General features: G+C 74.2%; 120 protein-coding genes (2 of these 120 running past the window's edge). 66 read left to right on the forward strand and 54 right to left on the reverse strand.

Annotated features, from left to right (window positions below; all coding sequences use genetic code 11):
• Together O2W15_RS06380 and O2W15_RS06385 are read right to left on the reverse strand one after the other, a co-directional pair.
• Positions 1–9 carry the 5' portion of a phospholipid carrier-dependent glycosyltransferase gene (locus tag O2W15_RS06380; protein WP_269178793.1) on the reverse strand. It extends 1,341 nt beyond the left edge of the window, so 9 of the gene's 1,350 nt are visible here — the first part of the coding sequence; its start codon is at positions 7–9; its stop codon lies off the left edge, out of view.
• 133 nt (positions 10–142) lie between these two features.
• Entirely contained in the window at positions 143–409 is a 267-nt protein-coding gene (locus tag O2W15_RS06385) for a hypothetical protein (protein WP_269162431.1), read from the reverse strand.
• Between the two features lie 211 nt (positions 410–620).
• Here O2W15_RS06385 and O2W15_RS06390 point away from each other — a divergent pair, with 211 nt between their 5' ends.
• The 8 genes from O2W15_RS06390 to O2W15_RS06425 all read left to right on the forward strand — a co-directional run bounded on the left by O2W15_RS06390 (position 621) and on the right by O2W15_RS06425 (position 7,256).
• On the forward strand, positions 621–1,400 hold the full coding sequence (locus O2W15_RS06390) for a polyprenol monophosphomannose synthase (protein WP_269178794.1): 780 nt from the start codon (positions 621–623) through the stop codon (positions 1,398–1,400).
• Positions 1,401–1,471: 71 nt separating this feature from the next.
• Positions 1,472–1,864: a TOBE domain-containing protein gene (locus O2W15_RS06395; protein WP_269178795.1), complete on the forward strand. Its 393-nt coding sequence runs from the start codon at positions 1,472–1,474 to the stop codon at positions 1,862–1,864.
• Positions 1,861–2,622 (forward strand): molybdate ABC transporter substrate-binding protein, encoded by a 762-nt coding sequence (gene modA, locus O2W15_RS06400; RefSeq protein ID WP_269178796.1) that lies wholly within the window; start codon positions 1,861–1,863, stop codon positions 2,620–2,622. Before O2W15_RS06395 ends, modA begins: the two co-directional genes overlap by 4 nt.
• Before the next feature lie 59 nt (positions 2,623–2,681).
• Positions 2,682–3,461: an ABC transporter permease gene (locus tag O2W15_RS06405; protein WP_269178797.1), complete on the forward strand. Its 780-nt coding sequence runs from the start codon at positions 2,682–2,684 to the stop codon at positions 3,459–3,461.
• A complete protein-coding gene (locus tag O2W15_RS06410; protein ID WP_269178798.1) occupies positions 3,458–4,504 on the forward strand; it encodes an ABC transporter ATP-binding protein in 1,047 nt (348 codons plus the stop codon). Before O2W15_RS06405 ends, O2W15_RS06410 begins: the two co-directional genes overlap by 4 nt.
• A 12-nt stretch (positions 4,505–4,516) precedes the next feature.
• Positions 4,517–5,092: a nucleotidyltransferase family protein gene (locus O2W15_RS06415; protein ID WP_269178799.1), complete on the forward strand. Its 576-nt coding sequence runs from the start codon at positions 4,517–4,519 to the stop codon at positions 5,090–5,092.
• Between the two features lie 20 nt (positions 5,093–5,112).
• Complete coding sequence (locus O2W15_RS06420; RefSeq protein WP_231558070.1) at positions 5,113–5,532, forward strand: molybdenum cofactor biosynthesis protein MoaE; 420 nt, start codon at positions 5,113–5,115, stop codon at positions 5,530–5,532.
• Positions 5,533–5,666: 134 nt separating this feature from the next.
• A complete protein-coding gene (locus tag O2W15_RS06425; protein ID WP_269178800.1) occupies positions 5,667–7,256 on the forward strand; it encodes a SpoIIE family protein phosphatase in 1,590 nt (529 codons plus the stop codon).
• A gap of 23 nt (positions 7,257–7,279) precedes the next feature.
• Here the strand turns inward: O2W15_RS06425 and O2W15_RS06430 are convergent, their stop codons facing one another.
• From O2W15_RS06430 to moaA, 3 genes are read right to left on the reverse strand one after another with little or no spacing between them, the layout of a single operon-like run.
• Positions 7,280–7,483: a hypothetical protein gene (locus O2W15_RS06430; protein ID WP_036335332.1), complete on the reverse strand. Its 204-nt coding sequence runs from the start codon at positions 7,481–7,483 to the stop codon at positions 7,280–7,282.
• A gap of 10 nt (positions 7,484–7,493) precedes the next feature.
• Positions 7,494–7,745, reverse strand: coding sequence for a MoaD/ThiS family protein (locus O2W15_RS06435; RefSeq protein WP_269162445.1), 252 nt, complete (start codon positions 7,743–7,745; stop codon positions 7,494–7,496).
• A gap of 1 nt (position 7,746) precedes the next feature.
• Positions 7,747–8,796: a GTP 3',8-cyclase MoaA gene (gene moaA, locus O2W15_RS06440; protein WP_269162446.1), complete on the reverse strand. Its 1,050-nt coding sequence runs from the start codon at positions 8,794–8,796 to the stop codon at positions 7,747–7,749.
• Between the two features lie 146 nt (positions 8,797–8,942).
• Here moaA and O2W15_RS06445 point away from each other — a divergent pair, with 146 nt between their 5' ends.
• The 4 genes from O2W15_RS06445 (at position 8,943) to O2W15_RS06460 (ending at position 13,758) form a co-directional block, all read left to right on the forward strand.
• Positions 8,943–10,181 carry an MFS transporter gene (locus O2W15_RS06445; protein ID WP_269178801.1) on the forward strand — a complete coding sequence of 413 codons (1,239 nt, stop codon included), beginning with the start codon at positions 8,943–8,945 and terminating at the stop codon, positions 10,179–10,181.
• A gap of 72 nt (positions 10,182–10,253) precedes the next feature.
• Positions 10,254–11,876, forward strand: coding sequence for a peptide chain release factor 3 (locus O2W15_RS06450; RefSeq protein ID WP_269162450.1), 1,623 nt, complete (start codon positions 10,254–10,256; stop codon positions 11,874–11,876).
• 17 nt (positions 11,877–11,893) lie between these two features.
• Entirely contained in the window at positions 11,894–12,781 is an 888-nt protein-coding gene (locus O2W15_RS06455; RefSeq protein WP_269178802.1) for a tryptophan 2,3-dioxygenase, read from the forward strand.
• A gap of 134 nt (positions 12,782–12,915) precedes the next feature.
• On the forward strand, positions 12,916–13,758 hold the full coding sequence (locus O2W15_RS06460) for an aldo/keto reductase (protein WP_269178803.1): 843 nt from the start codon (positions 12,916–12,918) through the stop codon (positions 13,756–13,758).
• A 209-nt stretch (positions 13,759–13,967) separates the two neighbouring features.
• Here the strand turns inward: O2W15_RS06460 and O2W15_RS06465 are convergent, their stop codons facing one another.
• The 3 genes from O2W15_RS06465 to O2W15_RS06475 form a co-directional block, all read right to left on the reverse strand.
• A complete protein-coding gene (locus O2W15_RS06465; protein WP_269162456.1) occupies positions 13,968–14,333 on the reverse strand; it encodes a GntR family transcriptional regulator in 366 nt (121 codons plus the stop codon).
• 23 nt (positions 14,334–14,356) lie between these two features.
• On the reverse strand, positions 14,357–15,223 hold the full coding sequence (locus O2W15_RS06470) for a hypothetical protein (protein WP_269178804.1): 867 nt from the start codon (positions 15,221–15,223) through the stop codon (positions 14,357–14,359).
• 88 nt (positions 15,224–15,311) lie between these two features.
• Positions 15,312–16,121, reverse strand: a complete 810-nt coding sequence (locus O2W15_RS06475) for a DUF3097 domain-containing protein (protein ID WP_269162459.1) — start codon at positions 16,119–16,121, stop codon at positions 15,312–15,314.
• A gap of 269 nt (positions 16,122–16,390) precedes the next feature.
• Between O2W15_RS06475 and O2W15_RS06480 the strand changes: the two genes are divergently transcribed.
• On the forward strand, positions 16,391–17,212 hold the full coding sequence (locus tag O2W15_RS06480; protein WP_269178805.1) for a PRC and DUF2382 domain-containing protein: 822 nt from the start codon (positions 16,391–16,393) through the stop codon (positions 17,210–17,212).
• Between the two features lie 93 nt (positions 17,213–17,305).
• Here the strand turns inward: O2W15_RS06480 and ppk2 are convergent, their stop codons facing one another.
• The 11 genes from ppk2 to O2W15_RS06535 all read right to left on the reverse strand — a co-directional run bounded on the left by ppk2 (position 17,306) and on the right by O2W15_RS06535 (position 29,770).
• The gene (gene ppk2 / locus O2W15_RS06485) at positions 17,306–18,295 is read right to left on the reverse strand and encodes a polyphosphate kinase 2 (protein ID WP_269162464.1); all 990 of its coding nucleotides are present in this window, start codon (positions 18,293–18,295) and stop codon (positions 17,306–17,308) included.
• A 97-nt stretch (positions 18,296–18,392) separates the two neighbouring features.
• A complete protein-coding gene (locus O2W15_RS06490; RefSeq protein ID WP_269178806.1) occupies positions 18,393–19,616 on the reverse strand; it encodes a glycosyltransferase in 1,224 nt (407 codons plus the stop codon).
• Complete coding sequence (locus tag O2W15_RS06495; RefSeq protein ID WP_269178807.1) at positions 19,606–20,532, reverse strand: lysophospholipid acyltransferase family protein; 927 nt, start codon at positions 20,530–20,532, stop codon at positions 19,606–19,608. The genes O2W15_RS06490 and O2W15_RS06495 overlap by 11 nt, the downstream gene beginning before the upstream one ends.
• The gene (locus O2W15_RS06500; RefSeq protein ID WP_269178808.1) at positions 20,529–21,293 is read right to left on the reverse strand and encodes a GNAT family N-acetyltransferase; all 765 of its coding nucleotides are present in this window, start codon (positions 21,291–21,293) and stop codon (positions 20,529–20,531) included. Before O2W15_RS06500 ends, O2W15_RS06495 begins: the two co-directional genes overlap by 4 nt.
• Before the next feature lie 149 nt (positions 21,294–21,442).
• A complete protein-coding gene (locus O2W15_RS06505; RefSeq protein WP_269162470.1) occupies positions 21,443–22,090 on the reverse strand; it encodes an FMN-dependent NADH-azoreductase in 648 nt (215 codons plus the stop codon).
• A 108-nt stretch (positions 22,091–22,198) separates the two neighbouring features.
• A complete protein-coding gene (locus tag O2W15_RS06510) occupies positions 22,199–22,585 on the reverse strand; it encodes a YchJ family protein (protein WP_269178809.1) in 387 nt (128 codons plus the stop codon).
• A gap of 23 nt (positions 22,586–22,608) precedes the next feature.
• Complete coding sequence (argG, locus tag O2W15_RS06515; RefSeq protein WP_269162473.1) at positions 22,609–24,057, reverse strand: argininosuccinate synthase; 1,449 nt, start codon at positions 24,055–24,057, stop codon at positions 22,609–22,611.
• 64 nt (positions 24,058–24,121) lie between these two features.
• On the reverse strand, positions 24,122–24,514 hold the full coding sequence (locus O2W15_RS06520) for a MerR family transcriptional regulator (RefSeq protein WP_269178810.1): 393 nt from the start codon (positions 24,512–24,514) through the stop codon (positions 24,122–24,124).
• 1 nt (position 24,515) lies between these two features.
• Positions 24,516–25,997 carry a SulP family inorganic anion transporter gene (locus tag O2W15_RS06525; protein ID WP_269178811.1) on the reverse strand — a complete coding sequence of 494 codons (1,482 nt, stop codon included), beginning with the start codon at positions 25,995–25,997 and terminating at the stop codon, positions 24,516–24,518.
• Positions 25,998–26,241: 244 nt separating this feature from the next.
• The gene (locus O2W15_RS06530; RefSeq protein ID WP_269178812.1) at positions 26,242–27,732 is read right to left on the reverse strand and encodes a SulP family inorganic anion transporter; all 1,491 of its coding nucleotides are present in this window, start codon (positions 27,730–27,732) and stop codon (positions 26,242–26,244) included.
• Positions 27,733–28,084: 352 nt separating this feature from the next.
• Positions 28,085–29,770, reverse strand: coding sequence for a ribonuclease J (locus O2W15_RS06535; protein ID WP_269178813.1), 1,686 nt, complete (start codon positions 29,768–29,770; stop codon positions 28,085–28,087).
• Between the two features lie 90 nt (positions 29,771–29,860).
• Between O2W15_RS06535 and O2W15_RS06540 the strand changes: the two genes are divergently transcribed.
• Positions 29,861–30,097: a hypothetical protein gene (locus O2W15_RS06540; protein ID WP_269162479.1), complete on the forward strand. Its 237-nt coding sequence runs from the start codon at positions 29,861–29,863 to the stop codon at positions 30,095–30,097.
• Between the two features lie 8 nt (positions 30,098–30,105).
• Here the strand turns inward: O2W15_RS06540 and O2W15_RS06545 are convergent, their stop codons facing one another.
• The gene (locus O2W15_RS06545; RefSeq protein WP_269162481.1) at positions 30,106–31,464 is read right to left on the reverse strand and encodes a glucose-6-phosphate dehydrogenase; all 1,359 of its coding nucleotides are present in this window, start codon (positions 31,462–31,464) and stop codon (positions 30,106–30,108) included.
• A gap of 161 nt (positions 31,465–31,625) precedes the next feature.
• On the opposite strand from O2W15_RS06545, the gene O2W15_RS06550 reads away from it, so the two are divergent.
• Both O2W15_RS06550 and O2W15_RS06555 read left to right on the forward strand, forming a co-directional pair.
• On the forward strand, positions 31,626–33,251 hold the full coding sequence (locus O2W15_RS06550; protein ID WP_269178814.1) for an acyl-CoA dehydrogenase family protein: 1,626 nt from the start codon (positions 31,626–31,628) through the stop codon (positions 33,249–33,251).
• A gap of 40 nt (positions 33,252–33,291) precedes the next feature.
• Positions 33,292–33,681, forward strand: a complete 390-nt coding sequence (locus O2W15_RS06555) for a hypothetical protein (RefSeq protein WP_269162485.1) — start codon at positions 33,292–33,294, stop codon at positions 33,679–33,681.
• 16 nt (positions 33,682–33,697) lie between these two features.
• On the opposite strand, the gene O2W15_RS06560 is transcribed toward O2W15_RS06555, so the two are convergent.
• Positions 33,698–34,969: a M18 family aminopeptidase gene (locus O2W15_RS06560; protein ID WP_269178815.1), complete on the reverse strand. Its 1,272-nt coding sequence runs from the start codon at positions 34,967–34,969 to the stop codon at positions 33,698–33,700.
• Between the two features lie 160 nt (positions 34,970–35,129).
• Here O2W15_RS06560 and O2W15_RS06565 point away from each other — a divergent pair, with 160 nt between their 5' ends.
• The 5 genes from O2W15_RS06565 to O2W15_RS06585 all read left to right on the forward strand — a co-directional run bounded on the left by O2W15_RS06565 (position 35,130) and on the right by O2W15_RS06585 (position 39,272).
• Positions 35,130–35,396 (forward strand): hypothetical protein, encoded by a 267-nt coding sequence (locus tag O2W15_RS06565; RefSeq protein WP_269162488.1) that lies wholly within the window; start codon positions 35,130–35,132, stop codon positions 35,394–35,396.
• 34 nt (positions 35,397–35,430) lie between these two features.
• Positions 35,431–36,321: an AAA family ATPase gene (locus tag O2W15_RS06570; RefSeq protein ID WP_269178816.1), complete on the forward strand. Its 891-nt coding sequence runs from the start codon at positions 35,431–35,433 to the stop codon at positions 36,319–36,321.
• Complete coding sequence (locus tag O2W15_RS06575) at positions 36,311–37,423, forward strand: vWA domain-containing protein (RefSeq protein WP_269168304.1); 1,113 nt, start codon at positions 36,311–36,313, stop codon at positions 37,421–37,423. Before O2W15_RS06570 ends, O2W15_RS06575 begins: the two co-directional genes overlap by 11 nt.
• Positions 37,416–38,537, forward strand: coding sequence for an XdhC family protein (locus tag O2W15_RS06580; protein WP_269162493.1), 1,122 nt, complete (start codon positions 37,416–37,418; stop codon positions 38,535–38,537). The genes O2W15_RS06575 and O2W15_RS06580 overlap by 8 nt, the downstream gene beginning before the upstream one ends.
• Before the next feature lie 123 nt (positions 38,538–38,660).
• Positions 38,661–39,272 (forward strand): molybdenum cofactor biosysynthesis protein, encoded by a 612-nt coding sequence (locus tag O2W15_RS06585; RefSeq protein WP_269178817.1) that lies wholly within the window; start codon positions 38,661–38,663, stop codon positions 39,270–39,272.
• Here O2W15_RS06585 and O2W15_RS06590 read toward each other — a convergent pair.
• The gene (locus O2W15_RS06590; protein WP_269178818.1) at positions 39,251–40,378 is read right to left on the reverse strand and encodes an NDMA-dependent alcohol dehydrogenase; all 1,128 of its coding nucleotides are present in this window, start codon (positions 40,376–40,378) and stop codon (positions 39,251–39,253) included. The two genes, O2W15_RS06585 and O2W15_RS06590, sit on opposite strands and share 22 nt — an antisense overlap.
• Positions 40,379–40,601: 223 nt before the next feature.
• On the opposite strand from O2W15_RS06590, the gene O2W15_RS06595 reads away from it, so the two are divergent.
• Positions 40,602–42,500: an L-lactate permease gene (locus O2W15_RS06595; RefSeq protein WP_269178819.1), complete on the forward strand. Its 1,899-nt coding sequence runs from the start codon at positions 40,602–40,604 to the stop codon at positions 42,498–42,500.
• A 34-nt stretch (positions 42,501–42,534) separates the two neighbouring features.
• Here the strand turns inward: O2W15_RS06595 and O2W15_RS06600 are convergent, their stop codons facing one another.
• Positions 42,535–42,930, reverse strand: a complete 396-nt coding sequence (locus tag O2W15_RS06600) for a DUF3224 domain-containing protein (protein ID WP_269178820.1) — start codon at positions 42,928–42,930, stop codon at positions 42,535–42,537.
• Between the two features lie 65 nt (positions 42,931–42,995).
• On the opposite strand from O2W15_RS06600, the gene O2W15_RS06605 reads away from it, so the two are divergent.
• The 3 genes from O2W15_RS06605 to O2W15_RS06615 all read left to right on the forward strand — a co-directional run bounded on the left by O2W15_RS06605 (position 42,996) and on the right by O2W15_RS06615 (position 46,407).
• Positions 42,996–44,399 carry a bifunctional 3-(3-hydroxy-phenyl)propionate/3-hydroxycinnamic acid hydroxylase gene (locus O2W15_RS06605; protein WP_269178821.1) on the forward strand — a complete coding sequence of 468 codons (1,404 nt, stop codon included), beginning with the start codon at positions 42,996–42,998 and terminating at the stop codon, positions 44,397–44,399.
• A 9-nt stretch (positions 44,400–44,408) separates the two neighbouring features.
• On the forward strand, positions 44,409–45,611 hold the full coding sequence (locus tag O2W15_RS06610) for a cysteine desulfurase-like protein (protein ID WP_269178822.1): 1,203 nt from the start codon (positions 44,409–44,411) through the stop codon (positions 45,609–45,611).
• 82 nt (positions 45,612–45,693) lie between these two features.
• A complete protein-coding gene (locus O2W15_RS06615; protein WP_269178823.1) occupies positions 45,694–46,407 on the forward strand; it encodes an Atu4866 domain-containing protein in 714 nt (237 codons plus the stop codon).
• 11 nt (positions 46,408–46,418) lie between these two features.
• Here the strand turns inward: O2W15_RS06615 and O2W15_RS06620 are convergent, their stop codons facing one another.
• Together O2W15_RS06620 and O2W15_RS06625 are read right to left on the reverse strand one after the other, a co-directional pair.
• Positions 46,419–47,201: a DUF389 domain-containing protein gene (locus tag O2W15_RS06620; protein ID WP_269178824.1), complete on the reverse strand. Its 783-nt coding sequence runs from the start codon at positions 47,199–47,201 to the stop codon at positions 46,419–46,421.
• Positions 47,202–47,258: 57 nt separating this feature from the next.
• Positions 47,259–47,729: an SRPBCC family protein gene (locus tag O2W15_RS06625; RefSeq protein ID WP_269178825.1), complete on the reverse strand. Its 471-nt coding sequence runs from the start codon at positions 47,727–47,729 to the stop codon at positions 47,259–47,261.
• Between the two features lie 211 nt (positions 47,730–47,940).
• Here O2W15_RS06625 and O2W15_RS06630 point away from each other — a divergent pair, with 211 nt between their 5' ends.
• Positions 47,941–48,492: a hypothetical protein gene (locus tag O2W15_RS06630; RefSeq protein ID WP_269178826.1), complete on the forward strand. Its 552-nt coding sequence runs from the start codon at positions 47,941–47,943 to the stop codon at positions 48,490–48,492.
• A gap of 54 nt (positions 48,493–48,546) precedes the next feature.
• Here the strand turns inward: O2W15_RS06630 and mftR are convergent, their stop codons facing one another.
• A complete protein-coding gene (gene mftR, locus O2W15_RS06635) occupies positions 48,547–49,149 on the reverse strand; it encodes a mycofactocin system transcriptional regulator (protein ID WP_269178827.1) in 603 nt (200 codons plus the stop codon).
• Positions 49,150–49,284: 135 nt separating this feature from the next.
• Between mftR and mftA the strand changes: the two genes are divergently transcribed.
• Genes mftA through mftC form a run of 3 tightly spaced genes read left to right on the forward strand, consistent with a single transcriptional unit; the run spans position 49,285 to position 50,952 of the window.
• Positions 49,285–49,404: a mycofactocin precursor MftA gene (mftA, locus tag O2W15_RS06640; protein ID WP_064972396.1), complete on the forward strand. Its 120-nt coding sequence runs from the start codon at positions 49,285–49,287 to the stop codon at positions 49,402–49,404.
• A gap of 10 nt (positions 49,405–49,414) precedes the next feature.
• Positions 49,415–49,726, forward strand: coding sequence for a mycofactocin biosynthesis chaperone MftB (gene mftB, locus O2W15_RS06645; protein WP_269178828.1), 312 nt, complete (start codon positions 49,415–49,417; stop codon positions 49,724–49,726).
• Positions 49,723–50,952 carry a mycofactocin radical SAM maturase gene (gene mftC, locus O2W15_RS06650; RefSeq protein WP_269178829.1) on the forward strand — a complete coding sequence of 410 codons (1,230 nt, stop codon included), beginning with the start codon at positions 49,723–49,725 and terminating at the stop codon, positions 50,950–50,952. The genes mftB and mftC overlap by 4 nt, the downstream gene beginning before the upstream one ends.
• A gap of 231 nt (positions 50,953–51,183) precedes the next feature.
• On the opposite strand, the gene O2W15_RS06655 is transcribed toward mftC, so the two are convergent.
• Positions 51,184–51,675 carry a pyridoxamine 5'-phosphate oxidase family protein gene (locus O2W15_RS06655; RefSeq protein WP_269178830.1) on the reverse strand — a complete coding sequence of 164 codons (492 nt, stop codon included), beginning with the start codon at positions 51,673–51,675 and terminating at the stop codon, positions 51,184–51,186.
• Between the two features lie 62 nt (positions 51,676–51,737).
• Here O2W15_RS06655 and mftE point away from each other — a divergent pair, with 62 nt between their 5' ends.
• The gene (gene mftE, locus O2W15_RS06660; RefSeq protein WP_269178831.1) at positions 51,738–52,442 is read left to right on the forward strand and encodes a mycofactocin biosynthesis peptidyl-dipeptidase MftE; all 705 of its coding nucleotides are present in this window, start codon (positions 51,738–51,740) and stop codon (positions 52,440–52,442) included.
• Between the two features lie 47 nt (positions 52,443–52,489).
• Here mftE and O2W15_RS06665 read toward each other — a convergent pair whose 3' ends face one another.
• Positions 52,490–53,503, reverse strand: a complete 1,014-nt coding sequence (locus O2W15_RS06665; RefSeq protein WP_269178832.1) for an iron-siderophore ABC transporter substrate-binding protein — start codon at positions 53,501–53,503, stop codon at positions 52,490–52,492.
• Positions 53,504–53,692: 189 nt separating this feature from the next.
• Between O2W15_RS06665 and O2W15_RS06670 the strand changes: the two genes are divergently transcribed.
• Complete coding sequence (locus tag O2W15_RS06670; RefSeq protein WP_269162522.1) at positions 53,693–53,944, forward strand: type B 50S ribosomal protein L31; 252 nt, start codon at positions 53,693–53,695, stop codon at positions 53,942–53,944.
• A gap of 58 nt (positions 53,945–54,002) precedes the next feature.
• On the opposite strand, the gene O2W15_RS06675 is transcribed toward O2W15_RS06670, so the two are convergent.
• A complete protein-coding gene (locus O2W15_RS06675; protein WP_269178833.1) occupies positions 54,003–54,974 on the reverse strand; it encodes a hypothetical protein in 972 nt (323 codons plus the stop codon).
• Positions 54,971–55,297 (reverse strand): PadR family transcriptional regulator, encoded by a 327-nt coding sequence (locus O2W15_RS06680; RefSeq protein WP_269178834.1) that lies wholly within the window; start codon positions 55,295–55,297, stop codon positions 54,971–54,973. The genes O2W15_RS06675 and O2W15_RS06680 overlap by 4 nt, the downstream gene beginning before the upstream one ends.
• A 138-nt stretch (positions 55,298–55,435) precedes the next feature.
• Between O2W15_RS06680 and O2W15_RS06685 the strand changes: the two genes are divergently transcribed.
• From O2W15_RS06685 to O2W15_RS06700, 4 genes are all read left to right on the forward strand, one after another.
• The gene (locus O2W15_RS06685; protein WP_269178835.1) at positions 55,436–56,914 is read left to right on the forward strand and encodes a purine-cytosine permease family protein; all 1,479 of its coding nucleotides are present in this window, start codon (positions 55,436–55,438) and stop codon (positions 56,912–56,914) included.
• A complete protein-coding gene (locus tag O2W15_RS06690) occupies positions 56,911–57,447 on the forward strand; it encodes a cysteine hydrolase family protein (protein WP_269178836.1) in 537 nt (178 codons plus the stop codon). The genes O2W15_RS06685 and O2W15_RS06690 overlap by 4 nt, the downstream gene beginning before the upstream one ends.
• Positions 57,444–58,871: a mycofactocin biosynthesis glycosyltransferase MftF gene (gene mftF / locus O2W15_RS06695; RefSeq protein WP_269178837.1), complete on the forward strand. Its 1,428-nt coding sequence runs from the start codon at positions 57,444–57,446 to the stop codon at positions 58,869–58,871. Before O2W15_RS06690 ends, mftF begins: the two co-directional genes overlap by 4 nt.
• A gap of 132 nt (positions 58,872–59,003) precedes the next feature.
• A complete protein-coding gene (locus tag O2W15_RS06700; RefSeq protein ID WP_269178838.1) occupies positions 59,004–60,326 on the forward strand; it encodes a multidrug effflux MFS transporter in 1,323 nt (440 codons plus the stop codon).
• Between the two features lie 13 nt (positions 60,327–60,339).
• On the opposite strand, the gene O2W15_RS06705 is transcribed toward O2W15_RS06700, so the two are convergent.
• Positions 60,340–61,125 carry a hypothetical protein gene (locus tag O2W15_RS06705; RefSeq protein WP_269178839.1) on the reverse strand — a complete coding sequence of 262 codons (786 nt, stop codon included), beginning with the start codon at positions 61,123–61,125 and terminating at the stop codon, positions 60,340–60,342.
• A gap of 123 nt (positions 61,126–61,248) precedes the next feature.
• Here O2W15_RS06705 and O2W15_RS06710 point away from each other — a divergent pair, with 123 nt between their 5' ends.
• On the forward strand, positions 61,249–62,466 hold the full coding sequence (locus tag O2W15_RS06710; protein ID WP_269162534.1) for an MFS transporter: 1,218 nt from the start codon (positions 61,249–61,251) through the stop codon (positions 62,464–62,466).
• Positions 62,467–62,488: 22 nt separating this feature from the next.
• Here O2W15_RS06710 and O2W15_RS06715 read toward each other — a convergent pair whose 3' ends face one another.
• A complete protein-coding gene (locus tag O2W15_RS06715) occupies positions 62,489–62,800 on the reverse strand; it encodes a hypothetical protein (RefSeq protein ID WP_269178840.1) in 312 nt (103 codons plus the stop codon).
• A gap of 166 nt (positions 62,801–62,966) precedes the next feature.
• Between O2W15_RS06715 and O2W15_RS06720 the strand changes: the two genes are divergently transcribed.
• The 4 genes from O2W15_RS06720 (at position 62,967) to O2W15_RS06735 (ending at position 68,239) form a co-directional block, all read left to right on the forward strand.
• Complete coding sequence (locus O2W15_RS06720; RefSeq protein WP_269162537.1) at positions 62,967–63,521, forward strand: (2Fe-2S)-binding protein; 555 nt, start codon at positions 62,967–62,969, stop codon at positions 63,519–63,521.
• Positions 63,518–66,013: a xanthine dehydrogenase family protein molybdopterin-binding subunit gene (locus O2W15_RS06725; RefSeq protein ID WP_269178841.1), complete on the forward strand. Its 2,496-nt coding sequence runs from the start codon at positions 63,518–63,520 to the stop codon at positions 66,011–66,013. Before O2W15_RS06720 ends, O2W15_RS06725 begins: the two co-directional genes overlap by 4 nt.
• Positions 66,010–66,867: an FAD binding domain-containing protein gene (locus O2W15_RS06730; RefSeq protein WP_269178842.1), complete on the forward strand. Its 858-nt coding sequence runs from the start codon at positions 66,010–66,012 to the stop codon at positions 66,865–66,867. The genes O2W15_RS06725 and O2W15_RS06730 overlap by 4 nt, the downstream gene beginning before the upstream one ends.
• Before the next feature lie 166 nt (positions 66,868–67,033).
• The gene (locus O2W15_RS06735) at positions 67,034–68,239 is read left to right on the forward strand and encodes an SRPBCC domain-containing protein (RefSeq protein ID WP_269178843.1); all 1,206 of its coding nucleotides are present in this window, start codon (positions 67,034–67,036) and stop codon (positions 68,237–68,239) included.
• A 34-nt stretch (positions 68,240–68,273) separates the two neighbouring features.
• Here O2W15_RS06735 and O2W15_RS06740 read toward each other — a convergent pair whose 3' ends face one another.
• The 3 genes from O2W15_RS06740 to O2W15_RS06750 are packed head-to-tail and all read right to left on the reverse strand — an operon-like array spanning position 68,274 to position 70,251.
• Positions 68,274–68,891, reverse strand: coding sequence for an alpha/beta hydrolase family protein (locus O2W15_RS06740; RefSeq protein WP_269178844.1), 618 nt, complete (start codon positions 68,889–68,891; stop codon positions 68,274–68,276).
• Positions 68,888–69,565, reverse strand: a complete 678-nt coding sequence (locus O2W15_RS06745) for an HAD family hydrolase (protein ID WP_269162546.1) — start codon at positions 69,563–69,565, stop codon at positions 68,888–68,890. Before O2W15_RS06745 ends, O2W15_RS06740 begins: the two co-directional genes overlap by 4 nt.
• Entirely contained in the window at positions 69,562–70,251 is a 690-nt protein-coding gene (locus O2W15_RS06750) for a DedA family protein (RefSeq protein WP_269162547.1), read from the reverse strand. Before O2W15_RS06750 ends, O2W15_RS06745 begins: the two co-directional genes overlap by 4 nt.
• Positions 70,252–70,323: 72 nt before the next feature.
• Here O2W15_RS06750 and O2W15_RS06755 point away from each other — a divergent pair, with 72 nt between their 5' ends.
• Complete coding sequence (locus tag O2W15_RS06755) at positions 70,324–71,616, forward strand: amidohydrolase family protein (protein ID WP_269178845.1); 1,293 nt, start codon at positions 70,324–70,326, stop codon at positions 71,614–71,616.
• Positions 71,617–71,625: 9 nt separating this feature from the next.
• Here O2W15_RS06755 and O2W15_RS06760 read toward each other — a convergent pair whose 3' ends face one another.
• The 3 genes from O2W15_RS06760 to O2W15_RS06770 all read right to left on the reverse strand — a co-directional run bounded on the left by O2W15_RS06760 (position 71,626) and on the right by O2W15_RS06770 (position 73,456).
• On the reverse strand, positions 71,626–72,012 hold the full coding sequence (locus tag O2W15_RS06760) for a cupin domain-containing protein (RefSeq protein ID WP_269162549.1): 387 nt from the start codon (positions 72,010–72,012) through the stop codon (positions 71,626–71,628).
• Positions 72,013–72,060: 48 nt separating this feature from the next.
• Complete coding sequence (locus tag O2W15_RS06765) at positions 72,061–72,528, reverse strand: hypothetical protein (RefSeq protein WP_269178846.1); 468 nt, start codon at positions 72,526–72,528, stop codon at positions 72,061–72,063.
• A gap of 124 nt (positions 72,529–72,652) precedes the next feature.
• Positions 72,653–73,456: an MBL fold metallo-hydrolase gene (locus tag O2W15_RS06770; protein ID WP_269178847.1), complete on the reverse strand. Its 804-nt coding sequence runs from the start codon at positions 73,454–73,456 to the stop codon at positions 72,653–72,655.
• Positions 73,457–73,621: 165 nt separating this feature from the next.
• On the opposite strand from O2W15_RS06770, the gene O2W15_RS06775 reads away from it, so the two are divergent.
• From O2W15_RS06775 to O2W15_RS06785, 3 genes are all read left to right on the forward strand, one after another.
• Positions 73,622–73,960, forward strand: a complete 339-nt coding sequence (locus tag O2W15_RS06775) for a UBP-type zinc finger domain-containing protein (RefSeq protein WP_269178848.1) — start codon at positions 73,622–73,624, stop codon at positions 73,958–73,960.
• 82 nt (positions 73,961–74,042) lie between these two features.
• On the forward strand, positions 74,043–75,557 hold the full coding sequence (locus O2W15_RS06780; protein ID WP_269178849.1) for a TldD/PmbA family protein: 1,515 nt from the start codon (positions 74,043–74,045) through the stop codon (positions 75,555–75,557).
• A complete protein-coding gene (locus O2W15_RS06785; protein ID WP_269178850.1) occupies positions 75,554–76,942 on the forward strand; it encodes a metallopeptidase TldD-related protein in 1,389 nt (462 codons plus the stop codon). Before O2W15_RS06780 ends, O2W15_RS06785 begins: the two co-directional genes overlap by 4 nt.
• 24 nt (positions 76,943–76,966) lie before the next feature.
• Here O2W15_RS06785 and O2W15_RS06790 read toward each other — a convergent pair whose 3' ends face one another.
• Both O2W15_RS06790 and O2W15_RS06795 read right to left on the reverse strand, forming a co-directional pair.
• A complete protein-coding gene (locus O2W15_RS06790) occupies positions 76,967–77,122 on the reverse strand; it encodes a hypothetical protein (protein ID WP_156119141.1) in 156 nt (51 codons plus the stop codon).
• A 36-nt stretch (positions 77,123–77,158) separates the two neighbouring features.
• Complete coding sequence (locus tag O2W15_RS06795) at positions 77,159–77,383, reverse strand: hypothetical protein (RefSeq protein ID WP_269162556.1); 225 nt, start codon at positions 77,381–77,383, stop codon at positions 77,159–77,161.
• Positions 77,384–77,646: 263 nt separating this feature from the next.
• On the opposite strand from O2W15_RS06795, the gene O2W15_RS06800 reads away from it, so the two are divergent.
• From O2W15_RS06800 to O2W15_RS06810, 3 genes are all read left to right on the forward strand, one after another.
• Complete coding sequence (locus O2W15_RS06800; RefSeq protein WP_036335899.1) at positions 77,647–77,952, forward strand: hypothetical protein; 306 nt, start codon at positions 77,647–77,649, stop codon at positions 77,950–77,952.
• A gap of 90 nt (positions 77,953–78,042) precedes the next feature.
• Positions 78,043–78,522, forward strand: coding sequence for a hypothetical protein (locus tag O2W15_RS06805; protein WP_269162557.1), 480 nt, complete (start codon positions 78,043–78,045; stop codon positions 78,520–78,522).
• Between the two features lie 131 nt (positions 78,523–78,653).
• Positions 78,654–79,658, forward strand: coding sequence for a C40 family peptidase (locus O2W15_RS06810; protein WP_269178851.1), 1,005 nt, complete (start codon positions 78,654–78,656; stop codon positions 79,656–79,658).
• Here O2W15_RS06810 and O2W15_RS06815 read toward each other — a convergent pair.
• Positions 79,648–80,304, reverse strand: a complete 657-nt coding sequence (locus O2W15_RS06815) for a YdeI/OmpD-associated family protein (RefSeq protein WP_269178852.1) — start codon at positions 80,302–80,304, stop codon at positions 79,648–79,650. The two genes, O2W15_RS06810 and O2W15_RS06815, sit on opposite strands and share 11 nt — an antisense overlap.
• Positions 80,305–80,435: 131 nt before the next feature.
• Between O2W15_RS06815 and O2W15_RS06820 the strand changes: the two genes are divergently transcribed.
• From O2W15_RS06820 to O2W15_RS06855, 8 genes are all read left to right on the forward strand, one after another.
• Positions 80,436–81,191 carry a histidine phosphatase family protein gene (locus O2W15_RS06820; protein WP_269162560.1) on the forward strand — a complete coding sequence of 252 codons (756 nt, stop codon included), beginning with the start codon at positions 80,436–80,438 and terminating at the stop codon, positions 81,189–81,191.
• The gene (locus O2W15_RS06825; RefSeq protein ID WP_269162561.1) at positions 81,172–82,062 is read left to right on the forward strand and encodes an NAD(P)H-hydrate dehydratase; all 891 of its coding nucleotides are present in this window, start codon (positions 81,172–81,174) and stop codon (positions 82,060–82,062) included. The genes O2W15_RS06820 and O2W15_RS06825 overlap by 20 nt, the downstream gene beginning before the upstream one ends.
• Before the next feature lie 93 nt (positions 82,063–82,155).
• Positions 82,156–82,560 (forward strand): hypothetical protein, encoded by a 405-nt coding sequence (locus O2W15_RS06830; RefSeq protein ID WP_269178853.1) that lies wholly within the window; start codon positions 82,156–82,158, stop codon positions 82,558–82,560.
• Positions 82,561–82,758 carry a helix-turn-helix transcriptional regulator gene (locus O2W15_RS06835; protein WP_269162563.1) on the forward strand — a complete coding sequence of 66 codons (198 nt, stop codon included), beginning with the start codon at positions 82,561–82,563 and terminating at the stop codon, positions 82,756–82,758.
• A gap of 31 nt (positions 82,759–82,789) precedes the next feature.
• Positions 82,790–83,113: a hypothetical protein gene (locus O2W15_RS06840; RefSeq protein ID WP_269178854.1), complete on the forward strand. Its 324-nt coding sequence runs from the start codon at positions 82,790–82,792 to the stop codon at positions 83,111–83,113.
• Between the two features lie 55 nt (positions 83,114–83,168).
• The gene (locus tag O2W15_RS06845) at positions 83,169–83,708 is read left to right on the forward strand and encodes a gamma carbonic anhydrase family protein (RefSeq protein ID WP_269162565.1); all 540 of its coding nucleotides are present in this window, start codon (positions 83,169–83,171) and stop codon (positions 83,706–83,708) included.
• 4 nt (positions 83,709–83,712) lie between these two features.
• Positions 83,713–84,210: a hypothetical protein gene (locus O2W15_RS06850; protein ID WP_269162566.1), complete on the forward strand. Its 498-nt coding sequence runs from the start codon at positions 83,713–83,715 to the stop codon at positions 84,208–84,210.
• Positions 84,207–84,878 carry a sigma factor gene (locus O2W15_RS06855; protein WP_269178855.1) on the forward strand — a complete coding sequence of 224 codons (672 nt, stop codon included), beginning with the start codon at positions 84,207–84,209 and terminating at the stop codon, positions 84,876–84,878. Before O2W15_RS06850 ends, O2W15_RS06855 begins: the two co-directional genes overlap by 4 nt.
• A 36-nt stretch (positions 84,879–84,914) precedes the next feature.
• On the opposite strand, the gene O2W15_RS06860 is transcribed toward O2W15_RS06855, so the two are convergent.
• Both O2W15_RS06860 and O2W15_RS06865 read right to left on the reverse strand, forming a co-directional pair.
• Positions 84,915–86,021 (reverse strand): fatty acid desaturase family protein, encoded by a 1,107-nt coding sequence (locus O2W15_RS06860; RefSeq protein ID WP_269178856.1) that lies wholly within the window; start codon positions 86,019–86,021, stop codon positions 84,915–84,917.
• Between the two features lie 171 nt (positions 86,022–86,192).
• Positions 86,193–86,663 carry a MarR family winged helix-turn-helix transcriptional regulator gene (locus O2W15_RS06865; RefSeq protein WP_269178857.1) on the reverse strand — a complete coding sequence of 157 codons (471 nt, stop codon included), beginning with the start codon at positions 86,661–86,663 and terminating at the stop codon, positions 86,193–86,195.
• A gap of 54 nt (positions 86,664–86,717) precedes the next feature.
• Here O2W15_RS06865 and O2W15_RS06870 point away from each other — a divergent pair, with 54 nt between their 5' ends.
• The 3 genes from O2W15_RS06870 to O2W15_RS06880 all read left to right on the forward strand — a co-directional run bounded on the left by O2W15_RS06870 (position 86,718) and on the right by O2W15_RS06880 (position 88,919).
• Entirely contained in the window at positions 86,718–87,551 is an 834-nt protein-coding gene (locus O2W15_RS06870; RefSeq protein WP_269178858.1) for an alpha/beta fold hydrolase, read from the forward strand.
• A 13-nt stretch (positions 87,552–87,564) separates the two neighbouring features.
• Positions 87,565–87,822, forward strand: a complete 258-nt coding sequence (locus O2W15_RS06875; RefSeq protein ID WP_269178859.1) for a DUF167 domain-containing protein — start codon at positions 87,565–87,567, stop codon at positions 87,820–87,822.
• Between the two features lie 68 nt (positions 87,823–87,890).
• The gene (locus O2W15_RS06880; protein ID WP_269178860.1) at positions 87,891–88,919 is read left to right on the forward strand and encodes a zinc-binding dehydrogenase; all 1,029 of its coding nucleotides are present in this window, start codon (positions 87,891–87,893) and stop codon (positions 88,917–88,919) included.
• A 4-nt stretch (positions 88,920–88,923) separates the two neighbouring features.
• Here the strand turns inward: O2W15_RS06880 and O2W15_RS06885 are convergent, their stop codons facing one another.
• Both O2W15_RS06885 and O2W15_RS06890 read right to left on the reverse strand, forming a co-directional pair.
• Entirely contained in the window at positions 88,924–89,475 is a 552-nt protein-coding gene (locus O2W15_RS06885; protein WP_269178861.1) for a hypothetical protein, read from the reverse strand.
• A complete protein-coding gene (locus tag O2W15_RS06890; RefSeq protein ID WP_269162574.1) occupies positions 89,472–90,401 on the reverse strand; it encodes a mechanosensitive ion channel family protein in 930 nt (309 codons plus the stop codon). Before O2W15_RS06890 ends, O2W15_RS06885 begins: the two co-directional genes overlap by 4 nt.
• 211 nt (positions 90,402–90,612) lie before the next feature.
• Here O2W15_RS06890 and O2W15_RS06895 point away from each other — a divergent pair, with 211 nt between their 5' ends.
• Positions 90,613–92,481 carry a BCCT family transporter gene (locus O2W15_RS06895; RefSeq protein ID WP_269178862.1) on the forward strand — a complete coding sequence of 623 codons (1,869 nt, stop codon included), beginning with the start codon at positions 90,613–90,615 and terminating at the stop codon, positions 92,479–92,481.
• A gap of 69 nt (positions 92,482–92,550) precedes the next feature.
• Here O2W15_RS06895 and O2W15_RS06900 read toward each other — a convergent pair whose 3' ends face one another.
• The 3 genes from O2W15_RS06900 to O2W15_RS06910 are packed head-to-tail and all read right to left on the reverse strand — an operon-like array spanning position 92,551 to position 95,542.
• Positions 92,551–93,381, reverse strand: a complete 831-nt coding sequence (locus O2W15_RS06900) for an ABC transporter ATP-binding protein (protein ID WP_269178863.1) — start codon at positions 93,379–93,381, stop codon at positions 92,551–92,553.
• A 2-nt stretch (positions 93,382–93,383) separates the two neighbouring features.
• Positions 93,384–94,478, reverse strand: a complete 1,095-nt coding sequence (locus tag O2W15_RS06905; RefSeq protein WP_269178864.1) for a FecCD family ABC transporter permease — start codon at positions 94,476–94,478, stop codon at positions 93,384–93,386.
• On the reverse strand, positions 94,475–95,542 hold the full coding sequence (locus O2W15_RS06910) for a FecCD family ABC transporter permease (protein ID WP_269178865.1): 1,068 nt from the start codon (positions 95,540–95,542) through the stop codon (positions 94,475–94,477). Before O2W15_RS06910 ends, O2W15_RS06905 begins: the two co-directional genes overlap by 4 nt.
• 304 nt (positions 95,543–95,846) lie before the next feature.
• Here O2W15_RS06910 and O2W15_RS06915 point away from each other — a divergent pair, with 304 nt between their 5' ends.
• Both O2W15_RS06915 and O2W15_RS06920 read left to right on the forward strand, forming a co-directional pair.
• The gene (locus O2W15_RS06915) at positions 95,847–97,016 is read left to right on the forward strand and encodes an acyl-CoA dehydrogenase family protein (protein WP_269178866.1); all 1,170 of its coding nucleotides are present in this window, start codon (positions 95,847–95,849) and stop codon (positions 97,014–97,016) included.
• 174 nt (positions 97,017–97,190) lie between these two features.
• Positions 97,191–97,460, forward strand: coding sequence for a DUF2277 domain-containing protein (locus O2W15_RS06920; RefSeq protein ID WP_269170170.1), 270 nt, complete (start codon positions 97,191–97,193; stop codon positions 97,458–97,460).
• Positions 97,461–97,523: 63 nt separating this feature from the next.
• Here the strand turns inward: O2W15_RS06920 and O2W15_RS06925 are convergent, their stop codons facing one another.
• Positions 97,524–99,602 carry a PTS mannitol transporter subunit IICBA gene (locus O2W15_RS06925; protein WP_269178867.1) on the reverse strand — a complete coding sequence of 693 codons (2,079 nt, stop codon included), beginning with the start codon at positions 99,600–99,602 and terminating at the stop codon, positions 97,524–97,526.
• Positions 99,603–99,914: 312 nt separating this feature from the next.
• On the opposite strand from O2W15_RS06925, the gene O2W15_RS06930 reads away from it, so the two are divergent.
• Entirely contained in the window at positions 99,915–100,973 is a 1,059-nt protein-coding gene (locus O2W15_RS06930; protein ID WP_269178868.1) for a zinc-dependent dehydrogenase, read from the forward strand.
• Between the two features lie 39 nt (positions 100,974–101,012).
• Here O2W15_RS06930 and ilvA read toward each other — a convergent pair whose 3' ends face one another.
• From ilvA to O2W15_RS06945, 3 genes are read right to left on the reverse strand one after another with little or no spacing between them, the layout of a single operon-like run.
• A complete protein-coding gene (gene ilvA / locus O2W15_RS06935) occupies positions 101,013–102,272 on the reverse strand; it encodes a threonine ammonia-lyase IlvA (RefSeq protein ID WP_269178869.1) in 1,260 nt (419 codons plus the stop codon).
• A gap of 38 nt (positions 102,273–102,310) precedes the next feature.
• The gene (locus O2W15_RS06940) at positions 102,311–102,517 is read right to left on the reverse strand and encodes a hypothetical protein (protein ID WP_269178870.1); all 207 of its coding nucleotides are present in this window, start codon (positions 102,515–102,517) and stop codon (positions 102,311–102,313) included.
• Entirely contained in the window at positions 102,517–102,789 is a 273-nt protein-coding gene (locus O2W15_RS06945; protein WP_269162586.1) for a DUF4190 domain-containing protein, read from the reverse strand. Before O2W15_RS06945 ends, O2W15_RS06940 begins: the two co-directional genes overlap by 1 nt.
• A 143-nt stretch (positions 102,790–102,932) precedes the next feature.
• Between O2W15_RS06945 and O2W15_RS06950 the strand changes: the two genes are divergently transcribed.
• The gene (locus O2W15_RS06950; protein ID WP_269178871.1) at positions 102,933–104,168 is read left to right on the forward strand and encodes a sensor histidine kinase; all 1,236 of its coding nucleotides are present in this window, start codon (positions 102,933–102,935) and stop codon (positions 104,166–104,168) included.
• Entirely contained in the window at positions 104,165–104,836 is a 672-nt protein-coding gene (locus tag O2W15_RS06955; RefSeq protein ID WP_269178872.1) for a response regulator, read from the forward strand. The genes O2W15_RS06950 and O2W15_RS06955 overlap by 4 nt, the downstream gene beginning before the upstream one ends.
• 7 nt (positions 104,837–104,843) lie before the next feature.
• On the opposite strand, the gene O2W15_RS06960 is transcribed toward O2W15_RS06955, so the two are convergent.
• Complete coding sequence (locus O2W15_RS06960; protein WP_269178873.1) at positions 104,844–105,764, reverse strand: SDR family NAD(P)-dependent oxidoreductase; 921 nt, start codon at positions 105,762–105,764, stop codon at positions 104,844–104,846.
• 144 nt (positions 105,765–105,908) lie between these two features.
• Here O2W15_RS06960 and O2W15_RS06965 point away from each other — a divergent pair, with 144 nt between their 5' ends.
• Positions 105,909–109,283 (forward strand): pyruvate carboxylase, encoded by a 3,375-nt coding sequence (locus O2W15_RS06965; protein WP_269178874.1) that lies wholly within the window; start codon positions 105,909–105,911, stop codon positions 109,281–109,283.
• Between the two features lie 8 nt (positions 109,284–109,291).
• Here the strand turns inward: O2W15_RS06965 and O2W15_RS06970 are convergent, their stop codons facing one another.
• Complete coding sequence (locus tag O2W15_RS06970; protein ID WP_269178875.1) at positions 109,292–110,056, reverse strand: SDR family NAD(P)-dependent oxidoreductase; 765 nt, start codon at positions 110,054–110,056, stop codon at positions 109,292–109,294.
• A 116-nt stretch (positions 110,057–110,172) separates the two neighbouring features.
• On the opposite strand from O2W15_RS06970, the gene nhaA reads away from it, so the two are divergent.
• Positions 110,173–110,822, forward strand: partial view of a Na+/H+ antiporter NhaA gene (nhaA, locus tag O2W15_RS06975; protein WP_269178876.1) — the 5' portion only. The gene runs 2,008 nt beyond the window's last position; only the first 650 of its 2,658 coding nucleotides appear in the window; the start codon lies at positions 110,173–110,175; its stop codon lies beyond the right edge, outside the window.

Consider the following 110,822-nt stretch of genomic DNA (forward strand, 5'->3'; position numbering starts at 1 on the left):
TGCCACCATCCACTGAGGGAACTCGGGCAGTCGCCCTGGAACGGAGGACGGGCGGCGCCTGGAGGCGCCGCCCGTCTTCTGTTCCGCAACCGAGGACGCGGTTGCGCTCACTGGTCGAGTGCCCCAGCGGTCAGTCGAGGACTCAGCCCTCGGTCTCGGTGCTGAACTCGGTCTCGGTCTCGGTGTCGACCTCGGTCTCGGTCTCGACGACCTCTTCCTCGGTCTCGACCTCGGTCTCGGTCGGCTCGAGGGTCTCGGTGACCTCGGTCTCCATCTCCTCGGTCTCGGTGATCTCCTCGGTCTCGGTGACCTCGACGGTGCCCTCTTCCTCGGCGCCGCAGGCGGAGGCACCGAAGATGAGCAGGCCGGAGAAGGTGGCGGCAGAGACGCCGCGGACGAGCTTGTTCATGGGGTGCTCCTGTGTTCGGGGGAAGCGGTCGGTCAAAGGCATGTCCGCATATCGCCGCCCTCACACACCGAATGGGCATAACGATCAGGTCACAGCAGGTGAACTGTCCTTCTGCACATGACTCGCACAACGATCCGGTAACGGCGAGTGTCGCCCAAATGATGTTGAAGAACGGAGTGTCCGAGAGGTCGGGACTGGTAATGCCGGGACGGTGAATCCTCGGTCCACGTGCGTCTGCATCCCCACCTACCAGGAGCGGGAGAGCCTGCCGCGCACGCTCGCCGGCGTGCTGAGCGCCGTCCCGGACGCCCACGTGCTGGTGATCGACGACAACAGCCCCGACGGCACGGGCGAGCTCGCCGATCGGCTGGCCGCCGACGACCCGCGGGTGCACGTGTTGCACCGCCCGGGCAAGGGAGGGCTGGGGCCGGCCTACATCGCCGGCTTCCGCTGGGCCCTGGCCGAGGGCTTCGACGTGGTGGCGCAGATGGACGCCGACGGGTCGCACCGCCCCGAGGACCTGCCCCGGCTGCTGGCGGCCCTGGCCGGAGCCGACGCCGTGCTGGGCTCGCGCTGGGTGCCCGGCGGGGCCGTCGCCGACTGGCCGCGCAGTCGGGAGCTGCTCAGTCGCACGGCCAACCGGTACGTGCGGGCCGCGCTGCGGCTGCCGGTGGGCGATGCCACCGGGGGCTTCCGGGCCTTCCGCCGGCACGCGCTGGAGCGGCTGGACCTGGACGCCGTCCAGAGCGAGGGCTACTGCTTCCAGATCGACATGACCCGGCAGGTGTGGACACGGGGCCTGCGGCTGGTGGAGGTGCCGATCCTCTTCGTGAACCGGGAGTTCGGCGAGAGCAAGATGAGCTCGCGGATCATCCGGGAGGCGCTGGTCCGGGTCACCGCCTGGTCGCTGACCACGCGGCGCCCCACGCCTGCGGCGGTGCGGCCGGCGGCCACGGGTGGCGAGCGGCTGGTCCACCGGGTCGCCGCCTGACCACCCCGTGGTCCGCGGTTGCGGGCCATCTGCTGGTTGTCCGTCCGCAACTGCGGAACTAGGGTGCCGGCGTGTCCACCTCCTACCGGATCGCCGAGGCCGCTGCGCTGCTCGGCGTCAGTGACGACACGGTCCGCCGTTGGATCGACGGCGATCGGCTGTCCGCCACCCGCGACGGGGGCCCGGCGCAGGTCGACGGCGCGGAGCTGGCCCGGGTCGCCGCCGAGCTGCACGAGACGCCCCCGCCCGGCGCCACCCGCTCGTCCTCGGCCCGCAACCGGCTCACCGGGATCGTCACCCGGGTCGTCCGGGACACCGTCATGGCGCAGGTGGAGATCCAGGCCGGGCCGTTCCGGCTGGTCTCGCTGATGTCCCGCGAGGCCGCCGACGAGTTGGGGCTGGAGCCCGGCGTCCGGGCGGTGGCCACGGTCAAGGCCACCCAGGTCAGCGTGGACGTGCCGTGAGGCGGCTGGTCGCCGGTGCCCTGCTGCTGGCCCTGGCTGGTTGCGGGGTCGACGACGGCGGACGGTCGATCGAGACGGACGGCGAGCTGGGCGGCACCCTCACCGTCTTCGCGGCGGCCTCGCTGACCGACGTGTTCACCGACCTCGGCGACCAGCTCACGGCCGAGCACCCGGGACTGGACGTGCAGTTCAACTTCGCCGGCAGCTCCGCGCTGGCGACCCAGGTGACCCAGGGTGCGCCGGCCGACGTCCTCGCCTCCGCCGACGAGGAGCAGCTGGCCGCCGTCGCCGACCTGGGCGCCGGTGACCCCGCCGTCTTCGCGGAGAACACGCTGGTCATCGCCGTCCCGGCGGGCAACCCGGCCGGCGTGACCGGCCTGGCCGACCTCGCCGACCCGGGCCTGACCGTCGCCCTGTGCGCCGCCGAGGTGCCGTGTGGTGCGGCCGCCGCGCGGGTGTTCGACGCCGCCGGCCTGACCCCCGCGCCGGACACCCTGGAGCAGGACGTGCGGGCGGCGCTGACCAAGGTGCAGCTCGGCGAGGTCGACGCCGCGCTGGTCTACGCGACCGACGTCGCGGCGGCCGGCTCGGCGGTGGAGGCGATCGAGGTCCCGGAGGCCGCCGACGTGGTCAACCGCTACCCGCTGATGGTGCTCGAGAGGGCACCCAACCCGCTGGCGGCGGAGGCGTTCGTCGACCTGGTGCGCTCGGACACCGGCCGCCAGGCCCTCGCCGACGCCGGCTTCCGGCTCCCGTGACCCACCCCGTGGGGCCAAAGTCGCGACTTTGGCCCCGGAAGGGGGGACGGGACGGCGGGGTGCCGGCGCCGCTGCTGGTCCCGGCGCTGCTCGGGGTGGCGTTCCTGGTGCTGCCGCTGTTCGGGCTGCTGGTGCGCGCGCCGTGGTCGGACCTCGGCCCGCAGCTGGCCCGGCCGGGTGTCGGCGAGGCGCTGCGGCTGTCGCTCGTCTCGGCCACCCTGGCCACCCTCGTCTCGCTGCTGCTCGGCGTCCCGCTGGCCTGGGTGCTGGCCCGGTCGCAGCTGCGTGGCCGGTCGGTGCTGCGCGCGCTGGTGACCGTGCCGCTGGTGCTGCCTCCGGTCGTCGGCGGGGTCGCGCTGTTCCTGGTGCTGGGCCGGCAGGGGATCATCGGTCGCTGGCTGTACGAGGCCACCGGCTTCTCGCTGCCGTTCACCACTGCCGCGGTCGTGATCGCCGAGACGTTCGTGGCGATGCCGTTCCTGGTGATCAGCGTGGAGGGCGCGCTGCGCGCCGCCGACGCCCGCTTCGAGGACGCCGCCGCCACGCTCGGCGCCGACCGGTGGACGACGTTCCGCCGGGTCACCCTGCCCCTGGTCGCACCCGGGATCGCGGCCGGCGCGGTGCTCTGCTGGGCGCGCGCACTGGGGGAGTTCGGCGCCACGATCACCTTCGCCGGCAACTTCCCGGGGACGACGCAGACCATGCCGCTGGCGGTCTACCTGACCCTGCAGCGCGACCCGGAGGCGGCGATCGTGCTGAGCCTGGTGCTGCTGGGCGTCTCCCTGGCCACCCTGCTGCTGCTGCGCGACCGCTGGCTGGGGCGAGGAACCGTCACATGAGCCTGGCCGCGCACGTCGTCGTCCGGCGCGGGACGCTGGCGCTGGACGTGGAGCTGGCCGTGGCCGACGGCGAGGTGCTCGCCGTCCTCGGGCCGAACGGTGCCGGCAAGTCCACCGTCTTGCGGGTGCTCGCCGGCCTGCTGCGCCCGGACGCCGGCCGGGTGGAGGTCGACGCCGAGGTCTGGAACTCCCCCGACGTGCACCTGCCCGCGCACGCGCGGTCGCTGGGCATGGTGTTCCAGGACCACCTGCTGTTCCCCCACCTCTCGGTCACCGAGAACGTGGCCTTCGGGCCCCGCACCCGCGGCACGCCCCGGCCGGCGGCGCGGGCCGCGGCGGAGGACTGGCTGGCGCGGGTCGGGCTGGCCGGGCTCGGCGACCGGCGTCCCGGACAGCTCTCCGGTGGGCAGGCGCAGCGCGCCGCGCTCGCCCGGGCACTGGTCGGCCGGCCGCAGTTGCTGCTGCTCGACGAGCCGCTGTCCGCGCTCGACGCCCGCACCCGGCTGACCGTGCGCGCCGAGCTGCACCGGCACCTCGGCGACTACCCCGGCAGCGCGGTGCTGGTCACCCACGACCCGGTCGACGCGATGGCGCTGGCCGACCGGGTCGTCGTCATCGAGGAGGGGCGGGTCGTGCAGGCCGGCACCCCGGCCGAGGTCGCCCGCCGGCCACGCACCGACTACGTGGCCCGGCTGGTCGGGCTCGTGCTGCTGGCCGGCCAGGGCGCCGGGACCCAGGTCGCGCTGGACGGCGGGGGTGTGGTCGCGGTCGCCGAGGACGTCGCCGGGCCGGTGTTCGTCGCCGTCCGGCCCGAGTCGGTGGCGCTCTACCTGCAGCGGCCGGTCGGCAGTCCGCGCAACGTGTGGCCGCTCCGACTGGCCGCGGCGACCCCGCACGGCTCGGTGGTGCGCTGCGACCTGGCCGGTGAGGTGCCGCTGACCGCCGACGTCACGGCGACGTCCTTCGCCGAGCTGGGGCTGGCCCCCGGCGCCGAGGTGTGGGCGTCGGTCAAGGCCAGCGAGCTCACCGTCTACCCCCGCTGAGAGAGTGGCGCCATGACGTCGGATGCGCCCGTGGCCGGGCTCGTGCTCGCCGCCGGCGGTGGCCGCCGGTACGGCATGCCGAAGGCGCTGGTCGAGTACGAGGGCAGCCTGCTGGTCGAGCGGGCGGTGCGGACGGCGGCCGCGGTCTGCGACCCGGTGCTCGTCGTCCTCGGCGCCCAGGCGGTCGACGTCTGGCGCACCGCCGACCTCACCGGTGCGACCGTGCTGGCCAACCGCGACTGGGAGACCGGCATGGCCTCGAGCCTGCGCACCGGGCTGGACGGGTTGCGCGGCTGGCCCGGCCGGGTCGACGCCGTGTTGGTGCAGCTGGTCGACATGCCGGGGATGACGCCGGCGGCGCTGGCCCGGCTGGCCCAGTACGCGGCCCCCGACGCCCTGGCCGTCGCCAGCTACGACGGCGTCCGCGGGCACCCGGTGCTGCTGGGCCGCGAGCACTGGGCCGGCGTGGCCGAGACGGCGACCGGCGACGAGGGCGCCCGCGCCTACCTGGCCGCCCACGACGTCACCGAGGTCGACTGCACCGGGCTCGCCGACCCCACCGACCTGGACGTCCCGCCGACGGCGTGATGGCGAGTACCTTCGCCGCCGTGGAGACGATCCTGGCCCGGGTGACCGAGGAGCCGCTGTCGGTCGCCGAGCACGAGGCGGCCGTCGCCGACAAGGCGGCCGGTGCGGTGGTCTCCTTCGCCGGTGTGGTCCGGGACCACGACGGTGGCCGCTCGGTCACCGAGCTGGAGTACACCGGGCACCCGACCGCGCCGGAGCTGATCGCCGAGATCGCCGCCGAGTTCGCCGCCCGGCCGGAGGTGCAGGCGGTCGCCGTCTCCCACCGGATCGGCCTGCTGGGCATCGGCGACGTCGCGCTCGCCTGCGCGGTCAGCGCCGCGCACCGCGGCCAGGCCTTCACCGCATGTGCGGAGCTCGTCGACGAGGTGAAGGCGCGGCTGCCGATCTGGAAGCGGCAGGTCTTCTCCGATGGCGAGGAGGAGTGGGTCGCCTGCCCGTGACGGGTGGGCCGCCTGTGACGTCGCTCCTTGCCCGCCGTTCACCGGCATGGCATAACTGACCGACTCGACTCCAACCCACGGGGCGAGTGCTCCTCCGGTGTACCGCAGGCGGCGGAATGACCGGGAGGTCCCACATGCCCTGGCGGGCTGGTGAACGTGTCGTCGAGGCGATGCCCTCGGGCTTCCTGTCCCTGGACGCCGACTGGCGGATCACCTACGTGAACCAGGCCGGGGTCGCGATCCTCGGCTTCTCCCGCGAGGAGCTGGTCGGCGCGGACTTCTGGGAGGTCTTCCCGGCCAACGTGGACAACGAGTTCGGCCGGGCCTACCGGCGCGCGGTCGCCACCGGTGAGCCGGTCAGCGTGGAGGGCTTCTACCCGGCGCCGCTGAACCGCTGGTTCGAGGTGCAGGCGATCCCGGCCGAGGGCGGCCTGCTCTGCTACTTCTCCGACGTCACCGACCGCCGCACCGGCCGGGAGCGGCTGGCGATGATGGCGCGGGTCAGCGCCGAGCTGGCCGGCACCCTGGACGTCGACTCCGCGGCCGCCCGCATCCCGCGGCTGATCGTCCCGGTGCTGGGCGACTGGTGCGTGCTGACCGTGCTGGACGACGACGGCCGCCCCCGGGACGTCGGCTGGTGGCACGTCGACCCGGCCCGCCGAGCCCTGGTGGAGCGCTACGCCGCCGTCCGGCTGACCTCGATGCCGGTCACCTCGCCCGTGGTGCGGGCGCTGCTCGGCGAGACCGTCGTCGCCGCCGCCGGTGACGTGGCCGCGCTGATGCCCGAGGGTGAGGCCCGGGACCTGCTGGGGCTGCTCGGCCCGCACTCCGGCGTGACGCTGCCGCTGCGCGGGCGGGGGCGGACCCTCGGCGCGCTGACGCTGTACTTCGACGGCGACCGCGTCATGGAGGAGGCCGACCTGGCCACCGCCCAGGAGGTGGCCGACCGGGCGGGCCTGGCGCTGGACAACGTGCGGCTGTTCTCCCAGCAGCGGCAGCTGGCCGAGGAGCTGCAGCGCAGCCTGCTCACCGGGGCCTTCACCCACGACCAGGCCGAGGTCGTCGTCCGCTACACCCCGGCCGCCGAGGCGGCCCGGGTGGGCGGCGACTGGTACGACGCCTTCCTGCAGCCGTGCGGGGCGACGATGCTGGTCATCGGCGACGTGGTCGGCCACGACACCGCGGCGGCCGCGGCGATGGGCCAGCTGCGTTCGCTGCTGCGCGGCATCGCGACCTACAGCGACGCCGGGCCGGGTGAGGTGCTGCGCGGCCTGGACGCGTCGATGGCCCAGCTGGACGTCGGCACCTACGCCACCGCGGCGGTGGCGCGTTTCGAGCAGACCCCCGACGAGCTGACCCGCGGGGTCACCCGGATGCGGTGGAGCAACGCCGGGCACCTGCCGCCGCTGGTGATCAACCCCGACGGCACGCTGGCCGCGCTGGCCGACTGGCGGGGCGAGCTGCTGCTCGGCGTCGACGCCGAGACCTCCCGCGGGGAGTCGGTGGTGACGCTGGACGGCGGGACGACGGTGCTGCTGTTCACCGACGGGCTCATCGAGAGCCGCGGCGGCGACCTGGACCAGGGGATGGCCCGGCTGCGGACGGCCGCCGCGGAGCTGGCCGACAGGTCACTGGACGAGCTCTGCGACGAGCTGCTCGACCGGCTCGTGCACGGCCAGCCCGAGGACGACGTCGCCCTGGTCGCCATCCGCCTGCGCGGATAGCGACCGGCTGGCCGGCCGGCGCGTCAGTGCGCGCCGGCGCCGGCCAGTCCGTCGTCGTCCCGGCCGCGGCGCTCGCGCTCGGCACGCTCCTCCTCGGCCTCGGCCTCCAGCTGGCGGGCCTCACCGTCGATGGTGGCCGCGGCGTCGCCGTGCGACTCGCCGTAGACCTGCTCGGCGCGGCCGAACAGCTCCTCGGCCTTCGCCTTGGCCTTGTCGAACACGCTCATCGGAGCCTCCTCATCCGCCGGCGAACGGGGGCAGGACGTCCACCACCGTGCCGGGCGTGAGCACCAACGCGCGGTCCCGGGTGGAGGTTCCGTCGACCAGGAAGGAGCAGGCGGTCAGGACCCGCTCCAGCCGCTCGCCGTGTGCGTCGGCGAGCTGGCCGACGAGCTCGGCCAACGTGCCGGCCTGCCGGGTCTCGGTGTCCACGCCGACCGCGGCGCGAGCGCCGGCGAAGTAGCGGACGGTGACGGTGGGTGCGCTCACCTCAGCCCCCGATCGCGGACATGGGACGGGAGGGCTGCAGGAAGCTCGGGTCGTCGATGCCGTGCCCGGGGAGCTTGGACAGCGTCGCGATCCGCCAGCGGTCGGCGATCTCGGCGTCGTCGGCCCCGCCGCGCAGCGCGCTGCGCAGGTCGGACTCCTCGCGGGCGAACAGGCAGTTGCGGATCTGCCCGTCGGCGGTGAGCCGGGTCCGGTCGCAGGCACCGCAGAACGACCGGGTCACCGAGGCGATGACGCCGACGGTCAGCCCGGTGTCGTCGACCAGCCAGCGCTCGGCCGGGGCGGCGCCCCGCTCCTCGACGTCCGGCGTCAGCGTGTGCGTGGCGGTGAGCCGGGCCAGGATGTCCTCGGCGGTCACCATCTCCCCGCGGGTCCAGGCGTGGTGGGCGTCCAGCGGCATCTGCTCGATGAAGCGCAGCTCGTAGCCGTGCTCCAGGCAGTACTCCAGCAGCGGGACGGCGTCGTCCTCGTTGATGCCGCGCATCAGGACGGCATTGACCTTGACCGGCGTCAGGCCGGCGTCCCGGGCCGCCTGCATGCCGGCGAGGACGTCGGGCAGCCGGTCGCGGTGGGTGATCTGCTTGAACCGCTCGCGGTCCAGGGTGTCCAGGCTGACGTTGATCCGGTCCAGGCCGGCGGCCGCGAGCGCCGGTGCCATCCGGGACAGCCCGATGGCGTTGGTGGTCAGGCTGACCTCCGGGCGGGGGCGCAGCGCCGTGGTCGCCGCGACGATGCCGGGCAGCCCGGGGCGCAGCAGCGGCTCACCGCCGGTGAACCGGACCTCCTGGATGCCGAGGTGCTCGACGCCGATCCGGACCAGCCGGACGACCTCGTCGTCGGTCAGCTGCTCGACCTTGGGCAGCCACTGGAGCCCCTCGGGGGGCATGCAGTAGGTGCAGCGCAGGTTGCACCGGTCGGTCAGCGAGACCCGCAGGTCGGTGGCGGTGCGCCCGTGCCGGTCGACGAGCCCGCCGCTGCCCGGGGTCACCTGCGGGCGCACCCGCGGGTCGGGGAGTGGGCTGGGAGTCGTCACGGCCCGAATGTAGTGCCGGAACGGCAGCTGGGTGCGGTCGTGGCGGACGCCGTCTCGCCCGGACGGCGGCTGCTACGTTCGCGGGGCCACCCGAGGGTCCGGCGGGAACCCCCGCACTCGCCTGTGGCCAGGAAGCGCGAGCAGCCGTGTCCCACGCCGTCTTCAGCCCCTACGCCCGGCTCTTCACCGTCCCCGGGGCCCGGGCCTTCTCCCTCGCCGGCTGGTTCGCCCGGGTGCCGATGGCCACCGTGGGCCTGGGGTCGGTGCTCCTCGTCCAGGCGGAGTCGGGCAGCTACGCCCTCGCCGGTGCCATCGCCGGCACCCTGTCGCTGGCCTTCGCCGTCGCCAGCCCGCAGTGGGCCCGGGTGATGGACCGGTACGGCCAGAGCCAGGTGCTGCGCTGGACGGCGCTGGCCTACCTCGTGCTGGGGCTGTCGTTCGTCGCGGTGGTGGTGGCCGGCGCCCCGGTCTGGACGTGGTTCGCGTTGGCCGTGCTGGCCGGGGCGAGCGGCACCAGCATCGGCTCGGTGGTCCGCAGCCGCTGGGCGCACGCGCTCGACGACCCGGCCCAGCGGCAGACCGCCTTCGCCTTCGAGTCGGTCGCCGACGAGGTCGTGTTCGTCACCGCACCCCCGCTGGTCACCTTCCTGGCCGCGCTGGTCTCCCCGCCCGCCGGGTTCCTGACCGGGCTGCTGGTCGGCGTCATCGGCGGGCTGGTGATGTCGCGGCTGGAGGCGACCGCGCCGCCGGTCACCCCCCGGGTGGCCGGGCAGCCGCACGTGCGGATCCGGGTGCTCACCGCGGGGCTCGTCGCCGTCGCCGTCACCTACCTGGCCATGGGCACGGTCTTCGGCGCGATGGACGTCGTCGTCGTCGGCTTCGCCGACGCGGAGGGCCGGCCGGCCATGGCCGGGGTGGCGCTGTCGGCGTACGCCGCGGGCAGCCTGGTCGCCGGGCTCGTCTACGGCGTCGTCCGGCTGCCGGGCGCGCTGGTCACCCGGTTCCTCGGCTGCGCGCTGCTGTTCGCCGTCGCCGCGCAGACCCTGTACCTGGTCAGCTCCCTGACGCTGCTGATCGCACTGGCCTTCCTCGCCGGCCTCACGATCGCCCCGGTGCTGGTCGCCGGGATGTCGCTGGTGGAGTCCCGGGTGCCGCGCGCGGCGCTCACCGAGAGCCTGACCTGGACGTCGACCGGCCTCACCGTCGGGGTCACCGCCGGCTCGGCGCTGGCCGGCACGGCGGTGGACCGGTGGGGCGCGGAGGGGGCGTTCGCCGTCCCGGCCCTGGGGGCGGCGCTCACCGGGGTGCTCGGGGTGGCCGCATGGGCGGTGCTCCGCCGGCCGACCGGGCTGGCCGCCGAGGTGGCCCCCGCGACGTCGCACTGACCGGCCCGCTCGGGGCCGCCGCCGTACCATCGGACAGACCGTCCGCGCCACCTGAGGAGACCCGGCACCACGATGAGCACCGTCCCGAGCACGGAGCTCCGTCCCGACGCCGCCACCGGTGAGGTGCTGGCGCAGGCCGCCCGGCGGCGGACGTTCGCGGTGATCAGCCACCCCGACGCCGGCAAGTCGACGTTGACCGAGGCCCTGGCCCTGCACGCGCGGGTGATCGGGCAGGCCGGTGCGGTGCACGGCAAGGCCGGTCGGCGGGGCACGGTGTCGGACTGGATGGACATGGAGAAGGCCCGCGGCATCTCCATCACCTCCGCCGCGCTGCAGTTCGAGTACCGGGACACCGTGGTGAACCTGCTGGACACCCCCGGGCACGCGGACTTCTCCGAGGACACCTACCGGGTGCTGACCGCCGTCGATGCGGCGGTGATGCTCATCGACGCCGCGAAGGGCCTGGAGGCCCAGACGATGAAGCTGTTCGCCGTCTGCCGGCACCGCGGCATCCCGGTGATCACGGTGGTGAACAAGTGGGACCGGCCGGGCAAGGACGCCCTGGAGCTGATGGACGAGGTCGCCGAGCGCACCGGGCTGGCGCCCACCCCGCTGACCTGGCCGGTGGGCATCTCCGGTGACTTCCGCGGGGTGCTGGACCGCCGCGACGGCACCTACCGCCGGTTCACCCGCACCGCCGGCGGAGCGACCATCGCCCCGGAGGAGACGCTCACCCCCGCCGCCGCCGAGGCCCGCGAGGGCATCGACTGGACCCGGGCGGTCGAGGAGAACGAGCTGCTGGACGCCACCGAGGCCGACCACGACCAGCAGCGGTTCCTGGACGGCGAGACGACGCCGGTCATCTTCGCCTCCGCGGTCTCCAACTTCGGCGTCGGCGCGCTGCTGGACGTGCTGGTCGACCTCGCCCCGCCGCCCGCGCCGCGACCCGACGCCGACGGTGCCCCGCGTCCCGTCGAGGCGTCGTTCAGCGCGTTCGTGTTCAAGGTGCAGTCCGGGATGGACGCCGCCCACCGCGACCGGCTGGCCTACATCCGGATCGCCTCCGGCGTCTTCGAGCGCGGCATGGTCGTCACCCACGCCACCACCGGCCGGCCGTTCGCCACCAAGTACGCCCAGCACGTGTTCGGCCGCGAGCGGGAGAGCGTCGACACGGCCTACCCCGGCGACGTCGTCGGCCTGGTCAACGCCAACGCGCTGCACGTCGGCGACACCCTCTACGCCGGCACGAAGGTCACCTTCCCGCCGCTGACCACCTTCGCGCCCGAGCACTTCGCGGTGATGCGCGGCAAGGACACCGCCAAGTTCAAGCAGTTCCGCCGCGGGGTCGGCCAGCTCGGCTCCGAGGGCGTGGCCCAGGTGCTGCGCTCGGACCGCCGCGGCGACCAGGCGCCGGTGCTCGCCGTCGTCGGCCCCATGCAGTTCGAGGTGGCCGCGCACCGGATGGCGCAGGAGTTCGGCGCGCCGGTCGAGCTGGACCACCTGCCCTACCAGGTCGCGGTGCGCACCGACGCCGCCTCCGCCCCGGCCGTGGCCGCGGCCCGCGGGGTGGAGGTCTTCGAGCGCGAGGACGGCGAGCTGCTGGCGCTGTTCATGGACAAGTGGGACCTGCGCTCGCTCCAGCAGCGCAGCCCGGAGCTGACGCTGGAGCCGATGGTGGCCGCACAGCTGAGCTGAGGCGACAGACTGTCGCGATGACCACGCGCCAGTCCCCCAGCCCCCCGGCTCCGCTGGACGCCGGCACCCGGGCCGCCCGGGCCGCCGGCAACGCCGGCGAGCCCACCGTCGAGTTCGCCGAGGCGACCCCCTACGAGCAGTACGTGGGCGTCCGCCAGCTGCAGGCGCTGGTGCGGCCGGTGACCGAGCACCCGGCCGAGCCGGCGTTCCTGGTGGTCACCCAGGTGATGGAGCTGTGGTTCACGCTGCTGCGCCGGGAGTGGGAGCTGGCCCAGCGGCAGCTGCGGGCCGACGACCTGGACGCCGCGATCGGCTCGATCCGCCGGTCGGTGCACCACCTCCGGTCGCTGGACGCCAGCTGGGGCTCGCTGCTCTGGCTCACCCCGGCGGAGTTCAACGGCTTCCGCGACCAGCTCGGCGAGGCGTCGGGCTTCCAGTCCTACGAGTACCGGCACGTGGAGTTCCTGCTCGGGCTCAAGGCGGAGTCCGTCGTCCGGCCGCACCGCGGGCTGCCGGTGGTGCACGCGGACCTGCAGCGGGCGCTGGCCGCGCCGTCCCTGGAGGACGACGTCCTGGCGTACCTGGCCCACCGCGGCCTGCCGGTGCCGGCCACCGTGCTCGAGCGGGACCGCACGGTGACCCACGAGCCCGATCCCGCCGTCACGGCGCTGTGGGCCGAGGTCTACACCGACCCGCGGCCGGGCAACGAGCTGTTCACCCTCGGCGAGGCGCTCACCGACGTCGCCGAGGTGTTCACCACCTGGCGGCAGCGGCACGTCACCGCCGTCCGCCGGGCGATGGGCGCCAAGCCCGGCAGCGGCGGTTCGGCCGGCCTCGCCTGGCTGGAGCGCAGCGCCGCCCGGGTGGTCTTCCCGGACCTGTGGGCCGCCCGCACCGTGGTCTGAGCCGCATTCCCGGTTCATCGGTGAGATCAGTCGCGGGTAGCGACCGTGAGCCCGGGTAAGGGTGTGACAGGCCGGTCGCGCCCCATGAGGTCGCGCGCCGCCACTCAGACCGTCCGACGCTTGGAGGACCCCCCATGGCCACCGTGCCCACGATCACCCTGAACAACGGCGTGCAGATCCCGCAGCTGGGCTTCGGCACGTACCAGGTCAAGCCCGAGGACACCGTCGAGGCCACCCGCACGGCCCTCGAGGTCGGCTACCGGCACATCGACACCGCCGAGATGTACGGCAACGAGGCGGAGGTCGGCGAGGCCGTGCGCCAGTCCGGCGTGCCGCGCGAGGAGGTCTTCGTGACCTCCAAGCTCAACAACGGCTTCCACGCCCGCGACGACGCCCTGAAGGCCTTCGACGGGACGATGGACGCGCTCGGCTTCGAGTACCTCGACCTGTTCCTGATCCACTGGCCGCTGCCGGGCATCGACGTCGACTACGTCGAGACCTGGAAGGCCATGGAGGAGATGTACCACTCCGGCCGGGTGAAGGCGATCGGCGTCTCCAACTTCAACGCCCACCACCTGCGCAAGCTGTTCGGTGAGAGCGAGGTCCGCCCCGTGGTGAACCAGATCGAGGTGCACCCCTACTTCGCGCAGAACGACCTGCGGGCGTTCAACGCCGACCACGAGATCCGCACCGAGGCCTGGGCGCCGATCGCGCAGGGCAAGGTCCTCGACGACCCGACCCTCATCCGGGTCGGCGAGCGGTACGGCAAGAGCCCGGCCCAGGCCGCTCTCCGCTGGGCTGTCCAGCGGGGCGACATCATCTTCCCGAAGTCGGTCACCCGCGCCCGGGTCGAGCAGAACTTCGACCTGTTCGACTTCGAGCTCACCGAGGACGACATGCGCGAGATCGATGGTCTCGACCGCGCCGACGGCCGCAACGGCCCGAACCCCGACGAGTTCAACTACATCCCCAGCTGAGGAAGGACCCCGTCCTCCTCACCCCTCGCACGCTCGGGGTGAGCCTCTGGACGGGGCCTGACCACTCAGCGGGTCGCCAGCGGCCGTCGTCCTCTCGGGGGACGGCGGCCGCTGGCCTGTCCGGGGGCAGTGCACGCCGTTCGTGCGCTGTGCACGTGCCGCAGGCCGTGCGATGCGCGCAGGACGCGGTCAGAGTGCCGTGACGAGCCTCAGCGGGGCGCAGCGGTGAGCAGCGCGGCCCGGACGACGGCGAGCACGGTGTCCCGCTCCACGCCGTCCTCCTGAGCGGTGCGGGCCAGCTCGGCCGCCAGTGCGCGCACCCGCTGTTCCCCCGGCGCGGGCGCGGCGGCCCCGCCGGTGACCACGGTGCCGGTGCGCCGGCGGCTGGCCACCAGCCCGGCGGCCTCCAGCTCGGCGTACGCCCGGGCCACCGTGCCCGTGGCCACGCCCAGGTCGGCGGCGAGAGCGCGCATGGTGGGCAACCGAGCGCCGTCGGCGAGCACCCCGCTCTGCACGTACGTCGCGATCTGGCCGCGGATCTGCTCGTAGGGCGGCGTCGGACTGACGACGTCCACCGTGATGTCCAGCCCCATGGACGTCAGACGGACGCCGGCTGGTCCGCCGGCACCCCGGGCGCGCGGACGAACCCGACGACGAGGCCGGCGAGCGCGGTCACCAGGCCCGGCAGGGCGCCGGCCCACCCGGGCAGCGGCAGTGCGCCCACGTTGGACGCCGCCATCCCGCCGACCAGCAGGAGGCCACCGGCCACCACCAGGGTCGCTGCGACGGCCGCCCGGAGCACTCGGTGCGCCGAGGCACGGCGGAGGGCGCCCTCGATCCGGTCGTCCTCGGTGGCGACGGCGGGCCGGTTGGCGACGACCCACAGCGCACCGACGGCGACCACGGCGAGCAGGAGCAGGCCGATCGCCGCCGGCCGGCCGTAGAAGACGCCGGGGAACGGGCTGGCCGTCGACCAGGCCGGGTTGCCGTAGGCCGTCGAGCTGTGGGTCACCCGCCGGCCGGTCTCGTCGGCCAGGAGGGCGCCGCCGGCGAGGACCGCTGCGGCGAGCCCGGCTGCGACGGCCGCCGTCCGCACCAGCCAGCGGGGCGCCGCGTCGAGCACACCCCGCCGCACCAGTTGCGCCCGCCGTACCTCGCCCTCCGGTCGGGGCCAGGTCAGCTCCCCGGCGGCGAGGACCAGGGTGTGCACGATGCCGAAGACGATCGGGACCAGCAGGGCCGTGACCCCCAGGCCGCCGGGGGCGGTGTTCCCCACCTCGCGAGCCGCGGTGGCCAGGGCGGCGGCGGCCCCGAGTGCCACCGCCGCGACGGAGGCCGAGCGGGCATGCCGGCGGGCGGCCGCCACCGAGGCCTCCCGGCTGGGCGGTGACCGGCGGACGATGCCCACGCCGAGCGCGACGGCGCCGGCCAGCACCAGCACGGCGAGCAGCGGTACCAACGCCACGACGGCCTCCATGAGTCATTGAATCAAGTGATTGATACAATGACGGACGGCGGCGCCGTGCACAAGCCTGCCGCCGGGGGCGTTCCGGCTACTCGGTGGTGACGAAGTCGATGAGCTCCTCGACCCGGCCGATCAGCGTGGGCTCCAGGTCGGTCCAGACACTGACCCGGGCCAGGATGCGCTGCGCCCAGACGTAGCCGGTGTCGTCCTCCCAGCCCAGCCGCTTGCAGACGCCGGTCTTCCAGTCCTCGCCCCGGGGGACCGTCGGCCAGGCCTTGATGCCGACCACCGAGGGCTTGACGGCCTGCCAGATGTCGATGAAGGGGTGCCCGACGACCAGGGCGTGGTCGCCGGTGATCTGGGCGGCGATCCGGGACTCCTTGGAGCCGGTCACCAGGTGGTCGACGAGCACGCCCAGGCGCCGTCCCGACGACGGGCGGAACTCCTTGACGATGCCCGGCAGGTCGTCGACGCCGTGCAGCGGCTCGACGACGACCCCCTCGATCCGCAGGTCGTGGCCCCAGACCTTCTCCACCAGCTCGGCGTCGTGCTTGCCCTCCACGTAGATCCGCCCCTCGCGGGCGACCCGCGCGCGGGCGCCGACCACGTAGGTCGAGCCCGACGCGCTGCGCTGCGGGCCCGAGGGCGCGTTCTGCTTCGGCCGCACCAGCACGACCGGTCGCCCGTCGACCCAGAAGCCGGGGCCCAGGGGGTAGGCCCGCACGCGGCCGTGGCGGTCCTCGAGGTGGACGACGTCCTTCTCGCACCGCACGACGGCGCCGACGAACCCGCTGCTGGGGTCCTCGACGACGACGTCCTTGAGAGCCTCCACCTGGGGTGAGGGCTTCTTCTGGGTGCGCGGGTGGACCAGGTTGTCGTAGGGCGAACGAGGAGGCACCCGTCCATGCTCGGCGCGCTCACCGCCCGATCCGGTCACGACACGCCCGGTGCGACAGGTTCGCCCAGCTCCACGGTGTGTCCGCACGGGCGGTGCGTCGCCTGCCGGAACCCGCGTCGACCTGCGCGGACGGGGCCCGTGGTCGGTGTCGGCCCGGCGACACGCTCTACCACGGCGCTGGATCGATCTCGCGATCGCCGTTTTGCAACGCGCCGTGGCGGGCAGTGCAGAGAGCGAGACAGCATCACACGAACAGAGGAGCGGAACACATGATCGGCACCGAGACCCTCGACCGCGTGATCGGCGCAGACGTCATCGACGCCGACGGCAACAAGATCGGTACGGCCTCCGAGGTGTTCCTCGACGACCAGTCGGGCGCCCCCGAGTGGGTCACCGTCAAGACCGGCATGTTCGGCACCAAGGAGTCGTTCGTCCCGATCCGGGACGCGGACCTGACCGGCGACGGCCTGCGTGTCCCCGTGAGCAAGAGCGCGGTGAAGGACGCCCCGCGCATCGACTCCGACGGCCACCTCTCCCCGGCCGAGGAGACCGAGCTGTACCGGCACTACAACATGACCGAGTCGGCCGCCGCGCCGGCCGCCGGTGCCCCCGTCGCCGACACGACGACGACCACGGCCGACACCCGGACGACGACCACGGCCGACACCAACCAGCACGGCACCGTGGGCCACGACACCTCCGGCCCCACGACCGACGACGCCATGACCCTCTCCGAGGAGCGCGTCAAGGTCGGCACCCAGCACGTCGAGACCGGCCGCGCACGGCTGCGCAAGTACGTCGTGACCGAGAACGTCACCGAGACCGTCCCCGTGTCGCACGAGGAGGTCCGGGTCGAGCGTGAGCCCATCACCGACGCCAACCGCGGCGACGCCCTGGACGGCCCGGCGATCTCCGAGGAGGAGCACGAGGTGACGCTGCACGCCGAGCGTCCCGTCGTGGAGAAGGAGGCCGTCCCGGTCGAGCGCGTGCGCCTGAACACCGAGACCGTCACCGAGCAGCAGCAGGTGAGCGAGACCGTCCGCAAGGAGCAGGTCGACACCGACGAGGTCACCGACACCAACCGTCGCTGATCCCCGCAGCACACCACGCGCCCGCCCCGGTCCGCCGGGGCGGGCGCTGTGCTGTCCGGCCACGGATGACCCCGGGGCGGCCGGGGCCCTCCGTCAGTGGGCGGTCGGGGGCAGCGGGTCGCCGGGGCGGGGCATGACCGGTGCGCCGGCCTCCTCCTCGAGCACCTCGGCCGCCGAGCCCACGATCAGCGGGTCGGGCGTGCCGACGGCGGCGAGGTCCTTGCCGGTGTAGTCGAAGCGGGCCAGCACGTGCCGCATGGCCTCCAGCCGGGCGCGCTTCTTGTCGTTGCTCTTGATCACCGTCCACGGGGCGTGGCCGGTGTCGGTGTGCAGGAACATCGCCTCCTTGGCCTCGGTGTAGGCCTCCCACTTGTCCAGCGAGGCGAGGTCGGTGGGGGAGAGCTTCCACTGCCGCACCGGGTCGATCTGCCGCACGATGAACCGGCTGCGCTGCTCGCCCCGGGTCACCGAGAACCAGAACTTGACCAGGTGGATGCCGCTCTCGACGAGCAGCTGCTCGAACTCCGGGGCCTGCCGCATGAAGCGCAAGTACTCCTCCGCGGTGCAGTAGCCCATCACCCGCTCGACGCCGGCGCGGTTGTACCAGGAGCGGTCGAACATGACGATCTCGCCGGCTGCCGGCAGGTGCTGCACGTAGCGCTGGAAGTACCACTGGGTCTTCTCGCGCTCCGACGGCTTGTCCAGGGCGATCACCGTCGACCCGCGCGGGTTGAGGTGCTCGGTGAACCGCTTGATCGTGCCGCCCTTGCCGGCGGCGTCGCGGCCCTCGAACACCAGCACCATCTTCTGGCCGGTCTCCTTCACCCAGCCCTGGAGCTTCAGCAGCTCGATCTGCAGCCGGCGCTTCTCGATCTCGTACTCGCGCCGCTCCATCCGCTCGCTGTACGGGTAGCCCTCGCGCCAGGTGTCGACCCGGTTGCCGTCGGCGTCGAACAGCTCCCGGTCGTCGTCCCAGTCCTCGTCGGAGTGCGTGTCCGGCAGGGCGTTGAGCCGCCACCGGGACAGGTCGAGGACAGGCGACGGCGTGCCCTCCGGGGCACGGTCACGCATCTGCTGGGTCACGTCGTCTCCGGTCTCCGGGTGCCAGGTGCCCGGTGCAAGGTGCCAGGTGCTCGCCCCGATCCTGCCCGGATGCGGCTCGTCCTGCCCAGCCCGGTGGTCAGGGTGCGCCGACTCGTGCGCGCACGAGCCGGAGGTGGCCGATCAGCTCGTCCCCGATCCGGCCCCAGGTCCGCTCCTCCACCGAGGGCCGGGCGCGGTCGGCGGCGGCGCGGAGCGCGGCCGGGTCGTCGCGCAGTCCGGCGACCATGGCAGCCAGCAGATGGGGGTCGTCCCCGGCCCAGAGCCAGCCGTTCTGCCCGTGCCGGACCAGGTCCAGTGGGCCGCCCGAGGCGGCCACGACCGCCGGGACACCCGCGGCCAGCGCTTCCTGCACCGCCTGGCAGAAGGTCTCGTCGGCCCCGGGGTGCACGAAGAGGTCCAGCGAGGCGACGACGGCGCCGAGCTCTGCCCCACCGAGCTGGCCGAGGAAGTCGGCGCGCGGCATCCGGCGGGCCAGCTGCCGGCGCTGTGGCCCGTCGCCGACGACGACCAGCCGGACCCCGGGCAGCTCGCTGAGCGGGGCCAGCAGCTCCAGCCGCTTCTCCACCGCCAGCCGGGCGACCACGCCCACCAGCAGCTCCCCGGCCGGCGCCAGCTCGCGGTGCAGGCCGGGGTCGCCGTGCCACGGGGCGAACTGGTCGAGGTCGACGCCCCGCCGCCACAGCGTGACCGGGCCGATCCCGTGCCGGGCCAGCATCGCCAGGCTCGCCGTGGACGGGGCCAGGGTGAGGTCGGCGGTCTCGTGCACCGAGCGCAGGTACCGCCAGGCCGCCGCCGGGCCGCCGGGCAGGCGATAGCGCTCGGCGTAGGCGGCCAGGTCCGTCTGGAACACCGCGACCGACGGCACCCCGAGCGCGCGTGCGGCCCGAGCCGCCGCCAGGCCGAGGACGGCGGGGGAGGCCAGGTGGACGACGTCGGGGGCCAGCCGGCGGAGCACCTCGGTCAGGTCCCTGACCGGGCGCGCCACGGAGAGCTGCCGGTAGCCGGGCAGGCGCATCGACGGCACGGTGGCGACGTCCACCCAGGCGCCGCAGCGGGACTCGTAGCCGGCGCCGGACGGGGCCACCACCACCGGGTCGTGGCCGCGGACGGCGAGGTGGTCGACCAGCCGCAGCACCGAGTTGACCACCCCGTTGACGGCGGGCAGGAAGGTCTCGGCGACCACCGCGACCCGCATGCCCACGCCGCCGGACGGCGTCGGGGCCACGACTGGCGCGGCCAGCGCGATGTCCACGTGCGCGACGGCGTCCGCCGGTGCGACGTCGACGTCCTCACGCAACACGCGCTGCTCCGGGGTGGGGCGGGATGCCCGTGGGGCGGCGGACCGGCAGCCGGCGGGCGGGTACCCGCGGCCGGCGCGGGTGGGCCGCGACGACGGGCCGCCGGGCCTCGGTAACCGCCGCGACCGCGTACTCGGCGAGCGCGGCCAGCTCCCGCCGGTCGGCGCCGGCCGGGTCGAGCGCCGGCAGCAGGTGCACCTCCACCACCAGGCCGCGGACGGCGACCACCCGGGCGATGCTGCGCCACAGCGGCTCGTCGGCCAGGTAGCCGGCGACCGCGGTGGGGGTGCCGCCGTCGACCCGGTACCGGACGGCGACGGGGCAGACCGGTGCCGCGGCGTCCACGGCGGCCTGGAAGAAGGCCGGGCGGAAGCGGCCGAGCTCCACCCCGCACGCCGTCGTCCCCTCCGGGTGGACGGTCACCGCCGTGCCGGACCGCAGCAGGCCCGCGGCCTGGGCGACCGCGTCCGGGAGGGTCCGGATGCGTGCCCGGTCGAGCAGGACGACGCCGGTACGGCGCGCCAGGCCACCGAGGACCGGCCAGTCGCCCACCTCGCGCTTGGCGACGGGCACCCCCGGGACCACGGTGAGCATCGCGAGGTCGTCGACCCAGGAGACGTGGTTGCTGACCACCAGGTGGCCCGGGCCGCGCCCGGCACCTGCCCGCGGCCAGGCCGCGGACGGCGCGGTGACCTCGACCCGCACCCCGGCGGCGGTGAGCACCCTGGCCGCGGCGCACACGACCAGCCGCCGGCGACCCCGTGCGCCGGTCCACGGCGCCCGCAGCGCGGCCACCCCGGTGCCGGCGAGCGCGAGGCCCAGGCGGCGCCAGCGGCGCCGTCGTGTCGCGGCGTCCACGGTCGGGACGGGGTCGGCCGTGCAGGCGGTGGTGCAGGCGGAGACCGGCAGCCAGCTCATCGGTCGCCGCCGAGCAGCCGGGCGAGCACCCGGTCGGGGATGTCGGCGACGGCCAGGAGGACGTACAGGTCGGCGGTGCCGAACGCCGGGTCGTAGGCGGGGCGGCCGCACACCCGGGCGCCCAGCTTCAGGTACGCCCGGAGCAGTGGGGGCACCACCAGGCGCTCCGGCTGAGGTGGCGCCATGACGTCGAAGGGCAGGTGCGGCACCACCCGGAGGTCAGCGGGGGCGAGGTGCCGGGTGCGCACCGCCTCCCAGACCCCGGCGACGGTGGCGCCGCCGTCGGTCAGTGGGACGGAGGCGCAGCCGGCCAGGTGGGTGGCGCCGCGCTCCAGCACGTAGCGGAGGACGCCGGCCCACAGCGCGGTGATCACGGTGCCGGTGCGGTGATCGGGGTGCACGCAGCTGCGGCCGGCCTCGACCAGCCCGGGGCGCAGGGCGGCGTGGCGGGAGAGGTCGAACTCGCCGTCGCCGTAGCTGCGGCCGGCGGTCGCGGCCCGCTCGGGCGGCAGCAGCCGGTAGGTGCCGACGACCTCGCCGGTCGCCTCGTCCCGCACCAGCAGGTGGTCGCAGAGCTCGTCCCACTCGTCGACGTCCCGTTCGAGGGCGGTGGCCGCGGGGGCCAGCAGGGCGCGGCCCTCCTGGGCGAACACGCTCCAGCGGAGCCGCTGGGCGGCGGCGATGTCGTCGGCGTGGGTGGCCAGGGCGGTGGTGTAGCTGCGGCGGGAGGCCGGCAGGGCTGTGGTCACAGCTGCGGTCACGGCGACACCTCGGGTGTCGGGAGGCCCCTGGACGAGGCCCGGACGCCGCCAGCGTCAGCGGCCGAGGTGTCCGGTGGGTGGCCGCGGACTGGCGTGCCCCCGGCGGACGGGCGAATCCCGCCCCGGGTGTCCGCCGATCGGGTGACCGGTCAGGGGACGATGCGCTCGGCGAGCTCCTCGGCGAAGCTGCGGGCGGCGTCGGCCTCGGCGGCGGCGCGTTCACGCAGGTCGGCCATCGCCGGGACCCGGTCGGCCAGGGTCAGCTGCAGGGTGATGACCGAGACCGTCATGCCGAAGGAGCGCCCGAGCACCAGCTCCAAGGGCGGCACGGTGTGGTCCCAGCTGGCCTGCTCGCCGCCGGCGTCGTAGCTCGCTCCCCGGCTGGAGACGATGACGGCGTGCCGCCCGGCCAGCGGCCGGGCCTCGTAGTCGCCGAAGGGCACCGTCGCGCCCAGCACGTGCACGTGGTCGAGCCAGGCCTTGAGCGTGGAGGGCAGCGACCAGTTGTACATCGGGGCGCCGACCAGCAGGACGTCGGCGGCCAGCAGCTCGTCGAGGTAGACGTGCTGCTGCGCCTCGGCGGCCGGGTCGACGACCTCCTCGGGCGTGCGCAGCCGGGGGGTCCAGTGCAGGGCGGCGTCGGGCAGGTGCGGCGGCGGGTCGGCCTGCAGGTCCCGGGAGGCCACGGTGAACTCCGCGCCACGGTCCTGCCAGCCCCGGACGAAGGCGGCGGTGACCTCGCGGGAGGCGGAGGTGCGCGGATCGGCGGACGAGTCGAGGTGCAGCAGGTGCGGCATCGGGGCCTCCCGGGGCTGGGGATGGGCGGGGTCGCCGGGACCCACCCAAGCAGTGCCGGGCGCCGGGACGTCGGTCGGGGCGGATGTTCCACGTGGAGCATCCGGCGCTCAGTCCAGCGAGACCCCGTCGACGTAGCGCCACTGGCCGTCCTCGCGGGCGAACCGGCTGTGCTCGTGCTGCGCTCCCCGCACCCCGCCGGCGCGGTGGTGGGCCCGGAACTCCACCGTGCCCTCCGGTGCCAGCAGGGTGCCGCCGGTGGTGGCCAGCACCTCCAACCCGGTCCAGCGCACCGCGGGGTCGAGGTCGAGGGTGCGGGGGCGGGTGCTGGAGTGCCAGGTGCTCAGCAGGTACCCGGCGTCCCCGACCGCGAAGGCGCTGTAGCGCGAGCGCATCAGCTGCTCGGCCGTCGCCGCGGTCGCCGGGCCCGCGTGCAGCCGGCCGCAGCACTCGGCGTAGGGCAGGCCGGTGCCGCACGGGCAGCGGGGGGAGGGCACGCCCTGAGTCTCCCAGGGCCGGGTCAGTCGGTGCCGGCCTCCATCGCCGCGCGGTCCAGCAGCTCGTCGTGCTCGGAGACCCGGCCGCGCGAGGCGATCGCCTCGGCGCCGCCCTGCTGGGTGGCGTCGATCAGCCCGGTCGAGGCGGCCTGGGCCGCACCGATGGACGTCGGGGTGGCGCCGCCGACCATGCCCATCCGGGCGTACTGCTCCAGCTTGGCCCGCGAGTCGGCGATGTCCAGGTTGCGCATGGTCAGCTGGCCGATCCGGTCGACCGGCCCGAAGGCGGAGTCCTGGGTGCGCTCCATGGACAGCTTGTCCGGGTGGTAGCTGAAGGCCGGGCCGGAGGTGTCCAGCACCGAGTAGTCCTCGCCGCGCCGCAGCCGGAGCGTGACCTCACCGCTGACCGCCATGCCGACCCAGCGCTGCAGCGACTCGCGCAGCATCATCGCCTGCGGGTCCAGCCAGCGGCCCTCGTACATCAGCCGGCCCAGCCGACGGCCCTCGGAGTGGTACGTGGCCAGGGTGTCCTCGTTGTGGATGGCGTTGACCAGCCGCTCGTAGGCCGCGTGCAGCAGGGCCATCCCCGGCGCCTCGTAGATGCCCCGGCTCTTCGCCTCGATGATCCGGTTCTCGATCTGGTCGGACATGCCCAGGCCGTGCCGCCCGCCGATCGCGTTGGCCTCCAGCACCAGGTCGACCGGGGTGGCGAACTCCTTGCCGTCGATCGTCACCGGCCGGCCGTACTCGAAGCCGATCGTGACGTCCTCGGCGGCGATCTCGACCGCCGGGTCCCAGAACTTCACGCCCATGATCGGCTCGACGGTCTCGATGCCGGTGTCGAGGTGCTCGAGGGTCTTGGCCTCGTGCGTCGCGCCCCAGATGTTGGCGTCGGTGGAGTAGGCCTTCTCCGCACTGTCCCGGTAGGGCAGGCCGTGGGCGACCAGCCACTCCGACATCTCCTTGCGGCCCCCGAGCTCGGTCACGAAGTCGGCGTCCAGCCACGGCTTGTAGATCCGCAGCCCGGGGTTGGCCAGCAGGCCGTAGCGGTAGAACCGCTCGATGTCGTTGCCCTTGTAGGTCGACCCGTCGCCCCAGATCTGGACGCCGTCGGCCAGCATCGCCCGTACCAGCAGGGTGCCGGTGACCGCGCGGCCGAGCGGGGTGGTGTTGAAGTAGCTACGGCCGCCGGAGCGGATGTGGAAGGCGCCGCAGGTCAGCGCCGCGAGTCCCTCCTCGACCAGGGCAGCCCGGCAGTCGACCAGCCGGGCGAGCTCGGCGCCGTAGGCGCTGGCGCGGCCGGGCACCGAGCCGATGTCGGGCTCGTCGGCCTGGCCGATGTCCGCGGTGTAGGTGCAGGGCACGGCGCCCTTCTCGCGCATCCAGGCCACCGCGACGGAGGTGTCGAGGCCGCCGGAGAAGGCGATGCCGACGCGTTCGCCGACGGGCAGGGACGTGAGCACCTTGGACATGGACACGAGTATGCATTGCACTGTATGACCATGCAAAGCCGGGGCGGGTGACCCGCGTCGCGTCCTAGCGGTGGGTCTCCAGCCGGTCGGCCAGCGTGCCGGCGAACCCCTCGGCGACGGCCAGCTGGTCGCGCAGCGCGGCGACCCGGGCCGTGGCCGCCTCGTGGAACGTGCGCAGCCGGGTCAGCAGCTGCTCGTGGTCGCCCGTGCCGTGCTCGAGGTCGTGCAGCAGGGTGAGCAGCTCCTGCATCTCCTCCAGCGAGAAGCCCAGCGGCTTCATCCGCTTGATCACCTCGAAGCGGGCGACGTCGGCCTCGCTGTAGAGCCGGAAGCCCCCCTCGGTGCGGCTCGTGGGGACGACGAGCCCGTTCTCCTCGTAGAACCGGATGGTCCGCAGGCTCAGCCCGATCCGCTCGGCCACCTGGCCGATCTGCATCAGCTCGCCGTGCCCGGCCACCTCAGTGCCCCCCGGCCAGCTGGCCGGTGTGCCGCTCGTAGCGGTCGGCCGAGTGCTCGCTCAGCCCCACGATCTGCACGGTCTTGCCGCGCGTCTCGTACTTGTGCGTGATCGCGTCCAGGGTGGCGACGGTGGAGGCGTCCCAGACCTGGGCGCCGGACAGGTCGATGACGACGTCGGCGGGGTCGTCGGCGTAGTCGAACTGCTGGTAGAGGTCGTTGCTGGAGGCGAAGAACAGCGCGCCGTGGACGGCGTAGAAGCGCGTCGTCCCGTCGGGGCTGGTCGTGCTGGTGACCTCGACGAGGTGGGCCACCCGGCGGGCGAAGAGCACACAGGCGACCAGCACGCCGACGCCGACGCCGATGGCGAGGTTGTGCGTGGCGAGGGTGACCGCGACGGTGGAGAGCATCACGACGGTCTCGCTGCGCGGCATCCGGTGGATGGTGCGCAGGCTGTGCCAGTCGAAGGTCGCGATCGACACGAAGATCATCACGGCCACGAGCGCGGCCATCGGGATGATCGCCACGATGTCGCCGAGGGCGACCACCAGGACCAGCAGGAACACCCCGGCGAGGAAGGTCGACAGCCGGGTGCGGGCGCCGGAGCGCACGTTGATCATCGTCTGGCCGATCATCGCGCAGCCGCCCATGCCGCCGAAGAAGCCGGTGACGATGTTGGCCACGCCCTGACCCCAGGACTCGCGGGTCTTGTCCGAGTGGGTGTCGGTCAGGTCGTCGACCAGCTTGGCCGTCAGCAGGGACTCCATCAGCCCGACGAACGCCACGCCGAGGGCGTAGGGCGCGATGATCGTCAGCGTCTCCCAGGTGAACGGCAGGTCGGGGATGCCGAACAGCGGCAGGTTGTCGGGCAGCTCGCCCTGGTCGCCCACGTTCGGCACGGTCAGGCCGACCGCCACGGTCAGCCCGGTGAGCACCACGATCGACACCAGCGGGGCCGGGACGACGCTGCTCAGCCGCGGGAGCAGGAAGATGATCGCGAGCCCGGCGGCCACCATCGGGTAGACCAGCCAGGACACGTCGACCAGGTACGGCAGCTGCGCCATGAAGATCAGGATGGCCAGCGCGTTGACGAAGCCGACCATGACGCTGCGCGGCACGAACCGCATCAACCGGGCGAAGCCGGCCAGGCCCAGCAGCACCTGGAACACCCCGCCGAGGACGACGGCGGCCAGCAGGTACTCCAGCCCGTGGTCACGCACCAGCGGGGCGATGACCAGCGCGATCGCCCCGGTGGCGGCGCTGATCATGGCCGGCCGGCCACCCGTGAAGGCGATCACCACCGCCATCGTGAACGAGGCGAAGAGCCCGACCCGGGGGTCGACCCCGGCGATGATGGAGAAGCTGATCGCCTCGGGGATCAGCGCAAGGGCCACCACGAGGCCGGCGAGCACCTCGGTGCGGGCCACCTTCGGCGTCAGCCACGCGGGGCGGCCGGGTGTGGAGAGTGTGGTCGGGAGGGACATGCCACCGTCTTCGGGTCGTGCGCCGGCGGCGCGGGGGTCCGCGCGAGCGCGTGCCTACGAGGGGTGGTGCGGCGGTGCACCGGGGGCCGGGAGGGCATCGGCCGCAGGTCGGCAGCGACCCGAGCGCGGGCTCCTCCGCGCGAACGCCCGGGTCAATCTAACCTGACGTGAGGTAGTTGTTGCGCCACCGCGACGGGTGGTTGGTCACAGCGACCATCAGGCCGCGCCGCCGGCGGTGCGCTGGTCAGTGCGCGCCGGTGAGCTGCCCGCTGTGCCGCTCGTAGCGGGAGGCGGAGTGCCCCTCGAGCCCGATGACCTCCACCCGCTTCCTGCGGCTCGCGTACTTGTGGGTGATGGCGTCCAGGGCGGCGACCGTGGAGGCGTCCCAGACGTGGGCGCCGGACAGGTCGATCACGACGTTCCCGGGATCGCCGGCGTAGTCGAACTGGGTGTACAGGTCGTTGCTGGAGGCGAAGAAGAGCGCCCCGTGGACCGAGTAGACCCGGGTGTCGCCGTCCGGGTCGGTGACGCTGGTGACCTCGACGAGGTGGGCGACCCGGCGGGCGAAGAGCACGCAGGCGACCAGCACGCCGACGGCGACGCCGATGGCCAGGTTGTGGGTGATCAGGGTGACCGCCACGGTCGAGACCATCACGATCGTCTCGCTGCGGGGCATCGTGTGGATGGTGCGCAGGCTGTGCCAGTCGAAGGTCGCGATCGCCACGAAGATCATCACGGCGACCAGGGCGGCCATCGGGATGAGCGCCACGATGTCGCCCAGGACGACGACCAGGACCAGCAGGAAGACGCCGGACAGGAAGGTCGACAGCCGGGTGCGGGCGCCGGACTTCACGTTGATCATCGTCTGGCCGATCATCGCGCAGCCACCCATGCCGCCGAAGAACCCGGAGGCGATGTTCGCGACCCCCTGGCCCCAGGACTCGCGGGTCTTGTTCGAGGGGGTGTCGGTGAGGTCGTCGACCAGCTTCGCCGTCATCAGCGACTCCATCAGCCCGACGAAGGCGACGCCCAACGCGTAGGGGGCGATGATCGTCAGCGTCTCCCAGGTGAGCGGCAGGTCCGGGATGCCGAAGAACGGCAGGCTGTCGGGCAGCTCGCCCTGGTCGCCCACGTCCGGCACGGTCAGGGCGGCCGCGACGGTGAGCCCGGTGAGCACCACGATCGACACCAGTGGCGCCGGGATCGCGGTGGTCACCCGGGGGAGCAGGAAGATGATCGCCAGGCCGGCGGCGACCATCGGGTAGACGAGCCAGGACACGTCGGTGAGGTACGGCAGCTGCGCGGTGAAGATCAGGATGGCCAGCGCGTTGACGAAGCCGACCATCACGCTGCGCGGGATGAACCGCATCAGCCGGGCGAAGCCGGACAGGCCCAGGAGCACCTGGAACACGCCGCCCAGCACGACGGCGGCGAGCAGGTACTCGACGCCGTACTGCAGCGCCAGCGGTGCGACCACGAGCGCGATCGCCCCGGTGGCAGCGGTGATCATGGCGGGCCGGCCGCCGGTGAAGGAGATCACCACGGCCATGACGAAGGAGGAGAACAGGCCGACGCGGGGGTCGACCCCGGCCAGGATCGAGAAGCTGATCGCCTCGGGGATCAAGGCGAGGGCCACGACGATCCCGGCGAGGACCTCGGTGCGGGCGACGTCCGGAGAGAGCCAGGTCGGGCGGGTGAGGTGCGGCCTGGGCAGCACCGGGAGGGGTGAGGGCATGCCACCGTCTTCCGGTCGGGCGCCGTGGAGGCGCAGGTGAGACGGTCCCGGTGGGGACCGCAGGGCGAGGAGGGGTGCGCAGCGCACCCGGGGACCACGGCGATGTGGGGGAGGTCGGCGACTCGGGCCGGCCATCGAGGCGCCCGGAGCGGCAGCGATCCGGATCAGACGGCCGTGCGGCCGTGCGGCCGTCGTGGTCCTCCACAACATAACCCTTACGTGAAGGAAGAGTCCATTCGACACGGGTGCCCGACCGCCCGGCGCGAACCGGTGTGCCGGCCCGGGGGCTCAGCACGTGTCGAGGCCCGGGCCGTGCTGGTGGGTCACCAGACGGGCCCGGGCCGACGACCCGTCAGGCGTCGATGACCACCGGAATGATCATCGGGGTGCGGCGGTGGGACCGGTTCGCCCAGTTGCCGACGGCCTTGGCGATCAGCGACTCCAGCTGGGCGGCGTCCTTGACCCCGTCGGCCGCCGCGCGGGCCAGCTCCCGCTCGATCAACGGCACCGCGGCGTCGAAGGACTCGGCCTCGTGGACGAAACCGCGGGCCAGGAAGTCGGGGGCCTCCACGAGCTGCCCGGTGTTGGCGTCGACGATCGCCACGACGGTGATCACGCCCTCCTCCGCGAGGGTGCGCCGGTCCTTCAGCGAGGCCTCGGTCGCGCCGCCGACGGTCGAGCCGTCGACGTAGACGTTGCCGGCGGACACCTTGCCGGTGATCGAGACCCGGCCGTCGACCAGGTCGATCACGGAGCCGTCCTCGGCGATGACGACCCGGCTCGGGTCGACGCCGGTGCGGATCGCCAGGTCGGCGTTGGCTCGCAGGTGCCGCGCCTCCCCGTGCACCGGCATGACGTTGCGCGGCTTGACGATGTTGTAGCAGTACACGAGCTCGCCGGCGCTGGCGTGCCCGGAGACGTGCACCTTGGCGTTGCCCTTGTGGACGACGTTGGCGCCGATCCGGGTGAACTCGTTGATGATCCGGTAGATGGCGTTCTCGTTGCCCGGGATCAGCGAGCTGGCCAGCAGCACCGTGTCGCCCTCGGAGATCCGGATGACGTGGTCGCGGTTGGCCATCCGGGACAGCGCCGCCATCGGCTCGCCCTGGGAGCCGGTGCAGACCAGGCACACCTGGTCGGCGGGCAGCTTCTCCAGCACCTTCATGTCGACCACCAGGCCCTTGGGCACCCGCAGGTACCCCAGGTCGCGGGCGATCCCCATGTTCCGGACCATCGACCGGCCGACGAAGGCGACCTTGCGGCCGTGCTCGTGCGCGGCGTCGAGCACCTGCTGGATGCGGTGCACGTGGCTGGCGAAGCTGGAGACGATGACCCGCTTGGGGGCGGTCCGGAAGACCGTGTCGATCGCCGGGGTGAGCTCGCCCTCCGACGTGGTGAAGCCGGGGACGTCGGCGTTGGTGGAGTCGGTGAGGAAGAGGTCGACGCCCTCCTCGCCGAGCCGGGCGAAGCCGCGCAGGTCGGTGATCCGCTGGTCCAGTGGGAACTGGTCCATCTTGAAGTCGCCGGTGTGCAGCACCAGGCCGGCCGCGGTGCGGATGGCCACGGCGAGCGCGTCGGGGATGGAGTGGTTGACCGCCAGGAACTCCAGGTCGAAGGGGCCGAGCCGCAGCTCGTCGCCCTCCGCGACCTGCTCGGTCACCGGGGTGATCTTGTGTTCCTTGAGCTTGGCCTCGATGAAGGCCAGCGTCAGCTTCGACCCGATGACGGGGATGTCCCGCCGCTCCCGCAGCAGGTACGGGACGCCGCCGATGTGGTCCTCGTGCCCGTGCGTCAGGACGATGGCCACGATGTCGTCCAGCCGGTCCCGGATGGAGGTGAAGTCCGGGAGGATCACGTCGATCCCGGGCTGGTGCTCCTCGGGGAAGAGCACGCCGCAGTCGACGATCAGCAGCTTGCCGGCGTGCTCGAAGACGGTCATGTTGCGGCCGATCTCACCCAGGCCACCGAGGGCGACGACCCGCAGGCCGTTGGGGGCCAGTGCCGGAGGGGTGCCGGGGTCGCGGCGAGAGCGGCTCATGCCCTTCACGCTACGTGCGCGGGACCGGCGAGCTGCCGCCGGTCCCGGCGCGTCTGCATCCGACCCGGCACCTCCCGGCGAACGTCTGGTGTGGAGTCGCTCGCCCGGGACGATCACCAGTGGGTCGTCCAGCCGTTGCTCGATGCCGGCCTGCCGCTCGACGAGATCCGGTCCCTGGTGTTCGGCCTGGCCTTCCAGGGGGTGGTCAGTGAGGGGCGCGAGGTCCTCGCCTGCATCCGGGACCTCGTCGCCGACCGGCCCGCAGAGGTCCGGGCCGCCTGGTCGGAGGTGGTCCACCGGCTGTTCCTGCTGGAGCCCCCGACGTAGGGGGCGGCTCAGCCGTGGTCGGGGCCGGCCGACCCGGCCGGGTACTCCCGCAGCGGCACCTCGCCCGCCGACCAGGCGGCCAGGATCGGCTCGACGATGCGCCAGGACTGCTCGGCCTCCACGTCGCTGATGGACAGGGTGGAGTCCCCGGCCAGCACCTCCCGCAGCAGCAGCCCATAGGCCGACAGGTCGTTCGGGGGCAGGCCGATGTCCAGGGCGCGGCGCTCGAGGTCGAACGGCTCGCCGGCCCCGTTGAGGTTCAGCTCCAGCGTGACGTGGTCGGGGTCGAGGCCCAGGCGCAGCACGTCCGGCTGGAGCTGCTGGTCGCCGAAGGCCAGGTGCGGCACGGGCTTGAACCAGATGGCGATCTCCCGCCGGCCCGCGCCCAGCGCCTTCCCGCTGCGCAGCCGGAACGGCACGCCCGCCCAGCGCCAGTTGTCGATCGTCACCGTGAACTCGGCGTGGGTCTCGGTCTCCCGCGCCGGGTCGACGCCCTCCTCGCTGGTGTAGTCGGGCAGCTCCCGGCCCTGGACGGTCCCGGCGGTGTACCGCCCGCGCACGGTGTCCCGGGCCATGTCGGCCGGGGGGCGGACCGCCCGCAGGACGTCGGCCTTGCGGGCGGACAGGCTGGCGCCGTCGACCGCGTTCGGCGGCTCCATCGCCACGAGGGCCAGCTGCTGGAGCAGGTGGTTCTGCAGCATGTCCCGCAGTGCGCCCGCTGTGTCGTAGTAGCCGGCGCGCCCTTCCAGGCCCAGCGTCTCGTCGAAGACGATCTCGACCCGGTCGACGTGCGAGGCGTTCCACACCGGCTCGAACAGCCGGTTGGCGAAGCGCAGCCCCAGGACGTTGAGCACGGTCTGCTTGGCCAGGAAGTGGTCCGTGCGGAACGCGCGCTCCTCCGGGACCAGCCGGTGCAGGACGGCGTTGAGCTGGCGGGCGTCGGCCTCGTCGCGGCCGAAGGGCTTCTCCACGGCGATCGTCGTCCCCTCGGGCAGCTCGACCTCGGTCAGCGCCTCCAGGGTGGGGAGGAAGACGGTGTTCGGCAGGGCCAGGTAGACCACCGGGCGGCCCGGCACGCGGGCCAGCACCTGCCGCAGGTCATCGGGGGCGGTGACGTCGCCGCGCTGGTAGCCCAGCCGGTCGACCAGACGGCCCTGGGCCTCCTCGGGCACGTGCGTGGCGTGCTCGGCGAGCCGGGCGCGTGCCCACTCCCGGTACTCCTGCTCCGACCAGTCGTCCCGGCCCACCGCCAGCACGTCGACGTCGCCGTCGAGCGCATCTGCCTGGACCAGCTGGGCCAGCCCCGGGAGGAGGAGGCGGCCGGTGAGGTCACCCGTCCCGCCCAGCACCACGAGGGTCGCCTGCATCGTCGTCCTCTCCGTCGTCGTGGCGGGCCCGCCGTCCGCAGGCCCCTCCGCGCCCTGCCCAGGGCTCGCAGCCCTGAACCCCGGGACGCCTGATCCGCCGATCCGGCGCACGGCCGTGGTCCACTCCTGGGGAACCGGGACCACGTCGGTGAGGAGGCGCAGTGAGCCGCACGCACGAGGTCCTCAACCAGGCGCCGCCGAGGGTCGACCTGGACGAGTACTCGACCAACCCGGCCCTGACCGAGGCGGTCGAGCGCCACGGCGCCGGCTGGGCCACCGACCACCTCGCCGAGGTCGGGTCGCTCGTCGGGCAGGCCGACTTCCAGCGGGACGCCGAGCTCGCCGACACCCACCCGCCGGTGTTCGCCGGCCACGACCGCTGGGGCAACCGGGTCGACGCGGTCGAGTTCCACCCCGCCTACCACCGGATCAGCGCCGCGGCGGTCGCGCACGGCGCGCACACCAGCTGCTGGGCGGAGCCGCGGCCCGGTGCGCACGTCGCCCGGGCGGCGGCGTTCATGCTCTTCGCCCAGGTCGAGCCCGGGCACGCCTGCCCGGTGAGCATGACCCACGCCGTCGTCCCCTCGCTGCGGGCGGCGCCGGAGCTGGCCGACGTGTGGCTGCCCAAGGTGTTCTCCCGGGACTACGACCCCGAGCTGCGCGACCCGGCCACCAAGTCCTCCGCGGTCTTCGGCATGGCGATGACCGAGAAGCAGGGCGGCTCGGACGTGCGGGCCAACACCACCCGGGCGGTCGACGCCGGCGACGGCAGCTGGCGGCTGACCGGGCACAAGTGGTTCTGCTCGGCCCCGCAGTCCGACGCGTTCCTGGTGCTCGCCCAGACCGGCACCGGCCTCTCCTGCTTCCTGGTGCCCCGCGTGCTGCCCGGCGGGGACCGCAACGTGTTCCGCATCCAGCGGCTCAAGGACAAGCTGGGCAACCGGTCGAACGCCTCCTCGGAGATCGAGCTGGAGGGAACGGTCGGCTGGCTGGTCGGGGAGGAGGGGCGCGGGGTCCGCGCCATCATCGAGATGGTCGGGCAGACCCGGCTGGACTGCGTCCTGGGCAGCGCCGCCGGCATGCGGCAGGCCGTCGCCGAGGCCGCCTGGCACACCCGGCACCGCCGCGCCTTCGGCGCGACGCTGATGGACCAGCCGGCGATGACCGCCGTCGTCGCCGACCTGCAGCTGGAGGCCGAGGCGGCCACCTGGACGGCGCTGCGGGTGGCCGCGGCGTACGACAGCGAGGACGCCGAGTCGGTCGCGTTCCGCCGGCTCGCCACCCCCGTGGCGAAGTACTGGGTGTGCAAGCGCGGGCCGCACCACGCCTACGAGGCGCTGGAGTGCCTGGGCGGCAACGGCTACACCGAGGCCTTCCCGCTGGCCCGCCGCTACCGGGAGCAGCCGGTGATGGCGGTCTGGGAGGGCTCGGGCAACGTGATCGCCCTCGACGTCCTCCGGGCGCTGGCCCGCGAGCCGGAGTCGGTGGCCGCCGTCGACGAGGAGGTCGCCTCGGCGCTGGGCCAGCACCGGGCCTTCGACGCGCACGTGCAGGCCACCCGGGCGCTCATCGGCCGGGTGCAGGCCGACCCGGGGATCGCCCCGCAGCACGCCCGCCGGGTCGTGGAGGCGCTGGCGCTCGCCCTGCAGGGCGCCGTCCTGATCCGCGAGGCGCCGGCCGCCGTCGCCGATGCCTTCGTCTCCGCCCGGCTCGGGGCCGACCGCAGCCTGGAGTACGGGGCGCTGGACGCCGGCCTGGACCTCGCCGCGATCGCGGCGCGCGCCTGACCGGGCCCGATCCGCCACCGCGCGCCCTATCCTCCGGCGCATGACCGGACGTCGAACCGCCCTGACCGCCGGCGCGGCCGGGCTGAGCGTGCTCGCCTGGGTCGCGTGGCTGGCCTGGGACCGGGAGTACCAGTTCGACCCGGAGACCAGCACGACCTCGGGCCCCTACGAGACGTGGCAGGTCGTCGGCTGCGTGCTGACGCTGCTGGCCGCCGCGGTGCTGGTCGGGTGGGTGCAGCGGCCGCTCGTCGCGGCGCTGGTGGTGACCGTGCCGTTCACGCTCTGCTGGACGGTCGACGCAGGCCGCCAGGACGAGACCGGGCTCTTCATGGTGGGCGCCCTGCTGATCGCCGTGGGCCTGTTCCTCGGCTCGTTCCTGGTCGCGGTCGGGATCGGCCGGGCCCCGGGCCGTCGGCGCATCGACGCCTGACCCTCCCCCGGCGCGATCAGTCGGCGAAGCAGGCGGTCAGCGCGCCGACCACCAGCGGGACGTCGAGGGCCGAGGCCAGCTCACGGGCCGAGTGCATGGCCAGCATGGGTGCGCCGACGTCGACGGTCGCGATGCCCAGCCGGGTCGCCGTCAGCGGACCGATCGTGCTCCCGCAGGGCAGGTCGGCCCGGGTGACGAACCACTGCACCGGCACCGACGCCTCCGCGCAGCGCTCGGCGAACCAGCCGCTGGTCACCGCGTCGGTGGCGTAGGCCTGGTTGGCGTTCACCTTCAGCACCGGCCCGCCGCCCAGCTGCGGCTGGTGGCCGGGCTCGTGCCGGTCGGAGCGGGTCGGGTGGACGGCGTGCGCCATGTCCGCCGAGACCAGCCGGGACTGCGCCAGTGCCCGGGGGAGCGCCTGCGGGTCACCGGCGTCCAGGACCGCCACCAGCCGGCGGACGACGTCCTCCAGGAAGCTGCCGCGCGCCCCGGACATCGAGCCGCTGCCCACCTCCTCGTGGTCGTTGGCGACCAGCAGCTGGGTGCGGCTGGTGGCCGCCGCGGCGATCAGCGCCGTCACCCCGGCGTGGCAGCTGGCCAGGTTGTCCAGCCGCGGCGCGGCGATCCAGCTGCCGTCGGCGCCGGTGCGGCCGGCCGGCTGGGTGTCGGCGAGCACCAGGTCGTGCCCGACGACGTCCTGCACGGCCGCGCCCACCTCGCTGGCCAGCGCCTCCCGCAGGCCCGGCTCGGTGCCCAGGTCCTGGGACCAGACGGGCACCAGTTCCCGCTGTGGGTCCAGCTTCAGGCCGTCGCGCACGCTGCGGTCCAGGTGGATCGCCAGCGACGGCAGCCGCAGCGGCGCGCCGGGCAGCCGCACGAGTGCGGTGCCGCCGCCACGCAGTGCCACCCGGCCGGCCACGGTGAGCTCCCGGTCCAGCCAGGTGTGCCAGAGCCCGCCGCCGTAGGGCTCGACGCCGACCAGCCGGTACCCGGCCTGCCGGACGTCGTTGCGCGGCCGCACCTTGAACGTGGGGGAGTCGGTGTGCGCGCCGACCAGCCGCAGCCCCGCCTCGGCCGGGGAGGCGCTGCCGACCCGGAACGCGATCAGGCTGCCGTGCCGGACGACGAAGTGCTGCCCGCCGGGGGCAAGCTCCCACCGGTCGGCCTCGGCGAGCTCGGTGAAGCCGGCCGCGCGCAGCCGCCGGCCGAGCTCCGCGACGGCGTGCGACGGGGACGGGGAGGTGTCGACGAAGGCCCGCAGGTCGTCACCGAGGGAGAGGTCCGGCATGGGCCCATCTTGCTCGACCGGCCCGGACCCGTCCGACCTGAGCCGGTCCGTCGAGCCTGAGCCGCTGGACCGACCGTTGCGCCGTGCCACGGCGCGGCTCAACGGTGGTCGGGGTGGGTCGACCTGCGTTTGGCTGGCGGCGCGCGGGTAGGTCGGGTGCATGGCCGACGACATCGAGATCGATGCCCAGGGTGAGCACGGCTACCTCGTGACCCAGCCGAGCGAGCTGGAGGACGTGCGCACCTGGTTCAAGGTGACCCCCGAGGTGATGGACCAGCTCGGGGCCGACGACGAGGAGGACGTGGTCCTGCGCACCGTGCAGTTCCTGCGCAGGCACCAGGACGTCGCCGACTTCCCGGAGGCCGTCGACCTGGAGGACGTCATCGCCAGCTACGACGAGTACCTGACGGTGATGACGGCGGACTGATCACCACCGCGGTGCGGATGGGATGCTGCCACCTGTGACCGAGCCCACGCTGCCCGCCGACCCCGCGGCGCTGGCCGCTGCGCTGGAGGGCGCCGGCTACCTGCCCGACGAGGGCCTGGCGACGGCGGCCTACCTGGCGCTGGTGATGCACCGCCCGCTGTTCCTGGAGGGCGAGGCCGGGGTCGGCAAGACCGCGTTGGCCCGGGCACTCGCCGACGTCACCGGCCGGCCGATGTACCGGCTGCAGTGCTACGAGGGCCTGGAGGCCAGCCACGCCCTCTACGACTGGGACTTCGGCCGCCAGCTGCTGCACCTGCGCGCCGCCGAGGCCGCCGGTACCGCCGAGCGCGCCGAGGAGCTGGAGGCCTCGCTCTACGACCGCCGGTTCCTGCTGGCCCGCCCGCTGCTGCAGGCACTGGAGGACTCCCCGTCGGTGCTGCTCATCGACGAGGTCGACCGAGCCGACGACGAGTTCGAGGCGTTCCTGCTCGAGGTGCTCAGCGACTTCACCATCTCCATCCCGGAGCTGGGCACGATCCGCGCGCAGACGCCGCCGCTCGTCGTCCTCACCTCCAACCGCACCCGCGAGGTGCACGACGCGCTCAAGCGCCGCTGCCTCTACCACTGGCTGGAACACCCCGACTTCGAGCGCGAGGTGGCGATCCTGCGCCGCCGGCTCCCGGACGTCACCGAGGAGCTGGCCCGTCAGGTCGCCCGCGCCACGGCCCGACTCCGGGAGCTCGACCTGCTCAAGCCGCCCGGGGTCGCCGAGGCGATGGACTGGGCGACCGCGCTGCACGCCCTCGGCGCCCGCGAGCTCGACCCGGACACCGCGGCTCGCACCCTCGGGGCGGTGCTGAAGTACCGGGAGGACACCGACCGCGTGCAGGCCCTCGCCCGGGGAGCGCTGTTCGGTGGCGGGTGAGCAGCGGGACGTCGTCACGACCGTGCTGGGGTTCGCCCGCACGTTGCGGCACGCCGGCGTCGACGCCTCCCCCGACCGGGTCGAGGCGATGCTCGCCGCGGTCGCGCACCTCGACGTCCTCGACCCCACCGCCGTCTACTGGTCCGGCCGGCTGACCCTCTGCGCCAGCCCCGACGACCTCGAGCGCTACGACGCCGGCTTCGCCGCCTACTTCGGGGGCGAGGCGCCGCGGGCCCGGCGGCCGTCGGGGGCGGAGGAGCAGCGGGTCGCGCAGTCCGCGCCCCTGCAGACCGGTGAGGGCAGCCAGGAGGGCGGGGAGCCCACCGAGCTGGCCACCCAGGCCAGCGGCGAGGAGGTGCTCCGGCACCGGGACGTCGCCGAGCTGACCGTGGCCGAGCGCGACCAGCTGCGCCGGCTGTTCGCCCTGCTGGTCCCGGCCAGCCCGATGCGCGCGTCCCGGCGCCGCAGCCCGTCGGCACACGGGGCGATCCACCAGGCGCGCACGGTGCGGCGGGCGCTGCGCGACGGCGGCGAGATCACTCGGCTGGTGCACCACCGGGCCCGCCCGCGCCCGCGCCGGGTGGTGCTGCTGATCGACGTCTCCGGGTCGATGAGCCCCTACGCCGACGCACTCCTGCGGTTCGCGCACGCCGCCGTCCGCGCCCGGCCGGCCAGCACCGAGGTGTTCACCATCGGCACCCGGCTGACCCGGGTGACCCGCGAGCTGCGGCTGCGCGACCCGGACAAGGCGCTGGCCGCCAGCGGTTCGGCGATCCCCGACTGGTCCGGTGGCACCCGGATCGGCGAGGTGCTCAAGGCGTTCCTCGACCGCTGGGGCCAGCGTGGCACCGCCCGCGGCGCGATCGTGGTGGTCTGCAGCGACGGCTGGGAGCGCGGCGGCCCGGAGCTGCTGGGCGAGCAGATGGCCCGGCTGGCCCGGCTGGCGCACGCCGTCGTCTGGGTGAACCCGCACAAGGGCCGGGCCGGCTACGAGCCGCTGACCGGCGGGATGGTGGCGGCGCTGCCGTCGATCGACTGCTTCGTCGCCGGGCACAGCCTGGCCGCCTTCGAGGAACTGGCAGGGGTGATCACGCGTGCGTGATGTCTTGGACGACCTGGTCGGGTGGTGGCAGGCGGGGGAGACCGTCGGCGTGGGCACCGTGGTGGGCACCTGGCGTTCCGCGCCGCGCCCGGCGGGGGCGTCGATGCTGGTCGGCCCGGACGGGACGGCGGTGGGCAGCGTCTCCGGCGGCTGCGTCGAGGGCGCGGTCTACGCGGAGGCGCAGGACGTCCTCGCCAGCGGCGAGCCCACCCTGGAGCGGTACGGGGTGAGCGACGACGACGCCTTCGCCGTGGGGCTGACCTGCGGCGGGATCCTCGACGTCTACGTGGAGGCGATCTCCCGGGAGTCCTTCCCCGAGCTCGGTGACGTGGCCGCGTCGGTGGGCGCGCACGAGCCGGTCGCCGTCGTCACCTGCGTGAAGGGCCCGGCCGACCGGCTCGGCAAGCGGCTGGTGCTCTGGCCGGACCGCGCCTCGGGCACGCTCGGCGCCCAGCGGCTGGACGACGCCGTCGCCGACGACGCCCGCGGCATGCTCGCCGCCGGCCGGACGGCGACCCTCACCTACGGCCACGACGGCGAGCGGCGCGGCGACGAGCTCACGTTGTTCGTCTCCTCCTTCGCCCCGCCGGCCCGGATGGTGGTGTTCGGCGCGATCGACTTCGCCGCCGCCGTCGCCCGGGTGGGGTCGTTCCTCGGCTACCGGGTGACCGTCTGCGACGCCCGGCCGGTGTTCGCCACCGCCCGCCGCTTCCCCGACGCCGACGAGGTGGTCGTGGAGTGGCCGCACAAGTACCTGCAGGCCCAGGTGGACGCCGGGGCGCTCGACGAGCGCACGGTGCTCTGCGTGCTCACCCACGACCCGAAGTTCGACGTCCCGCTGCTGGAGGTCGCGCTGCGGCTGCCGGTGGCCTACGTCGGTGCGATGGGCTCCCGGCGCACCCACGACGAGCGGCTGGCGCGGCTGCGCGAGGCCGGGCTGACCGAGGACGAACTGGTCCGTCTCGCCTCACCGATCGGGCTGGACCTGGGCGCCCGCACCCCCGAGGAGACCGCCGTCTCGATCGCCGCCGAGATCATCGCCGGCCGCTGGGGCGGCACCGGCGAGCGGCTGGCCGAGGTCGCCGGCCCCATCCACCGCACCGCCGACCGCTAGCAGAGGCCGAACTCGCGACTTTGGCCCCTGAGCCGGGCCACCAAAATGGCCATTTTGGTGGTGGTGGGTCAGGGGTGGGACGGCGGGGGCCCGCGCTCTCGGCCCCTGGGGGACGATCGGCGGGTGACGGACGACGACCTGCCGTACCGCTACGACGTCGAGGTCGTCGGGCTGCTCGCCTCGCCGGCGCACCGCTGGGACGGCCGGCCCGACCCGGCACTGGCCGGACCGGTCGAGCGCACCGACCGGGTCGAGGTGCGGGCCGGGCTGGGCATCGTCGGCGACCGCTACTTCGGCCGGCCTGCCCACCGGGACGCCTCGGTGACGGTGCTCGCCGCCGAGGGGCTGGAGCGGCTGGCCGGCGAGCTGGGCAGCGGGCCGTTGGACCCGATCGCCGCCCGGCGCAACGTGGTCCTGCGGGGTGCGGAGGTCGAGGCGCTGCGCGGGCAGCCGTTCAGCCTGGACTGCGGGGAGGGGGTCGTCGTCCTGGCCGGTGGGGGGCCGGCCCACCCGTGCGCCTGGCTGGACCTCGCGCTCACCCCCGGCGCACACCGCGGGCTGCGCGGGCGGGCGGGGATCCGCTGCGCACCACGGTCGGACGGCGTCCTGCGGCTGGGCCCGGCCGTGCTGCGCACCGCCGTCCCGCTGGACCCGGCGCAGGCGGGCGCCGCCGTGCGGCCCGCGCCCCGTCCACCGACGGGGCGCGGGTCCGGTCAGCGGTCGGCGTCGGTGTAGACGACCATCCCGCGGATGTTCTTGCCGTCGCGCATGTCCTGGTACCCCTGGTTGATCTCGGCCAGGGAGTACTTCTGCGTCACCAGCCCGTCGAGCTTGAGCTGACCTGCCTGGTAGAGGGCGAGCAGGGCGGGGATCTCCGCGCGCGGGTTCGCGCCACCGAAGATCGCACCCTGCAGGTCCTTCTGCAGCAGCGTGAACTCGAACAGGTTGAGCTTCACGTCCATGTTGGCCGCGTTGCCCATGCCGGTGACGACGACCCGGCCGCCCTTGCCGATCATCGAGACCGCGGCCTGGATGTCCTCCCCCTGGATGTCGCCGACGGTGATGATCGCCTTCTCCGCCATCCGGCCCCAGGTCATCTCGTTGACCACCGGCGTGGCCTCCTCGATGGTGGAGAACACGTGGGTGGCGCCGAAGTCCTTGGCCCACTGGTGCTTCGCGACGACCGGCTCGATCACCACCACCCGCAGCGCCCCGGCGGCGGCGGCGCCCTGGATCGCGTTCATGCCCACGCCGCCGGCGCCCATGATCACGACCGTCTCGCCCGGCCGGACGTCGGCCACCTTGGTCGCCGAGCCCCAGCCCGTGGTCACGCCGCAGCCGACCAGTGCGGCGACCTCCAGCGGGATGTTCGCGTCGATCTTGATCACCGACGCCTCGTGCACGGTGATGTAGGGGGCGAACGTGCCCAGCAGGCACATCGGGACGACGTCCTTGCCGCCGGTCTGCACCCGGTAGGAGCCGTCGGAGATCGACGTCCCGGCCAGCAGGCTGGCGCCGAGGTCGCAGAGGTTCTGGTGGCCGTTGGAACAGGGCGGGCACTGCCCGCAGGCCGGGATGAACGCGGTGACGACGTGGTCGCCGACCGCCAGCCCGGTGACACCGGGGCCCACCTCGGTCACGACGCCGGCACCCTCGTGCCCGCCGAGCACCGGGTAGGAGCCGACCGGGGTGCCGCCGGTGACCAGGTGCTCGTCGGAGTGGCACAGCCCGGAGGCCGCGAGCTCCACGGTGACCTCGTTGGCCCGGGGGTCCCCGATCTCGATCTCCTCGATCGACCACTCCTGGCCGATTCCCCACAGGATGGCGCCCTTGGTCTTCAACTCATGTCCTCCAGGTCTGCAGCGACCACGTCGTCGTTGATGTGGTCTCTCTCACAGCCTGGGGAGGCGGGTGGGTGCCGTCAAGGCGGGATGGCGGGGATCCCGGGCGGACGGCGTCCCTCGCCCGTGTCCACAGGGGTGGCGGGCAACCGTGCGGTGCGTCACAGTGCAGCGACTCCGCACGCCCTCGATGGTGCGGACACTGCCGACGAGAGGCGTCAACGTGGACAACCTCGCTGTGCTCAGCCTGCTGGCCCTGCTCCCGATCCTGGTGGTCGGCGTGCTGCTGGCCGGGCTGCGGTGGCCCGCCAAACGGGCCATGCCGATCGGCTTCGTGGTCGTGGTGCTCGTCGCCCTGTTCGCCTGGGAGATGAGCCCGACCGCCATCGCCGCATCGGCGGTCCAGGGGCTGCTGCTGGCCCTCACACTGCTCTACATCGTCTTCGGCGCGCTGCTGCTGCTGGAGACCCTCACCAAGAGCGGCGCGATGGCGACCATCCGCGCCGGGTTCACCAGCATCAGCCCCGACCGCCGGGTGCAGGCGATCATCATCGGCTGGCTGTTCGGCAGCTTCATCGAGGGCGCGTCCGGCTTCGGCACCCCCGCCGCCGTGGTCGCTCCGCTGCTGCTGGCGCTGGGCTTCCCGGCCATGGCCGCGGTCATGGTGGGCCTGATCATCCAGAGCACGCCGGTGAGCTTCGGCGCCGTCGGCACCCCGATCCTGGTCGGCGTCAGCGGCGGGCTGACCGGTTCGGACGCCGTCGAGCAGCGGACGGCGTTCCTCGGCATCGAGTTCCCCGAGTTCCTGGAGCGGATCGGTTTCCAGGTGGCCGCCATCCACGCCACCATCGGCACGCTCATCCCGCTGATCCTCGCCTGCATGCTGTGCGGCTTCTTCGGCGAGCGGAAGCGGTTCGCCGACGGCCTGGCGATCTGGCCGTTCGCGCTCTTCGCCGCCTTCGCGATGACCGTGCCCTACGTGACCGTCGCCGCGGTGCTCGGGCCGGAGTTCCCGTCCCTGCTCGGCGGCCTGATCGGCCTGGTCATCGTGATGTTCGCGTCCAGCCGGGGCTTCCTGATGCCGAAGGAGACCTGGGACTTCCCGGCCCGGGAGCGGTGGGCGACCAACTGGATGGGCAACCTCTCCCCGGAGGACGAGAAGGACGTCGCCGGCAAGAAGATGAGCATCTGGCTGGCCTGGACGCCGTACGTCATCGTCGCCGCCCTGCTGGTGCTGAGCCGGACCATCGACCCGATCACGGAGTTCCTGACCACCGGCTGGCGGGTCGTCACCGTGGACGACATCTTCGGCACCGGCATCGCCCAGGCGCTGCAGATGGTCTACCTGCCCGGCTTCCTGTTCATCCTCACCTGCCTGATCACCTACGCCATCCACCGGATGCGGCCGGCCGACATCGCCGCGTCGTGGAAGGTGGCCGGCAGCCAGCTGGCCGGCGCGGCGGTGGCGCTGCTGTTCGCGCTGCCGCTGGTCCGGGTGTTCATCAACTCCGGGGCCGACTTCAACGACTCCGGGCTGGCGTCGATGCCGCTGACCCTGGCCGAGGGCGCGGCGTCCATCGCGGGCGACACCTGGCCGGCCTTCGCCCCGTGGATCGGTGCGCTGGGGGCGTTCGTCGCCGGGAGCAACACGGTCAGCAACCTGATGTTCTCGCTCTTCCAGTTCTCCACCGGTGAGCAGATCGGGGTGACCCCGGAGACCGTCGTCGCCACCCAGGCGGTCGGCGGCGCGGCCGGGAACATGATCACGGTGCACAACATCGTGGCGGCGTCGGCCACCGTCGGCCTGATCGGGCGGGAGGGCGACCTGATCCGCAAGACCGTCCTGCCGACGATCTACTACTGCCTGATGGCCGGTGGCATCTCGCTGGTGCTGATCTACGGGTTCGGGGCCAACCTGAGCACGCTGTGGCTGGCCGTCCTGCTGGTCGCCGTCGCCGCGCTGATCGTCGCGATGCGGCGCTCGCCCGGGAAGCCGAACAACGAGCTCGTCGACACGGCCGGTTCGCCGGCGGACAGCGCCACGACCGGTGGGGCGCCCGGCGACGGCCGGGACCAGACGGACATGGTCCCGGACCCCAACCGCACCCGCGACGACCGCTGATCGACCGACACCCCGCCCCCGCCGGGGCGGGGTGTCAGTCGGGCAGGACGACGTCCAGGGTGATCAGCTCGTGGGCGACCGTGCCCGTTCCGCTCAACCCGGCCAGCGCGGCGGTGCCCGAACCGGCGACCACCCGGGCCCACTGGGTGGTCTCCACGCCCTCGCCCATGGCGGCGCCGTGCTCCAGCACGAAGCTGCCCCGCCGGCCGGCCAGGGCGCCGGTGATCCGCTCCTGCGCCACGTAGGAGGCGCCCCGCTCTCCCTGGGTGGTGAGCGCGTGGCCGGTGGCCGAGCCGGTGAGGTCCTCGCCCTCGTAGGTCTTCGCGAGCACGACCCGCCCGGTGGCGGGCGCACCGGGCTCGGCGGGCTCCGGGTCACCGACCGCGTCCCAGGTGTCGATGGTGAACGGCGCCGTCAGGTGCAGGTCCATGCCCGGCATCCTGGCCCGTGGCCTGCCGTCTGTCCTGGGGTCGGGCCACGGGCAGACTCATCGCCGTGACGGTGGTGGTGGTCGGTGCCGGGCCGGTCGGGGTGACGGCGGCGCTTCTGCTGGCCCGCCGGGGCATCGACGTCCTGGTGCTCGACCGGCACCCGGCCGCCTACCCGCAGCCGCGGGCGGTGCACCTGGACGACGAGTCACTGCGGGTGCTGCAGGCCGCCGGCGTCGCCGAGGCGTTCGCCGCGGTCAGCCGGCCGATGGCCGGGCTGCGCCTGCTGGACGGCGCGCACCGCACGCTCGTCGAGTTCGGGCGAGGGGACGGCGAGCACGGCTGGCCGCAGGCGTCGATGTTCAGCCAGCCCGACCTGGAGGCGGTGCTGCGCGCGGCACTGGCCGCCGAGCCCCGGGCCGAGCTGCGCGGCGGGGTCGAGGTGTTGCACGTGGAACAACCCGGACCTGTCCGTCTCACCGTCCGCGACCGGGCCACCGGCGTCGAGGAGGAGCTGGTCGCGGACGCCGTGCTGGGCTGCGACGGCGCGAACAGCACGGTGCGCCGGCTGATCGGGTCGTGGATGCACGACCTCGGCCCGGCCGAGCGCTGGCTGGTGGTCGACCTGGCGGCCGACGCCCCGCTGGACGTCTGGCCCGGCGTGCACCAGGTCTGCGACCCGGTGCGCCCGGGGACGTTCATGCCGATCGCCGGCGACCGGTACCGGGCGGAGTTCCGGCTGGCCGCGGGCGAATCCGCCGCCGAGCTCGACCTCCCGGCGCTGCTCGCCCGGTTCGGTGCGGAGAGCTGCACCGTCGTCCGGACCGCGGAGTACACCTACGCCGCCCAGGTGGCCGACCGGTGGCGCGACCGGCGGGTGCTGCTCTGCGGTGACGCGGCCCACCTGACCCCGCCGTTCATCGGCCAGGGGCTCGGCCTGGGGCTGCGGGATGTGCACCAGCTCGCCTGGAAGCTGGCGGCGGTGCTGGACGGCGCGGACGACGCGCTGCTGGACACCCACCAGGCCGAGCGGGCGCCGCACGCCAGGGCGCTGATCCGCGTCGCGGTGCTGCTCGGCCGGCTGATGACCGGCGGGGGCGACCGGGCCGCGCTGGTGCGCCGGGCGGTGCTGACCGGGGTGCGCCGGCTGCCGCGGCTGGCCGCCTTCGCCGCCGCCAGCCGGACGCCGCCGCTGCGTCGTGGCCCGCTGGTGCGCAGGCCTCTCCTCGCGCCGAGTTCGCCGGTCGGGTCGCTCGTGCCGCAGCCGCCGGTCCCTGGCAGCCCGCGGCTGGACGACCTGCTCGGCCCCGGCTGGGCGGTGCTCACGGCCGGCGGGCCGGTGCCCGAGGACTGGCCGGGTCCCGTCGTCCGGGCCGACCGGCTCGGCTCGCCGGAGCTGGCCGGCTGGCTCGATGGGCGTTCGGTACTGGTGCGTCCCGACCGGATCGTCGCCGCCGTCGCCCGCGGTTAGCGTGACCGGGTGAGCTTCGACGTCGCAGCACTCCGCGCCCACTTTCCCGCCCTCACCGACGGTGCCGCGCACTTCGACGGCCCCGGCGGCTCGCAGATGCCGGACGTCGTCGCGCAGGCGGTCGCCGCCACGATGACCCAGCCGATGGCCAACCGCGGCTCGGTCACCCAGGCCGAGCGCAACGCCGACGCGGTGGTGCGGGAAGCCCGGCAGGCGGTCGCCGACCTGACCGGCGGCGATCCGGGCGGCGTCGTCTTCGGGCGCAGCGCCACCGCGCTGACCTACGACCTGTCCCGGGTGCTGTCCGCCGGCTGGGGGCCCGGCGACGAGCTGGTCGTGACCCGGCTGGACCACGACGCCAACATCCGCCCGTGGGTGCAGGCCGCGGAGGCCCGCGGCGCCACGGTGCGCTGGGCCGACTTCGACCCGGCCACCGGCGAGCTCGACCCCGCGACCGTCGGGGCGCTGCTGTCCGAGCGCACCCGGCTGGTCGCCGTCACCGGTGCCTCCAACCTGATCGGCACCCGCCCCGACGTCGCCGCGATCACCGCCCTGGCGCACGAGGCCGGGGCGCTGACGTGGGTGGACGGCGTGCACCTGGCCGCGCACGCGCCGGTCGACGTCACCGCGCTGGGGGCGGACTTCTTCGTCTGCTCGCCGTACAAGTTCCTCGGCCCGCACTGCGGCTGCCTGGTCGCCGCACCAGAGCTGCTGGAGACCCTCCACCCGGGCAAGCTGCTGCCCTCCAGCAACGCCGTCCCGGAGCGGTTCGAGCTGGGCACGCTGCCCTACGAGCTGCTGGCAGGCACCACGGCGGCGATCGACCTGCTCGCCGCCCAGGCCGGCCCCGAGGGCGACCGCCGCAGCCGGCTGGTGGCCGCGATGGCCGCCATCGAGCAGCACGAGGACCGGCTGCGGGAGCGGATCGAGGACGGCGTCCGGGCGCTGCCCGGGGTGACCGTGTGGTCGCGCGCGGCCCACCGCACCCCGACCCTGCTGCTCACCTTCGCCGGCCGGGACGCCGCCGACGCGTACCGCTCCCTGGCCGAGCGCGGCGTCAACGCCCCCGCCGGCTCGTTCTACGCGCTCGAGGCCAGCCGCCACCTGGGGCTGGGCGACACCGGCGGGCTGCGGGTCGGGCTGGCGCCGTACAGCGACGACGCCGACGTCGACCGGCTGCTCGCTGGGCTGCAGGAGTTCCTCGCCTCCTGACCGCGCCCGCCGACCCTGGGTGTGCCGCACCCAGGTCCGGCGCGGCCTGGATGGCCCCCGGTCCGGCCCGCAGGGTCGGGGCATGACCACGACACACCAGCTGAGCGACGACGTCCTCCCGGCGCTCCTCGCCAACCAGGCAGGCGGACACCGCCCGCTGCTGTTCGCGCACGCGACGGTGCGCACGATGGACCCCCTGCTCGGCGACCTGACGGACGCCGACCTGCTGCTCCGCTGCACCGAGATCGTGCGGGTGGGGCCGGGCCTGCACACCGCCGCTGAGGACGACGACGCCCTGGTCGTCGACTGCACCGGGTTCACGATCGCCCCGGCGGTCATCGAGACCGGGGCGGTGGCCGGGCGGCGCGACCGGGGCGGCAGCCTGACGCCGGGCGACCCGGCCACCTTCGGCGTGGTCCCGTCCGCGGGCACCGGCCCGATCGAGCAGCTGGTCTGGTACACCGCCGGCGCTGCGGCGATCGTGGCCGACGGCGTCGTCCAGCGGTGGAACGGGCGCCGGCTCGCCGCCCCGATCGACGAGACCGGCCCGGGCCGCGCCCCGGCCGACAGCCCGCATCTGGGGACGTGGGTCGATGAGACGGGTCTCATCCACCAGGAGCTCACCGCGGACGGTCGGTACGACGAGACCCGCGGCGGCCGCCCGCACGCCTACCAGGGCGCGTTCTGGCTCGACGGCGACCGCATCGTCTACCGCGACGACCTCGGCTTCTGGGCCTACGGCCGGTTCCGGGACGGCGTGCTCCACCACGGCGGCTACGTCTTCCGCCGCCGCTGACCACCCACGGGTCAACGGGGGATCTGCACAGCCTCGGCGTTCGACGTGACCCCGGTGTTCGGGGGCGTCTCGGCGACCGTCTCGGTCGACTGGGCCCAGGCCAGCAAGAGGCTCACGACCACGACGACGGCCACCGGGACCGCCGCCAGCGGGCGCAGCCCCCGTCGTCCCGCGGAGAAGAGCAGGGCGACGATCCCCATCCCGATGATCAGGCCGACGTTCATGCCGAGCAGCAGCAGCCCGCCGAGTGCGGGTGCCAACTCGCCGACGTGCACCGCGATCGCCGACGCCCCGACGGCGGGGACCAGGGCCAGCGCAGCGACGGTGCCGATGAGGGTGTCGGTCTTCTCGCTGGCCTGTGCAACGGTCCCGGCCAGGCCGGCGGCCAGCGCTGCGGCCATGGACCACCAGCCGGGGTGGACACGTTCCTGCAGGAGGGGCTGGCTCAGCAGCACGGCGTCCGAGGCGACGACCCCCAGGGCGGACATCACCGCGGTGGTGGCCCACGCGGCGGCGAAGGCCAGCGCGAGGCCGACCAGCGCGACCCGCAGCCCGCGCCCGGCCTCACCGCGACGATGCGCCATCAGCGCGAACGGGACGAGGGCCAGCGGGGGCATCAGCGGCGCCACGATCATCGACCCGATCAGGATCGGGACCGAGTCCGACAGCAGCGCCACCGAGGCGAGCACCCCGGATGCGGTCATGAACAGGAGGTAGCTGCCGGACAGCCGGACCTGGGACGCGATCTTGTCGACCGTGTCCTCGTCCATCAGGCTCGTGAGCGGTGCAGGCACGTGGTCATCCTGGGCCGGAGGACGCCATCCGGCAGGCCGGGGACGTCCAGCACCGGGTCAGCGCGGCGTGCCCTCCGCGATCGCCTTGAGGGCGGCGAGGGTGGCCGGGATGCTCGCGTGGGCGGAACGGGTGCGGTCGTCGATCTGCTGCTGGGCGTCGGCGCCGTACCGCTCGGCGAAGAACTCCTGGCCGGCCGGGAGGAACTCCCAGGACTCGGTCAGTCGGGTGCCGCCCTCGACCGGCTCCATCGTGAAGCCCCACCGCACCAGCTTCCCGCCGACCAGGAACGCGAACTCCCGGCCGGGCTCGGCGGCCACCACCTGGCTGCGGGTCTCCCACGTGCGTCCAGGCACCTCGTTGCGGCCGGTGAACCAGGCGCCGACCTCGGCCGAGGCGCCCTCGTCCCACCAGCAGGCGGTGCAGATCGGGCTCCACTCGCCGGTCCGGGTCACGTCGGACACCAGCGCGTAGAGCGCCTCGGGTGAGGACCGGACGACGACGGAGCCGGCATGGGTGAGGCTGTCCATCCCGGCATCCTCGCAGCGGTCGGCCGGCGCGACGAACCGGGTCAGCGCACCGGTCACCCGGCTGTGCGGCGCCGAGTGGGCAGGTCGCAGACCCGTCGGCCGACGGACGGGTGCATCCGGCACCGGCGGGTACCGGGGGTCCATGCAGATCGAGGTCGTCGACCCTCCTCGGTCGCTGACCACGACACATCCCTGATCCGAGGAGCCAACGATGGCCCGCAACACCCTGTCCCGTTCCCTGCACGACGTCGGCCTCGCCGCCTGGTTCGGCGGCACGCTCGCCAACGCCGTCGCGCTGAACCCCGCCTCCGGCGAGGCGGGCAGCGCCCGCGCCACCGGCGCCGTCGCCAACGCCGGCTGGAACCGGTGGACGCCGGTCAACGCCGCCGCCATCGGCGCTCACCTGATCGGCAGCGTCGGCCAGCTGCAGGCGAACAAGCAGCGCGTCGCCCAGCAGCAGGGCGTGAAGGCCATGTCGGCGGCCAAGACGGCGCTGACGGCGGCCGCGCTCGGCGTCACCGCCTACAGCCGGCTGCTCGGGAAGATCGTCGACCAGGGCGGCGCCACCCCGTCCAAGCGCGCCACCAGGCCCTCCAAGCGGGCCCGCGGCGAGGTCGCGGCCGCGCAGCTGCGGCTGGACCAGCTGCAGTGGGTCGTGCCGGCGATCACCGGGGCGCTCGTCGTCGTCAGCTCCTACGCGGGGGAGCAGCAGCGCCCGTCCGAGGTGCTGCGCGGCGTCACCGTGAAGCCCGCGACCGTCTGACCCGAGCCCGGGGCGTGGGCGCAGCTCGGCTGCCCCACGCCCCCGGCTGCCCGGTCAGCTGGGCAGGCGCAGCGACGGGAAGCCGGCGGCCAGCTCGTCGAAGGCCTGGTGCAGCGCGGTGCCCAGGGTGATCCGGCCGTCGGCCAGCCACAGCTCGAAGGCCGTCGTCGCGGCGGCGCGGGTGCTCGTCGCGACCAGCCGCGGCACCAGCGCATCCGGCGCCACCCCGGTCCGCCGCGCCACGTGCGCGGCGACGACCCGGTCGACGTCGGCGTAGCGCACCTGGGAGTGCGCCAGCAGCGCCGGCTCGGTCAGGATCAGCCGCATCCGCTGGCGCAGCATTGGCAGGTCGGCCGGTGCGTAGTCGTTCACCTCGACGTAGGCGGCGTAGACCGAGGCGAGCACCGGCTGGTCGACCGCAGCGGCGGCGAGCATCCCCTCCAGCCGGACGACGTGGCCGTCGAACTGGCCCCAGACCGCGTCGGCCTTGGTGCCGCAGTGGCGGAAGAAGGTGCGCCGGCTGATCCCGGCGGCATCGGCCACCTCGTCGATGGTCACCGCCTCGAACCCCTGTGCGGTGAACAGGTCGAGGGCGGCCTGCTCGATCCGGGCGCGGGTCTCCTCGCGGGCGTCGGCCGCGACCATCGTCTCGGTCACGGTCCCCATCCTGCTCCTCGGCAGCGCGGTGACCGCCCGGCGCCGCGCTCAGCGGTCGCAGCGCTTGCCGGTGGCACTGGGTGTCACCTACGGTCTGCCGGGTCAGGTCCGTGACCCAGCTCACCCGGAGGCACCGTGCCCGAGACGACGCAGGACGAGCTCACCGTCGAGACCCCCGCGGCCCCCGAGGAGGCCCTGGTCGAGGAGTCCCTCGTGGAGGAGGTCTCCATCGACGGCATGTGCGGCGTCTACTGATCCGCGCCCGATGACCTCGCCTGCCCCGGCCCCAGCGGGGGTCGACCCAGCGGTGTTCGACCCGGCGCTGCCCTGGCAGCGTGCCCGGTCGGTCGCGCTGCGGCCGGAGCCCTTCGGGGCGCTGGTCTACCACTTCGGCACCCGGAAGCTCTCCTTCCTCAAGTCGAAGACGCTGGTCCGGGTCGTGGAGACCCTCGCCGACCACCCCACCGCCACGGCCGCCCTCCTCGCGTGCGAGGTGCCGGAGTCGCAGCGCCCGACCTACGTCAAGGCGCTGGCCGACCTGGCCCGGTCCCAGATGATCGAGAGGCGTGCAGCATGACCGCCGTCCTGCCCTCCCGCCCCGCCGAGCGCCCGACCGGTGGGCGGTTGATCGACCAGTTCGAGTACGGCCTGGACGCCCCGATCTGCCTGACCTGGGAGCTCACCTACGCCTGCAACCTGGCGTGCGTGCACTGCCTGTCCTCCTCCGGGCGCCGGGACCCCCGGGAGCTGTCCACCGCGGAGGCGGAGGCGGTGATCGACGAGCTGCAGCGGATGCAGGTCTTCTACGTCAACGTCGGTGGCGGCGAGCCCACGGTGCGCCCGGACTTCTGGCACCTGCTGGACTACGCGATCGGGCACGACGTCGGCGTCAAGTTCTCCACCAACGGCGTGAAGCTGGACAAGACCCGCGCCGCGCAGCTGGCCCGCACCGACTACGTCGACGTGCAGATCTCCCTGGACGGCGCCACCGCCGAGGTCAACGACCGGGTCCGCGGCACCGGCTCGTTCGCCACCGCCACGAAGGCGTTGGAGAACCTGGCTGAAGCCGGGATGAAGGACTTCAAGGTCTCCGTCGTGGTCACCCGGGAGAACGCCGGGCAGCTGGACGAGTTCAAGGCGCTCACCGACTCCTACGGCGCCCAGCTGCGGATCACCCGGCTGCGGCCCTCGGGCCGCGGGGCCGACGTCTGGGAGCAGCTGCACCCCACGATGGCCCAGCAGAAGGACCTGTACGCCTGGTTGCTGGCCAACGGCGACAACGTGCTCACCGGCGACTCGTTCTTCCACCTCTCCGCGTTCGGTGAGGCACTGCCGGGGTTGAACCTGTGCGGCGCCGGCCGGGTGGTCTGCCTGATCGACCCGGTCGGTGACGTCTACGCCTGCCCGTTCGCCATCCACGAGGACTTCCTGGCCGGCAACGTGCGGTCCCCCGGCGGCTTCCAGCAGGTGTGGCAGCAGTCGGAGCTGTTCGCCGACCTGCGCAACCCGCAGACCGGCGGCGCGTGCACCAAGTGCGCCCACTTCGACGCCTGCCGCGGTGGCTGCATGGCGGCGAAGTTCTTCACCGGCCTCCCGCTGGACGGCCCTGACCCCGAGTGCGTGCAGGGCTACGGCGAGACCGCGCTGGCCGCCCGCGACGCGGCGACGGTCACGCCGAAGAGCCACCTGGACCACTCGCACACCGGCCCGGTGCGCGGCCAGCCCACGCTGCTGGGCATGCCCAGCGTCCCGCCGGCCAAGATCTGCGACGAGTCGCCGCTGGCCGGGCTGCAGCTGGGCTGACGCCCCAGCCCGGCCGGGTCGACGACCCGGCCGGGCTCAGCGCAGCGGGGCGACCAACCCGGGCGCGTCGGCCGAGCCGGGCAGCAGGTCGGCGACGGTGAGCAGGGCGAAGAACGCGATGAGCACGGCGACGGAGAGCATCAGGACCTCCAGGGGTGGGCGGAGCTCCACCGTCCTCCCACCCGCTGGACGTCGACGGTGCGTTCCCTGTGCGCCTGCTGGGAGCGCCGGTCAGAGCCGGACGGTCTCGTTCTCCCCGCCGGAGTACGGCTGCCCGGTGACCTTCGCCTTGGCGAAGCTGAAGGCGCTGGCGAGCCGCCCGCCGGGGGAGTCCCAGTACTCGGCGGAGGCTGCGTCCACCCGGATCAGCACCACGTCGGGGTCCTCGGGGCCGTTGGGGAACCAGGCCTCGACCACCGGGTTCCACAGCTGCTGCTTCTTCGCCAGGTCGTCGAAGACCACGGCGTGACCGGTCAGCGAGACCCAGCTGTCACTGCCCGAGGTGGCCACGTTGACCTGCGGGTTCGCGGTCACCTGGGCGACCTTGCGGGAACTCCGGCTGGCGAAGAACCACAGGTCGCCGTCGAACTCCACCTGCTGCATGGACATCGGCCGGCTCATCAGCGTGCCGTCGGCGGTGATCGTGGTGAACACGGCGATCCGCTCGTCCTTCAGCAGTTCGGCCACCTTGCGCGTGTCCTCAGCGCGGGTCTCGTCGGTCATGGTCCTGCCCTGCCCGCAACGGCCGCGGACGACACGCACGGTCTCTGGCAGGGTGCCCAGCCGTGGACGACGTCGTGCGGCTGACCGGGGCGACCTGGCCCGACCTGGAGGGCCGGCCGCTGCTCGTCGTCCCGCTGGGGTCGGTCGAGCAGCACGGCCGCCACCTGCCGCTGACCACCGACACCGCGGTCGCGCAGGCGGTGGCGGAGGCCGCCGTCGGCGAGTTGGACGGCGCGGTGCTCGGCCCGGCGCTGGCGTACGGCGCCAGCGGTGAGCACGAGGACTTCCCCGGCACGATCTCGATCGGGACCGCCGCGCTGACCACCCTGCTGGTGGAGTACGGGCGCTCGGCCGGACGGTGGGCCGGCCGGCTGCTGGTGGTGAACGGGCACGGTGGCAACGTCGAGGCGTTGCGGGCGGCCGTGCCACAGCTGCGGGGCGAGGGCCGCGACGTCGTCTGGTTCCCGTGCGGGGTGCCCGGCGGCGACGCGCACGCCGGGCGCACCGAGACGTCACTGATGTTGCACGTGGAACCTGCTGGGGTCCGCCCTGAGCTCGCCGCGGCGGGGGAGACGGCGCCGATCGGGGAGCTGCTGCCCCGGCTGCGCGCGGAGGGCGTGCGGGCGGTGAGCCCGGACGGCGTGCTCGGCGACCCGGCCGGTGCCTCGGCGGCGGAGGGGGCGCACCTGCTGCAGACGCTGGCCGGCCGGCTGGTCGCCGCCGTCCGGGCCTGGGACACCGACGCCGCCGGGCGGCTCCTGGGCTGAGCCAGGTGCTGCCCGGCGGCGCCGGTCCGATCAGGTGGTGCGGCAGGTCAGCCGAGCGCGTCGGCGAACTGCGGGACGGCGTTGTCCAGGGCGTACTGGATGCCCTGGGGCGTGCCGATCGAGAAGGCGTTGGTCAGCGTCTCGTCGTCGAGCACCACGGCGTTGCCGGCCTGCACGGACGGGATCGCCTGCCACAGCGGGTTGTCGGTGATCTCGCTGGCCTCGACGAAGATCGGGAAGGCGACGGTCAGGTCGGAGTCGAGCAACGGGAGCTGCTCCTCGCTCACCGGCACGTAGAAGCTGTCGGTGGCCAGCTCCTCGATGGCCGGCTCGTTCACGAAGCCGAGCTGCTCCATGAAGTCGACCCGCGCGTCGCCGCTGACGTAGGCGCCGAAGCCCTCGGCGGTGTAGGCGGCGACCGCCACCTCGGTGCCGTCGAACTCCGGGTGCGCTTCGGCCGCGGCGGCGAAGGCCTCGTCGACCTCGGCCTCGACCTCCTCGGCCTCCTCGGTCTTGCCCAGGGCCTGGCCGACCAGGTCGAGCTGGTCCTCGAAGGGGACGACGTAGGGGTCGGTGCCCACCGGCTGGCTGATGGTCGGCGCGATGGCGCTCAGCGCCTCGTACCGCTCCTCGGTGGCGGGGGACTTGGTGTCCAGGATCAGGTCGGGGTCCAGCGCGGCGATCGCCTCGAGGCTGGGCTCCAGCGTCTCGATGATCTCCGGCGCCTCGTCGTAAAGCCCCTCGGCCCACGGGCCCACGCCCTCGCCGCCGAAACCGAGCCAGTCGCTCGCGCCGACCGGCTGGACGCCGAGCGCCAGCGCCATCTCGGCGTCGCCCCAGCCGAGGGCGACGACCCGGGTCGGCTCCTCCTCGACCGTCACGTCGCCGAAGGCGGTCTCGACGGTGACCGGGAAGGCGTCCGACGAACCGGTCGCCGGGTCGGTGCCCTCGGCCGCGGTGTCGTCGCTGGAGTCGGAACCCCCGCAGCTGGTGAGGACGAGCGCGGCGGCCAGCAGCGCGGTGCCGCGGACGGCCCTGCGGCGGAGGGGGAGGCGGGACATTCGAGCTCCTTCGGTGGGTCAGGTGAGGCTGACCTAAGCACACGGAGGTCACGGTCCGGTCACCGCTGGCGGCTCCTCCTGCGGCGCTGGGCCGGGAACAGCGGGCCCGTCGGGGTGGTTGACCCAGGCAGTCGCGATCAGCCCGCCCCAACGGGGGTGGACGTCCCGCGCAGACCGAGAGGACCAGCCATGCAGCACGGCATCCACCCCGAGTACCGCACCGTCGTCTTCCAGGACACCGCGACCGGGGCCACGTTCCGCACCCGCTCCACCGTGCAGACCAGCCGGACGATCGAGCTGGACGGCGAGACGCTCCCGGTGGTCCCGGTCGAGATCAGCGCGTCGTCCCACCCGTTCTGGACCGGGAACCAGCGGGTCCTCGACACCGCCGGCCGGGTCGAGCGGTTCAACCAGCGGTACGGCGCGCGCACCCGCAGCTGACGCACCGTTCGTCAGACGCCCCCGTCGGCCCACCCGGGCCGGCGGGGGCGTCGTCGTGTCAGCGGTCGGCCGGCACCACCGGCAGGGCGCGGACGGCGCGCAGCCCGACGACGCCGGTGACGACCGCCATCGCGACGGCGGCGAGGGTGACCACCACCACGACGGTCGCGTAGCCGGGCGGGTTCTCGTACGGCCAGCGGACGAGCAGCGCCGGTAGCGTGGCCAGGGCGAGCACCGCCACCGCCAGCTCGGCCGGGCCGCGCACCCGCCCGCGGCGCAGCACCAGCACGGCGCCGACGACGACCGTCAGCAGCGCCCACTGGACCATCGGGTCGAAGAGCGCCAGCGTCCACTCCGGGGGTGGCTCCGGGCGGAGGGCCGCCACCGATCCCGAGGCGACCAGCGGGATCGGGACCAGCCACAGCGGCCGGTGCAGCGGAGCGCCGGTGGGCATGAGCGCGGCGGCGACGAGCGGGACGGCGATGGTCAGCTGGACCAGCAGCTCCACCGGCCGGATCACCGCGACGAGCGCCGGCACCAGGTGCCCGACCAGCACGACGACCGCCAGTGGTCGGGTCGCCGCCAGCCCGCGGACGGCGCAGACCGCCAGGGCGACGGTGAGCGCGCTGACCACGGTGTGGACGGCGTCCGCCGGCCCCCACAGCAGCCGGTCGCCGAGGTCCGGAGCGTCGATGAACGGGAGCCGGCCGTGCAGCCACGCCGTCGAGAAGAGCCCGAGCAGGGCCAGCGAGGCGAGCGCCACCGTGCCGGCGACGGCGACCAGCCGCACCGTCCGCCCGGTCGCTACGGCGCGCACCGAGGCGCCGGGGGCACCCAGTCGGAGCCGCAGCGCCAGCCGGGCGACGTCCAGCCGGTCGGTCAGCGACGGGCTGCCGAACTCCGCGTACTCCGGGTCGTCGGCGGTCTCCACCTGCAGATAGGTCTCGGTCATGTCGTCGGCCCAGCGCGACCGGGCCGGTTCGGGCAGCCAGGTCAGCAGCCGCCGGTAGCGCTGCTCCAGCGGGCTCATGCCGGCCGCACCGCCAGTCGGGTCCGCACCGCGCGGGCGTTGGCCTCCTGCCGGGCGACCTCGGCCTCCAGGGCCAGCCGGCCGGCGTCGGTGAGCCGGTAGTAGCGGCGCAGCCGGCCGGCGTGCACCTCTTCCCGGTCCGGCGCCACCTGCCCTTCGGCGACGAGCCGGTCCAGCACCCCGTAGAGGGTGCCGACCCGCAGCGTCACCCGGCCGTCGGACAGGCCCTGGACCTCGGCGATCACGCCGTACCCGTGCCGCGGCCGGTCGGCCAGGGCAGCCAGCACGAAGAAGGTCGGCTCGGTGAGCGGCCGGAGGTCCATGGCCGGACGCTAGCGGCTCGATGCATCGGCTGTCGATGCATCGGCGCCCGGAGTCCCGCCGGTGTCGGTGGCCGCGGTTAGGGTCCGGCACCGGGAGCGGGGCGCGAGCACCCGCCGGCGAGGACGGAGCACGCACCGATGGCGCACCAGGCAACAGGGGAGGCCGGCCCCCCGGCGGAGGCCGCCACCCCGCGGGTGGCGGTGGAGACCAACGGCATCAACGTGATCGCCGAGGCCGAGCGCAAGGGCACCCCGCGCCAGCTGTTCTGGCCGTGGTTCGGTGCCAACGTCAGCGTGCTCGGCCTGGCCTACGGCGCGTTCGTCCTCGGCTTCGGCATCTCCTTCTGGCAGGCCGTCGTCGCCGGTGTCGTCGGGATCGTGCTCAGCTTCGGGCTCTGCGGCCTCATCGCCATCGCCGGCAAGCGGGGCTCGGCGCCCACCCTCGTGCTCAGCCGCGCCGCCTTCGGGGTCACCGGGGGCCGGGTGCCCGCCGTGCTGTCCTGGATCCTCACGGTGGGCTGGGAGACGGTGCTCGCCTCGCTGGCCACCCTCGCCACCGCCACCGTGTTCACCCAGCTCGGCTGGGGCGGCGGGACGGCGACCCAGGTCGTCGCCCTGCTGGTGGTCGCCGCGCTGGTGGTCGTCGGCGGCGTGCTCGGCTTCGACCTGATCATGCGCATGCAGACGGTGATCACCGTGATCACCGGCGTGCTGACCGTCGGCTACCTGCTCCTGGTCGCCGACGAGATCGACTGGGCGGTGGTCAGCGACCTGCCCGCCGGGTCGACGCAGGCGTTCATCGGTGCGCTGGTCTTCGTCATGACCGGCTACGGGTTCGGCTGGGTCAACGCCGCGGCCGACTACTCCCGCTACCTGCCGCGCACCGCCTCCACCCGCGGGGTCGTGGGCTGGACGACGTTCGGCTCCGCGCTCGCCCCGGTCGTCCTGCTGGTCGTGGGGCTGCTGCTGGCCGGCTCGTCCACCGACCTGGCGGCGGCGATCAGCGCCGACCCGATCGGCGCGCTCGCCGCCCTGCTGCCCACCTGGTTCCTGGTGCCCTTCGCCCTGGTCGCCGTCCTGGGGCTGGTCGGCGGCGCCCTGCTGGACATCTACTCCTCCGGTCTGTCCCTGCTCGCCGCCGGCGTGCGGGTCCCCCGCCCGGTCGCCGCCTCGATCGACGGCCTGCTCATGGTGCTCGGCGCCATCTGGGTCGTCTTCCTCGCCGAGGGCGACTTCTTCGTCCAGTTCCAGGGCTTCCTGATCACCCTCGGGGTCCCGGTCGCGGCCTGGTGCGGGATCGTGCTGGCCGACATGCTGCTGCGCCGCCGCGACTACTCCGAGGCCGACCTGTACGACCCGCGTGGCCGCTACGGCTCGGTCCCGCCGGTCCCGCTGGCGCTGCTCGGGCTGGGCACGCTGCTCGGCTGGGGGCTGGTCACCAACACCTACGCCACCTGGCTGACCTGGCAGGGCTACCTGCTCGGCCCGGTGGGCCTGGGCGGCAAGGACGGCGACTGGGCCTTCGCCAACCTCGGCGTCCTGGTCGCCCTGGCCGTCGGCTTCGCCGGCACGCTGCTGCTGCGCCGGGGCGCGGTTCGGCGGCAGGAGGCGGCGTGACCGAGGGCGTGCTCGTGGTGGTCGACGCCCAGCACGTCTTCGCCGACCGGGACTCCCCGTGGGGCGCGCCCCGGTTCGCCGAGGTGCACCCGGCCATCCGCCGGCTGACCACGGCTTTCGCCGGGCACGTGGTGCACACCCGCTTCGTCGCCCCAGCCGAGCCGGCCGGGGCCTGGGTGCCCTACTACGCGCAGTTCCCCTTCGCCCTCCAGCCCCCGGACGCGCCGCTGTACGCGCTGGTCGACGACCCGGGCGACGCGCCGGTGCTCGACGCGACCACGTTCGGCAAGTGGGGCCCCGAGCTCGCCGTCCTGGTCGGGGCCGGGCCGCTGGTGCTGGCCGGCGTCTCCACCGACTGCTGCGTGCTCTCCACCGCCCTGCCCGCCGCGGACGCCGGGGTGCCGGTGCAGGTGGTCACCGACGCCTGCGCGGGCGCCAGCGACGCCGACCACGACCGCGCGCTGGCCGCGATGGCGCTCTACGCGCCGCTGATAACCCTCACCACCACCGACGCGGTGCTCGCCCGGCGATGAACCCGCCCCCCACCGACCGGCTGCCCGATGGCTTCACCGTGGTGCTCGGCCCGGGCGTCGAGCGCCGGGACGGCGGGACGGCGTTGCTCGGCGGCTCCCCGGCCCGGCTGCTCCGGCTCGCCCCCGCCGCACAGGAGCTGCTGGTCGGTGACCGGCTGGCGGTCACCGACGCCCGCAGCGCCGCGCTGGCGGGCCGGCTGCTCGACGCCGGCGTCGCCGTCCCGGAGGTGCCGGCGGTGTCGCGGCCCGACGTCACGGTCGTCGTCCCGGTCAAGGACCGGACCGACGGGCTGGCCCGGCTGCTGGCCGCCCTGCGCGCCGACCCCGGCACGGCCGGCTGCCCGGTGGTGGTCGTGGACGACGGCTCGGCCGACCCGGCCGCGGTGGCCGCGGTGGCCGGCGGCACGCGGCTGCTCCGGCACGAGCACGCCCGCGGCCCGGCCGCCGCCCGCAACGCCGGGCTGCGGGTCGCCGACACCGACGCGGTGGCGTTCGTCGACTCCGACTGCGTGCCCGAGGCCGGCTGGCTGGCCACGCTCGCCGGGCACCTGGCCGATCCGCGGCTGGCCGTGGTCGCGCCCCGGATCACCGCCCTCGACCCGGCCCAGCCCGGCTGGGTGGCCCGGTACGAGGCGCTGGACAGCGCGCTGGACATGGGCCCGGCCGCCGCGCGGGTCGCCCCGGGGACGGGCGTCTCCTACGTGCCCAGCGCGGCGCTGCTGGCCCGGCGGACCGCGCTGGCGGACGGCTTCGACGAGGCGATGCCGGTCGCCGAGGACGTCGACCTGGTGTGGCGGCTCAGCGGCGCCGGCTGGCGGGTGCGCTACGAGCCGGCCGCGCGGGTCGCCCATGACCACCGGGTCGAGCTCGGCGACTGGCTGCGGCGCCGGGCGTTCTACGGCACCGGCGCGGCGCTGCTCGCCCAGCGGCACGGCGCCGCGGTCGCCCCGCTGGTGATCTCGCCCTGGTCGCTGGCGGCCTGGGTGCTCCCGGCGTTCGCCGGCCGGTGGGGTCTGCTGGGCTCCCTCGGCGTGCTCGGCCGGGCCAGCGTGCTGCTCGCCCGGCGGGTGGCCGTGCCCGGCCGGCCGCTGCCGATCGGCTGGGCGGCCGGCCTGGTGCTGCGCGGGACGGCGTCGTCCGGGCGGGCGCTGGCCCGCACGGTGACCCGGCACCACTGGCCGCTGACCGTGGCCGTGGCGCTGGTCTCCCGCCGGGCGCGGCGGGCGGCCGGTGCGGTGGCGGTCGCCGACGCGGTGGCCGGCTGGTGGCCGCACCGCCGGGAGATCGACCTGCCCGCCTTCGCGGCCGGCCGCCGGCTGGAGGACCTGGCGTACGGGGCCGGGCTCTGGTCGGGCGCGCTGCGGGCCCGCAACGGCCGGGCGCTGCTGCCCGCCGCACCCGAGCCGGTCGCCCCACGAGGGTGACCTCGGGGTGACGTGCGGCTGAACACCCCGTCCAGCCGGAATGCAGTTGCATCACGCAGCCTTGTCGCCGAGGTACTGCGAACGTGGCCAGCGTCGGTCCCGCGGGAGCACAGCACTGACCAAGGGGACCCGATGACCGCCACCCAGCACTCCGCACGACCAGATCCAGCCGCGCCGGCCCAGGCCGACGCCCCCGCCCGGGTCGACGTCTCCGGGCTGCCCGACGCGCAGGTGGAGAAGCCGAAGACCGCGCGCCTCGCGCTGACCCTGGGCGCCTTCGTCGCCCTCGGGCCGCTCACCATCGACATGTACCTGCCGGCCCTGCCGACGATCGCCACCGAGCTGGAGACGACGTCCGCGGCGGTGCAGCTCACGCTCACCGGCACCCTGATCGGCCTCGCGCTGGGCCAGCTGGTGCTCGGCCCGCTGTCCGACCGGTTCGGCCGCCGCCGCCCGCTGCTGGCCGGCACGGCGGTGCACGTGGTCGCGTCGCTGCTGGTGCTGCTCGCCCCGAACATCGCCGTCCTGGGCGCCCTGCGGGTGCTGCAGGGCGTGGGCACCGCGGCCGGTGCGGTGATCGCGATCGCCGTCGTCCGCGACCTGTTCGTCGGCCGCGCGGCGGCCACCATGCTCTCCCGGCTCTTCCTGGTGCTCGGCGCCGCGCCGGTGCTGGCGCCCACGATCGGCGGGGAGGTGCTCCGCTTCACCTCGTGGCGCGGGGTCTTCCTGATCCTCGCGCTCTACGGCGTGGCGCTGCTGGCGATCGGCTTCTTCCTGATCCGGGAGACCCTGCCGCCGGAGCGACGCAGCACCGAGGGGGTCGGCGGCACGCTGCGCGGCTACCGGTCGCTGTTCCACGACCGCGCCTACGTCGGCCTGGTGCTCGTCGCCGGCCTGACCATGGCCGGGCTGTTCGCCTACGTCTCCGGCTCCTCCTTCGTCTACCAGCGCCAGTTCGGCCTCGACGAGCAGCAGTTCGGGCTGCTGTTCGGCGCCGGCGCGTTCTGGCTGATCGCCGCCACCCAGCTCAACCCGGTGCTGCTGCGCTGGTTCTCCCCCGCGCAGGTGCTCGTCGCCGGAACGGTGGGCGGCGCGGCCGCCGGCGCGGTGCTGCTCGGGCTCGCCGCCACCAGCACCGGCGGCCTGTTCGCCGTGGCGATCCCGCTGTGGGCGGTGCTGTTCGCCTGCGGCCTGGCGCTGCCCAACGCCCCGGCCCTCGCCCTCTCCCGGCACGGCGACTCGGCCGGCACCGCGGCGGCGCTGCTCGGTGCGGTGCAGTTCGGCGTGGGCGCTGCGGTCTCCCCGCTGGTCGGCCTGCTGGGCAACGACGCGGTGGCGATGGGCGCGGTGATCGTCGGCTCGCTGGTGCTGGCGATCGTCGTCCTGGTCGTCGTCGTCCGCCCGTGGCAGCTCGAGGAGCCCGACTCCGAGACGGCTGCCGTCGCCGCTCACTGAGCGGCGGCGCAGGTCAGCCGATGACGACGGCGGCGGTCGTGCCCACCTGCACCGTCCGGGTCACCCCGGTGCTGGCGCTGGTCACCTGCTCCTCGAACCAGAAGACGTAGGGCTCGCCGGGGGTCAGCCCGTCGACCGTCACGGTCATCGGCTGGCAGCCCTCGACCTGGTCGACGGCCCGCACGACCGGTGGGGGCTGCTGCCCGCCGACGAGCCGCTGGCTGACCGCCTGGACGCGGTACCCGACCACCTCGGGCCGGTTGTCCGACATCCAGTCCAGCGTCGCCGACCCCGGCCCGGGGACGACGCCGGGGACGATCCGGCGCGGCGTGGTGCCCGCGCCACCGCAGCCGTCCGGCCGCAGCTTGTAGACAGGCGACCTGCCGACCGACGCGTTGGGCATGATCGAGATCCGACCCGGGCGCGGCGGCTGGGGGACGACCAGGCCGCCGCCACCGGCGGCCACCTGGGCGCGCGAGCGGGTCTCGGCGCGGGCGGCGGCGACGTCGGCCAGGGTGTCCACGCCCTGTGCGAGCACGGGCACCTCCGCGGGCGCGGGAGCAGCGACCGGGGCCGGGACGGCGACGGTCTCCTGCACCACCGGTGCGTTGGTGGCGGTCAGGTCGACCAGCACCGGCGTGAGCTGCGGGGCGAGCACGACCGCGCCCACGGTGACGGCCAGCAGCGGGACCAGCCAGCGGGTGTGGTCCCGGCGCCGGGCCGGGGTGCGCCGCCGGGCGGGGGCACGCCGCCGCGCCACGGGACTGCTGCCCGCGGTGCGTCGTCTCTGCTCGGCCATGACAGCCTCCTCCCGGTCCTCAGGGGAGCATCGGCACGGAGGCCCTCCGGCTCGCGCCGAACCACCCGAACGGGTCGCGACGGCGGTGGGAATGGTGGCGGCGGGCGACGTCTTGGGCCAGCTGTGAGCGCAGCCCCCGCCGTCTCGACGACGTCGGTCCCCACCGCACCGTCCACCCGCACCGCAGTCCTGGCGATCGTCGCCCTCGCGCTCGGCGGGTTCGCCATCGGCACCACCGAGTTCGTGACCATGGGACTGCTGCCCGACATCGCCCGCGGGGTGGACGCGACGATCCCCGAGGCCGGGCACGTCATCTCCGCCTACGCCCTCGGGGTGGTCGTCGGCGCCCCGGTGCTCGCCGCGCTGGGCGCCCGGCTGCCACGCCGGCGCCTGGCGATGGGGCTGATGGTGGCGTTCGTCGTAGGCAACACCCTCAGCGCGCTGGCCCCCGGCTACGGCTCCCTGGTGCTCTCCCGCTTCGTCGCCGGCCTCCCGCACGGCGCCTACTTCGGCGTCGCCTCGCTGATCGCCGCGTCTCTGGTGCCGGCCCACCTGCGCGGCCGCGCGGTCAGCTCGGTGATGCTCGGGCTGGCGGCCGCCAACGTCGCCGGGGTGCCCGCCGCGACCTGGCTGGGCCAGCAGCTGGGCTGGCGCTCGGCCTACTGGGCAGTCGTGGTCATCGGGGCGCTGACCTTGCTGGCCGTGCTCACCGTCGTCCCCTCGGTGCCCGGGCGCTCGGAGGCGACGATCCGCACCGAACTGGGTGCCCTGCGCCGGCCCCAGGTGGTCCTGACCCTGCTGGTCGCCACCGTCGGCTTCGGCGGGATGTTCGCCATGTACAGCTACATCGCGCCGATCGTCACCGAGGTGGCCGGCCGGTCGGCGGGCTTCGTGCCGGTCGTGCTGCTGGCCTTCGGGGTGGGTGGTGTCCTCGGGACGGTGCTGGGCGGGCGGCTCGCCGACCGGGCGCTGTTCCGCTCGCTGGTCGGGGCGACGGTCGCCACCGGCGTGCTCCTCGGCGTGATGGCGGTGGCCGCCGGCAACGCCCTGGCGCTGATCGTCACGGTGTTCGCCATCGCCGCGGCCGCCTCCACGATGGTCGTGCTGCTCCAGCTGCGGCTGATGGAGGTCGCCGGTGAGGCGCAGATGCTCGGCGCCGCGCTGAACCACTCGGCGCTCAACGCGGCCAACGCCCTGGGCGCCTGGCTCGGTGGTCTGGTCATCGCCGCCGGCCTGGGCTACCGGGCGCCGAGTGTGGTGGGCGCCGGGCTCGCCGTCCTCGGCCTGGGCTTCCTGGCCGCGTCGGCCGTGCTGCGGCGACGGGAGCTCGGCGCGGGCTGAGCCCACCTGCCGGCGCTGCCGGTCAGGTCGTCGAGCTGGGCTGCGTCCGCCGCAGCTGGACCGGGGCGCGGCTGGCCCAGAGGTGCACCTGTGCACCGAGGGCGGTCGCCACCCCGAGCACGAGGAACCCGATCGCGACCTCCTGCCGGTCCGCGCGCTGCTCGGCGCAGGCCAGTACGACGTCGATGGTGTTGTCGGTGATGTACGGGGAGCCGGCGAACGCCGCGCCGCAGCCGTAGTCGCCCAGCGGCATCGGCGCACCCCCGAGGAGGAGGCCACCGGCGATGGCCACGCCACCGGCTGCCTGCAGGGCACGACTGCTCGCTCGGCTCACGGCGGCAGCGTAGGGCCGGGACCACCGGAGTGGGCCGTCTCGCGCGCGACGCTCCGCTCGCCGGAGCGGGGAACTCGGTCTGGCGCCCGAGTGTGTCCGTTGACACACTCACGCCGAGGCCGGGTGCTCTCGGCCACGAACGGCCCTGCAACGGAGCGGAGGACTCGTGACCCAGATCAACGTGCGGGTCGACGGGGCGTCCTACACGGACGACGTCGAGCCACGGACCCTGTTGGTCCACTACCTGAGGGAACAGCTCGGCAAGGTCGGCACCGTCGTCGGCTGCGACACCAGCAACTGCGGTGCCTGCACCGTGCACCTGGACGGTCAGGCCGTGAAGTCCTGCACCGTGTTCGCGGTGCAGGCCGACGGCTGCCAGGTCACCACGATCGAGGGCGTCGCCACCGGCGAGGGCGAGAGCGCGACCCTGCACCCGGTGCAGCGCGCCTTCCACGAGATGCACGGTCTGCAGTGCGGGTTCTGCACGCCCGGGATGATCATGGCCTCGATCGACCTGCTGAAGGAGAACCCCGACCCCAGCGACGAGGAGGTCCGGGAGGGCATCGAGGGCAACCTCTGTCGCTGCACCGGGTACCAGAACATCGTCCGGGCGGTGCGCCAGGCGGCGGCGGAGATGTCGGGGAAGGCCGCCGACGACCCGCAGGCCGAGCCGGCCGCCGTCGACACCGCGGCCGCCGAGCACGTGGCGGTGCAGGCATGACCGCCGTCGAGGACCCGGCCGCGGTCGACCTGCCGCCGGCCAAGGAGGTCGGGCAGGCGCGTCGCCGCAAGGAGGACGCCCGGCTGATCACCGGCAAGACCACCTGGACCGACAACATGGTGCTCCCCGGGATGCTGCACCTGGCGGTGCTGCGCAGCCCGGTGGCCCACGGCCGGATCACCCACCTGGACGTCAGCGCGGCGAAGGAGCGGCCGAACGTCGTCGCCGTCTACACCGGGGCCGACCTCGCCGAGGAGCAGGGCTCGCTGCCCTGCGCCTGGCCGGTCACCCCCGAGATGGTCAACCCGGGGCACCCCTCGATCGCGGTCGAGCAGGTCAACCACGTGGGCGAGGCGGTCGCGATCGTCGTGGCCCGCAGCCGCACCGCCGCCGCCGACGCCCTCGAGGCGATCGACGTCGACTACGAGCCGCTGCCGGTCGTGCTGGACATGGAGCAGGCCGTGCAGGAGGGCTCGCCCCTGGTGCACGACCACACCACGTCGAACACCAGCTACCACTTCGTCTTCGACGCCGGCGAGGCCGGCACCGGCGGGGACACCGACCAGGCGTTCGCCGACGCCGAGGTCGTGGTCAGCCGCCGGTTCGTCCAGCAGCGGCTGATCCCGGCGTTCATGGAGCCCCGTTCGGTCGTCGTCCAGCCCTCCGGTGACAGCTACACGATGTGGTCGGCCACCCAGATCCCGCACATCCTGCGGGTGATGGCCGCGATGGTCACCGGCATCCCGGAGCACAAGCTGCGGGTGATCGCCCCCGACGTCGGCGGCGGGTTCGGCGGCAAGCTGCAGGTCAACCCGGAGGAGATCCTCTGCCTGCTCATCGCGCGGCGGCTGGGCAAGCCGGTCAAGTGGACCGAGACCCGCGGTGAGTCGCTGATGACCGCCCACCACGGCCGTGACCAGGTGCAGTTCATCGACGTCGCCGCCGACCGTGACGGCACGGTCAAGGGGCTGCGGGTGCGGCTGCTGGCCGACATGGGCGCCTACCTGCGGCTGATCACCCCCGGCGTCCCGGCCCTGGGCGCGTTCATGTTCCCGGGCATCTACAAGTTCCCGGCCTACCGGTTCGAGTGCGACGGCGTCTTCACCAACAAGGTGCCCACCGACGCCTACCGCGGCGCCGGCCGGCCCGAGGCGACCTTCGCGATCGAGCGGATCATGGACGAGCTCGCCGTCGAGCTGGGCATGGACCCGCTGGAGGTGCGCCGGAAGAACTGGATCAACGCCGAGGAGTTCCCGTTCACCACGGTCGCCGGGCTGGAGTACGACTCCGGCGACTACCAGCAGGCCACCGAGCAGGCGCTGGAGCTGCTGGGCTACGACGAGCTGCGGGCCGAGCAGAAGCGCCGCCGCGACTCGAACGACCCGGTCCAGCTGGGCATCGGCTTCTCCACCTTCACCGAGATGTGCGGGCTGGCCCCCTCCCGGGTGCTCGGCTCGCTGGCCTTCGGCGCGGGTGGCTGGGAGCAGGCGTCGATCCGGATGCTGCCCACCGGCAAGGTCGAGGTGGTCACCGGCTCCACGCCGCACGGCCAGGGGCACGAGACGGCGTGGAGCCAGATCGTCGCCGACCAGCTCGGCGTGCCGTTCGAGGACGTCGAGGTGCTGCACGGTGACACCGCGATCTCCTCGCGCGGGCTGGACACCTACGGCTCCCGGTCGCTGGTCGTCGGGGGCACCGCGGTCGTGAAGGCCGCGGAGAAGGTGGTGGAGAAGGCCCGGGTGATCGCCGCCCACCTGCTGGAGGCCAACGCCGACGACCTCGAGTTCACCGGCGGGAAGTTCTCCGTGCGCGGGACGCCGGGCGCCGGGGTCGGTATCCAGGAGGTCGCCCTGGCGATCTTCGCCGCGCACGACTACCCGGAGGGGATCGAGCCCTCCATCGACGCCGAGGCCACCTTCGACCCGGAGAACTTCTCCTTCCCGCACGGCACGCACATCTGCGCGATGGAGATCGACACCGAGACCGGGTTCGCCAAGATCCGGAAGTACGCCTGCGTCGACGACGTCGGCACGATCGTCAACCCGCTCATCGTCGAGGGCCAGGTGCACGGTGGCCTGGCCCAGGGGATCGCCCAGGCGATGTACGAGGAGGCGATCTACGACGCCGAGGGCAACCTGACCACCGGCAGCTTCGTCGACTACCTGGTGCCGGCGGCCTCGGACCTGCCGCACTTCGACACCGGCAACACCGTGCACGCGGCGACCAGCAACCCGCTGGGCGCCAAGGGCGTGGGAGAGGCCGGCTGCATCGCCAGCACCCCGGCCGTGGTCAACGCCGCGCTCGACGCCGTCCGGCACCTGGGCGTCACCGACATCCGGATGCCGCTCACCCCGGAACGGGTGTGGCGGGCGATCCACCAGGGCGGCGACGGCGGAGACCGGGCCGCCGCCGGTTCCAACGCCCAGGGCGCCACCGCTGGCGAGACGGCTGCCGCGTCCACCGATCCGTCGTCCTCCGGAGGTCACCTGTGATTCCCGCACCGTTCGCTTACGCCCGCCCGACGACGGTCGAGGAGGCCCTGCAGGCGATCGCCGAGGGCGGTGAGGACGTCAAGGTCCTGGCCGGCGGGCAGTCGCTGATCCCGGTCATGCGGCTGCGGCTCGCCGCGCCCGAGGTGCTCGTCGACCTCACCCGGGTCGAGGAGCTGCGGGGGGTGCGGGAGGACGGCGACACGCTGGCCATCGGGGCGATGACCACGCACGCCGACGTCCTCGCCGACCCGCTGCTGGCCCAGTACGGCCAGCTCATCGTGCAGGCGACCGAGACGGTGGCCGACCGGCAGGTGCGCCGCCGCGGCACGTTCGGCGGTGCGCTGGCGCACGCCGACCCGGCCGGGGACCTCCCGGCGGTCGCGCTGGCCCTGGACGCGGAGTTCGTGCTCGTCGGGCCGGGCGGGCGGCGCACCGTGCCCGCCGCGGAGTTCTTCGTCGACTACCTCACCACCGCGCTGGAGGAGGGGGAGCTGCTGGTCGAGATCCGGGTGCCCAAGCTCGGCGAGGGCTGGGGGGTCCGGTACGAGAAGTTCAACCGGGTGGCCCAGGCCTGGTCGATCGTGGCGGTGGCCGCGGCCGTCCGGCGGGAGGGCGGCCGGATCGCGGAGGCCCGGATCGGGCTGACCAACATGGGACCGACCCCGCTGCGGGCGTCGGCCACCGAGGCCGCACTGGTCGGGGTGGACGTCAGCATGGAGACGGTGACCGCGGCGGCGGCCCAGGCAGCTGAGGGCACCAGCCCCAGCAACGACCTGAACGCCCAGGCCGACTACCGGCAGCACCTCGCCCAGGTGCTCACCCGGCGGGCGCTGGCCGCCGCGGTGGGCCTGTAGGGGCGTAGCGCCGGACCGGTCCGTCACATCCGTGGCGTGACCGGTCCGGCGGCGCCGGCAGGGGCGCGGTAGCGTCGCCGTCTCGCCTCGATCACCGCACGACCCGGACGGGCTGTCGCCGACTCGTCGCCTCCCGCCCGGGCTGCCCACTCTCGGAGGTCCTGCAGTGCAGCTGGAGAACGCGTTCACCGTGCCGGTGCCGATCGACGAAGCCTGGCGGGTGCTGCTGGACATCGAGCGCATCGCGCCCTGCATGCCCGGGGCCGCCCTGGACTCGGTGACCGGTGACGACTTCACCGGCCGGGTCAAGGTGAAGCTCGGGCCGATCGCCCTGACCTACCAGGGCAAGGCGTCGTTCGTGGAGAAGGACGAGGCGGCCCACCGTGCGGTCATCGACGCCCGCGGCAAGGACCAGCGCGGCAACGGCACCGCGGCGGCCGTCATCACCGCCACGCTCGCGGCCGAGGGCGACACCACCCGCGTCGACGTCCTGACCGACCTGAACATCACCGGGCGGCCGGCCCAGTTCGGCCGCGGCGTCATGACCGACGTCGGCAACAAGCTGCTCGGCCAGTTCGCCGACAAGCTCTCCGCCCAGCTGGCCAGCGGCGACGCCGAGGGTGACGCCTCCCGGGCCGCAGCGGCCGCGGGCACGCAGGAGCCGACCGTGGCGGGGACGGCCACCGCCGCTGCCGCCAAGGCCGCCGCGACTACCGCCGGCGTCGTCGAGGAGGCCGCGGCGAGCGTCGAGGGCTCCGCGGGCGACAGCCCGGCGGCCGGCGCGGCCAAGAAGGCCGGCGCCGCGGCGAAGAAGACCGCCGCTGCGGCGGCGGACAAGGCAGCCGACGCGGAGGCGGCGGCGCCGGCGAAGGCGGCCAAGAAGGCCGCTCCCGCCACGAGCACCCCGGCCGCGGCCGCGGTCCCGGATCCGCTGGCCCCGCCGGCGAAGAGCACGCCGGCCGCCACCGGCACCGCCCCGGCTGCCGGCGACACGGCCCCGGCCGCCGGCGACACCGCCCCGGCTGCCGGCGATGCGGCACCGTTCACCGGCACCGGGACGGTCGAGGACCAGGCAGCCGACGCCGAGCCGGCCTCCACGACGGCGGCCGACGCGCCGGCCGGTGGCCCGCGCAAGGCACCGAGCAAGCCGCCGACCGGCACCACCGCCCCGCCGAACCGCCCGGCCGGTGGTGGCCCGGTGCGCAGCACCCCCAGCGCGCCGCGGCGGCCGGTGGCCCCGGCCGAGCCGGAGCCGATCGACCTGCTCGAGGTGGCCGGCGGTGCGGCGCTGACCCGCTACGCCGCCCCGGCGGCCGGGGTCACCGTGCTGGCACTGCTGGTCGCCCTGCTGGTGCGCCGCCGCCGGCGCTGACGCATCGGCCCGCCCCGGGGCGCTCGGGGCGGGCTCAGTGGCGGCGCAGCCAGTCCACGGCTGCGCCGGCCACGGCGGCGGGGTCCTTCTTCAACCCGTGGTCGCCCGGTACCCCCGCGACCACCCCGGGGTGACCGGCGAGCGCGGCGACCACCTCATCGGGGCGACCGAACGCATCGGTGGCGCCCTGCACGACCAGCAGCGGGACGGCGACCTGCTGCAGCTCGGGCGCGCGGCTCTTCTCCGGCTTGCCCGGCGGGTGCAGCGGGAACGCCAGGGCCAGCACCCCGGCGGCTCCCTGCGCGGCCGCGGTCCGGCAGGCCACCCGCGCGCCGGCGCTGCGCCCGCCCAGCATCAGCGGTCCGGTCAGCAGCCCGTCGGTGCGGAGCGCGTCGAGCACGGCCGTCCAGCCCTCGTCCAGCCGGGCCGGGGCGGGTGCGATCCGCCGGCCGGCCACCACCCACGGCTGGTCGACCCGCAGGACCCGCCAGCCGGCGGCGCACGCGGCGGCGGAGACGGCGAGCAGGTCGGCGGAGTCCGAGCCGGCGCCGGCGCCGTGACCCAGCACGAGGGTGCCGCGGACGTCGCCCGCCGGCTCGGCGCGGTGCACGCGGGCGGGGCCGAGGGGGGTCGAGACCTCCGCGGCGGTCACGCCGGGGGCAGTGCCAGCAGCGCCTCGACGACCTCGACGAGGGAGCTGCCCTGCACGTGCGGCGGCTCGTACACCGCGGCGTAGGCCGACTCGGCGCGGGAGCACCACCCGCCGGTGAGGCCGGCGCGCTGGGCACCGTGCACGTCCCAGGAGTGGACGGCGACCAGCGCCAGCTCCTCCGGTGCCACGTCGCACACCCCGGCCGCCCAGAGGTAGGCCGCCCGGTCGGGCTTCCAGACGCCGATCGACTCGGTGGTCAGGGTCCGCTCGACCAGCGGGGTCACCCCGCCCCGGGACAGCCCGGCCTCGGCGACGCCGGGCGTCCCCTGGCTGAGCGTCACCGCGCGCACCCCGGCGGCGGTCAGCCGGCGCAGCGCGGGCTCGACGTCGGGGTGCGGGCTGAGCTCACCGAAGGCATCGGCCACCGCCGTCCGCTGCGCCGCCGACAGCGCGGTCAGCTGGGCCAGCGCGGCCTCGAACGCGTCCCGGAAGCGGCACCGGGTGCCGGCGGTGGCGGCGGCGAACCCCAGGGCCAGGGTGCGACTGAAGACGGTCGGCAGCAGGTGCCCCGGCTCGCCGTTCTCGATCAGCGTGGCCTGGACGGGGGCGAGGTCCAGCAGCGTCTCGTTGACGTCGAAGGCGACCACGGCCGGCCTCGTCCGCGGCGCGGTCATGCCTGGTCCCGCTCCTCGGCGGGGGCCTCCACGGGGAGGTCGGTGCCGGCGTCCGGCGGACGCTGGAACCTACCGGTCGCCTTCTTGTAGACGAACCAGGCGACCGCGGCGACGACGGCCACCACGACCACGTAGTCCAGGTACTGCAGGTTGGCCTGCACGAAGTCGCCCGCCGCGACGCCCAGGCCGATGAGCAGGCTGTTCCAGAGCAGGCTGCCGGCGGCGGTGAAGAGCAGGAACTGCGGCATCGGCATCTTCACGACGCCGGCCGGGACCGAGACGAAGCTGCGCACGATCGGCACCATCCGGCCGAAGAAGACCGCGGCGCGACCGTGCCGGGCGAACCACTCGAACGTCCGGTCCACGTCGGCGGTCTCGACCAGCGGCAGCCGGTCGAGGAAGGCGTGCGACCGGCGCGGGCCGAACAGCCGGCCGACCCAGTAGAGGACGATCGCCCCGAGCACCGAGCCGACGGTGGCCCACAGGATGACCGGCACGAGGGACATCCGGCCGTCGTTGATCAGCACCCCGGCTGCGCCCAGCACGACCTCGCTGGGGATCGGCGGGATGACCGTCTCGATGAGGATCGTCAGGCCGACGCCCACCGCCCCCAGCCGTTCGATGAGGTCGAGCAGGAAGCCGGTGATCCCGCCTTCGTCGGATGCAGCGGCGGCGAGGACGGACATGGGCCCCACGGTATCGGCGGTCGCCGTGCGCCGCCCTGCTGCCGGGCCGGGGCGACCGTAGGGTCTGTCCCCATGGTGCACCGCTTCACCGCCCGCGCCGTCGTGGTCGGGGACCACGCCGGCACCGTCGTCCCCGATGCCGTGCTGGACGTCGAGGACGGCCTGATCAGCTGGGTCGGCCCGGCCGCCGAGGCGCCGCCGGCCGGGGACGCCGAGGTCACCGCGCTGCCCGGGGTGCTCACCCCCGGCATGGTCAACACCCACTCGCACGCGCCGATGGTGCTGTTCCGCGGCCAGGGCGAGGGGCTGCCGCTGGACCGCTGGCTGAACGAGGTGATGTGGCCCCGCGAGGCGAAGCTCACCCCCGAGGACGTCGAGGTGGCGATGACCGCGGCGTCGGCGGAGATGCTGCGGCACGGCGTGACCACCAGCGTGGAGATGTACTTCCACCCCGAGCGGATGGCCGCTGCGGTGCGGCGCACCGGCGCCCGTGGCGTGATCACCCACCCGCTGATCGGCCTGCCCGGCTTCGGCACGTTCGACGAGCAGCTGGCCCGCGCCACCGACTCCGCCGGCACCGGTGACGACCAGGTCGAGTGGGGCATCGGCCCGCACTCGGCCTACACCGTGCCGCTGCCGGTGCTCGCCCAGGCGGCCGAGGTGGCGCGCGAGCACGGTCTGCTGCTGACCACGCACGTCGCCGAGACCGCGACGGAGGGCGCCGGGCTGCTCGCCGAGCACGGCCTCAGCGTGCCGCAGCTGCTCGCCGCGCACGACGTGCTCGGTGGCCGGGTGCTGGCGAACCACTGCGTGCACATGGACGACGGCGACCTGGAGCTGTGGCGCGAGTACGACGTAGCCGTGGCCCACTGCCCGGGCAGCAACACCAAGCTGGCCAGCGGCACCGCCCGGCTGCGGGACATGCTCGACCTCGGCATCCGGGTCGGAATGGGCACCGACGGCCCGGCGTCCAACGACAACCTCGACCTCTTCGAGGACCTCCGGCTGGCCGCCCAGCTGGCCCGGCTGCGCGAGCGGGACGCCACCGCGCTCACCGCCCCGGAGGCTTTCTGGCTGGCCACCGGCGCGGCGGCCGCGGCGATCGGCCGTGAGGACCTCGGCCAGCTGACCGTCGGCCGGCGGGCGGACCTGGTGCACGTCGACACCGACGACATCGCCTTCGTGCCGGTCGGCGAGGTCACCGACCTGCTGACCCACCTGGTCTGGTCGGTGGGCTCCCGGCACGTGCGCGACACCTGGGTCGCCGGGCGGCAGGTCGTCCGCGACGGGGTGTCCACGACGGTCGACGAGGCCGAGCTGCGGGCCGACGTGCAGACCCGCGCGATGCGGCTCGCCGGCCGCTGAGCAGGGAGGTCACTCCTCCGCGGAGAAGCGGTAGCGGACGTCGTCGAACGAGTCGGTCGGGAACGCGTAGACGAGCCGCAGCGGGCCCTCGCCGATGTTGCGGATGCCGTGCTCGGTGTCGCCGGGGATGAAGACCGCGGAACCGGCGGTCACCGGGTGGTCCACCCCGTCCAGCGCCACGACGCCGCTGCCCTCGATGACGTGGTAGACCTCGGTCGCGCTGTGCCGGTGCAGGCCCAGCCAGCCGCCGGGGGCCAGCTCACCCAGTCCGGTGTACAGCGCGGCGGTCGGCGTCCGGTCCTGGCTGAACAGCACCCGGAAGGCGACCGTGCCGCGCACCGGGTCGTCCCAGGTCTCGAGGTCGACGTCGGCGCTGTGGCGGATCACCGGTTCCATCGCCCGGGGGTGCCCGGGACGTGGCCCGCGCAAGCCCCGCGGCGGGAATCAGCCCCGCGTCTGGTCGTCGGTCCAGGCGTAGAGCTGGTCGTCCAGCACCACGGTGACCCAGCCGTCGCACAGCTGGGCGGTGTCGCCCAGGTCTGGCCACCGGCCTCCGCCGTCGAAGGGCATGCCGACCTGGTCCAGAGGGGTGCAGTCCGCCGGCAGCGACGTCCCGTCGGCCAGCGTCATGTGCACGCGGATGCTGCCGCCATCGTCGCCCGCGGCCTTCCCCGGCCGGACGACCGTCACGTCCGAGCCGACGGCGCGGGTCCAGTCTGGCACGTCGCCGCGGGGAGCGGCGTCGGCGGTGTCGTGGTCGGACGTCGCGGTGTGCCCCTGGAGCTCGGCGAGCGCGGCGCCGGGGCCGTCCACCCCGGACGGCATGGTGACCGCCAACGCGGCGGACCCCGCCCCGACCACGCCGACGATCGCCGTCACGGCGCCGAGCAGGACCTTCTTCGTGCTGACCACCGGGGGTGCCTCCACTCGTCCGCGCCACCGGTCGGTGGCGGTACGAGCATCGGGCCGGACGTCGTCAGCGGGCGTCGCCCGTCGGGTTGATCCGCCCAGGTCAGCGGGTCATCCCCGGGGCGGATCAGGCGCGCAGCGAGATCGTCTGGCCGCGCCCCACGGTGCGCACCTCGCCGGGGGCCCGGCGGGCGGCGACCTCGGCCACGAAGTCGCCCAGCGGGCTCTTGAACAGGCCGTAGTCGTCGTAGTGGACCGGCACGGTGACCGGCGGGCGCAGCAGCTCGACCAGGTCGGCGCCCTGCCGGGCGTCCATGGTGACGGTGATGCCGGCGACCTTGGTGCCACCCAGGTGCGGGACCATCGCGTCCAGCGGCCCGCAGCGCTGCAGCACCTCGCCGAGGTACGGCCGGTAGAGGGTGTCGCCGCTGATGTAGCCGCGCCAGGTCACCTGCCCGTCGCGCACCAACTCCAGCACGCTGCCCATCACCTGGGGCAGCAGCCGGGCCAGCGGTCCGGGGCCGTGCACCCCGGGGACGCTGGTGATCCGCAGGGTGTCGGTTCCCCGAGTGAGCTCGTGGGTCTGCCAGGGCCGCAGGTCGGCGGTCGCGGTGAAGCCCCGCTTCTCCAGGCAGCCGGCCGCCTCCGGCGTGGTCACCACCGGGGTCTCCTTGGGCAGGGACCGGGTGGCCACCCGGTCCCAGTGGTCGCCGTGCATGTGGCTGAGCAGGACGGCGTCCAGCGCGGGCAGCTGCGCGGGCACCAGCGCCGGGTCGGTCAGTCGCCTGCTGCGCAGCCCGTAGCCCAGGTGCGCCCACTGGCCGCGGTGCAGGAAGTTCGGGTCGGTCAGCACGGTGAACGGCCCGATCCGCAGCAACGTGGTGGCGGTGCCACCGAAGGTGAGCGTGACGACGTCCCCGGGTGTGGTCATGCCGGCCGGGTTACCCCTCCGGGGAGCGTCCGCAACCGGCCGGTGTGCGCGCATCGTCGGTCCTGGACCCCGGGACCAGCGGTAGGCGCACACCGGCGGCGTTGCCCTCGTTGCCCCGGGCGGGGCACGATCGCCGCGCCCGGACGCCGGACGCGAGGAGCCCCGATGGACCAGATCGACCCGACCGTGCCGCCGAGCGGCGCCGGGTGCCTCGAGTGCGACCGCAGTGGCAGCTGGTGGCTGCACCTGCGGCGCTGTGCCGCGTGCGGGCAGGTCGGGTGCTGCGACTCCTCGCCGTCCCAGCACGCCTCGCACCACGCCGCGGAGACCGGCCACCGCATCGCGCAGAGCTACGAGCCGGGCGAGGACTGGTTCTGGGACTACGGCGCCGCGCAGTTCGGTGCCGGGCCGGCGCTCGCCCCGCCGCACGCCCGGCCGGCCGACCAGCCGGTGCCGGGCCCCGCCGACCGGGTGCCGGCCGACTGGCAGCTGCACCTGCACTGACGCCGTCCGGGGGCCGGGGACATGTAGCGCGGCTCAGCAACTCCGGTGCGTCGCGTCGGACCGGGCTGGTAGACACGGGGCCGTGGCACAGCCCCGTTCCGTCGACGAGTCCTTCCTCGCGCTCCCGTTGTCCGCGCTGGCCGATGCGGCACTGACCCGCGCGGTCGACCTGGGCTGCGAGCACGCCGACCTGCGGGTCGAGCGGATCCGCACCCAGACCGTCCGGCTGCGCGACGCCCGGCTGGAGGCGCTGGCCGACGGCGAGGACCTCGGCCTGGCGGTGCGGGTGGTGCACGAGGGCACCTGGGGCTTCGCCGCCGGTGTGGTGCTCACCGCCGCCGAGGCGGTGCGGTTGGCCGAGGAGGCCGTCGCCGTCGCCCAGGTGTCGGCGGCGATGAACACCGACCGCGTCGAGCTGGCCCCCGAGCCGGCGTACGCCGATGGCGAGTGGGTGTCGGCCTACGAGGTCGACCCGTTCGCCGTCCCGGACGCGGAGAAGACCGCGCTGCTGGTCGAGCTCTCCGAGCGGCTGCTGGCCGCCGACGGCGTGGAGCACGTGCAGAGCAGCGTGATGCAGGTCAAGGAGCAGAAGTTCTACGCCGACACGGCCGGCACCCGCACCCGCCAGCAGCGCGTCCGAGTGAACCCGGAGTTCACCGCGCTGACCGTCGACCGCACGACCGGCACCTTCGAGTCGATGCGCACGCTGGCCCCGCCGGTGGGCCGCGGCTGGGAGTACCTCACCGGCACCGGCTGGGACTGGCGCGGTGAGCTGGCCGAGCTCCCCGAACTGCTGCGGGAGAAGGTCAAGGCCCCCTCGGTCGACCCGGGCCGGTACGACCTGGTCGTCGACCCGTCCAACCTGTGGCTGACCATCCACGAGTCGATCGGGCACGCCACCGAGCTGGACCGCGCACTCGGCTACGAGGCCGCCTACGCGGGCACCTCCTTCGCCACCGTCGACAAGCTCGGCACGCTGCAGTACGGCTCGCCGCTGATGCACGTCACCGGCGACCGCACCGCCGAGCACGGCCTCTCCACCGTCGGGTGGGACGACGAGGGCGTCGCCGGCCAGCAGTGGGACCTGGTCCGGGACGGCGTGCTCGTCGGCTACCAGGTCGACCGCAACATGGCCCGGCTGCGGGACATGGAGCGCTCCAACGGCTGCGCGTTCGCCGACTCCGCCGCCCACGTGCCGGTGCAGCGGATGGCGAACGTGTCGCTGCAGCCCACCCCCGGCGGCCCCTCGACCGAGGAGGTCATCGGCGGGGTCGAACGCGGCGTCTACGTCGTCGGCGACAACAGCTGGTCGATCGACATGCAGCGGTACAACTTCCAGTTCACCGGGCAGCGGTTCTACAAGATCGAGGGCGGCCGGCTGGCCGGCCAGCTCCGCGACGTCGCCTACCAGGCGACGACCACCGACTTCTGGGGCTCGATGACGGCGGTCGGCGGGCCCCAGACGTACGTGCTCGGCGGCGCCTTCAACTGCGGCAAGGCCCAGCCCGGCCAGGTGGCCCCGGTCAGCCACGGCTGCCCGACCGCACTGTTCGAGAACACGGCCATCCTCAACACGAAGCAGGAGGGTGGGCGATGAGCTCGCAGACCCCGCAGCAGCTCGTCGAGGCCGCGCTGGCGGCGTCCACGGTGGACGGGCAGATCACCTACGTCACCGACAGCTCGGAGGCCAACCTCCGCTGGGCGAGCAACAGCCTGACCACCAACGGCGCGATGCGCTCCCGGCAGGTCGTCGTCATCTCCTTCGTCGACGGCGGCGCCGGCATGGCCACCGGCACCGTGGCCCGCACCGGCACCCCGGACATCGCCGAGCTGGTCGCGGCCAGCGAGCGGGCCGCCCGGGACGCCGGGCCGGCCGAGGACGCGATGCCGCTGATCAGCGAGGCCCCCGCCGGGTCGGGCGACTGGGACGCCGAGGCGTCCACCACCTCCATCGACGTGTTCGCCGACTTCGCGCCCGCGCTGGGCGAGGCCTTCGGCGGCGCCCGCGACCGGGGCGAGCTGCTCTTCGGGTTCGCCGAGCACCAGCTGGCCGCGACCTACCTGGGCACCTCGACCGGGCTGCGGCTGCGGCACGACCAGCCCACCGGGCGGGTCGAGCTGAACGGGAAGAGCGCCGATTTCGGCCGCTCCGTCTGGGCCGGGGTCGGCACCCGCGACTTCACCGACGTCTCGGTGGCCGGCCTCGCGGCCGAGGTGCAGCAGAAGATGGCCTGGTCGCAGCGCCGGGTGGAGCTGCCGGCCGGGCGGTACGAGACGCTCCTGCCGCCGTCCACGGTCAGCGACCTGATGATCCCCACCTACTGGGCGATGGAGGCCCGGGACGCCGACGAGGGGCGCAGCGTCTACGCCCGGACCGGTGGCGGCAACCGGATCGGGGACCGACTGGCCCAGCTCCCGCTCACCCTGCGCAGCGACCCGTACGCCCCGGGGCTGGAGACCGCGCCGTTCCAGGTGGTCGGCGGCTCGTCCGGGTCCGCCTCCGTCTTCGACAACGGCATGGCGACGCCTGCCGTCGACTGGATCCGTGACGGGGTGCTGACCAACCTGATCCGGCCGCGGGCCTGGGCGCTGCGGACGACGGCACCGGCGACCGCCGCGGTGGACAACATCATCCTGGAGGACCCCACCGCCACCGCCTCGCCGGCGGAGATGATCGCGCGCACCGAACGCGGACTGCTGCTCACCACGCTCTGGTACATCCGCGAGGTCGACCCGCAGACGCTGCTGGTCACCGGGTTGACCCGCGACGGGGTCTTCCTCGTCGAGAACGGCGAGGTGACGGGTGCGGTGAACAACTTCCGGTTCAACGAGTCGCCGGTCGACCTGCTGGCCCGGGCGACCGAGGCCAGCCGCACCGAGCGGACCCTGCCGCGGGAGTGGAACGACTGGTTCAGCCGGGCCTCGATGCCGATGCTCCGGGTGCCCGACTTCAACATGAGCTCGGTCAGCCCGGCCAGCTGATGCCGGCCGGGCGGCCGACCCCGGTCAGTGCTCGCGCCGGTCGCGGCCCGTCTGGCCGGGGTCGGGGCTCGACGTGGCGACCGCCGGGTCGACCGGGTCGCCGGTCGGCTCGGGGCCCTGCGTGCCGGCGTCCGTGGAGGTGGGTTCGGTGGCCGGGTCGGAGCCGGCGGGTTCGGTCATGGCGACCGGGTACCCCGTGGAGCCCGGCCGGAACGGTCAGGGGGTGACGGGTCCGCGGCCGACGTCGTCGGGCTCGGGGGTCCGGAAGGCCGTCTCGGTCGGCGGCGCCGCCTCTGCGTCGTCCGCGCCCTCCTCCGGGGCGTCCGGTTCCTCGCCACCGACGCCGAAGCCCTCGGCCGTCGGCGGGGCACCGGCCCCGGGATCGGCCGCAGGGATCCCGTCGTCCGCGTTCGGCAGGTTCGGCTCCATGGGTGCGCTCATCGACATGGCCGGGCCCTACCCCACCGGTCGCCGGCGGATGCACGCGCGCTGGGACGCCCTCGCCCCGGCACTGCTGGGGCGGGGTGCGGTCCGCGGGGCGGCCGGGATGGGCGGGGTGGGTGTGACGGGTGTGCGCAACTCGACGACCAAACCGCGTTTCGTGCCCGTCTGTCACGGACATGAAACGCGGTTCGTGTCTACTTCCCCACGAACGCCGACGACGACCCCCTGCCTCCCCGGCAGGACGGCGAGGGGAGCTCTACATGACGTACTGCCAGAAGCCCTCGATCTTCCAGGTGGGCAAGGTCCACGACAACGGCCCGTCCGTGATCGTCTCGGGCTGGGGCCTGGGCATGTGCGCCTCGTCGTGTCGATGCCACCGCAATCCTGAGGACGGCCAGCTGTCCCTCGCCGAGGACCAGGCCGGCGGCAGCCTCGGCCTGCGCAGCTTCACCCCGACCGGCACCTGCGACTGCTGTGAGGCGTGGACGTCGGCCGAGCTGTCCGCGATCCTGCGCGACGTCGCCGCGGTCGAGGCCCTGGACGCCTCGGAGCCGGCCGCCGGCTGAGCCCGCCAGATCCGACCGAGCCGCCCACCGGGGAACCGGTGGGCGGCTCGTCGTCTTTGCCGGGCCCGCACCCCGGGTAGCCCGGAGCCCATGTGGGCGAGAGCAGCGGTACGCGGTGCGGTGGCCGGGCTGGCCGGGGTGGCGGTCATGACGGCGGGGGAGAAGCTCGAACAGCAGGTGACCGGTCGCCCGGACTCCTACGTCCCGGCCCGGACGCTCACCGCCCTGACCACCGGGCGGCGGCTCCCCGGGTCCGCACGCCCACCGGTGCGCAACCACCTCATGCACTGGGGCACCGGCGCCGCCGTCGGCGCGCTGCGTGGGGTCTGGGCCGCGGCCGGGCTGCGCGGCGTGCGCGCCTCCGCCTGGCACACCTCCGTGCGGCTGGCGGTCGACCAGACCCTGGAGAACGTCACGGGCGTGGGCGCGCCGCCGTGGACCTGGTCCCGACGTGACCAGGTGGTCGACGTGGCGCACAAGGCCGTCTACGCCTTCGCCACCGGCGCCGTCGCCGACCGCCTCGTCGCGCCGGCGCGGGGCAGGAGGGGCGCACGGGGCCTGTGGGACTGAGGTCCACTGTGGACCGATCGGTCCCGGCGTGCCGCGCCTCTTGACAAGAGCGCGATCTCCCTACCGTCCGTCGAGACGTGCACGGAGTCCCTCGCCCCTCCCCGGGCGGAACGTGCGCAGACGGAGGCCCAGTGAACCGATCGACCAACCGGCGGTGGACGCGCGCTGCCGCTCTTGCGCTGACCGTCGGCGCGGCCGTCGTCCTGACCCCGTCGGTCGGTGTCGCGGCGCCGACCACTGCAGCCGAGGCCCGGCAGGCCGTCACCGACGCCGGGCTCGAGCTCACCGCTCTGGACGAGCAGGTCCACGAGGCCGAGGCCGCCGCCGAGCAGCACCAGGCCGCCGCGGACGCCGCCGCTGCCACGGCCGTCCAGGCGCAGGCGCAGCTGGACGCGCTCGAGCCGCAGCTGCGGTCGATCGCGCAGGCCGGGTACGTCGGCACCACCCGCGGCCGGCTCGCCGCCTTCCTGACCAGCGGCTCGGCCGACGACCTGATCCAGCAGATGAACACCCTCGACCAGCTGGCCACGCACGCCGACGGCATCGTCGCCACGGCAGCCACCGCCCGGTCCGCCGCCGAGCAGGCGCAGCAGGACGCCACTGCGGCCGCCGCCACCGCGGCCGCCGCCGAGTCCGAGCTGCGGGCGCAAAAGGAGCAGCTGGAGGGCGAGCTCGCCGGCTACCAGGCCGACCTCGCCCGCCTGTCGACCGCCGACCAGGTCCGGGTGCACAACGTCATCTCCGGGCCCGAGGTCGCCGCCCCCGCCCCCGCGCCGGCCCCCACCGCGGCCGCCGGCGTCGCCGTGCAGACCGCGCTGGCCCAGATCGGCGACATGTACGGCATCGGCGCCGTGGGCCCGGACTCCTTCGACTGCTCCGGACTCACCCAGTACGCCTACGCCGCCGCGGGCATCTCGCTGCCGCACTCCAGCCGCGCCCAGTCGAGCCTGGGCGTCGCCGTGTCGAGGGCGGACCTGCAGCCCGGCGACCTGGTCTTCTTCTACTCGCCGATCAGCCACGTGGGCATGTACATCGGCAACGGCCAGATGGTGCACGCCAGCGTCTCCGGCCGCCCGGTCGCGGTCACCAGTGTGGACAAGGGCGGCTACGTCAGCGCCCGCCGCGTCACCGGCTGAGGAAGGACCCCGCTGCCCCCCACCGCTCGCGAGCTCGCGGCGGGCCCAGGCAGCGGGGCCGGGGCTCAGTCGTGGATGCGGCGGCCCTCCGCGAGCAGTTGCACGCAGGCCGCGATCCGCTTGGCCCGGTCTGGGGGGTGGCGGCGGTGTGCACCCGCCACAGCACGGCGTACCGGTTGGCCCCGTCGAGCCCGGCGAACGCCTCCTGGGCCGCAGGTGAAGCCGCCAGCGCGGCGGCCAGGTCGTCGGGCACGGTGATCGTGGCGGGCCCGGCGTAGGCGCGGTCCCAGCGGCCGTCGGCCTGGGCGGCCTCGACCGCGGCCAGCCCCGCCGGGCGCATCCGGCCGTCGGCGATCAGCCGGGCCACCGTCTCCACGTTCTTCTGGGACCAGACGCTCTTCGGCCGCCGCGGCGTGTACCGGACGGTGAACCAGTCGTCGTCCACCCGGTTGCCCCGGCCGTCGATCCAGCCGTGGCAGAGCGCCACCTCCACCGCCTCGGCCGCGGTCAGGGAGGGGATGCCGGCCGACTTCTTGGCGATCTTCAGGAACAGGCCCGGCGCCCGGTCGTGCTCGCTGGCCAGCCAGGCGTCGAAGTCGGCGGGGGTCGCGAACGCCCGGGTCTCGAACGTGCTCTCGTCGGCCACGCCGGTCATCGTCCGCAGCCGCACCCGCGCCGTCCAGGGGGCCCGGCGTCCGGTTTGTCCGGGCGACCCGTCGGCTACCGCAGGGCGGACGGCGCCCAGCAGGGGTGCCGCGACGACGGACGGGACGACCGATGGCACGGGCACCTGGTCCCACCGCCCTGTGGGTGGTGCGGCACGGCGAGAGCGTGGGCAACCTGGCCGACGCGCACGCGAACGAGACCGGGTCGGGCCGGCTGGAGCTCGACGTCCGCGACCCCGACGTGCCGCTGTCGGACACCGGCGAGCGCCAGGCCGACGCCCTCGGCGCGTGGTTGGCGGGGCTGCCGGAGGACGAGCGACCCACCACCGTGCTGAGCTCGCCGTTCAGCCGCGCGGCCGAGACCGCCCGGCGTGCGGTGGCGGCCAGCGGGCTGGACCTGACCATCCGCTACGACGAGCGGCTGCGGGAACGGGACTTCGGCGTCTTCGACGGCATGACCGGGCAGGGCATCCGCGAGGAGCACCCGGACGAGGCCGGCCGCCGGGAGCTGCTCGGCAAGTTCTACTACCGGCCACCGGGCGGGGAGAGCTGGGCCGACGTCGCGCTGCGGGTGCGCAGCCTGCTGGCCACCGAGGCGCTGCGGCACGACGGTGAGCGGCTGCTCTGCGTCTCGCACCAGGCCGTGATCATGGTCTTCCGGTACGTGCTGGAGGAGCTCTCCGAGCAGCAGCTGCTGGACATCGACCGGGCCGAGCAGGTCGCCAACACGTCCGTGACCCGCTACGAGTCCGCCGACGGCGGGCTGTTCCGGCTGGCCGGCTTCAACGGCGTCGACCACCTGGACGACGCCGACCGGGCCGACGGTGCCCCCGTGACCGAGGAGACCGATGTCCCGTCCCCGGCCTGACCACACCCTGGTCAGCCCCCAGGTGCTCCGCGACTGGCGACTGCCCGAGCCGACCGGCGGCAAGGAGGCCCGCGGCTCGATCCTGGTCGTCGGCGGGAGCACCGAGACCGTGGGCGCCGTCCTGCTGGCCGCCGAGGCCGCGCTGCGGTCCGGGGCCGGGAAGCTCCAGGTCGTCGTCCCGTCCAAGGTCGCCCCGCACGTCTCCATCTCGCTGCCCGAGGCGCTGGTCCGCGGCGTGCCGTCCACCGAGGCCGGCGCCATCCAGGGCTCCTCGGCCGAGCTGTTCCTGGACCTGGCCCAGCAGGCCTCCGCGGTGCTGATCGGGCCGGGCATGGCCGACGAGCCCGAGACCCGGCGCCTGGTCGAGCAGTTGCTGCCCGAGCTCCAGGGACCGGTCGCCCTCGACGCGCTCGGGCTGGCCGCCGTCACCGCCGACCCGGCCTGCCTGGAGCACCTGGGCGGCAACGTGGTGCTGACCCCCAACCCCATGGAGCTGGCGATCGCGTTGCACGTGGAACAAGAGGAGCTGGAGGACGACCCGGCCGGGGCGGCCCGGCGGCTGGCCGAGCAGACCGGCGCCGTCGTCGCCCTGGGCGGGGTGACCAGCTGGATCGCTGCCCCCGACGGCCGGCTGTGGGCGGACGAGAGCGGCGGTGCCGGGCTCGGGGTCTCCGGATCCGGAGACGTGCGCGCCGGGATCGTCGCCGGGCTGCTGGCCCGCGGCGCGGAGCCGGCCCAGGCTGCCGTCTGGACCGCGCACCTGCACGGCCGGGCCGGTGAGCGGCTGGCTGCGACGGTCGGGCAGCTGGGCTTCCTGGCCCGGGAGCTGCCGCCGGAGATCCCCCGGGTGATGGCCGAGGTCGACCTCTGACGCCTCCTGGGTGACAAGTGAGCTTGACAGGGTGCTCGCGGAGCTGGTGAGCTGGACCCACTGTCAAGCTCACTTGTCACTCGGGGGTTCGCCATGGTCCGCCGGCACGTCGCCGCCGCACTGACCGGACTGCTGATCGCCAGCGGGATCGGCCTGCTCGCGGGCGCCTTCGCACCCGACGAGTTCTGGCTGCGTGCCGTCGTCTTCGCGAGCTGCACGGTCGGGCCGGCGTACGGCGTGGGCTGGCTGGTGTTCCTCTCCGGCGTGACGGGGGAGGACCCGCCGGCGCACGTCGAGGAGACGATCGAGCACCAGTGGTTGCAGCGGAGCACCTCCGCCGCCTTCCTCGACCTGTTGATCGTCGCCGGGCTGGGCGCGTTCGCGCTGGCGGTCACGGACCTGAAACTGGCGGCCTCCTCGGTGCTCATGTGGCTGCTGCTCTTCGCCTTCGCCGACGTCGCGGTGCGGCTGACCGTGCTGCGCCGTCGCGCCGCCTGAGTGCGCAACGACCTGGCCGACCGGCGGCAGGCCCGCGGCTGGTCGCAGGGGCGGCTGGCGGAGGAGCTGGGCGTGTCCCGGCAGACGGTGATCTCGCTGGAGAAGGGGCGCTTCGACCCCAGCCTGCCGCTCGCGTTCCGGATCGCCGCGCTCTTCGACTGCCGGATCGAGGACGTCTTCACCCCCGACGAGGAGTGACACCGCGATCGGTGTTCGGCAGGCTGGGTCGGTGACCGACCCAGACAGCGCGACGGACGGCGTCCGCGCGGCAGAGGTCTACGAGGCGACGCTGCAGCCGCGCCCCGGCGGGCGGGTGCTGCGCAGTGCGCGGCTGGCGGCCGCGTTCGTGTCCGAGCTGGCCTGGGGGCTGGTCCCCGGGCCGTCCCTGCACGACGTGGTGGTCACCCGGCGGGCCGACGGCGCCGAGGTGCTGCGCGTCTGGGCCGGTGACCCGATGCACCCCGGCGACATGCTGGCGCAGGTCCGGCGGCACCTGGCGGAGCGCTCCCCCGCCGACTTCCTCGCCGAGTGGGGCGCCGACGAGCCGGTGTGATCTGCTGCGCCCAGCAGCGGGAACCGCCCGCCCCCTCGGTGAGGAGTGCAGCAACGTGGCTGACAGCTACATCGGAGCCCTCGACTTCGGTGCCCCGGAGATCGACGAGCAGGCGTTCGTCGCCCCCACGGCCGTCGTCGTCGGCAAGGTGACCATGGGCCCGCGGGCCAGCATCTGGTACGGCGCGATCGCTCGGGCCGACTCGGAGGTCATCGAGATCGGTGCGGACTCCAACGTCCAGGACGGCTCGACCCTGCACAGCGACCCCGGGCACCCGCTGGTGATCGGCCGCGGCGTGACGGTAGGCCACAACGTCGTGCTGCACGGCGCGCGGGTCGACGACCACGTGCTGGTGGGCATGGGCAGCACCGTGCTCAACGGCGCGCACATCGGCTCCGGCTCGATCGTCGCCGCCGGCGCGGTGGTCATGCAGGGCGCGCAGATCCCGCCGAACTCCCTGGTCGCCGGGGTGCCGGCCAAGGTGCGGCGGGAGACCACCGAGGACGACCGCACGGCGATCGAGCTGAACGCGAAGAGCTACACCGACCGGCTCGACCAGCACCGCGCCGTCCGCCGGGTGCAGCAGGAGGGCTGAGCGGATGAGCGCCGAGGAGCTGCGCCGTCAGGTCTCCTGGACCGTCGATGACACCTCAGCGGCCCGGCGGGCCGGCCGGTTCCTCGGCGGGGTCGTCCACCTGGTCTCCGCGGTGGCGACCCTGGGCGCGGACGCCGGGATCGGGGCTCGTCGACCCGGGTGGACCCTGCCGGCCGACCCGGACGACTACCTGGACCTCGGGCCGCTGACCCTGCGGCTGCCCGAGTCAGGCCCGTCCGAGCCGGTGCAGGCGACGCGGACCGGGGTCTGGGCGACCCCGGCGGGGAGGCCGGCGCGACGGCTGCCGGTGGAGGCGTGGCGGGTGGTGGCGGCGGTGCCGGGCACCGGCTCGCGCTCGCCCCGCCACCCGGAGGCGGAGTGGACGCTGACCGTCAGCGACGGGTCGGCGCACGGGTCGCTGACCGGCGCGTGGCTGGGGCTCGCCTGGATCGGGCACCTGGCCGGCTGGTCCGAGCCGGTGGCGTCGCCGGGGAGCGCGTGACCGCTGGGCCGTTCGAGGAGTTCGTCGCCGCGGAGTCGACGCCGTCCCTCCGCGTGGCGTACCTGCTGACCGGTGACGGCCGCGCGGCCGGTGACCTGGTGCAGGAGGCGCTGATCGCCGTCCACCGCCGCTGGGACCAGTTCGTGGACCGGGCGGAGGCGACGGCCGCCGTCCGGCGGGAGCTGGTGGCCGCGCATCTGGGCCGACGGTGGAGCCGGGTCGGTGCGGCGCTCGCCGACTCCCGGCTGCTGGCCGGCACCACCGGCCTCCCCGGCTTCGCCTCGCCGCACCCGGTTCCGGTCCCGTCGGACGAGACGACGGCCGCGCTGGCCCACGTGCTCCCGCGGCAGCGCGCGGCCCTCGCACTCCGGTACGGCGCGGACCTGCCGGAGGCGGCGGTCGCCGACGCGCTGGACGCGCCGGTGGCCGATGTCCGGGCGCTCGTCGCCGACGGGCTCGGCAGGCTGGGCGAGCTCCTCGAGGTGGACGGCGCGGCGGCGGCAGTCCAGGTGCGCGACCTCGCCGGGCGGGCCCCCGCCGGCCCCGGCGACGTCCACGGCTGGGTGCTCGACGGCGAGCGGTCGCAGCGCCGGCACCGGGCCGGGCTGCTCGCCCTGGCGGTGTTCTTCGTCCTCGTCGCCCTGCTGGTGCTGTTCACCGGAGGGTGAGGCCCCGCTGCCGGGGTGGGGCAGCGGGGCCCGGCGTCAGTTGCGGGTCGAGGCCGTCAGCGGGCAGACGAACGGGTCGCGCTCGCCGAGCCCGACGCGGTTCAGGTACTGGACGACGATCCGGTACGAGCCGACCAGCGACGTCTCGGTGTAGCTGATCCCGTGCTGGGCGCAGTGCGCGCGCACCATCGGCTGGACCTTCTTCAGGTTCGGCCGCGGCATGCTCGGGAAGAGGTGGTGCTCGATCTGGTAGTTCAGGCCGCCCATCATGAAGTCGGTGACCCGGCCGCCCTTGATGTTGCGCGACATGAGCACCTGGCGCCGCAGGAAGTCGACCTTGGCGTTCTTCGGGACGACCGGCATGCCCTTGTGGTTGGGCGCGAACGAGCCACCCAGCAGCAGACCGAACACGGCCTGCTGGACCAGGATGAAGGCCACGGCCAGCAGCGGCGGCATGATCAGGAAGACCGCGGCGACGAAGAGCCCGAGCCGGGCCGCGATGATCGCGATCTCCAGCCGGCGGTGCGGCATCGTCTTCTCGCGGGCGAGGGTGGCCAGGCTGTTGGCGTGCAGGGCCGCGCCCTCGAAGCACAGCAGCGGGAAGAACGCCCAGCCCTGGTGCCGGGTCCACCAGCCACGCAGGCCGGTCATCCGGTCCTCGGCGTCGTCCGGCGTGAAGGCCAGCACCGCGGACTCGATGTCGGGGTCCTTGCCCATCTGGTTCGGGGCGTTGTGGTGCCGGTTGTGCTTCTGCATCCACCAGCCGTAGCCGATGCCGGCGAAACCGCAGGAAAGCACCCGGGCGTTCCACTCGTTGGCCCGGTGCGAGCCGAAGGCCTGCCGGTGCGCGGTGTCGTGGCCCAGGAAGCCGAACTGGGTGCAGACCAGCGAGAAGACGACGGCCAGGCCGAGCTGCCACCAGGAGTCGCCCAGTGCCACGATCGCCACCCAGACCCCGGCGAAGGCGGCCACGGTCAGCGCGATAGACACCACGTAGTACGGGCGGCGGCGGTTCAGCAGCCCGGCGTCCTTCACCTGCTGGGAGAGCTCGGCGTAGACGCTGACCTGACGGTCGCGGGCTCGCTCGGGGCGGGGCGCCCGGGCGGGGGGAGGCGTGGAGCCCTCCAGCGTGGTTGCGGTCATCTGCTCTCTCAGACTGGGTCCCGGGCTGCTCCGGGCTGTGCCGGGTGACCGGCGACGACAGGGGACCGCGCTACGTCTGGCTGGAGCACCGCGTAGCGCCGACGGTAGGCGACGGGGCACGCCTGTGCCAGGCGGGTCCTGTGGGGTGGTATTCGCGAGGGCGGCCGTCGGTCACCGGTGGTCCCGTGTCGGCCCGTCCTCCGGTCCGGCCTCCAGGGCGGTGACCAGGTCGTCCAGGAACCGGTCGATGACCGCGCGCTCGGCCGCGGTGCGTTCGTCGAGCACCGCGCGGGTGGCAGTGATCAGCGGTCCGAAGAAGGTCCACCCCAGCTGCTTGGCGGCGTCGGTGACGGTGACGTCCACCCGGCGCCGGTCGTCGGTGCGCGCCGTCCGGCGCACGTGCCCGGCTCGCTCCAACCGGTCGAGCAGCACGGTGGTGGACGCGGTGGTCAGCCGGAGTTCGCGGGCCAGCCGCGTGGGGCTGGCGTCCACTCCGGCGCGCTCCATGTCCAGCAGCGCGATCAGCGCCCGGACGTCGGTGCCGCCGAGGCCGTGCTGCGCGGCGAAGGCGCCGCCGTGCTGATCGAGGAGCACGGTCAGCGCCCGCAGCCGGTGCACGGTGCCCGGGGCGTCCTCTCGCATGGCGCGAAGGTATCCAGCTTGTCAGGTAGCTAGACGCTCTAGTTGACTCGCGGGGTGACCTCGACCTTCGCCGAGAGCTACGCAGCCGCCGCTCGACGCTGGCCCGCCGGCGCGACGCAGACCGACGTCCCGACGTCGTGGGGCCGGACGCACCTGCTCACCGCCGGGCCCCTCGACGCGCCGGCGGTGCTGCTGCTGCACGGCGGCGGGGCGACCGCCACCGCCTGGGCGGACCTGGCCGGCGAGCTCGCCGGCCGGTGCCGGTTGCTGGCACCCGACCAGCCCGGCGACGTCGGGCTCAGCGCGACCAGCCGGCCGCCGCGCTCGTCCGCGGACCTCGTGTCCTGGCTGGCGGAGTTGCAGACCGCGGTCGGGTGCTCCCGCTGGCACGTGGTCGGGCACTCCGCGGGGGCGCACCTCGGTCTCCTCGCGGCGCTGGCCGCTCCGCACCGGGTGACGACCCTGACGCTGCTGGACCCGACGGCCGTCGTCGCCGGCTTCCGCCCGGGCTACCTGGTGCGGGCCGTCCCGTCGCTGGTGCGGCCCACCCAGCGACGGGTGCGCCGGTTCCTGGACTGGGAGACGGCGGGGCGCGCGCTCCCGGGGGCCTGGGTCGACACCCACGTCCGGGGCGCGCTGCGCGACCACGGTCCCCTGGTGCGCACCCGGCGTCCCAGCACGGCCGAACTGGCGGCGCTGGCGGTGCCGACGCTGGTGGTGGTCGCCGGGAGGAGCCGGGCACACGACCCCGACCGGGTGGCCCGGCGTGCGGCTGCGTTGCCGGGCACCACGGTCGTCCGGCTGGCCGACGCGACGCACCACACCCTCCCGCTGCTGGATGCGCCGGAGGTGGCCGCCGCGGCGGAGCCGCACCTGAGGCGCGGGTAGGAGACTGCGGGCCGTGCGGGTGGCGATCAGGGTGCGGCCGGGGGCGGGGCGGACACAGGTCGGCGGCGAGCACGACGGAGCCCTCGTCGTCCGGGTGTCGGCGCGGGCGGTCGACGGCAAGGCCACCGAGGCGGCGTTGGCTGCGGTGGCCGCTGCCTTCGGCGTCCGCCGCTCCGCGGTCACGCTCGTCACCGGCGCCACGGCCCGCTCGAAGGTGGTCGACGTGGACGGCGGCACGGACGCTGCGCTCCAGGAGCTGCTGGCCCGCTGAAGCCCACGCCGACAGCCTCCCCGAGGGGCCGAAGTCGCGACTTCGGCCCCTCGGGGGAGGCTGTCGGGGTGCGCGCGTTGGTGTTCGAGGAGTTCAGTGGCCCGCTGGCGGTCCGGTCGGTGCCCGACCCCACCCCCGACCGGGACGGCGTCGTCGTCCGCGTCGGCGCCAGCGGCATCTGTCGCAGCGACTGGCACGGCTGGTCCGGCCACGACCCCGACGTCGTCCTGCCGCACGTGCCCGGCCACGAACTGGCCGGCACCGTGGCCGCGGTCGGTGACCGGGTGCGGACCTGGTCGGTGGGCGACCGGGTCACCGTGCCGTTCGTCTGCGCGTGCGGGCACTGCGGGCCGTGCCGGGACGGCGCCGGGCAGGTCTGCGTCAACCAGACCCAGCCCGGGTTCACGCACTGGGGCTCGCTGGCCGAGTTCGTCGCCCTGGACGCCGCCGACGTCAACCTGGTCGCGCTCCCCGACGGCATGCCGTTCGCCACCGCGGCCGGGCTGGGCTGCCGGTTCGCCACCGCCTTCCGGGCCGTCACCGGCGTCGGCCGGGTGCGGCCCGGGGAGTGGGTGACGGTGCACGGCTGCGGCGGGGTCGGGTTGTCCGCGGTCCAGGTCGCGGTGGCGGCCGGGGCCCGGGTCGTGGCCGTCGACATCGCCCCGGGTGCCCTCGAGCTGGCCCGGGCCTGCGGTGCGGAGCACACCGTGGACGGCGCCGGCGACGTCCCCGGCGCGATCGCCGAGCTGACCGACGGCGGTGCGCACGTCTCGCTGGACGCGCTCGGCGCCGCCGTGACCTGCCTGAACTCCATCCGCAGCCTCCGCCCGCGGGGGCGGCACGTGCAGGTCGGGCTGCTGCCGCCGGTGCTCGGCCGCCCGGAGATCCCGATGGAGCGGGTGATCGCCGGCGAGCTCGCCCTGCTGGGCAGCCACGGGATGGCGGCGGCCGACTACCCGGCGATGCTCTCACTGATCACGGCCGGCCGGCTGCACCCGGAGCTGCTGGTCACCCGCGAGCTCGGCCTGGACGACGCCGGTGCCGCGCTGGCCGCGGTGGGCCGCGAACCGGGGATCGCCGTCGTCACCTCGTTCTGAGGGATCAGTCGGTCGGGTCCGCCGTCGTCTCGACCGTCGTGGTGCCGGTCGGCTCGGAGTCCGTCGTCTCCTCATCCTGCTCCGTCGTCTCGCTGGTGGGCGACGGGGTCCGGGTCGGCGTCGGGGTCGGGGACGGCGCGCGGGGGGTGGTCGTGCGGGGCGGCGTGCCCGCGGGCTCCTCGTCCTCCTCGTCGTCCGGCGGCACCGGGCTCGTCGGCACGACCGGGACGGGCGTCTCCGGCTCCGGGGGCGTCGGCGTGCCCGTGGGCACGTCGCTGGGCAGCGCGGAGTTGGGCACGTCGACCGTCTGCCCGTTCGGGAGCATGACGGGCGTCGTCCCGCTGTCCCGGCTGGGCAGGAAGAGGTTGAGCACGAACAGCACCACGAACAGGCCGCCGAGCACCACGGTCGAGGTGCGGGCCCGCCCGATGTGCGAGGGCACCCGCTCGTGCCAGGTCGGCGAGCGCCGGGTGGCCGGGGCGGCGACCGCGGACGGTTGTTCGGTGGCGGCCTGCGGCAGGACCTTGGTGGGCTGGTCGTCCGACGACGTGCTCATGCGGCCCCTCCCGTCCGTGCCCGGTCCTCGGCCAACGCCTCGTCCTGGATGCTCACGCCGTCCTGCACGTTGGTGGCGCGGAGCGACACGCCCTCCCGGGACAGCGCCAGCGCCACTCGGGCCCGGAGGTCGCGGCCCACGTCGAACTGCTTGCCCGGCAGCGTGCGGGCGACGACCCGCAGGTTCACCTCGTCCAGCGAGAGGCTCTCCACGCCCATCACGCTGGGCTCGTCGAGCAGCAGCTTGTGCAGCCGCGGGTCGGCGAAGGCGCGTTGCCCGACCTCCCGCAGCACCTCCTGCACCCGGGTGACGTCGGCGGTCGCGGGCACCGGCACGTCGACGACGGCCCGGGCCCAGTCACGCGAGAGGTTGGTGACCTTGACGATCTGGCCGTTGGGCACGATCACCACCTCTCCGTCGACCGAGCGCACCCGGGTGATCCGCAGGGTGACGTCCTCGACCGTCCCGGACGCGGGCTCCATGCCACCGACCACCTGGATGGAGACGACGTCGCCGAAGCCGTACTGCCGCTCGGTGATCAGGAAGAAGCCGGCCAGCACGTCACCGACGACCCGCTGGGCGCCGAAGCCCAGCCCGACGCCGAGCACGGTGGCCGGGGCGACCAGGCCGGTGACCGGGAGCCCCAGCCGGTCGAGCGCGAAGATGACCGCGATCGACCAGATCAGCACGATCGCCGCCCAGGTCAGCACCTGGGTCAGCGAGTGCCGGTGCTTGGCTGCCTCGGAGCGCACCAGGGCGTCGGAGTCGGTCGCGGCGGCGTCGATCCGGTCGGTGATCCGGTTCCCGGCCCAGCTGACCAGCCGGGCCACCAGCAGCGCGCCCAGCACGATCAGGAGTGCGTCGAGGGCGGGTCCGCGGAGCCAGTAGAAGAAGTCGGTGACCGGGCCGGCGGCGAGCACGTTCATCACCGCCCAGTGTGGCCCGTGGACCTGTGCGTGGGGTGCGCGGGTGGTGTGGGTGGGTTCGGTGGGGCCGCTGGTGCGCGCGCCACGGATTTGCATCCGGGCCCGGAGGCAAGGACGGTGGTCCGTACAACGAGTTGTCCTGAGTGTGGGGCAGCTCGCTCGACCTGCGCGCCGACCCGAAGGGAGGGGCGCCGATCAGGCGCCACGCCACGTGACGAACCCACCGAACACCCCACCCGGGCAGCCGTCGTCCGGCTCGACCCGCAGCGGCGAGGCCCCGGGCGCCGACCAGGCCCCGGCTGCCGATCAGGCCCCGGCCGTCGACGACGCCGGCGCGACCGGCCAGACGATCGACGACGTGCTCGACCCCGACGTCCCCAGCCAGACGCACCCGGCGATCGCTCAGCCCCCGGTGCAGGACGAGGAGCGCAAGCCGCGGCTGGACCGGACGGTCTTCGGGGTCGCCGCCCTCCTCTCGCTGGCCTTCCTCGCCTGGGGGTTCCTCACCCCCAGCGGCCTGGGCTCGGCCAGCAGCAGCGCGCTCGGCTGGATCGAGCTGAACCTCGGCTGGTTCTTCGTGCTGCTCGGCACCGCCGTGGTGCTCTTCGTGCTCTGGATCGCCGCCAGCGCCTACGGCCGCATCCCGCTCGGCGGGGACGGTGAACGGCCGGAGTTCCGGACGATCAGCTGGATCGCGATGATGTTCAGCGCCGGCATGGGCATCGGGCTGATGTTCTTCGGCGTCTCCGAGCCCCTGTCGCACTACGTCTCCCCGCCGCCGGGCACCGTCGACGGCGAGACCCAGGAGGCCGTCACCACGGCGATGGCCACGACGCTCTTCCACTGGACGCTGCACCCCTGGGCGCTGTACGCCCTGGTCGGGCTGGCCGTCGCGTACGGCACCTACCGCCGGGGCCGGGGGCAGCTGCTCTCCTCGGCGTTCACCTCGCTGTTCGGGCGCGGCGTCGCCGAAGGGCCGGCCGGCAAGGTGATCGACGTCCTCGCCATCTTCGCCACGCTCTTCGGCACGGCCGCCTCGCTTGGGCTCGGGGCCCTGCAGATCGGCAGCGGGCTGGAGATCCTCGGCTGGCTGGGGCCGGTGGGCAACGCGGCGACGGTGGGCATCATCGCGGTGCTGACCGCGGCCTTCGTGGCCTCCGCCTTCTCCGGCGTCGCCCGCGGCATCCAGTGGCTGTCCAACATCAACGTCGGCCTGGCGTTCACCCTGGCGCTGTTCGTCTTCGTGGTGGGCCCCACGGTCCTGATGCTGAACCTCATCCCGACCGCGCTGGGCTCCTACGCCGCCGAGCTCCCCGAGATGGCTGCGCGCACCAACGCCTCCGGTGGCGACGAGATGGCCGAGTGGCTCTCGGGCTGGACGGTCTTCTACTGGGCCTGGTGGATCTCCTGGACGCCGTTCGTCGGCGTCTTCCTCGCCCGGATCAGCCGCGGCCGCACCATCCGGGAGTTCATCGCCGGCGTGCTGCTCGTGCCCAGCGTCGTCACCCTGTTCTGGTTCGCGATCTTCGGCGGTGCCGGGATCGGGGCCCAGCAGTCGGGCCAGGACCTCGCCGGCCAGTCGACGGCCGAGGGCCAGCTGTTCGGCCTGCTCCAGGAGCTGCCGTTCACCACCGTCACCAGCGTCATCGTGATGCTGCTGGTCGGCATCTTCTTCGTCACCGGCGCGGACTCGGCCTCGATCGTGATGGCGTCGCTGTCCGAGCGCGGCACCCGTGAGCCGACGTCGAAGATGGTCGTCTTCTGGGGGCTGCTGACCGGTGGCGTCGCCGCCGTGATGCTGCTCGTCGGCGGTGACGAGGCGCTGCAGGGGCTGCGGAACCTGACGATCATCGCCGCGCTCCCCTTCGCGCTGGTGATGATCGGGCTGGCGGTCGCGCTGACCAAGGACCTCCGCTCGGACCCCATGGTGTTGCGCAGCACCTACGCCAGCGAGGCCGTCGAGGCCGCGGTCGTCGACGGGATCACCCGGCACGGCGACGACTTCGAACTGGTCGTCCGCCACAGCCCCAACGGCCACAGCGAGGCGGTCCAGCCCGAGCCCCGGGCCCCGCGGCCCTGACGGCCTGACCCTCCCGACGATCATGGAGTCGCCACCGCGGCTCCGCGACCGTCGGGAGGGGGCGGGGCCTCAGCGGAGGCGGCGGACCGGTACCACCATCGGCGTGCCGGTCACCGGGTCGGGCACCACCCGGGCCTCCAGCTCGAAGACGTCGGCCAGCAGCTGCTCGGTGAGCACCTCCTGCGGGGTCCCGGAGGCGACCAGGACGCCGTCCTTCATCGCGACCAGCCGCTTCGCGTACCGGGCGGCCAGGTTGAGGTCGTGCAGCACGACCACCACGGTCCGGCCCTTCTCCGCGTGCAGCCGGCCCACCAGCTCCAGCACGTCGACCTGGTGGGCGAGGTCGAGGTAGGTCGTCGGCTCGTCGAGCAGCAGCAGGTCGGTGCCCTGGGCCAGCGCCATGGAGATCCAGGCCCGCTGGCGCTGCCCCCCGGACAGCGCGTCGACCGGGGAGTCGGCGAGGTCGGCCATGTCGGTCCAGGTCAGCGCCTCGGTGACCACGGCCTCGTCGTCGGAGGACCACTGCCGCAGCCAGCTCTGGTGCGGGTGCCGCCCCCGGGCGACCAGGTCGGCGACGGTGAGCCCCTCGGGTGCCAGCGGCGTCTGCGGCAGCAGGCCCAGCACCTTGGCGACGTCGCGGGTCGAGGTGGCGCCGATCGCCCGGCCGTCGAGCAGGACGGTTCCGGAGGTCGGGCGCAGCAACCTCCCCAGCGCCTTCAGCACGGTGGACTTGCCGCACCCGTTGGGGCCGACGATCGCGGTGAACGACCCGTCGGTGAGCTCCAGGTCCAGACCGTCGACGACGACCTTGTCGCCGTAGGCGAGCCGGACGCCGTCGGCGGCCAGCCGCACCGACGGGGGCTGCTCGGCACCGGCGGAGGAGGTGCGGTGCTCGGTCACGGTCACAGGGTGGATCGCCGCCTTCCGCGGACGAGGAGCCAGAGCAGGTACGGGGCGCCGACGATCGCGGTGATCACGCCGACCGGGAACGACTCGGGCAGTGCGGTCCGGGCGACCAGGTCGCTGCTGACCAGCAACAGTGCGCCCAGCAGGGCGGAGGTGACCAGCGGCGGGCGTGACCCGCCGGTCAGCCGGACGGCGATCTGGGGGACGACGAGGGCGACGAACTGGATCGGCCCGGCCGCCGAGACGGCGAACGCGGCCAGGCAGACCGCGACCACGACGACGACGCCCTGGGCCAGCGGGACGCGCACCCCGAGCGCCCGCGCCGTCTCGTCCCCGTACTGCAGGACGCCGAGCACCCGGCTCAGCGCGAGGGCTGCCGGGACCAGCACCAGGAGCGACAGGGCCAGGGGCAGCGCCTGCTCCCAGCCGCGCCCGTTCAGCGACCCGGTGATCCACACGTTGGCGGCGGCCGCGTCCCAGAGGGCGCTGCGGGTGAGCAGGTAGTTGACGATCGCCTGGGCCATCGCGGACAACCCGATGCCGATGAGCACCAGCCGGTAGCCGTCGACCCCCGACCGCCAGGCGAGCCCGAAGACCAGGAAGGCCACGACCATGCCGCCGAGCAGGGCCGCGGCCGGGATGCCGATCCCGCCGAGCAGCCCGGCCGCGGTGGTGCCGGTGCCGCCCAGCACGATCACGCTCACCGCGCCGATCGCCGCCCCACCGGTGACGCCCAGGATGTCCGGGCTGGCGAGCGGGTTGCGGGCGAAGGTCTGGATGAGCGCGCCGGACAGGCCGAGCGCCACCCCGACGAGCACGGCCACCGCGATCCGCGGTGCGCGCAGCTCGAACACGATCAACCGCTGGGTCTCGTCGCCCAGCCCGACCAGCGTGCCGAGCACGTCGAGCACGCCGATCGGGTAGTCACCGCGGCCGAGGCTGGTCGCGGCGGCCAGCACCAGCACCAGCACGACCGCGATCGGCACCAGCACGTCGCGAAACCGGTAGGTGGTGGAGACGGGGCCGATCCGCAGCGGCCGGCGGGGCCGCGACCGGGGGGTGGTGGCCCGGGTGGGCGCCGTGGTGCTCACAGCTGCACCAGCCGGCGGCGGCGGATCAGCGCGATGAAGAACGGCGCACCGACGACTGCGAGCACGATGCCGACCTGCAGTTCACCCGGCCGGGCCAGCACCCGGCCCAGGACGTCGGCGAGCAGCAGGAAGACCACGCCCAGCAGCGCCGAGTACGGGATCAGCCAGCGGTGGTCGGGGCCGGTGATCGCCCGGGCGACGTGCGGCACGACCAGCCCGACGAAGGCGATCGGGCCGCACGCGGCGGTGGCGGCCCCGGTGAGCAGGGTGATGGCGGCGAGCCCGACCACGCGGGCCAGCCAGACCCGCTGGCCCAGGCCCCGGGCGACGTCCTCACCCAGGCCCAGCAGGTTCAGCGCTGGGGCGTTGACCAGGGCGAGCGCCAGGCCGACCACGATGAAGGGGGCGACCTGGGTGACGACCTCGACGTCCCGCCCGGCCAGTGCGCCGACGACCCAGAACCGGTAGGCGTCGAGCGCCGTCGTCTCGCGGATGGTGACCGCCTGCACCAGGGCGTAGAGCAGGTAGGTGATCGCCGCTCCCGCGAGGGCCAGGCTCACCGGGCTGGGCGCCCCCCGGCCGGCCGAGCCGATCAGGAAGACCGCCACGCTGCCCAGCAGCGCGCCGGCGAAGGCGAACCAGACGTACCCGCCGGCCGTGGTGATGCCGAGCAGCCAGATCGAGAGGACGACGGCGAACGAGGCGCCCGCGGTGACGCCGAGCAGGCCGGGGTCGCCCAGCGGGTTGCGGGTGTGGCCCTGCATCAGCGCCCCGGAGACGGCCAGGGCAGAACCGGCGAGCACACCGAGCAGGGTCCGCGGCACCCGCAGCTCGCGGATGATCACCGTCTCGTCGCCGGGGGTGCTCGGGTCGATCAGCGCCTGCCACACGGTGCCCAGGCCGATCGGCCTGGTGCCGACCGCGATGCTCAGCGCGCAGACCGCCACGACGACGGCCAGCAGCAACCACAGGCCCAGCACCCGCGGGGCCATGCCCCGCAGCAGACCCCGGCGCGGCGGGGGGCTCACCTCCCCGGCAGGCCGGGTCGCCGTGCGTTGCACCACGAGCGACTCCTGGGGACGGCGGGCAGGCCGGGTCGCCGGCCGAGCAGGTGAGGCTGACCTTACCCAGCGTTGGCCCACCTCGGCACCGTCGTCCTCCGCGCCCCCGTCCCGAGGCTCCCCCCGAGCGTGCGAGGGGTGCGGAGGACGGGGTCCGTCAGCAGCGCGGGGCGACGACGAGGTCGGCGAGCTCCCGGTGGGCGGCGGCGGAGGAGGTGTTGCGCTGCGGAGTCCAGTACTGCGTACCGTCCGGGAGTACTGCAACCCGGTCGGGACGGCGTCGTCCCGACCCGCCTGGAGGTGCACCGTGCCCGTCCGTCGCCTGGTTCCCACGCAGGAGGCCGCCGACCTGCTCGACCTCACCCGGCAGCTGGCCCGCGACGAGCTCGCGCCCCGGGCGGCCGCGGCGGAGGCGGCCGAGGAGTTCCCCCGCGACGTCTTCCGCACCCTCGGCCGGGCCGGGCTGCTGGGCCTGCCCTACGCCGAGGAGCTGGGCGGCGGCGGGCAGCCCCACGAGGTGTACCTGCAGGTGCTCGAGGAGATCGCGGCCGCCTGGGCCAGCGTCGGCGTGGGGGTGAGCGTGCACGGGCTGTCCTGCTTCGGGCTCGCCACCCGGGGCACGCCTGCGCAGCAGCAGTGGCTGCCGGAGATGCTCGGCGGCGAGCAGCTGGGCGCCTACTGCCTCTCCGAGCCGCACGCCGGTTCCGACCCGGCGGCGATGCGCACCCGCGCCGTCCGGGACGGCGACTCCTACGTCCTCACCGGCGAGAAGGCCTGGACCACCCACGGCGGGCACGCGGACTTCTACAAGGTCATGGCCCGTACCTCCGACGACGGCGCGCGCGGCATCTCCTGCTTCCTCGTGCCGGCCGACAGCGACGGGCTGTCCGCCGACACCGCCGAGCGCAAGATGGGGCTGACCGGCTCGACCACGGCGACCATGCGGTTCGAGGGCGTGCGCGTCGACGCCGACCGCAGGCTGGGTGAGGAGGGCGAGGGGCTGTCGATCGCCCTCGCCGGGCTGGACGCCGGCCGGCTCGGGATCGCCGCCGTCGCCACCGGCCTGGCCCAGGGCGCGCTGGACGACGCGGTCGCCTACGCCCAGGAACGGGAGACCTTCGGCAAGCCGATCATCGAGCACCAGGGGCTGGGCTTCCTGCTCGCCGACATGGCCGCCGCCGTCGAGACCGCGCGGGCGACGTACCTGTTCGCGGCCCGGCTGCGCGACGCCGGCCAGCCCTACGGCCAGCAGGCCTCGATCGCCAAGCTGGTGGCCACCGACAACGCGATGAAGGTGACCACCGACGCCGTCCAGGTGCTGGGCGGGTACGGCTACACCCGCGACTTCCCGGTCGAGCGGTACATGCGCGAGGCCAAGGTCATGCAGATCTTCGAGGGCACCAACCAGATCCAGCGCCTGGTGATCAGCCGCGCCCTGGCCCGCGGCGGCGCCCCGACGACCACCGTCGTCCCCTAGGGCCCCGCCTCGTCGAGTGACAGCTCAGCGGGCATCCGCCCGCCGGTACGCCCGCTCAGCTGTCACTCGGCGGCGAGCGGGGCGGGGAGGGGGCCAAAGTCGCGATTCTGGCCCCGGACCCGACCACCAAAATGGCCATTTTGGTGGTCGGGGGGCGGGCCTAGGCTGCCGGGCATGTGTCGGAACATCCACGTCCTGCACAACCTGGAGCCCGCCACCACCTCCGACGAGGTCCGGGCGGCGGCGCTGCAGTACGTGCGCAAGGTGAGCGGGTCGACCAAGCCGTCGCAGGCCAACCAGGCGGCGTTCGACCGGGCGGTCGAGGAGATCGCGCACGCGACCGAGCACCTGCTCGCCGACCTGGTCACCACCGCCCCGCCCAAGGACCGCGAGGTGCTGGCCGCCCAGGCCCGCGCCCGCGCCGCCGTCCGCTACTCCCGCTGAGCACGCACGACGGCCCCGGTCGACCCGTGTGGGTCGGCCGGGGCCGTCGTGGGGGCTGGTCGCCTACGCGGGCTGCAGCGAACCGAGCACGGCCAGGACGTCGGCGGGCGTCCTGGCCTCCTCGAGGCGAGCGACCTGAGCCGGGTCGACGAAGACCTCCGCGATCCGGCCGAGCAGCTTGAGGTGGTCGTCCCCGGCGCCGGCGACGCCGATCACGAACGAGACCTCCTTGCCGTTCCAGTCGACGCCCCGGGCGTGCCGCACGAAGGAGATCGCCGTGCGCCGGATGGCGGGCTTGGCCTCGTTGGTGCCGTGCGGGAGCGCCAGCCGGTTGCCCATGTAGGTCGACACGGACTTCTCCCGCTCGTGCATGGCCTGCACGTACGAGGCGTCGACGGCGCCGGCCGCGACCAGCAGCTCGCCGGCCTCCTGGATCGCCTCGTCGCGGGTGGTGGCGGAGCCGTCCAGGACGATGCTCTCCACGGCGAGGACGTCGGTGTCCTCGTCCGTTCCGTCGTCGCTCAGTCGTGCGACGCCGCCGGCCGCGGCGGGGGCGGTCGCCTGGCGCCCGGGGACGGCGGCGCCGTCGGGAGCGGCAGCGGCGGTGGCCTCCTCGGCGGTCGGCGCGCTGTTGGTCCGCTGCAGCATCTCGACGATCTCGTCGTAGCGCGGGCTGGACATGAAGTCCGACACCGACACGTGCACCGCCGAGCCGGTCCGCTGCTCCGCCCGCTCCGTCAGGTCCTCGTGGGTGACCACCAGGTCGTAGTCGTCGGTGAGGTTGGAGATGGCCTTGTTGACCACGGTGACGTCGTCGAACCCGGCGCCGTGCACCTTCTTGCGGAGCACCGAGGCGCCCATGGCGGAGGAGCCCATGCCCGCGTCGCAGGCGAACACGATGGAGCGGATCGGGCCGTCGGTGCGGGCGGCGCCAGCGCCGGTCAGCGCGGAGGAGACCGACGACTTCTTGCCCTTGTTGGCCTCCATCGCGGCGGTCGCCGCGGTCAGGTCACCGTCGTCGTCCTTGTCCAGCTTCAGCAGGAAGGCGGCGACCAGGAACGTGACGCCGGCGGAGACCAGCACCGAGGCGGTGACGCCCAGCAGGCTGCTCGGCGGGGACGCCGCCCAGACGGCGATGATCGAGCCGGGGGACGCCGGCGAGCGCAGGCCCGAGCCGAAGAGGACGTTCGTGGCCACGCCGGCCATGCCGCCGAGGATGACCGCGGCGATCAGCTTCGGCTTGGCCAGCACGTAGGGGAAGTAGATCTCGTGGATGCCGCCGACGAACTGGATCAGGATCGCGCCGGGCGCCGAGGCCTTGGCCACGCCGCGGCCGAACAGGGCGAAGGCGAGCAGGAGACCCAGGCCCGGGCCGGGGTTGGCCTCGAGCAGGAACAGGATCGACTGGCCGGCCTGGGCCGCCTCGGTGGTGCCCAGCGGGGTGAGGATGCCCTGGTTGATGGCGTTGTTCAGGAACAGGATCTTGGCCGGCTCGATGAAGATCGAGGTCAGCGGCAGCAGGTTGTTCTCGACCAGGACGTCCACGAGGTTGGACGCCAGGTCGCTGAAGGCCTGCACGAACGGGCCGGCGATCACGAAGCCGACGACGGCCAGGAACCCGCCCCAGATGCCGGCGGAGAAGTTGTTGATCAGCATCTCGAAGCCGGGGCGGATCTTGTGCGCCCACAGCGCGTCGAGCTTCTTCATCGACCAGCCGCCGAGCGGGCCCATGATCATGGCGCCCAGGAACATCGGCGTGCCTTCGGCGCCGGTGATCGCGCCCATCGTGGCGATGGCGCCGACGACCCCGCCGCGGAGGTTGTCGTCGTACATCATCCGGCCGCCGGTGTAGCCGATGAGCAGCGGCAGCAGGTAGGTGATCATCGGGCCGACGATCCCGGTGCCCTCGGCGCCGTCACCCCAGGCGCCGAGGTCCTCGACGAAGCCGTAGCCGCCCTCGTAGCCGAGGGCGTCGCCGATCAGGGTGATCCAGCCGGTCTCGATGAAGAGGGCGGTGATCAGGCCCCAGGCGATGAAGGCGCCGATGTTGGGCAGCACCATGTTCGACAGGAAGGTGCCGAACCGCTGGACGTGCATCCGCGCCCCGCCCGAACGGGCGGCCGGGTGGGTCGTCGTGGCCATGGAGTGGACCTTTCCTCGAGCTGCGGCGTCGGCGAGCGGCACGCAGCCGGCCGGGGGTTGACACGTGCTCCGAACTCTGTGAGCGGAGTCACGAGAATCTGTGAATGTCTGTATATAGACCCCGGAGACTGGGGTCAAGTGGCATGAAACCCACACGTTCGCACGGAGAACCATGCAACCGGGCGTGGAGAGGGGTCTTAGAGTGACCAGAGACACCAGCAGTGGGCCACACCTGGGACGGCGTCGGCAGGCCCTCGGTCCACACGACACCCGTCGACACATCACCCGTCGACACAGCACTCGGAGGACGACATGAAGGCCCTGCGGTTCTACGCCCCTGAAGACGTGCGCCTCGAGGACGTCCCGGAGCCCGAGTGCGGCCCGGGCGAGATCAAGCTCAAGGTGAAGAACTGCTCCACCTGCGGCACCGACGTCAAGATCTTCCACAACGGCCACCAGAACCTCTCCCCGCCGCGCACCATCGGGCACGAGATCGCCGGTGAAGTGGTCGAGGTCGGCGCCGACGTCAACGCGACCTACGGCAGCAACTGGGCCCCGGGCGACCGGGCGCAGGTGATCGCGGCGGTGCCCTGCGGGGAGTGCCACGAGTGCCGCAAGGGCTGGATGGCGGTGTGCCAGAACCAGACCTCGGTCGGCTACCAGTACGACGGCGGGTTCGCCGAGTACATGATCGTCCCCCAGCAGGTGCTGAAGGTGGACGGGCTCAACCGGATCCCGGACAACGTCGGCTACGACGAGGCCTCGGCCGCCGAGCCGTTCGCCTGCGCCATCAACGCCCAGGAGCTCCTCGACATCGAGGAGGGGGACACCCTCGTCGTCTTCGGCGCGGGCCCGATCGGTTGCATGCACATCCGCATCGCCCGCGGCGTCCACAAGGTCGGCACGGTCATCCTGGTCGACGTCAACGCCGAGCGGCTGACGATGTCGGCCGACGCCGTCCAGCCCGACGAGGTGATCAACGGCGCCGAGGTCGACGTGGTCGCCCGGGTCCTGGAGCTCACCGGCGGCCGGGGCGCCGACGTCATCATCACCGCGACGGCGGCGAACGTCACCCAGGAGCAGGCCATCGCGATGGCCGCCCGCAACGGCCGGATCTCCTTCTTCGGCGGCCTGCCGAAGACGAACCCGACGATCACCTGCGACTCCAACGTGGTGCACTACCGCCAGTTGCACATCCACGGCGCCAACGGGTCCGCGCCGGAGCACAACAAGCGGGCGCTGGAGTACATCTCCACCGGTCAGGTGCCGGTCAAGGACCTGATCACCGCGCGCCTGCCGCTCGACCGCGTCCTCGACGCCTTCTCCATCGTGAAGAACGGCGAGGCGATCAAGGTCACCGTCGAGCCCTGACGCGGGGGAGGCCCCCGTCCAGCGGGACGGGGGCCTCGCTCACACCAGGAAGCGGTAGGCGGTCGTGCCGGGAGCGAGGTGCTGGATCTTGAGCGGGCCCGCCTCGATCCGGGCCAGCAGCGGCGCCAGGCCGGCGACGCTGCCCAGTTCGATGCCGGTCAGCGCCGCCCCGGTCTCCCGGTTGTCCCGCTTGACGTACTCGAACAGCACGATGTCGTCGTCCGGGCCGAGCACCTCGTCGAGGAACCGGCGCAGCGCCCCGGGCTCCTGCGGGAACTCGACCAGGAAGTAGTGCTTGAGGCCACGGTGCACCAGTGACCGCTCGACCACCTCGGCGTACCGGCTGACGTCGTTGTTGCCGCCGGAGAGCAGGGTGACGACGGTCTGGCCGGGCTCGACGACGACCTGACCGCCGGTCAGCGCCGCGCTGGCGAGCGCGCCGGCGGGCTCGGCGATCACCCCGTCGACCTGGTAGAGGTCGAGCATCTCGGTGCAGACCTGTCCCTCGGGCACCGTCACCAGCTCCGCACCCGAGTCGCGCACCAGCGGGAAGGTCACGTCACCGGCCCGGCGCACCGACGCGCCGTCGACGAAGGTGTCGATCTCGGCCAGCTCCACCGGCCGGCCGGCGGCCAGCGCCGCGGCCATGTTCGCCGCCCCGGCCGGTTCGACCCCCACCAGCCGGACGCCGGGCGCGTGCTCGCGCAGCCAGGTGCCGCAGCCGGCCAGCAGCCCGCCGCCACCGACCGGCAGGACGACGACGTCCGGCGGGCTGTCCAGCTGTTCGAGCAGCTCGCACGCGACGGTGGCCTGGCCCGCGACGGTCGACAGCGCGTCGAAGGCGGGCACCAGGGTGGCCCCGGTCATCGTGGCGTGCTCGGTCGCGGCGGCCGCTGCGTCGTCGTAGGTGTCGCCGTGGACGACGAGCTCGACCATGTCCCCGCCGAGCGCGGCGATCCGCTGCCGCTTCTGCCGCGGCGTCGTCCCGGGCACGAAGACCCGGCCCCGGACGCCGAGCACCCGGCAGGCGTAGGCGACGCCCTGGCCGTGGTTGCCGGCGCTGGCGGTGACCGCACCGGCGGCCCGCCCGGCGGTGTCCAGCTGGCTGATCGTGTTGTAGGCGCCGCGCACCTTGTACGAGCGGCCGACCTGCAGGTCCTCGCGCTTGACCCACACGGCGGCGCCGGTGAGCTCGGAGAGCCGGGCGTTGCGTTGCAGCGGCGTCCGTTCGGAGACGCCGGCCAGCCGGGTGGCGGCGGCGGTGACCTCGGCGGAGAAGGCGGTGCGGAGGGAGGTCACCGGGCCATCCTCCCCGACGTCCCGCCGATGCCGGTCGGTCAGTACCGGCCGCCCGCTCCTGCGTACCCGCTCGCGGTGACGACCAGGGCTGCGCACGAGCCGGGCCCCGGCCGGCTGAGCGGGCGACGGCGCGGCGGGCGGCGGCGGGGGTGGTGCCGCTGCTGCCGGGCCTCCTCGGCGAGCTGGCGGGCGGCCAGGACGCTGGCGCTCTCGGTGCCGCTCCAGGCCGCGTCGTACCCGGCCATCAGGAGCCGGCACCGAAGGCGGCCCAGAGGACCAGCCCGACGACCGCGACCACCTGCAGCAGCGAGATGGTCATCCCGGCGAGGGCGAGACCGCGGCCGCGGGTGCCGTCCCGGCGGGTGTTGCGCAGGCCCAGGGCGCTGAAGACGATGCCGAGCGGGAAGAACACGAAGGCGAAGACCAGACCGAGGACGGCCATGGCGTCGGTGCCCACGGCGCGGACGGGCCAGTTCTCCGGGTCGAGGTGGACGGTGGACGTCTGCGTGTCGTGCATGGCACGAGCCTGTCCGGCGCCGGGGGGTGTGGGCATCGCCCGTAGGTACACGGCTCCCTACTACGAAAGTCGCAGGTCATCGGCCCGCTCCTCAGCCCGTCGGTGGACGTCGCGGAGCCGGATGATCTCTAGGCTCACTGCCCGTGGAGACGGGTGACGGGTCGGTGGTCGAGGTGGCCGGTGGCCGCCGGTGGCCCTGGGCGCGGCTGCGCGACCTGGCCTTCGTGGCGCTCGGTGTGCTCGGGGCGGCCACCCTGTTCGTCGGCGAGGGGCCCGTGGCGGACATCCCCACCGGGACGTGGCTGCAGGCCCTGGGCACGCTGACGGTCGCCGTCGCCCTGTGGTGGCGACGGCGGTACCCGGTGCGCGTGGCGCTGCTGGGCTGCGTCGTCGTGGCCGTGGGGGGCTCGTGGCTGCCGCTCTGGCTGGCCCTGCTGACCGTGGCCATCCGGCACCGCGACCGGTGGCTGGCGCTGGTGGTGGCCGCGGCGCTGGTCGCCCTGGTGGTGAACGGCGCGACCGAGATCGGGCTCGACCTGGTGTTCGCCGATCCCCTGTACGCCGTCGTCACGGCGGCCTTCGCGGTGGTCATGATCGGGTTCCCGGCGCTGCTGGGTGCCTACCTCGGTGCCCGCCGCGACCTGGTCCAGTCGCTGCAGGAGCGGGTCGCCCAGACCCAGGCCGAGCAGCGGCTGCGCGTCGAGCAGACCCGGCAGGCCGAGCGCACCCGCATCGCCCGGGAGATGCACGACGTGCTGGCGCACCGCATGTCCCTGGTGGCGCTGCACGCCGGCGGCCTGGAGGTGAACCCGGCGGCCGGCCCGGCGGAGGTCGAGGAGTCGGCCGCCCTCATCCGCACGACCGCCCGGCAGGCCCTGGAGGAGCTCCGCACGGTCCTGGGGGTGCTGCGCGCCGACACCAGCCTGCCCGAGCCGGTCGATCCGGCCGAGGCGGAGCTGTTGCCGCAGCCCACCCTCGCCGACGTCGACCGGCTGGTCCGGGCCAGCGCCGAGGCAGGTGTCGCGGTGCAACTGCACACCGACCTGCCGACCGGGCAGACCCCGCCCCCGCTGGTCGGCCGCACCGCGCACCGGGTCGTGCGGGAGGCCCTCACGAACGTGCACAAGCACGCCGCCGGTGGCACGGCCACCGTGCTGCTGGCCGGGGAACCGGGCGGCGGTCTGCAGGTGCGGGTGCACAACAGCGCCCCGGCGACGGCGGCGGCACCGTTGGTGCCCGGGGCGGGCCTGGGCCTCCTGGGGCTGCGCGAACGGGTGGAGCTGGTGGGTGGCCGGCTCAGCACGGGAGCGCAGCCCGACGGCTTCCTGGTGCACGCCGACCTGCCCTGGCCCGATCGCGGAGACGGAGACCTCCCATGAGCGGGTCGGCGGCCGAGCCCGTGCGCCTGTTGCTGGTCGACGACGACGCGCTGGTGCGCGCCGGTCTGCGCGCCGTCCTGGCCAGCGCCCCGGACCTGCGCGTGGTCGGTGAGGCCGGGGACGGCGCGGACGCGATCGAGGCCGTGCTGCGTCACCGGCCGGACGTCGTGCTGATGGACGTGCGGATGCCGCGGATGGACGGGCTGGCGGCCACGGCCGCGCTCACCGCCCGCTCCGACGCCCCCCGGGTGCTGGTGCTGACCACCTTCGACCTGGACGAGCACGTCTTCGGTGCGCTGCAGGCCGGGGCCAGCGGCTTCCTGCTCAAGGACACGCCACCGCGGGAGCTGGTCCAGGCGGTCCGGGTGGTCGCCGCTGGTGAGGCCATGCTCTCCCCGACCGCCACCCGGCGGCTGATCACCCGCTACACCGACACGGGCGCCGACGTCCGCCGCCAGGACGCGCGGGCGCGGATCGAGACCCTCACCGACCGGGAGCGCGAGGTGCTGCTGGCCGTGGGGCGGGGCCTGTCCAACGCCGAGATCGGCAAGGAGCTGTTCCTCAGCGAGGCGACGGTGAAGTCCCACGTCTCGCGGGTCTTCACCAAGCTGGGCACGGCCAACCGGGTTCAGGTGGCGATCCTCGCCCACGTCGCCGGGCTCCTCTGACCGGGCGTCAGATGCCCCAGGAGCTGCCGCGCGTCGCCTCCTTCTCCGGCACCGGGGCGAACACGTTGCCGGTGGTCGGCGGCACCGGATCGCGGCCCATGCTGAACGCCTTGAGCAGCGGGCCGACCAGGGCGTCGAACACCGGTGGGAAGAGCCGGAACCCGGCGATGATCACCGGGTTGGCGAAGCCGGACTGCTTGAGCCGGCGCGGGTTCGCCACCCGGTCCAGCACGGCCCGGGCGACCCGCTCCGGGGTGTAGACCGGCGGCGGCGGGTGGGCGCCGTTGCCGAGCACGGTGGCCGCCTGGTCGTAGATCGGTGTGGTGACGCCGCCGGGGGCGACAGCGGAGACGTGCACGTCGGGCAGCTCGCGGAGCTCCTGCTGCAGCGTCCGGATGAGCCCGAGCTGGCCCCACTTGGCGGTCACGTAGGCGCTCATGGTCGGGGCGGTGATGGAGGCGAGCAGCGAGCTGACCACGACGAGCGAGCCCCGGCGTTGGGCGCGGAACACCGGCACGACCGCCTGGAAGACGTGGAAGGTGCCCTGGACGGCGGTGTCGACCACCCGCTGGAACACGGCGGGGTCCATGTCCTCGACCCGGCCGTAGGCCATCACGGTGGCGGAGTGGACGACGACGTCCAGCCGGCCGAAGGTGCCCGTCGCGCGGTCGACGGCGGCCTGCACCGCCTCGGCGTCCAGGACGTCGGCGGGCACGCACTCGACGGCCGCGGCGCCGGCGGCCCGGCAGTCGGCCGCGGCGTCGGCGAGGGCGGTGGCGCTGCGGGACGCCAGCACGAGGGAGGCGCCGCGCCGGGCGAACCCGATCGCGCTGGCCCGGCCGATGCCGCTGGAGGCGCCGAGGACGAGCACGACCTCCCTCAGCTCGCGGGCGGAGGAGACGTCGTCAGCCGGGTTCTGGGCGGTCACGCCGGGGGGCTACCCGGCGCAGCGCCGGGGCACGCGCGTTGCGCACAACAGAAACGTCCGGCAGTCAGGCAGCCGGGCGCGCCGCTAGCGTCGGCCCCCGAGGGCGCGCGTGCTGGCCCTCCCCCGACACGAGAGGACGCGCCCGTGTTCGAGAAGGTCCTGGTCGCCAACCGCGGCGAGATCGCCGTGCGCGCCTTCCGCGCCGCCTATGAACTGGGCGCCGGGACGGTCGCCGTCTTCCCGCACGAGGACCGGAACTCCGTCCACCGGCTGAAGGCCGACGAGAGCTACGAGATCGGCGAGCCCGGCCACCCGGTGCGGGCCTACCTCGACGTCGCCGAGATCGTCCGGGCCGCCCAGCGCGCCGGCGCCGACGCCGTCTACCCCGGCTACGGGTTCCTGTCGGAGAACCCCGACCTGGCCGAGGCCTGCGCGCGGGCCGGGATCACCTTCGTCGGCCCGAGCGCCGCCGTCCTGGAGCTGACCGGGGACAAGTCCCGGGCGATCGCCGCGGCCCGTGCGGCCGGCCTCCCCGTGCTGCAGGGCACCGAGCCCAGCGACGACGTCGACGCGCTGCTGGCCGCCGCGGACGCGATCGAGGGCCCGGTCTTCGTCAAGGCCGTGGCCGGTGGTGGCGGGCGCGGCATGCGCCGGGTCGAGCAGCGTGACCAGCTGCGCAGTGCCATCGAGGCGGCGATGCGGGAGGCGGAGTCGGCGTTCGGGGACGCGACGGTCTTCCTGGAGCAGGCGGTGATCGACCCCCGGCACATCGAGGTGCAGATCCTGGCCGACGGGCAGGGGGACGTCATCCATCTGTACGAGCGCGACTGCTCGGTGCAGCGCCGGCATCAGAAGGTCATCGAGATCGCCCCGGCACCGAACCTGGACCCGGCCCTGCGCGAGCGGATCTGCGCCGACGCCGTCGCCTTCGCCCGGGAGATCGGCTACAGCTGCGCGGGCACGGTCGAGTTCCTGGTCGACCGCGAGGGCCGGCACGTCTTCATCGAGATGAACCCGCGGATCCAGGTCGAGCACACGGTCACCGAGGAGGTCACCGACGTCGACCTGGTGGGCAGCCAGCTGCGGATCGCGGCCGGGGAGACCCTCGCCGACCTGGGGCTGACCCAGGAGTCGATCGTGCTGCGCGGCGCGGCGCTGCAGACCCGGATCACCACCGAGGACCCGGCCAACGGCTTCCGCCCGGACACCGGCCGGATCACCGCCTACCGCTCGCCCGGCGGGGCCGGGGTGCGGCTGGACGGCGCCGCCACCCTGGGCGCCGAGGTGGGCGCGCACTTCGACTCGATGCTGGTCAAGCTCACCTGCCGCGGCCGGACCTGGGACATCGCGGTGGCCCGGGCCCGCCGCGCCGTGGCCGAGTTCCGCATCCGCGGGGTGTCGACGAACATCCCGTTCCTGCAGGCGGTGCTGGACGACCCGGACTTCCAGGCCGGCCGGGTGACGACGTCGTTCATCGAGGAGCGGCCCGGGCTGCTCACCGCCCGCAGCTCCGCCGACCGCGGCACCAAGATGCTCACCTACCTGGCCGACGTCACGGTCAACGCCCCGCACGGTGAGCGCCCGCACCTGGTCGACCCGGTGCAGAAGCTGCCCCGGCTGGACCTGGGGCTGCACCCCGCCGACGGCTCACGGGACCGGTTGCTCGAGCTGGGGCCCGAGCGGTTCGCCGCCGACCTGCGCGCGCAGAAGGCCCTCGCGGTCACCGACACCACCTTCCGGGACGCCCACCAGTCGCTGCTGGCCACCCGGGTGCGCACCAAGGACCTGCTGGCCGTGGCCGGGCACGTGGCGCGGGCGACCCCGCAGCTGCTGTCGATCGAGGCCTGGGGCGGGGCGACCTACGACGTCGCGCTGCGGTTCCTGCACGAGGACCCGTGGGAGCGGCTGGCGGCGCTGCGCGAGGCGGTGCCCAACATCTGCCTGCAGATGCTGCTGCGCGGCCGCAACACCGTCGGCTACACCCCGTACCCCGAGCAGGTGACGACGGCGTTCGTCGCCGAGGCGGCGCGCACCGGGATCGACGTCTTCCGGGTGTTCGACGCGCTCAACGACGTCGGCCAGATGCGCCCGGCGATCCACGCCGTCCGGGAGACCGGGACGGCGATCGCGGAGGTCGCGCTCTGCTACACCGCCGACCTCTCCGACCCGGCCGAGCAGCTGTACGACCTCTCGTACTACCTGCGGCTCGCCGAGCAGATCGTCGAGGCCGGGGCGCACGTGCTGGCGATCAAGGACATGGCCGGGCTGCTCCGCCCGCCGGCGGCGGCCACCCTGGTCACCGCGCTGCGCGAGCGGTTCGACCTGCCGGTGCACCTGCACACCCACGACACCCCCGGCGGGCAGCTGGCCACGCTGATGGCGGCCTGGCAGGCCGGGGTCGACGCGGTGGACGGCGCCAGCGCGGCCCTGGCGGGGACGACGTCGCAGCCGGCGCTGAGCAGCATCGTCGCCGCCACCGACCACACCGAGCGGGCCACCGGCCTGGACCTGACCGCGGTCAACGACCTGGAGCCGTACTGGGAGTCGGTGCGCCGGGTCTACGCGCCCTTCGAGTCCGGGCTGCCGGCGCCGACCGGGCGGGTCTACACCCACGAGATCCCCGGGGGGCAGCTGTCCAACCTGCGCCAGCAGGCGATCGCCCTCGGGCTGGGCCAACGGTTCGAGGAGGTCGAGGCGATGTACGCCGCGGCCGACCGGCTGCTCGGCCGACTGGTCAAGGTCACGCCGTCGTCGAAGGTGGTCGGCGACCTGGCGCTGCAGCTGGTCGGTGCGGGGGTGGACGTCGAGGAGTTCGCCGCCGACCCGGGGCGCTTCGACCTGCCCGACTCGGTGGTCGGGTTCCTGCGCGGCGAGCTGGGCGACCCGCCCGGTGGCTGGCCGGAGCCGTTCCGCACCAAGGCGTTGCAGGGACGGCGCCCGGCCGAGCCGCCCGCGGAGCTCTCGGACGAGGACCTGTCGGGTCTGGCGGAGGCGCCGCGGCCGACGCTGAACCGGCTGCTGTTCCCCGGCCCGACCAAGGAGTTCGCCGAGCACCGGGAGGCCTACGGGGACACCTCGGTGCTGCCGAGCAAGGAGTTCCTCTACGGCCTGCGCCAGGGGGTCGAGCACTCGGTCGACCTGGAGCCCGGCGTGCGGCTGCTCATCGCGATCGAGGCGATCTCCGACGCCGATGAGCGGGGGATGCGCACGGTGATGTGCACGCTCAACGGCCAGCTCCGGCCGGTGTCGGTGCGGGACCGGTCCGTCACGTCCGACGTCCAGCCCGCCGAGAAGGCCGACCGCAGCGACCCGGGGCAGGTGGCCGCACCGTTCGCCGGGGTGGTCAGCCTGTCCGTCGCCGAGGGCGACACGGTGGAGGCGGGCGCGCAGCTGGCCACCATCGAGGCGATGAAGATGGAGGCCGCGATCACCGCGCCACGGGTCGGCACGGTCTCCCGGGTCGCGATCGGCGCCGTCCAGCAGGTCGAGGGCGGTGACCTGCTCGTCGTCCTGGGCTGACCCGGGCCTCAGCGGGCGGTCCAGCCGCCGTCCACGGTCAGGGTGTGCCCGGTGACCAGCGAGGCCGCCGGGGAGGCGAGGAAGGCGACCGCGGTGGCGACCTCCTCCGGCCGGCCGATCCGGTGCAGCGCGGCGATACGGTCGACGACGTCGGCCCGGAACGCCGGGTCGGACAGCGCCGGCTCGGTGCCCGGCGTCTCGATGAAGGTCGGCGCCACCGCGTTGACCCGGATGCCCAGCTCGCCCCACTCGACGGCCAGGCACCGGGTCAGGTGGATGACGGCTGCTTTCGCGGTGCAGTAGGCGGACTCGCCGGGCAGCGCGACCAGCCCGGCCTGCGAGGCGACGTTGACGATCGCCCCGCCGCCGGCCCGGGCCATGTGCCGGGCGGCGTGCTGGGCGAGGAAGAACGTCGAGCGGGTGTTGCGGGACCAGACGGCGTCGAAGTCCGCCTCGGTCAGCTCCAGCGCCGAGGCCATCACCCCGCCGCCGGCGTTGTTCACCAGGACGTCGACCGACCCGAGCTCGTCGACCACCCGGTCGATCGCCGCCCGGCTCTGGGCCAGGTCGGTGACGTCCATCGGGACGGCGACCACCCGGCGTCCGAGCGCGGCGATCTCCCCGGTGAGCCCGCCGTCGGACGCGACGTCCCGGAGGCCCAGGCCCACGTCGGCGCCGGCCGACGCGAGCTCCAGGGCGACCGCCCGGCCGATGCCCCGCGCCGCCCCCGTGACCACCGCGACCTTGCCCTCGAGAGCTCCGTGGTCCGCCATGTCGGTCCTCCTGGTGGTCCGTGCCGCCGCACGGTCGTCCGGCGGGCAGGCCGGTTCCGCCGGACGGGTCGTCCGGCGGATTCCGCGCCGTCACATCGGCAGGGTAGGAACAGCGCGTGACGTCCCCGTCCCGCACCTCGAGCCGAGCCTCCCGGACCGGTCACCTGCTCGCCCAGCTGTCCACCCCGGCCCGCCGGTTCCTGCAGACCGAGGCGTCCAGCGCGGCGCTGCTCGTCGTCGGCACCCTGGCCGCGCTGCTGTGGGCCAACTCCCCGTGGGGCGACTCCTACGAGCGGGTGTGGCACACCGAGCTCAGCCTGGAGCTGGGCTCCATGGCCGTCGCCATGGACCTGCGGCACTGGGTCAACGACGGCCTGATGGTGTTCTTCTTCTTCCTCATCGGCATGGAGGTGCGCCGCGAGCTGTCGATGGGGGAGCTGACCCAGCGCAGCCGGCTCTCGGTGCCGGCGCTCGGCGCGGTCGCCGGGCTGGTGGTGCCCGCGGGGCTCTACCTGGCGATCAACGCCGGTGGCCCCGGCGCGCAGGGCTGGGGCATCCCGATGGCCACCGACACCGCCTTCGTCCTCGGTGCGCTGGCGCTGGTCGGCTCCCGCTGCCCCACCCAGCTGCGGGTCTTCCTGCTCTCGCTGTCCGTCGTCGACGACATCGGCGCGCTCACCGTGATCGCGGTCTTCTACTCCGACGACATCGACCTGGTCGCCCTCGGTGTCGCCGCGCTGTGCGTGGTCGCCTTCGGACTGCTCAC

The sequence above is a fragment of the Modestobacter sp. VKM Ac-2979 genome (genome assembly GCF_026967995.1).
In the GTDB taxonomy this organism is placed as follows: Bacteria; Actinomycetota; Actinomycetes; order Mycobacteriales; family Geodermatophilaceae; genus Modestobacter.

Coding starts and splice junctions, on each gene's coding strand:
- O2W15_RS06955 (WP_269178872.1), top strand. CDS start 104,165: ATGAGCGGGTCGGCGGCCGAGCCCGTGCGCCTGTTGCTGGTCGACGAC.
- O2W15_RS06760 (WP_269162549.1), bottom strand. CDS start 72,012: ATGGAACCGGTGATCCGCCACAGCGCCGACGTCGACCTCGAGACCTGG.
- O2W15_RS06925 (WP_269178867.1), bottom strand. CDS start 99,602: ATGGCCACGACGACCCACCCGGCCGCCCGTTCGGGCGGGGCGCGGATG.
- O2W15_RS06755 (WP_269178845.1), top strand. CDS start 70,324: ATGGTGCACCGCTTCACCGCCCGCGCCGTCGTGGTCGGGGACCACGCC.
- O2W15_RS06790 (WP_156119141.1), bottom strand. CDS start 77,122: ATGACCGAACCCGCCGGCTCCGACCCGGCCACCGAACCCACCTCCACG.
- argG (WP_269162473.1), bottom strand. CDS start 24,057: ATGTCCAAGGTGCTCACGTCCCTGCCCGTCGGCGAACGCGTCGGCATC.
- O2W15_RS06665 (WP_269178832.1), bottom strand. CDS start 53,503: ATGTCCCGCCTCCCCCTCCGCCGCAGGGCCGTCCGCGGCACCGCGCTG.
- O2W15_RS06675 (WP_269178833.1), bottom strand. CDS start 54,974: ATGAGCCCGCTGGAGCAGCGCTACCGGCGGCTGCTGACCTGGCTGCCC.
- O2W15_RS06830 (WP_269178853.1), top strand. CDS start 82,156: ATGGTCCGCCGGCACGTCGCCGCCGCACTGACCGGACTGCTGATCGCC.
- O2W15_RS06860 (WP_269178856.1), bottom strand. CDS start 86,021: ATGACCGCAACCACGCTGGAGGGCTCCACGCCTCCCCCCGCCCGGGCG.
- O2W15_RS06930 (WP_269178868.1), top strand. CDS start 99,915: ATGAAGGCCCTGCGGTTCTACGCCCCTGAAGACGTGCGCCTCGAGGAC.
- O2W15_RS06705 (WP_269178839.1), bottom strand. CDS start 61,125: ATGGCCGAGCAGAGACGACGCACCGCGGGCAGCAGTCCCGTGGCGCGG.
- O2W15_RS06530 (WP_269178812.1), bottom strand. CDS start 27,732: ATGCCCTCACCCCTCCCGGTGCTGCCCAGGCCGCACCTCACCCGCCCG.
- O2W15_RS06770 (WP_269178847.1), bottom strand. CDS start 73,456: ATGACCACACCCGGGGACGTCGTCACGCTCACCTTCGGTGGCACCGCC.
- O2W15_RS06940 (WP_269178870.1), bottom strand. CDS start 102,517: ATGGCCGGGTACGACGCGGCCTGGAGCGGCACCGAGAGCGCCAGCGTC.
- O2W15_RS06495 (WP_269178807.1), bottom strand. CDS start 20,532: ATGAGCTGGCTGCCGGTCTCCGCCTGCACCACCGCCTGCACGGCCGAC.
- O2W15_RS06385 (WP_269162431.1), bottom strand. CDS start 409: ATGAACAAGCTCGTCCGCGGCGTCTCTGCCGCCACCTTCTCCGGCCTG.
- O2W15_RS06945 (WP_269162586.1), bottom strand. CDS start 102,789: ATGCACGACACGCAGACGTCCACCGTCCACCTCGACCCGGAGAACTGG.
- O2W15_RS06795 (WP_269162556.1), bottom strand. CDS start 77,383: ATGAGCGCACCCATGGAGCCGAACCTGCCGAACGCGGACGACGGGATC.
- O2W15_RS06825 (WP_269162561.1), top strand. CDS start 81,172: ATGTCCCGTCCCCGGCCTGACCACACCCTGGTCAGCCCCCAGGTGCTC.
- O2W15_RS06615 (WP_269178823.1), top strand. CDS start 45,694: ATGACCACGACACACCAGCTGAGCGACGACGTCCTCCCGGCGCTCCTC.
- O2W15_RS06415 (WP_269178799.1), top strand. CDS start 4,517: ATGACGTCGGATGCGCCCGTGGCCGGGCTCGTGCTCGCCGCCGGCGGT.
- O2W15_RS06450 (WP_269162450.1), top strand. CDS start 10,254: ATGAGCACCGTCCCGAGCACGGAGCTCCGTCCCGACGCCGCCACCGGT.
- O2W15_RS06455 (WP_269178802.1), top strand. CDS start 11,894: ATGACCACGCGCCAGTCCCCCAGCCCCCCGGCTCCGCTGGACGCCGGC.
- O2W15_RS06600 (WP_269178820.1), bottom strand. CDS start 42,930: ATGGACCTGCACCTGACGGCGCCGTTCACCATCGACACCTGGGACGCG.
- O2W15_RS06560 (WP_269178815.1), bottom strand. CDS start 34,969: ATGCCGGACCTCTCCCTCGGTGACGACCTGCGGGCCTTCGTCGACACC.
- O2W15_RS06655 (WP_269178830.1), bottom strand. CDS start 51,675: ATGACCGACGAGACCCGCGCTGAGGACACGCGCAAGGTGGCCGAACTG.
- O2W15_RS06525 (WP_269178811.1), bottom strand. CDS start 25,997: ATGTCCCTCCCGACCACACTCTCCACACCCGGCCGCCCCGCGTGGCTG.
- O2W15_RS06700 (WP_269178838.1), top strand. CDS start 59,004: ATGACCGCCACCCAGCACTCCGCACGACCAGATCCAGCCGCGCCGGCC.
- O2W15_RS06750 (WP_269162547.1), bottom strand. CDS start 70,251: ATGTCCGTCCTCGCCGCCGCTGCATCCGACGAAGGCGGGATCACCGGC.
- O2W15_RS06970 (WP_269178875.1), bottom strand. CDS start 110,056: ATGGCGGACCACGGAGCTCTCGAGGGCAAGGTCGCGGTGGTCACGGGG.
- O2W15_RS06480 (WP_269178805.1), top strand. CDS start 16,391: ATGATCGGCACCGAGACCCTCGACCGCGTGATCGGCGCAGACGTCATC.
- O2W15_RS06785 (WP_269178850.1), top strand. CDS start 75,554: ATGAGCTCGCAGACCCCGCAGCAGCTCGTCGAGGCCGCGCTGGCGGCG.
- O2W15_RS06885 (WP_269178861.1), bottom strand. CDS start 89,475: ATGAGCACGTCGTCGGACGACCAGCCCACCAAGGTCCTGCCGCAGGCC.
- O2W15_RS06680 (WP_269178834.1), bottom strand. CDS start 55,297: ATGGACCTCCGGCCGCTCACCGAGCCGACCTTCTTCGTGCTGGCTGCC.
- O2W15_RS06630 (WP_269178826.1), top strand. CDS start 47,941: ATGGCCCGCAACACCCTGTCCCGTTCCCTGCACGACGTCGGCCTCGCC.
- O2W15_RS06725 (WP_269178841.1), top strand. CDS start 63,518: ATGACCGCCGTCGAGGACCCGGCCGCGGTCGACCTGCCGCCGGCCAAG.
- mftB (WP_269178828.1), top strand. CDS start 49,415: ATGACCTCGCCTGCCCCGGCCCCAGCGGGGGTCGACCCAGCGGTGTTC.
- O2W15_RS06685 (WP_269178835.1), top strand. CDS start 55,436: ATGGCGCACCAGGCAACAGGGGAGGCCGGCCCCCCGGCGGAGGCCGCC.
- O2W15_RS06535 (WP_269178813.1), bottom strand. CDS start 29,770: ATGAGCCGCTCTCGCCGCGACCCCGGCACCCCTCCGGCACTGGCCCCC.
- mftF (WP_269178837.1), top strand. CDS start 57,444: ATGAACCCGCCCCCCACCGACCGGCTGCCCGATGGCTTCACCGTGGTG.
- O2W15_RS06425 (WP_269178800.1), top strand. CDS start 5,667: ATGCCCTGGCGGGCTGGTGAACGTGTCGTCGAGGCGATGCCCTCGGGC.
- O2W15_RS06555 (WP_269162485.1), top strand. CDS start 33,292: ATGACCGGACGTCGAACCGCCCTGACCGCCGGCGCGGCCGGGCTGAGC.
- O2W15_RS06920 (WP_269170170.1), top strand. CDS start 97,191: ATGTGTCGGAACATCCACGTCCTGCACAACCTGGAGCCCGCCACCACC.
- O2W15_RS06890 (WP_269162574.1), bottom strand. CDS start 90,401: ATGAACGTGCTCGCCGCCGGCCCGGTCACCGACTTCTTCTACTGGCTC.
- O2W15_RS06865 (WP_269178857.1), bottom strand. CDS start 86,663: ATGCGAGAGGACGCCCCGGGCACCGTGCACCGGCTGCGGGCGCTGACC.
- O2W15_RS06800 (WP_036335899.1), top strand. CDS start 77,647: ATGACGTACTGCCAGAAGCCCTCGATCTTCCAGGTGGGCAAGGTCCAC.
- O2W15_RS06410 (WP_269178798.1), top strand. CDS start 3,458: ATGAGCCTGGCCGCGCACGTCGTCGTCCGGCGCGGGACGCTGGCGCTG.
- O2W15_RS06745 (WP_269162546.1), bottom strand. CDS start 69,565: ATGACCGCGCCGCGGACGAGGCCGGCCGTGGTCGCCTTCGACGTCAAC.
- O2W15_RS06820 (WP_269162560.1), top strand. CDS start 80,436: ATGGCACGGGCACCTGGTCCCACCGCCCTGTGGGTGGTGCGGCACGGC.
- O2W15_RS06565 (WP_269162488.1), top strand. CDS start 35,130: ATGGCCGACGACATCGAGATCGATGCCCAGGGTGAGCACGGCTACCTC.
- O2W15_RS06505 (WP_269162470.1), bottom strand. CDS start 22,090: ATGCCGCACCTGCTGCACCTCGACTCGTCCGCCGATCCGCGCACCTCC.
- O2W15_RS06850 (WP_269162566.1), top strand. CDS start 83,713: ATGAGCGCCGAGGAGCTGCGCCGTCAGGTCTCCTGGACCGTCGATGAC.
- O2W15_RS06775 (WP_269178848.1), top strand. CDS start 73,622: ATGGACCAGATCGACCCGACCGTGCCGCCGAGCGGCGCCGGGTGCCTC.
- O2W15_RS06625 (WP_269178825.1), bottom strand. CDS start 47,729: ATGGACAGCCTCACCCATGCCGGCTCCGTCGTCGTCCGGTCCTCACCC.
- O2W15_RS06460 (WP_269178803.1), top strand. CDS start 12,916: ATGGCCACCGTGCCCACGATCACCCTGAACAACGGCGTGCAGATCCCG.
- O2W15_RS06545 (WP_269162481.1), bottom strand. CDS start 31,464: ATGCAGGCGACCCTCGTGGTGCTGGGCGGGACGGGTGACCTCACCGGC.
- O2W15_RS06670 (WP_269162522.1), top strand. CDS start 53,693: ATGCAGCACGGCATCCACCCCGAGTACCGCACCGTCGTCTTCCAGGAC.
- O2W15_RS06805 (WP_269162557.1), top strand. CDS start 78,043: ATGTGGGCGAGAGCAGCGGTACGCGGTGCGGTGGCCGGGCTGGCCGGG.
- O2W15_RS06430 (WP_036335332.1), bottom strand. CDS start 7,483: ATGAGCGTGTTCGACAAGGCCAAGGCGAAGGCCGAGGAGCTGTTCGGC.
- mftC (WP_269178829.1), top strand. CDS start 49,723: ATGACCGCCGTCCTGCCCTCCCGCCCCGCCGAGCGCCCGACCGGTGGG.